At 41.8% G+C, this 115343-nt stretch carries 103 protein-coding genes and 1 tRNA gene (2 of these 104 cut by a window edge); 76 read left to right on the top strand and 28 right to left on the bottom strand.

Annotated features, from left to right (window positions below; genetic code table 11):
• A protein-coding gene (gene metB, locus H3302_RS14065) for a cystathionine gamma-synthase (RefSeq protein ID WP_074989337.1) crosses the window boundary here: on the top strand, nucleotides 1-121 show its end. The gene continues 1145 nt to the left of window position 1, outside the view; the window shows 121 of its 1266 coding nt (coding positions 1146-1266); its start codon lies beyond the left edge, outside the window; the stop codon is at nucleotides 119-121.
• Between the two features lie 4 nt (nucleotides 122-125).
• Nucleotides 126-2471, top strand: a complete 2346-nt coding sequence (metL, locus tag H3302_RS14060; RefSeq protein WP_074989338.1) for a bifunctional aspartate kinase/homoserine dehydrogenase II — start codon at nucleotides 126-128, stop codon at nucleotides 2469-2471.
• Nucleotides 2472-2556: 85 nt separating this feature from the next.
• On the opposite strand, the gene H3302_RS14055 is transcribed toward metL, so the two are convergent.
• Nucleotides 2557-5067 (bottom strand): penicillin-binding protein 1A, encoded by a 2511-nt coding sequence (locus H3302_RS14055; RefSeq protein WP_074989339.1) that lies wholly within the window; start codon nucleotides 5065-5067, stop codon nucleotides 2557-2559.
• 132 nt (nucleotides 5068-5199) lie between these two features.
• On the opposite strand from H3302_RS14055, the gene H3302_RS14050 reads away from it, so the two are divergent.
• The 9 genes from H3302_RS14050 (at nucleotide 5200) to H3302_RS14010 (ending at nucleotide 14121) form a co-directional block, all read left to right on the top strand.
• Entirely contained in the window at nucleotides 5200-6279 is a 1080-nt protein-coding gene (locus H3302_RS14050) for a pilus assembly protein PilM (protein ID WP_074989340.1), read from the top strand.
• On the top strand, nucleotides 6267-6839 hold the full coding sequence (locus H3302_RS14045) for a PilN domain-containing protein (protein ID WP_074989341.1): 573 nt from the start codon (nucleotides 6267-6269) through the stop codon (nucleotides 6837-6839). Before H3302_RS14050 ends, H3302_RS14045 begins: the two co-directional genes overlap by 13 nt.
• Entirely contained in the window at nucleotides 6829-7434 is a 606-nt protein-coding gene (locus H3302_RS14040) for a type 4a pilus biogenesis protein PilO (RefSeq protein ID WP_036973195.1), read from the top strand. Before H3302_RS14045 ends, H3302_RS14040 begins: the two co-directional genes overlap by 11 nt.
• Nucleotides 7431-7967, top strand: coding sequence for a pilus assembly protein PilP (locus H3302_RS14035; RefSeq protein WP_036973194.1), 537 nt, complete (start codon nucleotides 7431-7433; stop codon nucleotides 7965-7967). Before H3302_RS14040 ends, H3302_RS14035 begins: the two co-directional genes overlap by 4 nt.
• Nucleotides 7954-10035 (top strand): type IV pilus secretin PilQ, encoded by a 2082-nt coding sequence (locus tag H3302_RS14030; RefSeq protein ID WP_065978298.1) that lies wholly within the window; start codon nucleotides 7954-7956, stop codon nucleotides 10033-10035. The genes H3302_RS14035 and H3302_RS14030 overlap by 14 nt, the downstream gene beginning before the upstream one ends.
• A 179-nt stretch (nucleotides 10036-10214) precedes the next feature.
• Complete coding sequence (gene aroK / locus H3302_RS14025; RefSeq protein ID WP_036973192.1) at nucleotides 10215-10733, top strand: shikimate kinase AroK; 519 nt, start codon at nucleotides 10215-10217, stop codon at nucleotides 10731-10733.
• A gap of 27 nt (nucleotides 10734-10760) precedes the next feature.
• Nucleotides 10761-11831 (top strand): 3-dehydroquinate synthase, encoded by a 1071-nt coding sequence (aroB, locus tag H3302_RS14020; RefSeq protein ID WP_036973191.1) that lies wholly within the window; start codon nucleotides 10761-10763, stop codon nucleotides 11829-11831.
• Complete coding sequence (locus H3302_RS14015) at nucleotides 11831-13225, top strand: AAA family ATPase (protein ID WP_074989342.1); 1395 nt, start codon at nucleotides 11831-11833, stop codon at nucleotides 13223-13225. Before aroB ends, H3302_RS14015 begins: the two co-directional genes overlap by 1 nt.
• A gap of 53 nt (nucleotides 13226-13278) precedes the next feature.
• Nucleotides 13279-14121, top strand: coding sequence for a Dam family site-specific DNA-(adenine-N6)-methyltransferase (locus tag H3302_RS14010; RefSeq protein WP_065978301.1), 843 nt, complete (start codon nucleotides 13279-13281; stop codon nucleotides 14119-14121).
• On the opposite strand, the gene H3302_RS14005 is transcribed toward H3302_RS14010, so the two are convergent.
• Together H3302_RS14005 and H3302_RS14000 are read right to left on the bottom strand one after the other, a co-directional pair.
• Nucleotides 14093-14278, bottom strand: coding sequence for a DUF2970 domain-containing protein (locus H3302_RS14005; protein ID WP_074989343.1), 186 nt, complete (start codon nucleotides 14276-14278; stop codon nucleotides 14093-14095). The two genes, H3302_RS14010 and H3302_RS14005, sit on opposite strands and share 29 nt — an antisense overlap.
• Before the next feature lie 5 nt (nucleotides 14279-14283).
• Nucleotides 14284-14580 carry a hypothetical protein gene (locus tag H3302_RS14000; protein WP_074989344.1) on the bottom strand — a complete coding sequence of 99 codons (297 nt, stop codon included), beginning with the start codon at nucleotides 14578-14580 and terminating at the stop codon, nucleotides 14284-14286.
• A gap of 327 nt (nucleotides 14581-14907) precedes the next feature.
• Here H3302_RS14000 and rpe point away from each other — a divergent pair, with 327 nt between their 5' ends.
• Genes rpe through trpS form a run of 3 tightly spaced genes read left to right on the top strand, consistent with a single transcriptional unit; the run spans nucleotide 14908 to nucleotide 17309 of the window.
• Nucleotides 14908-15594 (top strand): ribulose-phosphate 3-epimerase, encoded by a 687-nt coding sequence (rpe, locus tag H3302_RS13995; protein ID WP_036973185.1) that lies wholly within the window; start codon nucleotides 14908-14910, stop codon nucleotides 15592-15594.
• A complete protein-coding gene (locus H3302_RS13990) occupies nucleotides 15591-16256 on the top strand; it encodes an HAD-IA family hydrolase (protein ID WP_036973184.1) in 666 nt (221 codons plus the stop codon). Before rpe ends, H3302_RS13990 begins: the two co-directional genes overlap by 4 nt.
• A gap of 48 nt (nucleotides 16257-16304) precedes the next feature.
• Nucleotides 16305-17309 (top strand): tryptophan--tRNA ligase, encoded by a 1005-nt coding sequence (trpS, locus tag H3302_RS13985; RefSeq protein ID WP_036973183.1) that lies wholly within the window; start codon nucleotides 16305-16307, stop codon nucleotides 17307-17309.
• Between the two features lie 482 nt (nucleotides 17310-17791).
• Here trpS and H3302_RS13980 read toward each other — a convergent pair whose 3' ends face one another.
• Both H3302_RS13980 and uvrA read right to left on the bottom strand, forming a co-directional pair.
• Nucleotides 17792-18868 carry a hypothetical protein gene (locus H3302_RS13980; protein WP_074989345.1) on the bottom strand — a complete coding sequence of 359 codons (1077 nt, stop codon included), beginning with the start codon at nucleotides 18866-18868 and terminating at the stop codon, nucleotides 17792-17794.
• A 12-nt stretch (nucleotides 18869-18880) separates the two neighbouring features.
• Nucleotides 18881-21700 (bottom strand): excinuclease ABC subunit UvrA, encoded by a 2820-nt coding sequence (uvrA, locus tag H3302_RS13975; RefSeq protein ID WP_074989346.1) that lies wholly within the window; start codon nucleotides 21698-21700, stop codon nucleotides 18881-18883.
• 163 nt (nucleotides 21701-21863) lie between these two features.
• Here uvrA and H3302_RS13970 point away from each other — a divergent pair, with 163 nt between their 5' ends.
• The 3 genes from H3302_RS13970 to H3302_RS13960 all read left to right on the top strand — a co-directional run bounded on the left by H3302_RS13970 (nucleotide 21864) and on the right by H3302_RS13960 (nucleotide 25964).
• Nucleotides 21864-23231: an MFS transporter gene (locus H3302_RS13970; RefSeq protein WP_036973178.1), complete on the top strand. Its 1368-nt coding sequence runs from the start codon at nucleotides 21864-21866 to the stop codon at nucleotides 23229-23231.
• 19 nt (nucleotides 23232-23250) lie between these two features.
• Nucleotides 23251-23943, top strand: coding sequence for a single-stranded DNA-binding protein (gene ssb / locus H3302_RS13965; protein ID WP_182395591.1), 693 nt, complete (start codon nucleotides 23251-23253; stop codon nucleotides 23941-23943).
• A 323-nt stretch (nucleotides 23944-24266) separates the two neighbouring features.
• Nucleotides 24267-25964 (top strand): EAL domain-containing protein, encoded by a 1698-nt coding sequence (locus H3302_RS13960; protein WP_182395588.1) that lies wholly within the window; start codon nucleotides 24267-24269, stop codon nucleotides 25962-25964.
• On the opposite strand, the gene H3302_RS13955 is transcribed toward H3302_RS13960, so the two are convergent.
• On the bottom strand, nucleotides 25965-26861 hold the full coding sequence (locus tag H3302_RS13955; protein ID WP_065978308.1) for a 1-aminocyclopropane-1-carboxylate deaminase/D-cysteine desulfhydrase: 897 nt from the start codon (nucleotides 26859-26861) through the stop codon (nucleotides 25965-25967).
• 236 nt (nucleotides 26862-27097) lie between these two features.
• Here H3302_RS13955 and H3302_RS13950 point away from each other — a divergent pair, with 236 nt between their 5' ends.
• The 10 genes from H3302_RS13950 to H3302_RS13905 all read left to right on the top strand — a co-directional run bounded on the left by H3302_RS13950 (nucleotide 27098) and on the right by H3302_RS13905 (nucleotide 40179).
• The gene (locus H3302_RS13950) at nucleotides 27098-29122 is read left to right on the top strand and encodes a formylglycine-generating enzyme family protein (RefSeq protein ID WP_180311140.1); all 2025 of its coding nucleotides are present in this window, start codon (nucleotides 27098-27100) and stop codon (nucleotides 29120-29122) included.
• Nucleotides 29123-29254: 132 nt separating this feature from the next.
• Entirely contained in the window at nucleotides 29255-30298 is a 1044-nt protein-coding gene (locus H3302_RS13945) for a rod shape-determining protein (protein WP_036973172.1), read from the top strand.
• Nucleotides 30298-31140 (top strand): rod shape-determining protein MreC, encoded by an 843-nt coding sequence (mreC, locus tag H3302_RS13940; protein WP_174403892.1) that lies wholly within the window; start codon nucleotides 30298-30300, stop codon nucleotides 31138-31140. The genes H3302_RS13945 and mreC overlap by 1 nt, the downstream gene beginning before the upstream one ends.
• Nucleotides 31133-31612 (top strand): rod shape-determining protein MreD, encoded by a 480-nt coding sequence (gene mreD / locus H3302_RS13935; RefSeq protein ID WP_036973169.1) that lies wholly within the window; start codon nucleotides 31133-31135, stop codon nucleotides 31610-31612. The genes mreC and mreD overlap by 8 nt, the downstream gene beginning before the upstream one ends.
• Nucleotides 31612-32181, top strand: coding sequence for a nucleoside triphosphate pyrophosphatase (locus tag H3302_RS13930; RefSeq protein WP_036973166.1), 570 nt, complete (start codon nucleotides 31612-31614; stop codon nucleotides 32179-32181). Before mreD ends, H3302_RS13930 begins: the two co-directional genes overlap by 1 nt.
• 1 nt (nucleotide 32182) lies before the next feature.
• Nucleotides 32183-33655 carry a ribonuclease G gene (rng, locus tag H3302_RS13925; protein ID WP_036973165.1) on the top strand — a complete coding sequence of 491 codons (1473 nt, stop codon included), beginning with the start codon at nucleotides 32183-32185 and terminating at the stop codon, nucleotides 33653-33655.
• Nucleotides 33655-37515, top strand: coding sequence for a YhdP family protein (locus tag H3302_RS13920; RefSeq protein WP_182395585.1), 3861 nt, complete (start codon nucleotides 33655-33657; stop codon nucleotides 37513-37515). Before rng ends, H3302_RS13920 begins: the two co-directional genes overlap by 1 nt.
• Nucleotides 37505-38335 (top strand): carbon-nitrogen hydrolase family protein, encoded by an 831-nt coding sequence (locus H3302_RS13915; RefSeq protein ID WP_182395583.1) that lies wholly within the window; start codon nucleotides 37505-37507, stop codon nucleotides 38333-38335. The genes H3302_RS13920 and H3302_RS13915 overlap by 11 nt, the downstream gene beginning before the upstream one ends.
• Nucleotides 38332-39771, top strand: a complete 1440-nt coding sequence (gene tldD / locus H3302_RS13910) for a metalloprotease TldD (protein WP_036973157.1) — start codon at nucleotides 38332-38334, stop codon at nucleotides 39769-39771. The genes H3302_RS13915 and tldD overlap by 4 nt, the downstream gene beginning before the upstream one ends.
• 159 nt (nucleotides 39772-39930) lie before the next feature.
• The gene (locus H3302_RS13905) at nucleotides 39931-40179 is read left to right on the top strand and encodes a hypothetical protein (protein WP_051501928.1); all 249 of its coding nucleotides are present in this window, start codon (nucleotides 39931-39933) and stop codon (nucleotides 40177-40179) included.
• A 72-nt stretch (nucleotides 40180-40251) separates the two neighbouring features.
• Here H3302_RS13905 and H3302_RS13900 read toward each other — a convergent pair whose 3' ends face one another.
• Nucleotides 40252-40986: a glutaredoxin family protein gene (locus tag H3302_RS13900; protein ID WP_036973154.1), complete on the bottom strand. Its 735-nt coding sequence runs from the start codon at nucleotides 40984-40986 to the stop codon at nucleotides 40252-40254.
• Between the two features lie 178 nt (nucleotides 40987-41164).
• Nucleotides 41165-42526, bottom strand: a complete 1362-nt coding sequence (gene gorA / locus H3302_RS13895; protein ID WP_036973152.1) for a glutathione-disulfide reductase — start codon at nucleotides 42524-42526, stop codon at nucleotides 41165-41167.
• A 151-nt stretch (nucleotides 42527-42677) separates the two neighbouring features.
• Between gorA and prlC the strand changes: the two genes are divergently transcribed.
• From prlC to H3302_RS13870, 5 genes are all read left to right on the top strand, one after another.
• Nucleotides 42678-44729: an oligopeptidase A gene (prlC, locus tag H3302_RS13890; RefSeq protein ID WP_036973149.1), complete on the top strand. Its 2052-nt coding sequence runs from the start codon at nucleotides 42678-42680 to the stop codon at nucleotides 44727-44729.
• 107 nt (nucleotides 44730-44836) lie between these two features.
• Complete coding sequence (locus tag H3302_RS13885) at nucleotides 44837-46015, top strand: two-component system response regulator (protein WP_036973146.1); 1179 nt, start codon at nucleotides 44837-44839, stop codon at nucleotides 46013-46015.
• Nucleotides 46016-46119: 104 nt separating this feature from the next.
• Nucleotides 46120-46875 carry a class I SAM-dependent methyltransferase gene (locus tag H3302_RS13880; protein ID WP_036973144.1) on the top strand — a complete coding sequence of 252 codons (756 nt, stop codon included), beginning with the start codon at nucleotides 46120-46122 and terminating at the stop codon, nucleotides 46873-46875.
• 116 nt (nucleotides 46876-46991) lie between these two features.
• Entirely contained in the window at nucleotides 46992-48917 is a 1926-nt protein-coding gene (locus H3302_RS13875) for a methyl-accepting chemotaxis protein (RefSeq protein WP_182395581.1), read from the top strand.
• 120 nt (nucleotides 48918-49037) lie between these two features.
• Nucleotides 49038-49511: a peroxiredoxin gene (locus H3302_RS13870; protein WP_075593960.1), complete on the top strand. Its 474-nt coding sequence runs from the start codon at nucleotides 49038-49040 to the stop codon at nucleotides 49509-49511.
• A 62-nt stretch (nucleotides 49512-49573) separates the two neighbouring features.
• On the opposite strand, the gene H3302_RS13865 is transcribed toward H3302_RS13870, so the two are convergent.
• Nucleotides 49574-51700, bottom strand: a complete 2127-nt coding sequence (locus H3302_RS13865) for a S8 family peptidase (protein WP_065978316.1) — start codon at nucleotides 51698-51700, stop codon at nucleotides 49574-49576.
• Nucleotides 51701-52022: 322 nt separating this feature from the next.
• Here H3302_RS13865 and H3302_RS13860 point away from each other — a divergent pair, with 322 nt between their 5' ends.
• The 15 genes from H3302_RS13860 (at nucleotide 52023) to H3302_RS13790 (ending at nucleotide 71511) form a co-directional block, all read left to right on the top strand.
• The gene (locus H3302_RS13860; RefSeq protein WP_182395579.1) at nucleotides 52023-53207 is read left to right on the top strand and encodes an NAD(P)/FAD-dependent oxidoreductase; all 1185 of its coding nucleotides are present in this window, start codon (nucleotides 52023-52025) and stop codon (nucleotides 53205-53207) included.
• A 124-nt stretch (nucleotides 53208-53331) separates the two neighbouring features.
• Nucleotides 53332-54168 carry a TnsA endonuclease N-terminal domain-containing protein gene (locus tag H3302_RS13855; RefSeq protein WP_182395577.1) on the top strand — a complete coding sequence of 279 codons (837 nt, stop codon included), beginning with the start codon at nucleotides 53332-53334 and terminating at the stop codon, nucleotides 54166-54168.
• Nucleotides 54152-56266: a DDE-type integrase/transposase/recombinase gene (locus H3302_RS13850; RefSeq protein ID WP_182395574.1), complete on the top strand. Its 2115-nt coding sequence runs from the start codon at nucleotides 54152-54154 to the stop codon at nucleotides 56264-56266. Before H3302_RS13855 ends, H3302_RS13850 begins: the two co-directional genes overlap by 17 nt.
• Nucleotides 56259-57623, top strand: a complete 1365-nt coding sequence (locus H3302_RS13845) for an ATP-binding protein (protein ID WP_182395572.1) — start codon at nucleotides 56259-56261, stop codon at nucleotides 57621-57623. Before H3302_RS13850 ends, H3302_RS13845 begins: the two co-directional genes overlap by 8 nt.
• Before the next feature lie 48 nt (nucleotides 57624-57671).
• A complete protein-coding gene (locus tag H3302_RS13840) occupies nucleotides 57672-59057 on the top strand; it encodes a TnsD family Tn7-like transposition protein (protein WP_182395569.1) in 1386 nt (461 codons plus the stop codon).
• A 169-nt stretch (nucleotides 59058-59226) separates the two neighbouring features.
• Nucleotides 59227-59823 carry a restriction endonuclease subunit S gene (locus H3302_RS13835; protein WP_182395567.1) on the top strand — a complete coding sequence of 199 codons (597 nt, stop codon included), beginning with the start codon at nucleotides 59227-59229 and terminating at the stop codon, nucleotides 59821-59823.
• Nucleotides 59823-61097 (top strand): N-6 DNA methylase, encoded by a 1275-nt coding sequence (locus tag H3302_RS13830; RefSeq protein WP_182395564.1) that lies wholly within the window; start codon nucleotides 59823-59825, stop codon nucleotides 61095-61097. Before H3302_RS13835 ends, H3302_RS13830 begins: the two co-directional genes overlap by 1 nt.
• A gap of 76 nt (nucleotides 61098-61173) precedes the next feature.
• Complete coding sequence (locus H3302_RS13825; RefSeq protein ID WP_182395562.1) at nucleotides 61174-62856, top strand: class I SAM-dependent DNA methyltransferase; 1683 nt, start codon at nucleotides 61174-61176, stop codon at nucleotides 62854-62856.
• Nucleotides 62843-64111 carry a restriction endonuclease subunit S gene (locus H3302_RS13820; protein WP_182395560.1) on the top strand — a complete coding sequence of 423 codons (1269 nt, stop codon included), beginning with the start codon at nucleotides 62843-62845 and terminating at the stop codon, nucleotides 64109-64111. The genes H3302_RS13825 and H3302_RS13820 overlap by 14 nt, the downstream gene beginning before the upstream one ends.
• A gap of 17 nt (nucleotides 64112-64128) precedes the next feature.
• Nucleotides 64129-67503 (top strand): type I restriction endonuclease subunit R, encoded by a 3375-nt coding sequence (locus H3302_RS13815; RefSeq protein ID WP_182395558.1) that lies wholly within the window; start codon nucleotides 64129-64131, stop codon nucleotides 67501-67503.
• Nucleotides 67504-67511: 8 nt separating this feature from the next.
• On the top strand, nucleotides 67512-68180 hold the full coding sequence (locus H3302_RS13810) for a hypothetical protein (RefSeq protein ID WP_182395556.1): 669 nt from the start codon (nucleotides 67512-67514) through the stop codon (nucleotides 68178-68180).
• Complete coding sequence (locus tag H3302_RS13805) at nucleotides 68167-68871, top strand: M48 family metallopeptidase (RefSeq protein ID WP_182395553.1); 705 nt, start codon at nucleotides 68167-68169, stop codon at nucleotides 68869-68871. The genes H3302_RS13810 and H3302_RS13805 overlap by 14 nt, the downstream gene beginning before the upstream one ends.
• A 14-nt stretch (nucleotides 68872-68885) precedes the next feature.
• A complete protein-coding gene (locus H3302_RS13800; protein ID WP_182395550.1) occupies nucleotides 68886-69344 on the top strand; it encodes a hypothetical protein in 459 nt (152 codons plus the stop codon).
• Nucleotides 69337-70374 carry a serine/threonine-protein kinase gene (locus H3302_RS13795; protein ID WP_182395548.1) on the top strand — a complete coding sequence of 346 codons (1038 nt, stop codon included), beginning with the start codon at nucleotides 69337-69339 and terminating at the stop codon, nucleotides 70372-70374. The genes H3302_RS13800 and H3302_RS13795 overlap by 8 nt, the downstream gene beginning before the upstream one ends.
• A gap of 684 nt (nucleotides 70375-71058) precedes the next feature.
• Nucleotides 71059-71511, top strand: coding sequence for a 5' nucleotidase, NT5C type (locus H3302_RS13790; protein WP_182395545.1), 453 nt, complete (start codon nucleotides 71059-71061; stop codon nucleotides 71509-71511).
• A gap of 84 nt (nucleotides 71512-71595) precedes the next feature.
• Here H3302_RS13790 and H3302_RS13785 read toward each other — a convergent pair whose 3' ends face one another.
• The 6 genes from H3302_RS13785 to coaBC form a co-directional block, all read right to left on the bottom strand.
• On the bottom strand, nucleotides 71596-72594 hold the full coding sequence (locus H3302_RS13785; protein ID WP_182395543.1) for a hypothetical protein: 999 nt from the start codon (nucleotides 72592-72594) through the stop codon (nucleotides 71596-71598).
• Nucleotides 72595-72887: 293 nt separating this feature from the next.
• Nucleotides 72888-74588 carry a diguanylate cyclase gene (locus H3302_RS13780; protein ID WP_182395541.1) on the bottom strand — a complete coding sequence of 567 codons (1701 nt, stop codon included), beginning with the start codon at nucleotides 74586-74588 and terminating at the stop codon, nucleotides 72888-72890.
• A 177-nt stretch (nucleotides 74589-74765) separates the two neighbouring features.
• Complete coding sequence (gene katG, locus H3302_RS13775; RefSeq protein WP_036973125.1) at nucleotides 74766-76979, bottom strand: catalase/peroxidase HPI; 2214 nt, start codon at nucleotides 76977-76979, stop codon at nucleotides 74766-74768.
• Between the two features lie 187 nt (nucleotides 76980-77166).
• Nucleotides 77167-79929 (bottom strand): S9 family peptidase, encoded by a 2763-nt coding sequence (locus H3302_RS13770; RefSeq protein ID WP_182395539.1) that lies wholly within the window; start codon nucleotides 79927-79929, stop codon nucleotides 77167-77169.
• 230 nt (nucleotides 79930-80159) lie between these two features.
• Nucleotides 80160-80747, bottom strand: a complete 588-nt coding sequence (gene slmA, locus H3302_RS13765; RefSeq protein WP_036973120.1) for a nucleoid occlusion factor SlmA — start codon at nucleotides 80745-80747, stop codon at nucleotides 80160-80162.
• 112 nt (nucleotides 80748-80859) lie between these two features.
• Nucleotides 80860-82053: a bifunctional phosphopantothenoylcysteine decarboxylase/phosphopantothenate--cysteine ligase CoaBC gene (gene coaBC, locus H3302_RS13760; protein WP_182395536.1), complete on the bottom strand. Its 1194-nt coding sequence runs from the start codon at nucleotides 82051-82053 to the stop codon at nucleotides 80860-80862.
• A 143-nt stretch (nucleotides 82054-82196) separates the two neighbouring features.
• Between coaBC and radC the strand changes: the two genes are divergently transcribed.
• The 17 genes from radC (at nucleotide 82197) to alr (ending at nucleotide 93850) form a co-directional block, all read left to right on the top strand.
• On the top strand, nucleotides 82197-82871 hold the full coding sequence (gene radC, locus H3302_RS13755) for a RadC family protein (RefSeq protein ID WP_036973117.1): 675 nt from the start codon (nucleotides 82197-82199) through the stop codon (nucleotides 82869-82871).
• Between the two features lie 274 nt (nucleotides 82872-83145).
• The gene (rpmB, locus tag H3302_RS13750) at nucleotides 83146-83382 is read left to right on the top strand and encodes a 50S ribosomal protein L28 (protein WP_036973115.1); all 237 of its coding nucleotides are present in this window, start codon (nucleotides 83146-83148) and stop codon (nucleotides 83380-83382) included.
• Between the two features lie 11 nt (nucleotides 83383-83393).
• The gene (gene rpmG, locus H3302_RS13745) at nucleotides 83394-83549 is read left to right on the top strand and encodes a 50S ribosomal protein L33 (RefSeq protein ID WP_022946036.1); all 156 of its coding nucleotides are present in this window, start codon (nucleotides 83394-83396) and stop codon (nucleotides 83547-83549) included.
• A gap of 244 nt (nucleotides 83550-83793) precedes the next feature.
• Nucleotides 83794-84135 carry a 30S ribosomal protein S6 gene (rpsF, locus tag H3302_RS13740; protein WP_036973113.1) on the top strand — a complete coding sequence of 114 codons (342 nt, stop codon included), beginning with the start codon at nucleotides 83794-83796 and terminating at the stop codon, nucleotides 84133-84135.
• Between the two features lie 67 nt (nucleotides 84136-84202).
• The gene (priB, locus tag H3302_RS13735) at nucleotides 84203-84505 is read left to right on the top strand and encodes a primosomal replication protein N (protein WP_036973732.1); all 303 of its coding nucleotides are present in this window, start codon (nucleotides 84203-84205) and stop codon (nucleotides 84503-84505) included.
• Between the two features lie 12 nt (nucleotides 84506-84517).
• Nucleotides 84518-84745 (top strand): 30S ribosomal protein S18, encoded by a 228-nt coding sequence (gene rpsR / locus H3302_RS13730; RefSeq protein WP_002962753.1) that lies wholly within the window; start codon nucleotides 84518-84520, stop codon nucleotides 84743-84745.
• 35 nt (nucleotides 84746-84780) lie between these two features.
• Nucleotides 84781-85233 (top strand): 50S ribosomal protein L9, encoded by a 453-nt coding sequence (gene rplI, locus H3302_RS13725; RefSeq protein WP_036973111.1) that lies wholly within the window; start codon nucleotides 84781-84783, stop codon nucleotides 85231-85233.
• Between the two features lie 365 nt (nucleotides 85234-85598).
• Nucleotides 85599-86021, top strand: a complete 423-nt coding sequence (locus H3302_RS13720; RefSeq protein ID WP_180311130.1) for a type IV pilin protein — start codon at nucleotides 85599-85601, stop codon at nucleotides 86019-86021.
• 5 nt (nucleotides 86022-86026) lie between these two features.
• Nucleotides 86027-86479 (top strand): GspH/FimT family pseudopilin, encoded by a 453-nt coding sequence (locus H3302_RS13715; RefSeq protein WP_182395534.1) that lies wholly within the window; start codon nucleotides 86027-86029, stop codon nucleotides 86477-86479.
• Complete coding sequence (locus H3302_RS13710; protein ID WP_182395532.1) at nucleotides 86476-86874, top strand: prepilin-type N-terminal cleavage/methylation domain-containing protein; 399 nt, start codon at nucleotides 86476-86478, stop codon at nucleotides 86872-86874. The genes H3302_RS13715 and H3302_RS13710 overlap by 4 nt, the downstream gene beginning before the upstream one ends.
• Complete coding sequence (locus tag H3302_RS13705) at nucleotides 86874-87398, top strand: prepilin-type N-terminal cleavage/methylation domain-containing protein (RefSeq protein ID WP_118844648.1); 525 nt, start codon at nucleotides 86874-86876, stop codon at nucleotides 87396-87398. Before H3302_RS13710 ends, H3302_RS13705 begins: the two co-directional genes overlap by 1 nt.
• Nucleotides 87379-89127, top strand: a complete 1749-nt coding sequence (locus H3302_RS13700) for a polymer-forming cytoskeletal protein (RefSeq protein ID WP_182395530.1) — start codon at nucleotides 87379-87381, stop codon at nucleotides 89125-89127. Before H3302_RS13705 ends, H3302_RS13700 begins: the two co-directional genes overlap by 20 nt.
• 125 nt (nucleotides 89128-89252) lie before the next feature.
• Nucleotides 89253-89804 (top strand): RNA polymerase sigma factor, encoded by a 552-nt coding sequence (locus H3302_RS13695; protein ID WP_036973104.1) that lies wholly within the window; start codon nucleotides 89253-89255, stop codon nucleotides 89802-89804.
• Nucleotides 89791-90279: a hypothetical protein gene (locus H3302_RS13690; RefSeq protein WP_182395528.1), complete on the top strand. Its 489-nt coding sequence runs from the start codon at nucleotides 89791-89793 to the stop codon at nucleotides 90277-90279. The genes H3302_RS13695 and H3302_RS13690 overlap by 14 nt, the downstream gene beginning before the upstream one ends.
• 11 nt (nucleotides 90280-90290) lie before the next feature.
• Nucleotides 90291-91232 (top strand): DUF4097 family beta strand repeat-containing protein, encoded by a 942-nt coding sequence (locus tag H3302_RS13685; RefSeq protein ID WP_036973102.1) that lies wholly within the window; start codon nucleotides 90291-90293, stop codon nucleotides 91230-91232.
• Between the two features lie 159 nt (nucleotides 91233-91391).
• The gene (gene dnaB, locus H3302_RS13680) at nucleotides 91392-92771 is read left to right on the top strand and encodes a replicative DNA helicase (protein ID WP_036973100.1); all 1380 of its coding nucleotides are present in this window, start codon (nucleotides 91392-91394) and stop codon (nucleotides 92769-92771) included.
• Nucleotides 92771-93850, top strand: coding sequence for an alanine racemase (gene alr / locus H3302_RS13675; protein ID WP_074989353.1), 1080 nt, complete (start codon nucleotides 92771-92773; stop codon nucleotides 93848-93850). The genes dnaB and alr overlap by 1 nt, the downstream gene beginning before the upstream one ends.
• A 9-nt stretch (nucleotides 93851-93859) precedes the next feature.
• Here alr and H3302_RS13670 read toward each other — a convergent pair whose 3' ends face one another.
• Nucleotides 93860-94099 carry a DUF2960 domain-containing protein gene (locus H3302_RS13670; protein WP_036973096.1) on the bottom strand — a complete coding sequence of 80 codons (240 nt, stop codon included), beginning with the start codon at nucleotides 94097-94099 and terminating at the stop codon, nucleotides 93860-93862.
• Nucleotides 94100-94213: 114 nt separating this feature from the next.
• Here H3302_RS13670 and H3302_RS13665 point away from each other — a divergent pair, with 114 nt between their 5' ends.
• Genes H3302_RS13665 through H3302_RS13655 form a run of 3 tightly spaced genes read left to right on the top strand, consistent with a single transcriptional unit; the run spans nucleotide 94214 to nucleotide 95925 of the window.
• Nucleotides 94214-94471 (top strand): YkoF family thiamine/hydroxymethylpyrimidine-binding protein, encoded by a 258-nt coding sequence (locus H3302_RS13665; RefSeq protein WP_036973093.1) that lies wholly within the window; start codon nucleotides 94214-94216, stop codon nucleotides 94469-94471.
• Nucleotides 94472-94494: 23 nt separating this feature from the next.
• Nucleotides 94495-95118 (top strand): nicotinamide riboside transporter PnuC, encoded by a 624-nt coding sequence (pnuC, locus tag H3302_RS13660; RefSeq protein WP_036973092.1) that lies wholly within the window; start codon nucleotides 94495-94497, stop codon nucleotides 95116-95118.
• On the top strand, nucleotides 95119-95925 hold the full coding sequence (locus H3302_RS13655) for a phosphotransferase family protein (protein WP_182395525.1): 807 nt from the start codon (nucleotides 95119-95121) through the stop codon (nucleotides 95923-95925).
• Here H3302_RS13655 and H3302_RS13650 read toward each other — a convergent pair.
• Nucleotides 95922-96104 (bottom strand): hypothetical protein, encoded by a 183-nt coding sequence (locus H3302_RS13650; protein ID WP_036973088.1) that lies wholly within the window; start codon nucleotides 96102-96104, stop codon nucleotides 95922-95924. The two genes, H3302_RS13655 and H3302_RS13650, sit on opposite strands and share 4 nt — an antisense overlap.
• Nucleotides 96105-96303: 199 nt before the next feature.
• Between H3302_RS13650 and H3302_RS13645 the strand changes: the two genes are divergently transcribed.
• Together H3302_RS13645 and H3302_RS13640 are read left to right on the top strand one after the other, a co-directional pair.
• Nucleotides 96304-96378: transfer RNA gene (locus tag H3302_RS13645), tRNA-Arg, on the top strand.
• 64 nt (nucleotides 96379-96442) lie between these two features.
• A complete protein-coding gene (locus H3302_RS13640) occupies nucleotides 96443-96664 on the top strand; it encodes a Rho-binding antiterminator (RefSeq protein WP_182395523.1) in 222 nt (73 codons plus the stop codon).
• A gap of 7 nt (nucleotides 96665-96671) precedes the next feature.
• On the opposite strand, the gene H3302_RS13635 is transcribed toward H3302_RS13640, so the two are convergent.
• Nucleotides 96672-97643 carry a zinc transporter ZntB gene (locus H3302_RS13635; protein ID WP_182395521.1) on the bottom strand — a complete coding sequence of 324 codons (972 nt, stop codon included), beginning with the start codon at nucleotides 97641-97643 and terminating at the stop codon, nucleotides 96672-96674.
• A gap of 160 nt (nucleotides 97644-97803) precedes the next feature.
• Between H3302_RS13635 and H3302_RS13630 the strand changes: the two genes are divergently transcribed.
• From H3302_RS13630 to H3302_RS13620, 3 genes are read left to right on the top strand one after another with little or no spacing between them, the layout of a single operon-like run.
• Nucleotides 97804-98226 carry an ATP-dependent zinc protease gene (locus H3302_RS13630; protein ID WP_036973081.1) on the top strand — a complete coding sequence of 141 codons (423 nt, stop codon included), beginning with the start codon at nucleotides 97804-97806 and terminating at the stop codon, nucleotides 98224-98226.
• Nucleotides 98227-98278: 52 nt separating this feature from the next.
• A complete protein-coding gene (gene rimK / locus H3302_RS13625; RefSeq protein ID WP_036973079.1) occupies nucleotides 98279-99184 on the top strand; it encodes a 30S ribosomal protein S6--L-glutamate ligase in 906 nt (301 codons plus the stop codon).
• Nucleotides 99185-99217: 33 nt separating this feature from the next.
• Nucleotides 99218-100276 carry a succinylglutamate desuccinylase/aspartoacylase family protein gene (locus H3302_RS13620; RefSeq protein WP_036973078.1) on the top strand — a complete coding sequence of 353 codons (1059 nt, stop codon included), beginning with the start codon at nucleotides 99218-99220 and terminating at the stop codon, nucleotides 100274-100276.
• Nucleotides 100277-100321: 45 nt separating this feature from the next.
• Here H3302_RS13620 and H3302_RS13615 read toward each other — a convergent pair whose 3' ends face one another.
• The 4 genes from H3302_RS13615 to recQ form a co-directional block, all read right to left on the bottom strand.
• Nucleotides 100322-100882: a mechanosensitive ion channel domain-containing protein gene (locus H3302_RS13615; protein WP_036973077.1), complete on the bottom strand. Its 561-nt coding sequence runs from the start codon at nucleotides 100880-100882 to the stop codon at nucleotides 100322-100324.
• Nucleotides 100883-100946: 64 nt separating this feature from the next.
• A complete protein-coding gene (locus H3302_RS13610) occupies nucleotides 100947-102662 on the bottom strand; it encodes a BamA/TamA family outer membrane protein (protein WP_051501926.1) in 1716 nt (571 codons plus the stop codon).
• A gap of 67 nt (nucleotides 102663-102729) precedes the next feature.
• A complete protein-coding gene (locus tag H3302_RS13605; RefSeq protein WP_036973075.1) occupies nucleotides 102730-103026 on the bottom strand; it encodes a DUF3630 family protein in 297 nt (98 codons plus the stop codon).
• Between the two features lie 7 nt (nucleotides 103027-103033).
• The gene (gene recQ / locus H3302_RS13600; protein ID WP_036973074.1) at nucleotides 103034-104857 is read right to left on the bottom strand and encodes a DNA helicase RecQ; all 1824 of its coding nucleotides are present in this window, start codon (nucleotides 104855-104857) and stop codon (nucleotides 103034-103036) included.
• 389 nt (nucleotides 104858-105246) lie between these two features.
• Between recQ and rarD the strand changes: the two genes are divergently transcribed.
• On the top strand, nucleotides 105247-106170 hold the full coding sequence (gene rarD, locus H3302_RS13595) for an EamA family transporter RarD (protein ID WP_182395519.1): 924 nt from the start codon (nucleotides 105247-105249) through the stop codon (nucleotides 106168-106170).
• 2 nt (nucleotides 106171-106172) lie between these two features.
• Here the strand turns inward: rarD and H3302_RS13590 are convergent, their stop codons facing one another.
• The gene (locus tag H3302_RS13590; protein ID WP_036973072.1) at nucleotides 106173-107408 is read right to left on the bottom strand and encodes a diguanylate cyclase; all 1236 of its coding nucleotides are present in this window, start codon (nucleotides 107406-107408) and stop codon (nucleotides 106173-106175) included.
• 79 nt (nucleotides 107409-107487) lie between these two features.
• A complete protein-coding gene (locus H3302_RS13585; protein WP_036973071.1) occupies nucleotides 107488-107862 on the bottom strand; it encodes a DUF413 domain-containing protein in 375 nt (124 codons plus the stop codon).
• 90 nt (nucleotides 107863-107952) lie between these two features.
• Between H3302_RS13585 and H3302_RS13580 the strand changes: the two genes are divergently transcribed.
• Together H3302_RS13580 and H3302_RS13575 are read left to right on the top strand one after the other, a co-directional pair.
• Nucleotides 107953-108807, top strand: a complete 855-nt coding sequence (locus H3302_RS13580) for a LysR family transcriptional regulator (protein ID WP_036973070.1) — start codon at nucleotides 107953-107955, stop codon at nucleotides 108805-108807.
• Between the two features lie 196 nt (nucleotides 108808-109003).
• Nucleotides 109004-109936, top strand: coding sequence for a porin (locus tag H3302_RS13575; RefSeq protein ID WP_182395517.1), 933 nt, complete (start codon nucleotides 109004-109006; stop codon nucleotides 109934-109936).
• Between the two features lie 54 nt (nucleotides 109937-109990).
• On the opposite strand, the gene recG is transcribed toward H3302_RS13575, so the two are convergent.
• From recG to asnC, 3 genes are read right to left on the bottom strand one after another with little or no spacing between them, the layout of a single operon-like run.
• Nucleotides 109991-112072, bottom strand: a complete 2082-nt coding sequence (recG, locus tag H3302_RS13570) for an ATP-dependent DNA helicase RecG (protein WP_074989356.1) — start codon at nucleotides 112070-112072, stop codon at nucleotides 109991-109993.
• A gap of 38 nt (nucleotides 112073-112110) precedes the next feature.
• Nucleotides 112111-112827 (bottom strand): tRNA (guanosine(18)-2'-O)-methyltransferase TrmH, encoded by a 717-nt coding sequence (gene trmH, locus H3302_RS13565; protein ID WP_065978344.1) that lies wholly within the window; start codon nucleotides 112825-112827, stop codon nucleotides 112111-112113.
• Between the two features lie 54 nt (nucleotides 112828-112881).
• Nucleotides 112882-113340, bottom strand: coding sequence for a transcriptional regulator AsnC (asnC, locus tag H3302_RS13560; RefSeq protein ID WP_036973064.1), 459 nt, complete (start codon nucleotides 113338-113340; stop codon nucleotides 112882-112884).
• A gap of 187 nt (nucleotides 113341-113527) precedes the next feature.
• Between asnC and asnA the strand changes: the two genes are divergently transcribed.
• Nucleotides 113528-114523, top strand: a complete 996-nt coding sequence (asnA, locus tag H3302_RS13555; RefSeq protein WP_036973062.1) for an aspartate--ammonia ligase — start codon at nucleotides 113528-113530, stop codon at nucleotides 114521-114523.
• Between the two features lie 48 nt (nucleotides 114524-114571).
• Here asnA and H3302_RS13550 read toward each other — a convergent pair whose 3' ends face one another.
• Nucleotides 114572-115343: the 3' end of a DUF342 domain-containing protein gene (locus H3302_RS13550; protein ID WP_036973061.1), read on the bottom strand. The gene runs 833 nt beyond the window's last position; the window shows 772 of its 1605 coding nt (coding positions 834-1605); its start codon lies off the right edge, out of view; it ends in the stop codon at nucleotides 114572-114574.

The following is a 115343-nucleotide window of genomic DNA, read 5'->3' as shown; positions in this document are numbered from 1 at the left end:
AGTTAAACCAGGTCAGGGGCAGCAAGCCACTCAGAGCAACGCGAAGCAAACGCACACGCAAGCCAATACGCAACAAAGCAGCACTTTTAAGTTAACGCCAGCACATACGGCATTGTGGTAGAAAAATGGTAAATATTGTTCATAAATTTGGTGGCTCAAGCTTAAGCTCTGCAGAGCGTTATCATGCTGTGGCAAATATTGTTTTAGCAAATACGCAGCAAGGTGATTGTGTGGTGGTGTCTGCATCGGGCAAAACAACCGACACCTTGGTAAAACTTTGGCAAAGTTATCAACAGCAAGATAACCAAGCGGTTAGTGATATTTTATTGCTGATTGATAATAATCAGCGCGCCTTAATAGAGCAGCTGTTAGTAGCAAAAAACAAGCAGCAGGCATTGGCACAATTAAAAGATGAGCTGGCGCTATTAAATATACTTATTGCTAAACAGCAACTACAAGAAGCCGTGTTGCTAGCACATGGAGAAGTATGGTCTGCGCGTTTATTAGCGGGCTATCTAAATCAGCTGGGTGTGGCAGCACAGGATGTGGATGCACGGCAGTTATTTACATTAAATGATGGCCAACTATTGCATCAAAAGAATCAACAGCAATGCACCGATGCGATCAGTAAAGTAAAGATCAATGTGGTGACAGGCTTTATCGCTGCAGATTGTCAGGGTAAGACGGTAACACTGGGTCGTAATGGCAGTGACTACAGTGCGACCTTGTTAGCAAGCTATACCTTTGCCAAGCAAGTGTCTATTTGGACTGATACCCAAGGTGTATTCAGTACAGACCCTCGTAAGGTGAAAAACGCCGTTAAATACGCAAAAGTGTGCCGAGAGCAAGCTAATTTATTGGCTCGCTTAGGTAACCCTGTTTTACATGCAAAAACCTTATCACCGCTTAAAGACAGCGACATTAAACTTGTTGTAAGAAGTAGCTTTGATTGTGATGCCAGCCCAACTGAGGTTGTAAAAGAAGGGTATAGCAAGGCGAAGCGTTTTATTACGACCTTAGATAATATCGATTTACTGCGTGTTGATACGCTAAGCACAGGTGAAGTGGGGGAGCTGAGTCAGCTAATTCAGCACAGTTTGCATCATTTTGTGAAAGAAGGTGATACCTATTTGCTGGTACCAGGGCACAGTACTCATCAAGTGGTGAGTCACCTTGCTGGGCGGGCTAATATTGTTGAATCTAATTTAAGCGGCTGCGCGGTTGTGGCACCAAGTAGCGATGTGAGCCAGTTAGCTGAACAAGCAATTTCGCTCCTTAAAGAGCAAAGTATTCATCCACGCTTTGTACAACAAGATCAGCAGTATGTGTTGCTACTAAACGATCAAGCTATAGACAGCGATGTACTGACCCTGTTGCATGATAAATTGGTCAACAAGGGTCAAGAACTGGCTATTATCGTGGCTGGGCTGGGTAATGTTGGTGAAGTCTTTCTATCACAGTTACAGGCTCAGTTTGTTAGGTTATCAGCTCATTACCAGATTAAAGTCGTGGCATTATTACGCTCAAAACAAATGCTATTTAGTGCCAGTGGCTTGAACACAGAAACGTGGCAAGCGCAGTGGCAAAGTGAAGCCCAACACTACGATAAAGAAACACTGCTAACACGTATTAGCGAACTTGATTACGAACACAAAGTGGTGATTGATATCACCGCCAGTGAAGCGTTTAGCCAATTATACCCAGCACTCGTTGAGCTTAATTGTCATTTAATTAGTGCCAATAAATATGCAGGCACAGCGGCAAATGATTGGTATCAAACATTGCGCTCTAATTTAGCTGAGCGTAATTTGTTGTGGCGTTATAACACCAGTGTAGGGGCCGGCTTACCAATTAACTTTGCATTGGCAGACTTACAAAATAGTGGTGATAGTATTCATCGTATAGAAGGGGTTTTTTCGGGGACGCTGTCGTGGTTGTGCAGTTGCTATGATGGTAACGTTCCGTTTACTGAACTTGTGCTACAAGCGCAGCAAATGGGCTACACCGAACCTGACCCGCGTGAAGATTTATCTGGCCGAGATATGCAGCGCAAGTTACTTATTTTAGCCCGCGATTTAGGGTTAGATTTAGAGCTTGATGACATTGCATTAACGCCATTGATGCCTGAAGAACTGGCAACAGGAAGTTGGCAAGACTTCCTTGCGAACAGGCATTTGCTTGATGCATTCATCGAAGAAAAGGCTGCCATTGCACAGGCCGAAAATAAAGTTGTTCGCTACACCGGTGCAATTACGCTCGTTGATGGTAAAGCGAAAGCAGCCGTTGGCTTAGTGAATGTTGCACACGATGATGTATTAGCTAGCTTAAAGCCGGGTGATAATATTTTTGTGATTAATTCGCAGTGGTACACAGACAACGCGCTCGTCATTCAAGGCCCTGGTGCAGGAAAAGAAGTGACTGCTGCGGGAGTTCATTCAGACCTTTACTGGTTAGTGAATAACTTAAAATAATTTTGCTGATCTTAGTTTAAATAGCTAAGCAAAAAGCGCCCAATGGGCGCTTTTTTATTAGTCTAATAAAGGTGTTAAAGACTGTTTAGAACAGCTCTTCCTCTGTAGAAAGTGACTCTTCAAACACATTAGTCGGTTGCTCAAGGACATACTTCGTCGGAGCGGTGCCTTTAATAAAGTACTCAAAGCGACTGGTGTAATCATTTTTATGGCTCAGTAACCCTGTTGCTAAATCAATGCGCACAGACACTAAGCCTTCTGGAAACTCAATCGGTGCCTCAGGCATACCATCTAAAGCAACTCGCATAAAATCAACCCAAGCTGGTTGAGCCGTTTTTGCGCCTGATTCAGCCCCTGATATTTGTGACTTATCAAGGTTACTGTTGTAGGTTGAACGACCCAGTGGGTTGCCTGGGTTATCAAAGCCAACCCACACAGAGGTCAGTACATTGCGATTAAAACCACTAAACCATGTATCAACAGAGTCATTCGTGGTTCCGGTTTTACCTGCTAGATCACGGCGATCAAGCGCTTGTGCACGCCAGCCAGTACCACTCCAACCTGTTTTATGTGCCCAGCTTCCGCCACCCCAAATTGCGCTGTGCATTGCTTGCGAAATTAAGAAAGCATTTTGTTTTGAGATGATACGAGGCGCGCAGCGAGGCTGAGCATTGTGTTCTAATTCTGTGGCCACCAGTTGGCTATCATCAAGTGTTGCAAAATCGGGCGTGACCTTTTGCTCTGGGGTATCACAGGCAAGCTCTGGTGTGGCTTTATATAAAGTTGTTCCAGCAGAATCTTGAATTTCAGAGATGTAATAAGGCGTAATTAAGTGCCCTCCATTTGCAAAGGCACTCATGCCGCGTGCAAGCTCAAGAGGCGTAATAGAGGCACTCCCTAATGCCAGCGACTCACTGCGGTTAATGTCGCTATTCAAAAAGCCAAACTTTAATAAATGATCTGCTGTGCGCTCTAAACCAACACCGCGTAATAACCGAACTGAAATAACGTTTTTAGATTGTGCTAAAGCACGACGAATACGAATAGGGCCATTGTAAACTGCTGGGCTATTTTTAGGACGCCATGCAACACCTTGGCTTTTGTCCCATTGGTTAATGGGGGCATCATTTAAGATTGAGGCTAAGGTATAGCCATTTTCTAACGCCGCTGAGTAAATAAATGGTTTAATATTCGAACCTACTTGGCGCTTAGCTTGTACTGCACGATTATATTGGCTTTGCTCAAAACTATACCCTCCCACAATGGCTTTTATGCGACCATCTTGAGGGTCAAGTGATACTAAGGCGCTTGATGCTTCGGGTACTTGGCTTAAAATATAACTGTCATCTGGATTCTTACGTAGCCAAATTTGTTCGCCAGCATTGAGAATTTCGGTGGCCGTTTTCGGTGCAAAACCTTGGCGATAACGGGTAATGTATTTACGTGCCCATTTTAGGCCATCCCACTCAAGGGTTATATGCTCGCCATTTTTTAGTAATACCTGCGCAGATTGCTCAGCAACATTAGTGACTACGCCCGCACGTAAAGGGCCAAACTCTTTCACGTCTTTTAGTTTATCTAAAATAGCGTCTTCGCTAAGCGGACTATCCGTATTGCTATCCCAAAGCTGCGCGGTGGCGCCTCGGTATCCATGGCGCATATCGTAGGCATGTAGATTGTCGACGAGCGCATCTTGGGCTGCTTGTTGAATATTAGACTCAACACTGGTGTATACTTTAAAACCGGTGTTGTATGCACGTTCGTGGCCGTAACGGGCCACCATTTCTGCACGCACCATTTCAGAGATATACGGTGCATAGACTTCAATTTCTGCCCCATGAAATTTAGCGGTAATTGGTGCGTTAATGGCTTCTTCGTATTCACTCTGGGTAATATATTTTTCGGTTAACATACGGCCAAGAACAACATTTCGTCGACTTTTTGCGCGTGCAGGGTTACGAATGGGGTTTAAAGCCGAAGGCGCTTTGGGGAGACCTGCAATCATTGCCATTTGAGGCAGTGTAAGCTCATTCAGTTCTTTACCGTAATACACTTGTGCAGCAGCACCTATACCGAATGCGCGGTTACCTAATTCAATTTTATTTAAATATAATTCGAGAATTTCATCTTTGCTTAATATGCTTTCTATGTGCAAAGCAATGAAGATCTCTTTCACTTTACGGATGTATGCTTTTTCACGAGTTAAGAAGAAGTTACGGGCAAGTTGCATTGTTATAGTACTTGCGCCTTGTTTCTTTTCTCCTGTAGATATGAGTACAATGGCTGAGCGGATGATACCGATAGGGTCGATACCAATATGTTCATAAAATCGATTATCTTCAGTTGCTAAAATAGCATCGATTAAAGGCTGGGGAATTTCATCGATTGTGACCGGAATGCGGCGTTTTTCACCGAATTGGTTAATCAATAAACCATCTCTAGAAAATACTTGCATAGGTGTCTGTAATTGAACGTCTTTCAGTACCTGAACGCTAGGAATATCAGGTTTAACGTAATAGTATAGACCGACTAAAGTGATTAGTCCTAAAAATGAGCAGATGATAATAAATTGTAAAGTTCGTTTTAATAAAATCACTTATATTTTCCCTAAATGGACTCCCAATTAGAATCGGAGACTGCTAGTATATATTGATTAAAAAATGAATAATATTTTTTCAGATAAAAATTATAACTTGTTTATTATTAAAACAAAGGCCAAGTTGCAAACATGCTAAGTCAGCTATTTAAAAAGCCTTCATCTATGATGGTAGGGATCGACATTGGATCGCACTGCATTAAAGCAGTGTTGTTGCAGGAGACAGACACAGGTTTGCGACTTGAGGCGTTAGCTATAGAGCCAATGCCAAAGGGAGCAATGTCTGAGCGTACAATTCAAGACATTGAAGCGATTGGCAATGTTATCGCTAAATTAAAAAGGAAAATACCTAAATCTGTTCAGGCTGCGGCAGTAGCCGTGTCTGGTCAAACCGTGATCACCAAAGTGATTTTCATGGATGTATCATTAACTGATGCTGAATTAGAGTCGCAAATTGCAATTGAGGCAGATAGCCTCATACCGTACCCACTTGATGAAGTAAATATAGACTTTGAAAAACTCGCCATTAATGAGGCCGATCCGAGCAAGGTTAATGTATTGCTCTCAGCTGCCCGTACAGAAAGTGTTGAGGCACGCGTTGGTGCTTTAGAAACGGCTAATTTAAAAGCTAAAGTGGTCGATGTAGAAAGTTATGCACTTAGTCGAACGATGGATGTGTACTACCAGCAGTTGCCAAGCGATGCGTACAATAAGTGTGTTGCTGTGGTTGATATTGGTGCCGTGCTGATGTTAGTGAGCGTGGTACAAGCGGGTGAAACTATTTATACCCGTGACCAAGTGTTCGGTGGTGATCAATATACAAATAGCATTGTTGCTTACTACAACAAAAGTTTTGATGAAGCTGAAATCGGCAAAACAACCGGTGATTTGCCGCCTAATTACACCTTTGAAGTATTGGCACCTTTCCAAACATCGTTGCTACAGCAAGTAAGACGTGCGGTGCAAATGTTCTTAACCACAAGTGGCAAAGATCATGTTGACTATATCGTTTTAACCGGTGGCACGGCGATGATTGAAGGGTTAGATCGCTTACTCATTGAAGAATTAGGAATTCATACTGTGGTTGCTGATCCTTTCGCAAACATTGAGGTTTCTCCAAGAGTTGATCGCAATGTGCTGCAGCGTCACCGAACGCAGTTTGCGATAGCTACTGGGTTGGCGTTAAGGAGCTTTTCATCATGCCACATATAAACCTACTGCCTTGGCGCGAACAACAACGTAAAGAATCACAGAATAAATTTGTGACAGTACTTTTTGCAGTTGTGGTTATCAGTTTCTTAAGTATGTATATATTAAGCTCTTTTTATAGTGGTTTACGCGAAGGGCAAAATATAAAAAATGATTTCTTAAATACAGAAATTGCCTTGCTTAATCAGCGTATCCGCGAGATTAATGATCTTGATAAGAAAAAAGAAAGCCTTCAACAACGCATGCGACTCATTGAAGAGCTACAAAGTAGTCGTAACCTTGGTACGCAGATTATGGATGAAGTGGCAAAAATAGTGCCAGCGGGTGTCTATCTTACCAAGCTTGAGCGCCAAAATGACCGTATTCATGTGATTGGTCGCAGTGAATCTAACAATCGCTTATCGACGATGTTACGACAAGTGCAAAGCTCTTATTTGTTAGAGCGACCCGTAATGCAAGGCATTGTTGCAGGTGAACAAACATCTAGGCTATTGAGTGATTTTAATATGGATTTTTACGTTAAACCGTTTGATAAAATAGGAGAAGCACCTAATGAGCCTTGATATCAAATCGTTAACTGAAATAGATTGGAATGAAATAGAACTCGAAAACATGGGCGATTGGCCCATTGCTGTAAAAGCACTGTGTTGTGCGTTTGTTGCGGCAATCGTGTTGTATTTCAGCTATAGCTTGTTAGTGTCAGACGAAATAACCAGCTATCACGCCGCGGTTGCAAAAGAAACCGAACTGCGCAATACGTACAAACAAAAATACGCTTTAGCCAGTAAATTAGAGTTATATCGTCAACAAATGGTCGACATGGAAGAAAAGTTTTCACAGCTTTTAAAACGCTTACCAACGTCGAATGAAACACCGGGGCTCCTTGACGACTTATCGTATGTGGGGACAACGAGCGGCTTAACCTTTTTGAAGATTGGCTGGTTGCCGGAAATTAAAAAAGAGTTTTACACCGAATTACCCATTAAAATTGAGGTAATAGGAACCTATCATGAGTTTGGTGACTTTGTTGGCAAAGTGGCACAGTTACCACGTATTGTGAGTTTGCATGATTTTACCATTCAAACGTCTAACGAGAATGAATTAACCTTTAGCGTTGTGGCAAAAACCTACCGTTATGAAGGGGGGCCTAAGAAATGAGAAAGCTCCCGTTAATTATTGTTATGAGCTTGCTTCTCAGCGCCTGTAATGATGATACTTCAGAACAAAAAGAGTTTATTGATCAGGTAAAAGCGAGCACGACCCCTGAGGTTGAGCCTATTCCTCAAATGGCAAAGTTTGAATATTTTGAATACAGTGCAGGTGAGTTACGTAGTCCGTTTGTCGCTCCAAAACCAGAAATAATTCAAAATAACTTGGTTCAAGTTAAAAACTGTTTACACCCAGACCCTGACCGTGTTCGTCAACCACTTGAAAAATACCCGCTCGATAACTTGTCAATGAAAGGCACTATCGGTAGTAAAGGGAGAACCTGGGCATTGATCAAAGCCGCTGACGACACGCTATATCGTGTCACAGAGGGTAATTATCTAGGTTTGTATCATGGTGAAATAAAAGAAGTGCACGACAATTATATACAATTATTAGAATTAATTCCTGATGGGTCTGGTTGTTGGAAAGAGCGTCTGACAAAACTAGAAATGTTAGAGGCAGATACAAATGGTGCAAGTTAATCGTATGAAAGGTAAAAATAAGATGCATAAAGGAATGGCTTGGTTAGTACACATGCACAAATTTATGTTGGCGGCATTGGCACTCTTAATGACGCAGACAGCGATTGCTGCTCCTCTTCTCTATGATGTGCGTTATAACCCCTTGATGAAAGGCGAAACGCAATTACAGTTAGTGTTTGATGAGGCCCTTACCTTTGAGCCAAAAGTGCAAGTGTACAATTCGCCTGCACGCATTGAGATGTTATTTAGCGATGTCGGTGTAGATAACAATGTCCGCGATGTTGAAATAAATCAGGCGGGTATTAAACATGTCAGCAGCACAATGACATCACAAGGCTTGAAAGTAACCGTTTCTTTAGAGCGTTTAAAAATTTATAAAACGACTGCGAAAGATAACATCGTCACTTTACACGTATCAGACAACCCAATCACCACCGATGAGTCGGCTGATCCGCTATCAGCAAAAAATAATTACATTAATACGGTGCAATCAATTGATTTTCGTCGCGGTGATAAAGGCGAAGCGCGCTTACTTGTGTTTTTACAAGATACGCAAGCGGCAATCGATGTACATGAAAGCGGTGGTAAAATTGTTGCAGAATTTCACCATACAGACATTTTAGACGATTTATTATATCAATTAGATGTTCTTGATTTTGGCACTGTTGTTAGCACGATAGAAACGTTTAAAGAAGATAATTTGACGCGCATTGTAATTGAACCTAATGCCGCATTTAAATTTACGCATCAGCAGATCGAAAATATCTTTACTTTGACCGTCGAAAAAGATGACTCACAACGCGCATACCTTGATGGCGGTATTGAATACCAAGGTCGCCCAATGACCTTAAACTTTCAAGATATTCCGGTCCGTGCTGTGCTGCAAATTATCGCAGGCTATAACGAGTTTAACCTTGTCACCAGCGACTCAGTGTCAGGTAACATCACATTACGCCTAGAAGGTGTGCCATGGGATCAAGCACTCGACGTGGTGTTAAAAGTGAAAGGCTTAGACAAACGCATGGATGGCACCATTTTAATGGTGGCACCGTCTGAAGAATTGGCTGCTCGCGAAGCGAAAGAGTTAAAAGCAAAACAGCAAGTTGAAGACCTAGAGCCTTTATACAGTGAATATATTCGTCTTAACTACGCGAAAGCGGAAGAGTTCGCCGATTTATTAAAAACCGACACTAACAGCATCATTTCTGCACGTGGCAGCGTGTCGGTTGATAAGCGCACCAATACACTATTAATTAAAGACACCGCTAAGAGCATAGAGAGTGTTCGCCGTATGGTTGATACGCTTGATATTGCGGTGCGACAAGTTGTTATTGAGTCTCGTATGGTGACGGTTCGTGATAACGTACAAGAAGACTTAGGTGTGCGTTGGGGCTTTAGTGACCAGCAAGGCACTGATGGCTTAGCGGGAACACTTGAAGGCGCTGAAACGATTTCAAATGGTTTGATCCCGAACGTCGCTGATCGTCTAAATGTTAACTTACCAATCTCAAACCCAGCAGGGAGCATTGGTATGCATGTTGCGAAACTTGCCAATGGCACTTTAATTGATCTCGAGCTGACTGCGCTTGAAGAAGAAAATAAAGGTGAAATCATTGCCAGCCCTCGTATTACCACAGCAAACCAGCAAAAAGCCCGTATTGAGCAAGGTACTGAAATTCCCTATGTAGAGGCTGCTTCAAGTGGTGCAACAACGGTGAGTTTCAAAAAGGCGGTATTAAGCCTTGAAGTGACACCGCATATCACGCCAGACAACAAGGTGATTCTTGACCTTATTATCACTCAAGATACACGAGGCGATACGGTACAGACTCCAACAGGCCCTGCAGTCGCTATTGATACGCAACAGATCCAAACACAAGTGTTGGTTGAAAATGGCCAAACCGTCGTACTCGGTGGTATTTTTCAACAACAAATTGTGAACTCAACAAAGAAAGTACCTCTACTAGGTGACATTCCATATTTAGGTGTGCTGTTTAGAAGTACGAGTGAATTTAATGAAAAAAGAGAGTTGCTAATCTTCGTAACACCAAAAATTCAGATAGATTAAGTGTTTTTTTCTTAAGCAACGAGCAATTCGCAGGTTTAATTGCTCGTTATGAGGCTTTTTACGCTAATTGACTTGAAATGACCAATCAATTACTGAGATAATCCCCTCCTTAATTTTGGGGCCAGGTCGTTAGGCGGGGTTTTATTTCAAATTTTAGAGTTCGTTTGTACTAAAAAGATATGGCTGAGAAACGTAATATATTTCTAGTGGGCCCTATGGGGGCTGGCAAAAGCACAATTGGTCGTCACATTGCTGACCAATTACACCTTGAATTTTTCGATTCAGATCAAGAGATCGAGCGTCGTACAGGAGCAGATATTGCTTGGGTATTCGATCTTGAGGGTGAAGAGGGCTTCCGACTTCGTGAAGAGACTGTTATTTCAGACTTAACTGAGATGCAAGGCATTGTTCTTGCTACTGGTGGTGGTTCTGTGATCAGTAAAGAAGTTCGTAATAAGCTTTCTGCTCGAGGTATTGTTGTATACCTAGAGACACCGATCGAAAAGCAGGTTGCACGCACACAGCGCGACAAGCGTCGCCCATTATTGCAAACAGAAGAAGCACCGCGCGATGTATTAGAGCGCTTAGCTGAAGAACGCGAACCGTTATACAAAGAAGTGGCTGATTTTGTTGTCCGCACTGATGAGCAAAGCGCTAAAGTTGTTGCTAATCAAATCATTGAGAAATTAGATTTTTAAAAACCAATAATAAAAAGGAAATTAGCGATGCTTGAATTAACTGTTAATTTGGACGAGCGAAGTTATCCTATTTATATTGGTCAATCTGCACTTCAACAGACAGGTCGACTCCGCGAGCACATTGGCGATTGTCGACCTATCATTATCACCAACGACACCATTGCACCTTTGTATTTAGATGATGTAATGACGTCGCTGGCTGATCTTAATCCGTTATCTTTTGTTATTCCTGATGGTGAGCAATTTAAATCACTGGATTGGTTTGAAAAGATTTCAGCGTTTTTACTTGAGCATAACTGTGGTCGTGACACCTGCTTAATTGCATTAGGCGGGGGTGTTGTAGGTGATTTAACGGGCTTTGTAGCTGCGTGTTATCAGCGTGGTGTGCCGTTTATTCAAATACCGACGACATTGTTGTCGCAAGTAGATTCATCTGTGGGCGGTAAAACAGCGGTTAACCATCCGCTGGGTAAAAACATGATTGGTGCTTTTTACCAACCGCAAGCTGTGTTTATTGATACCAAATCATTGCATACTCTGCCAGAGCGCGAGTTTGCAGCCGGTATGGCAGAAGTAATCAAGTACGGCTTAATCTACGATACAGAGCTATTTGCTTATCTTGAGCAAAATATCGCAAAGTTAAAGTCACTTGACGAGCAAACGCTTCAGCATGTGATTTATCGTTGCTGCGAAATCAAAGCACTTATTGTTGCAGAAGATGAAAAAGAAGCTGGTTTACGTGCACTCCTAAACCTGGGCCATACTTTTGGTCATGCTATTGAAGCACAAATGGGTTACGGTAATTGGTTGCATGGAGAAGCCGTGGCGGCAGGTATGGTGCTTGCAGCCCGACTGGCACACACGCGAGGCGACTTATCAGCATCTGAGGTTGAGCGTATTGTACAGTTAATATCACAGTATGATTTACCTGTGGATATTCCAAGCGAGATGACCAGTGAGCAGTTTCTGATTCATATGCGCAAAGATAAGAAAAATAAAAAAGGCACCATTCGCTTTATTCTTCCTACACAATTTGGTCAATGTGCGCTGGTCAGTGATGTAACCGATCAGCAGGTCTGTGATTTAATAGCGCGCTAATGCAATCACAAATATTGCCTAGCCGTGCAGCGCTAGTTGATCGTATTGCCCTCCAATTCGAATATGGGCAGAACCTAATATGCTTATTAGGCGCATCAGGATTAGGAAAAAGTTATTTGTTGGAAACGTTTATTACCGACAAATATCTTGAGTTCAACAAAGCATTTGTACAACTTTCTGGCAAGATGACTGATCAACAGTTCATCACTGAGCTACTCGAACAAAACTTTCGTAACCCACTGATTGATCACACCCTCAGTTTATCTGAAAACTTTTATCAGCTTTATAAACAACAACCCTGCGGTAATTGTTTGTGGGTGATTGATGGCGGCCGTCATTTATCAGATGAAATGATCCAACAGTTAGAAACGTTAGCAAAACAAAGCCCAACAACTTTATATATTTTGCTTGCCTCACAATCATCGGGGCAGTTTACGCAAGCGGTTGAAATTCATCTTGAAGCATTGAACATAAGTGAAAGTAAGCAGCTAATGCGCTGGTTTTTTGATAACTTACCTGTTGAGGAAGACCCTGTATTTCGTACTTTTTTACAAGAAGCACAGGGCAATCCTGCGTTGCTACTTGCATGGCAACCTGAGCTACAAACCGCTGATATTCGTGCGCCAGAAAAAAGTTATAAGCTGCTGTATATCATTTTATTGTTGTTAACGACCATGCTGTTGATTATTGGCTTTTTATACAAAGCTGATATGACGCAGTGGTGGAAAGCGCATTATCAACAAGATACCGCCTTACCGGTGGAAACGGCACTTTCTACTGACGCTGTTGTTAACTCGCAAAGAGACACCGAGCTTAAAGCCGTTGAGCAGCTAGAACCAGAACGAGCACCTGAGCTGCCATCGCCAACAGTTGAAACCGCAGAGATTATTAAGCAACCCGATGAAAAGCATGAAAATAATGTTGCTGCAATTGTTGATAGCCTCGCGCCAGATAAAACGATTGAGCAACCATCACAGCCAGTAGAAAAGCCAAGCAGTGATGAAATTGCCGCTGCGCTGACCTCTGATGCGAAAAATACTGATAACATTGATTCACTCATAGAAGAGCCTGTGAATGACAAACCGCCACTACTTAGCGGTAATGCTTGGTATTTAGCACAGCCAGACAATAATTTTGTTATTCAGCTATTGGCTGTCACGAACCCACAGATCAGCGAGAAATTTATCGCTGAAAATACCTTACAAGGGCAAGTGAATACTTATAAAAGTATGCGCAGTGGCAAGCCATGGTGGATTGTCACTTATGGCAGTTTTTCGACCTTAAGTGATGCTAAGAAAGCAGCCTTATCACTTTCTGAAAATGTGCGTAAAAATCAGCCTTTTTATAAAAAAATAAGTAAAATTAAACAAGAAATCGCTTCACTAGATCAGTAAATTAAAACTGATTAGTGTAAAATCGCGCAACACTGAATTGAAGTTAAGAGCAGATGCAGCAAAAGACCAGGGCCTTCCTTAAATGGGCAGGCGGAAAATACAGCCTAGTTGAGGACATTCACGCCCGTTTAAAACAAGCGAGTATGAATGCAGACACCTTAGTTGAGCCTTTTGTTGGTGCGGGTTCAGTGTTTTTAAATACTGATTTTAAGCATTATATTTTGAATGATATCAATGCAGATCTCATCAATTTATACACAGAGTTAAAGCGCTCGCCAGATGAGTTTATTAGCGACGCTAAAAAATTGTTTGTTGAATTAAACAACCAGCCAGAAGCTTACTATGAATATCGTGTGCAGTTTAATCAAAGTAGCGATGTGTATGAACGTGCTATTTTATTCTTATACATGAATCGTCATGGTTATAATGGTCTATGCCGTTATAACTTGAAGGGGATTTTTAACGTCCCCTTTGGAAAATATAAACGTCCCTATTTCCCTGAAAAAGAAATGAGCTTTTTTGCTGAGAAAGCACAGCAAGCTACGTTTACCTGCCTAGGCTATGACGAAGTCTTTAAGCTTATTCCTGAAAACGCTGTTGTTTACTGTGACCCACCGTATGTACCGCTTAGTAAAACCGCGTCTTTTACGTCATATGCTAAAGGGGGGTTTAACTTAGATGATCAAGCAAACCTAGCAAATTTAGCCGAGCAAGCTGCTTTTGAAAACAATACCCCAGTGCTTATCTCGAATCATGATACGGTCTGGACGCGTAAAATATACAGCCAAGCATCATTAGACGAGATTCAAGTTAAGCGAACAATCAGCCCTAAAGGCGGTTCACGCAATAAAGTCAATGAGTTAATGGCTATGTATTTAGCACCAAAGACACGGTGAAATAGATAGCAGCGACGAAAAGAATAAATAAGATGAGGGCAATCACAGCGAGGGAGCTGAGTGAATGCTCTTTGAAATCAGCTTGACGTTTGTCTTCTGATTGAACACCAAAAAATGCCGCAACGACACTTTGTAATGCACTAAAGAATTTTTTCATGCGATTTAGAACGTCGAGCCTAAACCGCTAACTTTATTTGATTCTTCGCTGCTAGTTAACAGTTCAAGTAAATCTAAGTAATGAAATTGAGCACTACGGCTATCGCCCGTTATCCACGAAAACCAACCCGTTTCTTTATTAGTTTGAATACATTGATTAGTCGAAGACGATACAGTAATCGTATTGCATTGACAGTCTGATGTGGCTGCTAGAAATGTATCTTCATCATTTGAAGAAAGTGATACAAAAGCAGTAACTGAAAGTGCGGACGCGATTAAGATCCCAGTTTTAAAAGCACGCATTGTAATAACCTTTGTTTGTGTTATTTAGATAAGCATACATAAAAGTTGTTCAAATAACAAACTTAATTAATGCTGAATTAGATGATTTTTTAGTAAAATTAGCAGCTTGAAGTAAATGAAATGTTTGATTTTTGTTTGTTTTTAGTTGTTATTAAAAAAGAGGTTATACGCAATGGGGTCGTTCTTTTTACCTAGATTCAATAGTCTAAAAGGCTGACTCTATTATTTTGTCGGGCGCTGCGCTTTCGTGCCGGTGTTTAAATCAGCTAACGATTGGGTTACATTAAGCGCACTTTCATTGCTGTAGCAAATTTTAAGGGATCTCTCATGCTGGAAACATTACAAAAGTATTTAATTGCCCCGTCTATTTTATCGGCCGACTTTGCGCGTTTAGGCGAAGATGTCGATCGCGTCTTAACCAGTGGTGCTGATGTTGTACATTTTGATGTAATGGATAACCACTATGTGCCAAACCTGACCTTTGGCCCCATGATTTGCAAAGCATTACGTGACTACGGTGTTACCGCACCGATAGATGTGCATTTAATGGTGAAGCCGGTTGACCGCTTAATTCCTGATTTTGCTGAAGCTGGGGCATCAATTATTAGTTTTCACCCAGAAGCCAGTGAACATATTGACCGCACCTTACAGCTAATTAAAGATTGTGGTTGCCAAGCGGGATTGGTGTTTAATCCTGCAACCAGCCTGAGCTACCTTGAGCATGTACTCGACAAAGTTGATGTGATCTTATTGATGTCGGTAAACCCCGGTTTTGGCGGTCAAAGCTTTATTCCACATACCTTAGACAAGTTACGTCAAGCGCGTAAAATTATTGAACAATCAGGTCGAAATATTCGCCTTGAAGTGGATGGCGGTGTTAATGTGGATAACATTGCAGAAATCGCTGAGGCAGGAGCCGATATGTTTGTTGCCGGTTCTGCTATTTTCAACCAACCTGATTACAAAGAGGTGATCGATAAAATGCGTGCAGAGCTAGGAAACGTTAATTCATGAGATACGATGCTGCCTTTTTTGACCTCGACGGCACATTAGTCGACAGTGTTTATGATTTGTATATTGCCATGAATTTAACGCTAACAGATTTAGCGTTCCCAGTGGTCACACAAAAATTAGTGGAAGGTTGGGTTGGTAATGGCATAGAAACGCTTGTTAAGCGAGGCTTGAGCGGTGATATGCAAATAAGCGAGCATTTAGATGATGCGTTGGCACAGCAAGCTATCACTCTTTTTTATCAGCACTATGATGAGGTTGTTGGTGATTATAGCGCGCTTTATCAGCACGTTGAGACAGGTCTTGCAGCGCTGGCAAGCATACCCAAAGTCATCATAACCAACAAAGCACGCCGCTTTACTGAAAAACTACTTGATAAGTTGGCACTTACTCATCATTTTCAGTTTATTGTTTGCGGCGATGATATGACAAAAAAACCATCAGCTGAACCGTTACAATTTGCTTGCACACAACTTAATGTAAGCCCAGAAAAAGCCATTATGATCGGTGACTCTAAAAGCGATGTATTAGCAGCTAAAGCCGCTAATGTTGATGTTATCGCGCTCGGTTATGGTTATAACCAAGGTGAAAACCTTGCTGATTTCAATCCAGAGTACCTCTGTGATAATTTCTTAGATATAATACCTGTTCTTACGCAAAGGTAAGTGCATTTTAAATTTAGTCTTATTAGTTTAGTAAAATAAAGGAACATCATGAGTAAACCAGTAGTGTTAAGTGGCATTCAGCCAACCGGTGGTATGACAATAGGCAACTATGTTGGCGCTATTAACCAGTGGCTTAAGCTACAGGAAGACCACGAAAGTTTCTTTATGCTGGTTGATTTACATGCCATTACTGTACGTCAAGATCCTGAGCAGCTGCGCTCACGTGTTTTAGATGGTATTGCATTGTATGCGGCGTGTGGTATCGACCCTGAAAAATCTGCGTTATTTGTTCAATCTCAAGTGCCAGAGCATGCTCAGCTTAGTTGGGTGTTAAACTGTTATGCGCAAATGGGTGAGCTTAACCGTATGACGCAGTTTAAAGACAAGTCATCAAAGCATGCTAATAACGTAAACGTGGGCTTATTTTCATACCCTGTATTACAAGCCGCTGATATTTTGTTGTATCAAGCTGATCAAGTGCCAGTAGGCGAAGACCAAAAGCAGCATTTAGAGCTTACTCGTGATATTGCGACGCGTTTTAATAACCTGTACGGAGATGTATTTAAGCTTCCTGAGCCATACATTCCTGAATTTGGTGCACGTGTAATGAGCTTACAAGACCCATTAAAGAAAATGTCTAAGTCAGATGAAAATCCAAACGGCTACATCATGTTGTTAGATGAACCGAAGAAGATTGAAAAGAAACTGAAAAAAGCCGTTACTGATTCAGATGAGCAAGCACGTATTTACTTCGACCGTGAAGAAAAGCCAGGCGTATCTAATTTACTTACCTTGTTATCAGTTGCCACTAAACGCTCAATCGAAGACTTAGTGCCTGAGTACGAAGATAAAATGTATGGTCACCTGAAAAAGGATACAGCAGCAGCTGTGGTTAGCATGATTGAGCCTATCCAAGCGCGTTTTCATGAAATTCGTGATGATCAAGCGTTACTTAATAGCATCATGAAGTCTGGCGCTGAGAAAGCGAGTATTCGTGCTGAAAAAACATTAAAAGCAGTGTACGACGCGGTGGGTTTTATTCCTCGCCCGTAGTCATATAGCAACGGCTTTTAAAGATATAAAAATACCGCTTATAAGCGGTATTTTTATATCTAAGCGTCTAACAGAAACTCAATGCCATTAAGACGCTAAATAGGCAAATGAGTGACACAGCATATTTATCTGTTTTTTCCATTCTACGTTCCTCATCACATTTAAAATATGACTCAATTTTCATCAAAGCTGGTTGGGTATATCTTCAGGTATAAAGGTTGGTGACCTGTTGATAGCGCTACAATAACGGCCTTAGAGGGGGGATGTCGCTTATCAAGATATGAGCAATTTGTTTGATAAGGTTTTTTAATTTATACCTTTTATTTATCAGTGAGTTATATTTAAATCTTATGAAAGAAAATAAGCTTTTAATCAGTACTTTTTAGTGTTTTTTATTGCTTTAGTAGGCTTTGCTTTTACTGCGCTTTCTTCCATTGGTTTCAAAAAACGCAGTAAGCTAAGTGAGTAGCGTGTTTGAGCCGCTATTTTTTAACGGGCGTAACGCCAGGCGAATCACAAGCGATCACCGAAAAGCGATAGCCATACGGCGCATTGTGATCGGGGGTAATTTGAACAATCTCATAATCATTCAATTCCACAGCTTTACTCGTCTCATCTTTTAAGCAACGAGAGTAACTATCAGCCTCAAAGCTAAAAGCAAACATGGCAATGAGACGTTTGCTGCGCTCAAAGTAGCCCTTGGTATTTAAAAATTGACGTAAGTTTTCAACGGTTTCACTCTCACCATCACTCTCACCCTCACTGTCTATCTCAACATTGCGCTTAGATGGGGGCGTTTCTGCGCTGCTCTTTGGAAGGTGTTGTTCTATTTTTTCACTGATTTCTTCAACGGCTTTTTGTTGCTCAGAGGGTGACTCTTTTGCTATCGCTTGGCCATCAACAAAGCTTGTAAGAATATTATCAAGCACCTCTTCAGGTGGTTTGTCATTAATGAACGAAGTCAGATTAATAAAGACCACTGACGCTAATATAAAGCGCACTATAGCCGTTAATAATGGTGAATAACTTTGACTAATAAATTTTATTCGCTCTGAGCCAAACGGTTTTATTAATAATAAAATGAAGATATAGAAGGGTAAAAAAAGTTGAAACAACAGCAGGGTACCTAATGTGATCCCCATTGCCCAAGGGGGCAAATACAGTAAGGTGGCAAAGTTATGGGTATAGTTAAAGTGGTTGGCCGACACATGGGTAACGTCATTAACAATGCCACTGGCCCCAGCTAATACAAAGTTTGCGATACTGGCATAGAAAATTAAGATGAGTGCTTTGCCCGCTAAAGAGTGCCACAGCTGATTAAACTTAGGCCAAAATTCAATAACGAGGGCAATGATAGTGATGGTGGCACTGAGCCAGCCTGATTGCAGAACAATCAGGCTGCTTAATGCTAAAAGGTAGAGCTTTTGTGCGGTACTTAAGTTAAACCAAATGGCTTGTATACGTTCAACCAACCTTGTTTTATGAGGTTGCCAGCTGCGCTGCTGTTGTTGAAACTGTTTATTAGCGCGCCACTTCGCTATTTTTAAATACCTACGCACCCAACGTCCTTTTTATAGTAGTGGTTTTAAGTATCTGCCTGTGTGTGAACGTTCGCAATCGGCCACTTCTTCAGGGGTACCCGAAATTAAAATTTCACCGCCGCCAGAGCCCCCTTCAGGGCCTAAATCGACAATCCAGTCAGCAGTTTTGATCACATCAAGATTGTGTTCAATCACTACAATGGTATTGCCATGGTCGCGTAAACGGTGAAGCACCACTAATAATTGCTGAATATCAGCAAAGTGTAAACCTGTTGTAGGTTCATCAAGTATATAGAGTGTTTTACCCGTGTCGCGTTTTGATAGCTCTCGTGCCAGTTTTACACGCTGTGCTTCACCACCCGATAAGGTTGTCGCTGCTTGCCCTAAACGGATATAAGACAAGCCAACATCCATTAGGGTTTGTAGCTTGCGGGCAATCGCGGGAATTTTATCAAAATACTCGCGCGCATCTTCCACGGTCATTTCTAATACTTGGTGAATATTTTTACCTTTGTACTGTACTTCAAGTGTTTCACGGTTGTAGCGCTGACCTTTACATACATCACACGGCACATACACGTCTGGTAAAAAGTGCATTTCTACTTTGATTACGCCATCACCTTGACACGCTTCACAACGACCGCCTTTCACGTTAAAGCTAAAGCGACCGACTTTATAACCTCGTGAGCGGGCTTCTTGGGTGCCAGCAAACAGTTCACGAATACCAGTAAAAATACCGGTGTATGTGGCAGGGTTTGAACGTGGCGTACGGCCAATCGGGCTTTGGTCAATATCAATTACTTTATCAAAGTGTTCAAGACCACTAATCGATTTATACGGTGCGGCCTCTGCGGTCGTTGCACCATTAAGTTCAGTGTGAGCAAGTTTAAATAAGGTGTCGTTGATAAGCGTTGACTTACCAGAACCTGAAACACCTGTGATACAGGTCATCAAACCGAATGGAATTTTTAAATCAACATTCTTTAGGTTATTACCCGTTGCGCCGAATAGCTCAAGCCATTTGTCGTTCGTTGGATGGCGAGTGGTTGGTACTTCAATTTTTTTCACACCCGATAAGTATTGCCCGGTGATAGAGTCTTTGCTCGCTAAAATATCGTCATGCGTACCTTGTGCGATAACATGACCACCATGAACACCGGCACCTGGACCAATATCGATAATGTGATCTGCAGCGCGAATTGCATCTTCATCGTGTTCAACCACTATCACGGTATTCCCTAAATCGCGAAGGTGAATAAGGGTTTTTAGCAAGCGGTCGTTGTCGCGTTGGTGTAAACCAATTGACGGTTCATCCAGTACATACATAACGCCAACAAGCCCAGCACCAATTTGGCTTGCAAGGCGAATACGCTGCGCTTCACCGCCCGATAGCGTGTCTGCACTGCGCTCAAGTGATAAGTAGTTTAAGCCAACATTTATTAAAAATGATAAGCGATCACGGATCTCTTTTAAGATTTTATCGGCAATCTGAGCACGCTGACCTGTAAGCGCTAGGCCTTCAAAAAATGCCATACTTTCACCAATACTCATGGTGGTGATGGCGGGCAAATTAGTTTGACCTATGAATACGTGACGAGCCTCTTGGCGTAAACGAGAACCATGACAGCTTGGACATGCTTGGCTGGTTTGATATTTTGCCAGCTCTTCGCGAACTGAGTTTGACTCGGTTTCGCGGTAGCGGCGGTTCATATTATTTAGTACACCTTCAAACTCGTGATTACGAGTAATAAGGTCGCCGCGGTCATTTCGATAATTAAAGGCGATTTTGGTTTTACCCGATCCTTCAAGAATGACTTTTTGGGCATCTTTACTTAATTCTTGAAACGGGGCTTCTAGGTCAAAGCCATAGTGTTCAGCCACTGCTTGCAGCATCTGAAAATAATAAAAGCTGCGTTTGTCCCAGCCCTTAATCGCACCGCCCGATAAACTTAGCTCTGGGTTTTGCACCACACGATTGGGATCAAAGTACTGGCGAACCCCTAAACCATCACAGCTTTGACATGCACCAGCAGGATTATTAAACGAGAAAAGGCGAGGCTCAAGCTCGCTCATAGCGTAGCCACATGTTGGACAGGCAAAGTTTGCTGAAAAAAGCATGTCTTCGCTAAGTGAGTCATCCATTGCAGCGACGTGCGCAACACCACTTGAAAGATCAAGGGCTGTTTCGAATGACTCGGCTAAGCGCTGCTGCTGACCATCTTTCACTTTAAAACGATCGACAACCACTTCTATCGTGTGCTTTTTATGCAGCTCTAGCGTGGGAGGATCTGATAAGTCACATACCTCACCATCTATACGGGCACGAATAAAACCTTGACTTGCTAGTTGCTCAAGTAGCTTTACATGCTCACCTTTACGGTCTTTAACCACGGGGGCGAGTAGCATGAGCTTGCTGCCCTCTGGCAGAGCTAAAACCGTGTCGACCATTTGGCTAATTGTTTGTGCTGCCAGTGGTAGGTCGTGGGTAGGGCAGCGAGGTTCACCAACACGGGCAAAGAGTAAACGCAGGTAATCGTATATCTCGGTGATTGTGCCAACCGTCGAACGTGGATTGTGCGAGGTTGATTTTTGTTCAATAGAGATAGCCGGTGAAAGACCTTCGATATGATCAACATCAGGCTTTTCCATTAACGATAAAAATTGTCTTGCATAGGCTGAGAGTGATTCTACATAACGACGTTGCCCTTCTGCATACAATGTATCAAACGCTAAAGACGATTTCCCTGAACCAGATAGGCCAGTGATAACTATCAGCTTATCACGGGGAATGGTTAGGCTGATGTCTTTTAAATTGTGCGTACGGGCGCCTCGGACTTCAATGTTTTCCATGCTATCTCGTTTTATTACCAAGTGATTATTTCAGTATCTCACAATACGCGACAAGATTAATCCTTGATCAAAGAAAAAATCCTCACTTACAGGTGATTATTTATTTTTCGCTTGTGGTAGAATCCACGCTTACATTTTAATAGACAGCAAGATTCAGTAATTCATGACAGCATCTTCACTCAACTCCCGAGAAAAACGCGCTGCCGTTTCGTTAGCGAGCGTGTTTGCGTTCCGTATGCTTGGCCTATTTATGTTGATGCCAGTTCTGGCTATTTATGGTCAGCAATTGGAAGGTTTTTCGCCGCTATGGATTGGTTTTGCAATCGGTGCGTATGGTTTAACGCAAGCCGTGTTACAAATTCCAATGGGGTGGTTGTCGGATAAAATAGGCCGTAAAAAAGTGATTATTGGAGGCCTGTGCGTGTTTGCGCTTGGTTCCGTTATTGCTGCCACCGCCGAGTCGGTACAAATGGTGACGTTTGGCCGTGCATTACAAGGTATGGGCGCGATTGCCAGTGCGTTACTTGCTTTGGCTTCAGATTTAAGCCGAGATGAGCAGCGTCCAAAGGTGATGGCTGTTATTGGTATGTGTATTGGTATGAGCTTTGCTGTTGCGATGCTACTAGGGCCAATAGTTGCGGCATCTTGGGGTGTTGCTGGCGTTTTTTGGCTAACAGCTGGGTTGGCCATTTTAGGTATTTTTATTGTCTTGTTTTTGGTTCCGAATGCTGTAAACAAGGCACCCAAAGGCGACACGCTTGCCACCTTAGATGACATAAAACAATTAATTAAACACCCGCAATTAGCACGTTTAGATTTTGGTGTTATGTTACTTCATCTTACGTTAACCACGGTGTTTGTAGCCTTACCGGGTCAATTAATTAAAGATGGATTAATTGCTGATCATCATTGGTATTTATATATTCCAGTCTTATTTTTAGCGTTTTTCTTAATGGCGCCAATGATGATAGTGGCTATCCGCAAAGAAAAAGAAAAACAGGCGTTTATTGGTTCAATCGCTTTATTAGTATTGAGCATGCTGGCGATGTCATTCTGGGTTGATTCTGTGATTGGCATCGGTGTGTGTATGTTAGTTTACTTTGTCGCATTTAATTTTTTAGAAGCCACTATGCCTGCATTAGTGTCTCGTATTGCCCCTGCAAACCAGAAAGGCTCTGCCATGGGCGTGTTTTCGTCTACGCAGTTTTTTGGTGCCTTTTTAGGTGGTTTATTGGGGGGCTATGTTGCACAAGCGCTAAGTGCGCAAGCAGTGTTTGCGGCGGCGGCACTTGTTGGGGTAATATGGCTTATCCTTGCTTGGAATATGCAAGTCCCACCAAGAAGTAAAATTATTAGCTTAATGACAGAATTAAGTTCCGAGCAGCAGGCACAAGCGCTTGCTTCTCGTCTAGTTGCTTTACCGGGCGTAATAGAAGCAACGGTTGTTTGCGATGAAAATCGCAGCTATTTAAAGATTAATGATAAAGAATTTGACCTAGACCAAGCACGAAAAGCGGCTGGTTTAATCTAACGTTTAAAGGAGAAGTTCCATGGCACGCGGTGTGAACAAAGTAATCTTGGTTGGTAATTTAGGCCAAGATCCAGAAGTACGTTATATGCCTAATGGCAATGGTGTAGCGAATATCAGCATTGCTACGACTGACAGCTGGAAAGATAAAAACACAGGGCAAATGCAAGAGCGTACAGAATGGCACCGTGTTGTTTTATTTGGCAAGCTAGCTGAAGTAGCGGGTGAGTACCTTCGTAAAGGTTCACAAGTTTATATTGAGGGTCGTTTACAAACACGTAAGTGGACTGATCAATCTGGCCAAGAAAAATTTACCACTGAAATCGTGGTAGACATGGGCGGTCAAATGCAAATGTTAGGTGGCCGTGGTGGCGACCAACAGGGTGGTGGTTATCAAGGTGGCCAATCACAAGGCGGTTACCAAGGTGGTCAACAACAAGGTGGCGGCTATGGTGGCGGTTCGCAGCAAGCGCAAAGCAACAGCTATGCACCTCAGCAGCAGTCAGCACCGGCGCCAGCACAACAACAGCGCCCACAACAACAGCCTGCACCTGCACCGCAGCAAAATAACAACCAATACGGTGGTTATGGCCAACAGCAAAGCAGCGCACTACAGCAAGGTGGTTTTGCTCCTAAGCCACAAAATGCACCACAAGGTGGCGCATCAAACCCAATGGAACCACCAATCGATTTTGACGACGATATCCCGTTCTAGCACCGGGGAAAAGTTAAAGTATTAAGCAAGATACTTTATATAAAGATTGTATTAAGAACCCAGCCTTGGTGCTGGGTTTTTTATTGCTCAAAATAGACCACTTAATTAAGCACAATGGTATAAACGAATGGGGATGGCTTCGAATATGTTTCGGTTACAAAATAATTCTCATTAAGGCATTTTGCTAGGTGTTTAAATTTACGTAACTTTTGACAGCGTTGGTCAGGGGATGAATCAGAAATTTCTTTAAATCGCGCTGCAGCCTTGTATTTATAGGGTTCTTGAACAACACTTTGTGTATATTTGGGCAACTAACTTGTGAAATGAAAAAAGACCTAACATCACAAATAAAGCAACCGGAAGTCATTTATGTGACGGCCGCTTTTTTGTTATTAGTTGTTTTTAATATTTTTTTAAGTGACGTATTACACGAGAAAGTGCATCGCACAGGTACTGAGCTTGCAAGGCAAGTATACGACTTAAACTTAGACCCCATTGCGTCAAAAGATATCATTGCAACCTTAGTTGAAAGTAAAGGTTTTGCTATGAACGTGACAGATGTGCCACATAATTTTGCCAACTTTATTGATTTAGAGCAGGAGGTATTTAGTTATCACACTGTGAGTTTGCGCCTTTTTCACTGGCCTTCATGGGTCGTTGAAAGTCATTTATTTATCTTTTTGAACTTAATTCTAATTGGGGCTGGGTATTGGGGATTCCGCTGGTGGCGAGTACTGTCTAAAAAAGTATTGGTAGCCGCAGCACCGCCAGTGAAGCCTATTGAAAAACAGGTCAAGCCGGTACTTAAAAAAGGAGAGCTGCCAAAGCCACTGCCTCATCAAGATTTAAATATTTTGTATGGGGTACCAACAAACTACAATCATTTATTTGCTCTGTTTTTTTGGAAAACCCCGTTTCCGGCGAATCTTGATGTCGATAATTACTTTAAAGTAGTGATTGCCAAAGGGTTTGGGGAACTTGTTAATCGCTCGGTAAAACTACTTCCCTCGGGCGGTATAGCTGTAACACTAAACAGTGTGCCTGCCACCGAAGTTGATAAGTACACCAAGCGTTTGCATCACGTTGTATATCAAGCGTGCCTTAATTATCGCAGCGATTTATCGCGTGGTGATATAAAAATAGGTGTATGTAATTACCGTACTGGTGCTGATCAGGCTGTGGTGTATCAGCTTACTAAATCGGCACTAACTTTAGCTAAGCAAAGTGCATGGCAACACATTCACCGCTTACCGTTTGGGCATACGCAATCTAGCATGCTCAGTGATAGTAATGAGCACCTGTTTGAGTACATTAAGAAAAAGCATTTTATGCTGTTCTTTCAACCGTTGTTTGACTTAGAAACAGGGGAAATTTTACAGCATGAAGCGCTTATTAGAATTCGTCATAAAAGCTTAGGATTACTTGCTGCTCGTCATTTCATTCCACAGATGACCAGCAAGAAGGATGTTTTATTGTTAGATCAGACTGTAGTGACACAAGTACAAAAAATGCTTGATAACGAATCAGGTGCGATGATGGTAAGTATAAACTTACATGCGATGAACTGGTTTAATGATGAGTTTTGGCATTGGTTTAAAGCGCAAATGCAAGGCTTTGATGCAGCTAATAAATTACAATTTGAGCTCAGTGAAGACGATTATTTAAAACAGCATAAACAATTGAGCTCGCAGTTTGCTTGTTTAGAAAAATTATCCGCAGGTATTGTGATTGACAATGTTCGCAGTGCCGAAAACCTTGTTGAATACAAGCAACTTAATAATGTGTGTAGTATTAAATTGGCATACGAGCTTATTCATAATATTGATACTAATACGCAGCAACAAAAAGTGGTTAGACAGATTATAGCGAAAGGCAATGAGCTTAATTTTCCTGTTTATGCTGTAGGCGTTGAGACACGCAACGAGCTTGCAACATTAAAAAACTTAGGCGTCATCGCAGCGCAAGGTTTTTACTTTGCTGAACCCCTACAAAAGCTTGCCGATATTACGCCTTTTAGTTAGTTAGATTAAACGACGGTACTTTAAGCCGTCTAACCCTTGCAAGCCACCAGTATGGATAGCCATGATCCGCGTGCCTTCTGCAAAGAAACCTTGTTCTATCAATTGCCACAGCGCATACATCATTTTACCGCTATAAATAGGCTCAAGTGGGATGGCGTGTTGTTGCGTAAATGTCTGACAAAACTCCCACAGTTCATGACTGAATTTGCCATAACCGCCATCATGATGTTCAAGTAATAGCTGCCAATTTTGTTGTTGTCTTGCTTTACGGCTCAGTTGCTTAATGTCATCAATTAAATATTCGGCCTGTTTTAATACTGCAATACCGAGCACGGTTGTGGAGTGTGGGCTGCCTTCAATTAAGCCTGCCAGCGTGCCACCACTGCCTGTTGGGCAAATAATGACATCGCTCGTCGGTAAGCTTTGCGCTAATTCTTGGCACCCCAGCAGCGCCGCAGGGTTAGTGCCTCCCTCGGGTAGAATATAAGCATGCGGGAACTGCTTTTGTAATTCTGCCAAATAGCGGCTTTCGCCTCTTAAACGGTAAGTAATACGGTTAACGGGGTGCAATGTCATCCCACAGCGTTTGGCGTACTGCAATGTGGGGTTGTGTTCATCAAGCTCAGGTCCGCGAATAATACCGTGCGTTTTAAACCCAAATAACTGACCCGCAGCTGCTGTGGCATGAATATGGTTTGAAAATGCGCCGCCAAAAGTGAGTAGCTCAGTTTTTCCCTGTTGTTGCATAGCCTGTAAATTAAATTTTAATTTACGCCATTTGTTACCACTAATTTGTGGGTGAATAAGATCATCACGTTTAATCTGTAATGTCAGCTTTTGTGCTGATAACAGTTCGTGGTTGATGGTTTGAACAGGCGATTCAGAAATAATAGTCACGGTTTAATTTACGCTAAAAAAGACGCTTAATTGTAGCAAAGTCGTCATAGAGATAGAAATTAGTCAATTAAACTAAAATGATTTTGTTATTTACTGGCATCAACTAAGGTAATAGTTGTAAACTCAGATAATAATTGAACAAAGCTTGTGTTTTGCCTTGCAAGTACATAGCATAAGAGTTTAATTATAAAAAATAATAATGACCAAATAATTGCCGCTTTTTGGGAATGGAATATATGCGAATTGCTCCTTTATCTCTGTTAATTTCAGTTAGTTTGCTAGCATCGAGTGCATTTGCACAAGATACTGCTACGGTAACTGGCATTGAATCAGAGATCAGTAAAAAACAAGCCGAATACGATAACTCGACCTTAATACTCGAAAAACACCTAAAAGAAGAAAGTCAGTTACAAAAACAACTCGAATTATTGCGCGCCCGCTCAGCTGAGCTAGACAAAGAAAAAAACCAAGCGCTTGATGCAATGAACGAGATGTATCGTCGATTAATTGATGACCCCACTTTAGATATTAGCAATGCACAAACGCGCTATCAAAAAGCAGTGGTGGATCACAAACAGAACAAAGATGACATTTCGATGCAATTGGCGGCAATTGCATCGCATAGAAAAGATATTGAGCAAATTCGTGTTGCTAAGCATACCCAACTAAACACCTTAGAGAGCTTAAAAGAGCAACTCGCAACAGCACGTGTTGAACGTTTGCGCAATGAGTTTACGCGTGAAGGCACACTTGAAGTTAATCATACGATTAATTGTAAGCGCACTGAAACATTAGCAGCGTGTGAGCAACGTGGTCAGCAAATGGGGTTACAAAAAGCCACCAAGCGCTTTGTAGATCAAATTTTTGCTAACTTAACAGAAGAACGTTTAGTTGAGCCGAAACGCAATTTAGCGGGTGCACAAGTTAAAATTTTAAGTAGTCATGTTGTAAATAGTGCCTTTAGCGGACAAGGTAACTATAACGTGAACTTAAGCGTAACGATGCGCGGTGATGTGAATAGCAGCCGTTTATGTAGTCTGCTTAATTTAGACAACCGTTTTTGCGCAGATTATGGTTCACCACTTGCTGGAAATTACCAACCCAATTACACCACTACTTACTCTGATAGTCAGTTAACATTCAGTGACTCTCAGGATAATAGTCAGGTGGTATCGGTTTCGCGTATGAGCGAACAACCTGTAAGTGATTACTCAGTAAAAAAGCCAGTAAGGGTTGAACCATTACCTGATCTAAAAAAATCTAAAATGGTTGAATTAACGCTTCGTTCAAACGTTTATGATGATGAAGTGTTTATTGATGGTGTGAGCTTTGGGTCAACCAAGCTAACGACATCATTACCAAGAGGTTTTCATGATATTGAAATACGCAAGCGTGGTTATAAAAGCTATAAAGCGCGTTTAGACTTGCGTAAAGCTCAAACTATTAATGCAAAATTAGTGAAAGAGCCTGAACCAATTGTCGCTGCCGTTGTCGCAACAGAGCAACCTACAGCAGCGCCAGTGGCAAGTATTGTTAATAAAACCAATACAGCGAGTATTGTGGTTATCCCAGCGGGTACATTTAAGATGGGTGACATTAACGGTAATGGCTTAGCTAATGAGCGCCCTGTTGTTGAAAAAACCATTGCTAACTCATTTGCCATGCAAAGCAAAGAAGTCAGTGTGGGTGAATATGAGCAATTCGTTGCTAATACAGGTTATAAAACAGAAGCCGAAAAGAATCGTGGCTGTGCTTATTACTTAAATGGTGAGCCAGTATGGGAAGCGACCTTAAACTGGCGCAACCCAGGTTTTGAGCAAGACAGTGATTTTCCGGCTGTTTGCTTAACGTATAATGATGCCAAAGCATATGCAGATTGGTTATCAGGGCAAACAGGGCAGTTGTTTCGTTTACCGAATGAGGTTGAGTGGGAGTACGCTGCACGCGCAGGTAAAGAAACTGAATACCCTTGGGGTAACGAGATAGGTAAAAATTTAGCGAACTGTGGCTGGTGTGGTAGTGAATGGTCAAACAAAAGCGCTGCACCAACCGGGTCGTTTTCTCCTAATGCATTTGGTCTGTATGACACAGTAGGTAATGTATGGGAATGGACAAACAAAAAACCGGGGCAGTCTGATGTGACTGTTCGTGGTGGGGCATGGAATTTCGCTCCGAGCCTAGCACGTGTATCAACACGCTTAATTTTAGCGCCAGATTTTCGTGCAAACTATATCGGGTTTCGTTTAGTACGCGAGCGATAAAAATTTTTAAAGGAAGCAAAGCAGGCTTCCTTTTTTAGCAATTTAATAAAGGCAGTTGCGCTTTATTGTGCTTAGCATGGTAGAGTGAGAGCAGCTAGTATAAGAACGTATTATCAAAGGTCATCCAGCCTCATGTTTAAAAAACTTCGTGGTATTTTTTCAAACGATCTATCGATCGACTTGGGTACAGCCAATACCCTTATTTATGTAAAAGAAGAAGGTATCGTATTAAATGAACCTTCAGTAGTTGCTATTCGTCAAGAGCGAGCTGGTGGTCCTAAAAGTGTTGCGTCTGTAGGTACGGAAGCAAAACAAATGTTAGGCCGTACACCGGGTAACATTAAAGCGATTCGTCCAATGAAAGACGGTGTTATTGCCGACTTTTATGTCACCGAAAAAATGCTCCAGCACTTTATCAAGCAAGTACATAACAACAATTTTATGCGTCCTAGCCCACGTGTCTTAATTTGTGTGCCGTGTGGGGCAACACAAGTTGAAAAACGCGCTATTCGCGAATCAGCAATGGGTGCAGGTGCACGTGAAGTGTATTTGATTGAAGAGCCAATGGCTGCGGCAATCGGTGCAGGCTTACCTGTATCAGAAGCAACGGGTTCAATGGTTGTAGATATCGGTGGTGGTACGACAGAAGTGGCCATTATCTCGCTTAATGGCGTGGTTTACTCATCATCTGTGCGTATTGGTGGTGATAAATTTGATGAAGCTATTATCAACTACGTCCGTCGTAACTTTGGTAGCCTAATTGGTGAAGCAACCGCTGAAAATATCAAGCATCAGATCGGTTCGGCATTCAAAACCGATGAGCCTGTTGAGATTGAAGTACGTGGTCGTAACCTCGCTGAAGGCGTGCCGCGCTCATTTACACTTAACTCTCATGAAATCCTAGAAGCATTACAAGAGCCTCTAATGGGGATTGTAAGTGCGGTTATGGTTGCACTTGAGCAATCACCTCCTGAGCTTGCCTCTGATATCTCTGCACACGGCATGGTATTAACAGGCGGTGGTGCACTGTTAAAAGATTTAGATCGTTTATTAATGGAAGAAACAGGTATTCCTGTTGTTGTTGCTGACGACCCACTTACTTGTGTTGCTCGTGGTGGCGGTAAAGCATTAGAAATGATTGATATGCACGGTGGTGACGTATTTAGTTACGACTAATGAAGTTAATGTTTGGTCGTACCATCTCTTTGCAACTGCGACTCTTTGTCGCAGTGCTTTTGAGTGTCGTATTGATTGTGGGCGATCGATATACACAAGGTGGTACAACAATCCGCACCAGTTTAAATACACTGGTTAGCCCACTCATCTATCTTGCCAATTTGCCGTATGAGCTATTTAGTATTGGTGCGAAGAATCTTCATACTCGCGATCAGCTTCTTACTGAAAACGAAGCACTGAAGAAAAAACAGCTTTTACAAAGCGAACAACTACAACAGCTGCAATTTTTATCGCGTGAAAACGACAAGTTGCGTGCGTTACTCGGCTCGTCTGCAAAGCAATCAAATCGTAAAATAATTGCCCAAGTGCTCTCTGTTCATTCAAATCCATACAGCCATCAGGTTGTGATCAATCGTGGCACTACAGATGGCTTAAGCGAAGGCCAAGCTGTGATTGATGAAATGGGGGTTGTCGGGCAAATTACACAAGTGGGTTCAACCACTTCTCGCGTTTTGCTTATGACCGACACAACCCATGCAACACCGGTACGTATTTTACGCAATGATGTTCGCACTGTGGTTGAAGGGATTGGCAAAATAAATGTAGTGAAGCTGTCGCATGTGCCGCATAGTCTAGATGTACGTATTGGTGATATTTTAGTGACTTCAGGTCTAGGGGGGACTTTCCCTGAGGGGTATCCTGTGGCCGTGGTAACCGAAATTAATCGTGATGAAGGTCACCCATTCGCACAAGTGTATGCTGAGCCAATTGCCCAACTTGACCGAATTCGTTTATTGGTTGTGCTGTGGCGTAATCAGCAGGAGAGCATAAGCAATGAATAGCCGTCACTCTTTGCTGATTGCAATTAGTATCTTTTTTGCACTGGTCATGGCATTAATGCCGTTACCTATCTCATTTGAGCCATACCGCCCAGACTGGGTGTTACTGGTGCTTATGTACTGGTCGTTAGCGGTGCCGCACCGTTTAAACATTGGCACAGCGTGGGTTGTGGGTTTATTAATGGACTTAGCATCGGGCTCTCCACTGGGCGTGAACTCGCTGACCTATTCGGTGTGTATTTTTATTACCGCCAGTAACTTTCAAAAAATTAGAAACTTTTCTTTATGGCAGCAAAGTATATTAATTGCTTTGTTTTTAACGCTTTACCACTTAATGCAATTTTGGCTTAATCACTTTTTGATGGGAGTTTACTTCAGCCCTCATTATATGTGGCCCGTGCTGACTGGCATGCTGTGTTGGTGGTGGATTTTCTTAATTTTGCGTAAATACCGCCGTCATTTCAGGATTAGATAATGCAAACCGCAATTTATTTGGCGTCTGCATCACCGCGCCGAAAAGAGTTGCTCAGCCAACTCGGCGTTGAGTTTTCTCAATTTAGCGTTGATGCAGATGAAAGCCAATTTCCGAACGAATCGCCACGTCATTACGTAGAACGTTTAGCCAAACTCAAAGCACAATCAGGCGTTGCAATGGGCTATACCGACAGGCCCGTGTTAGGCAGTGATACGGTTGTGGTTATTGATGACACAGCCCTTGGCAAACCGCTTGATAAAGCCGACTTTGTAGCAACGATGCAACGTTTGTCGGGCCGAACTCACCAAGTTATGACCGCCGTTGCAATTGCTGATACACAGCACGTAAAAAGCTGCCTTGTAATTACCGATGTCACTTTTAAACAGCTTAGCGATGATGAAATCGACGCTTATTGGCACTCTGGTGAACCGCACGATAAAGCGGGTGGTTATGGCATTCAAGGCCAAGGTGGACGGTTTGTAAGTCATATTTCTGGTAGCTATTTTGCAGTAGTAGGCTTACCTTTATATGAGACTGAGCAGTTATTAAATGAATTTTTAAGAGGGTAACATGAGCACTGAATTACTGATCAACGTTACACCGAGTGAAAGTCGTGTTGCGCTTATTGAAAACGGCGTACTACAAGAGATACAGCTAGAAAGAATTGGCAACCTAGGCATTGTTGGCAATATTTACTTAGGCAAAATCAGCCGAGTATTACCGGGAATGCAAGCCGCATTTGTTGATATAGGCTTAGAAAAAGCAGCGTTCTTACACGCATCTGACATTGTAAATAGTGCTTCAATTGTTGAGGGAGTCGATGAGCAGCCCATTAAAAAGGTGCAAGATATCCGTGAACTAGTGCGCCAAGGTCAATACATCATGGTGCAAGTAGTGAAAGATCCTTTGGGCACCAAAGGGGCGCGCTTAACGACTGATATCACAATTCCATCACGCTATTTAGTGTTCATGCCTGACGCGACCCATGTTGGCGTAAGTCAGCGTATTGAAACCGAAGAAGAACGTACCAGACTGAAAAAAATAGTCGCTGAATATGGCGATGAAGATGGCAGCTTTATTGTGCGTACCGCTGCTGAAGGCGCTTCAGAAGCTGAGCTGCGTCACGATGCAGAGTTTTTAAAAAAACTGTGGCAAAAAATTGTCAATAAACGTAAAAAAATCAGTAAAGAGAGCATCTTACACGAAGACTTAACGCTGGCGTTTCGTACCCTACGTGATTATGTTGGCGAAGACATGGAGCGCATTCGTGTTGACTCAAAGCTGACATACCAAGAGTTAAAAGAATTTACTGAAGAGTTTGTGCCCATCTTATCTGGGGCGCTTGAATACTACCCAGGTGAGCGACCTATTTTCGATTTGTTTGATGTCGAAACCGAAATTCAAAAAGCCCTTCACCGTAAAGTTGAGCTTAAATCAGGTGGTTATTTAATCATTGACCAAACCGAAGCAATGACTACCGTTGATGTAAATACCGGTGCATTTGTTGGGCATCGTAATTTAGAAGAAACCATTTTTAACACCAACATCGAGGCAACATCGGCAATCGCACGACAACTGCGATTACGTAATTTAGGTGGCATTATCATTATCGACTTTATCGATATGGTAAGTGACGAGCATAAACGTCGCGTTTTACACTCACTTGAGTCGGCACTGGCAAAAGACCGCGCAAAAGCCAACATCAATGGCTTATCTGCTCTGGGTTTAGTCGAGATGACTCGTAAGCGTACCCGCGAAAGTTTAGAACATATTTTATGTGACGTGTGCCCCGCGTGTTCAGGCCGAGGGTCGCAAAAAACCGTTGAAACGGTGTGCTACGAAATTCTGCGTGAAATTGTCAGGGTTAACCGTGCCTACGCAGCCGATAAGTTTATGGTGTATGCAGCGCCTTCGGTAAGCGAAGCGTTGATCAACGATGAATATCATAACCTCGCCGAGCTTGAACTATTTATAGGTAAACAGGTCAGTATTCAAACAGAGAGTTTATACAATCAAGAACAGTTTGATGTGGTAATGATGTAATGAAGGCAAAAACGGTCTGCTTTTTTTGTTTACGTAAGTTATGGCAAGTTTTTGCTATTACTATCGTACTGCTGGCCGTTATTGTCTCTGTTTTAAAGTATACCCTGCCATATGCCAATGACTATAAAGGCGACATTGAAGCGTTTTTGTATGAACAGTTCGATGTAAATCTTTCAATAGGTGCTATCTCAGCCAGTTGGCAAGGTAAAGGCCCTTCCTTAGTCCTTGAAGATATTTCTTTTGAGGACAACCAGACTTCACCGATAGCACTCACCATAGATAAAGCCAGCCTAGAGGTAAATCTGTGGGAGTCGATTAAAACTCGTCAACTTAAATCAAGTTACTTTGTGATCAATGGTTTTCATGCCGATGTTGATTTGCCAACCATGCTTACGTTTGGCAACAACAAGCAAGCAGACAGTTTTGAGCAAAAAGAGTTAATAGAAAGCCTGTTTTTGGGTGAAACGGGCCACTTTGCGATTCAAGACAGTAGCATTAATTTTATGCTTAATGATGGCAAAGAGCGTACGTTAATTCTTGAAAACATTGTGTGGCAAAATACCCCAGAACAGCACCAAGGTTCAGGAAGCCTAGCCTTACCGGGGATTTCTGTCGGCAACTTTGATGCCCGCATGGCACTTAATGGTTCAACGCTTGAGACCATGGCTGGCGATATTTATGTGCAAGCTGCGAATGTCGATGTTTCAAAATGGCTGGCACAATACATCAATACAGACAAACAACAGTTGCACTCCGATATGAACTTGCAAACCTGGTTTAGCCTTGAAAAAGGACTGATCAGTGACGTAAAAGTGCAATGGTTACCCAGCTACATAAATTGGCAACAAAACCAAGAAGCGCATCAAATTAGTTTAAATGAAGGGGGCTTTCACTTATTCCCTTGGCAGAATGGTTGGCGTTTAAAAAGTACCGGACTTGCTTTTGAAAGTGATTTAAAACAATGGCCAACATTGCAGTTTGAAGCCCAGCTTGGAGATACAAATAAGATTTGGCTCAAGCAGTTTGACTTTGCATTGTTATCAAAATTATCTCAATTGAGTAACTTTGAAGTATTAGCGCCATTTTTAGAACGACAGCCTAATGGCCAATTAAGCGAAGCGTATGTTGAATTTGGTGCGCAAGATAACTGGCAGTTGTGGTTTAAGGGTGAACAGCTCAACTGGTTATCCTTACAAGGGATCCCCGGTGGGCAAGCCATTCGGGTTGAGGGAAATATTAACCAAGCAGCGGGGCGTATAACGTTATTTGGCGAAAATAACCGTTTGTTAACCAATGGCAGTTTTAGCCAAGACATTCCTTATAATCAGTTAAATGTTGAACTTGATTTACGTCATTACGACGATGGCTGGCGTATTAGCAGTGACAACATTTGGCTTGATAATGACGAAGTAACCGTTGCAGCAGAAATGATGCTTAGCCTAACTGCAGAGCCGCGCCTTGATTTATATGCCGAAGCGTACGCACCTGATGCCAACGTGGCGGGGCATTATTTTCCATTACCGGTAATGAGCAAAAACTTAGTTAACTACCTAAACGGCGCCATTAAAGGCGGCGAAGTTAATAAAGCACAGGTGTTGTTTTCGGGGCCGTTTAGCGGTTTTCCGTTTAAAGAGCAACAAGGGCAGTTCGAAGTATTGGCAAATGTGAACAATGCCAAATACCAGTTCACACCCAGTTGGCCCAGCGTTGAAAATGCCAATGTGATTTTGCATTTTGAAAATGAACGCATGGATATTTACAGCAAGTCAGGCACACTTGTAAACTTATCACTTGGCGACAGTGTACACGTAAGTATTGCTGATTTAATGCATGCCGATACTCTAAATGTAGCGATAAATAAACGTGCCCACGGCAATAAATTACAGTCATTTTTTGCAGCCACACCGCTCGCTAAACCGTTAGCAAGTGTTTTTGAAGTAGTACAAGCGCAAGGTGAAGCCACAGCAAATATTAATTTGCTTGTCGATTTACATTCAGGCCATGTTGATGCCCTCGGCGAAGTTGAGCTTGCTAATTTACCTGTTTATCTTGCTCAGCCTGGCATCACACTTAATCATATGACAGGCATTGTTAAATTTAATAACGACAAAATTGATTTAAAAAATGCCAAAGCTGATTGGTTAGGTATGCCGTTAACAGCCAGCTTTAATAGCGAAAATGTGGCTGATAACTACCGCGCAGAAATCGCGATTAAATTGGCCTTAGATGCAGAACCATTAATTGAGCAAGGGCAGGGTCTGCTCGAAGGTTATTTAACGGGGCAAAGTGACGTTGCTATTAATGTCTCCCTTAACTTTTTACCCAACGACTTCAACTATCGCGCTGATATCAGCGGTAACTTAGTGGGTATAACCAGTCAATTACCTGCACCTTACACAAAAAGTGCAGACAATGCTTGGCCTATCAAAGCGGTAGTGCAGGGCGATCATATTTCTAATTTGATCACTGCAAATATCAATGAACAGCTGTTTTTCAATGCTATTTTAGATAATGGCAAAAAGCAGTTTAATAACGCACACCTTATTTTAGGTTCAAAAGATTTAGGCCTTAACCGAGATGGTTTTGCGGTATCGATTGACCTACCAGAAACTAAGCTTGTGCCATGGTTTGGGTTGATTGAGCAAATTATCGATTTGACCAAGGCTAAATCAGACGGTCCTGGCGTAATGCCTGCATTTAACAATGTAACGGGTCAATTTAATAAGTTAGCGGTTCAAAATATCGATTTTAATGATGTTGAGTTTAGGCTAGCACCAAAGCAAGCCGATTTAGAGCTTAAATTAAATGCCAAAGAGCTTAGAGCTGATGCACTCATTCCGACAGGCGATACACGTAGACCTATTCAAATATTTACTGATTATTTACGGGTTAACTTTAATGACACCGCGACGGAGTCTGCACACGAAGTTGAACAACCTGAAGACTTAAGCTGGTTAACACGTATTCCAGCCATCGAATTTAACTGTGAAGATTGCAAACTAGCCGAGTACCAACTTGATAAAGTAAAAGCCACGTTTGGTGGTGATAATAATAGCTTGATATTTACTGAGCTCGTGATAGATAAAGGTGACCATATACTGAGAGCGAAAGGGCAATTTGCTGATGGCTCAACGCGTTTTAACGGTCACCTACAAAGTGATGATATTGGCGACTTATTTGATGAGTTTGATATTACTACTACAGTAAAAGACTCCGATGCCGACATAAAATTTGCCCTCGCTTGGCAAGGTGCGCCGTATAATTTTGATGTGCCTACGCTAGCAGGCGAGTTAGATTGGCGTTTAGGTGAAGGGCATTTAGCGGAAGTGAGTGACGGTGGTGCTAGGGTGTTTTCATTGCTTAGTCTCGACTCACTGGTACGTAAGCTTAAACTTGATTTTAGAGATGTATTTTCAAAAGGCTTCTTTTATAACAAGATGCAAGGCACGATGCAGTTAGAGAAAGGGATTGCTTACACTCAAGATACCAAGCTTGATGGTGTGCCTGCCGACTTAACGATTAAAGGCCACACTAACTTAAATACCTTTGAAATAGACTACGATCTAGCCGTTGCCCCGCAGGTTACCTCAAGTATTCCAGTGATCGTGGCATGGATGGTCAACCCGGTAAGTGGCCTTGCGGCGCTTGCAATCGATAAAGTAATTCACTCTGCGAGAGTGATCTCAGAAATCAACTTTAAGGTGACAGGCAGTATGAATGATCCGGTTGTTGAAGAAATTGATCGTAAGAGCCGTGAAGTAACCTTACCGCAAGCGGCACAAAGCCAGCCGCAGTCATCAACAAGGCTTAAATTAAAAGATGCAGCCACCTCAGCGAGCTTCGACAACAATGACAGTTAATACTCAGCCGCAGGTTGTAGCAGTGCAAATGTGCTCGGGAATGAATGCGGAGCAAAATTTGGCTTTTTTAGCAGACACGCTGGCGCAATTGCCCACGACACGTCCGCTGCTTGTATGCCTACCCGAAAGCTTTTTAATTTTTAGCAAGCACACTCAAGCAAGTTATCAGCTCGGATTACACATTGAACAGTACATAGCTGCACTGGCTGCGCTATGTAAACAACATAATATTTGGTTGGCTGCTGGGACAGTGCCGGTATCACAACCTAACGGTAAATATTTAGCCGCCTCGTTTTTATTTAATAACCAAGGTGAGGTGGTAGCGCAGTACAATAAGATCCACTTATTTGATGTCGATGTTGCCGATGGCACGCGTAATTATCGGGAGTCTGATGCCACCGAAGCGGGCAAAGATATTGTAGTGGTTGATTCACCCTTTGGTAAAATCGGCTTAGCAGTATGTTATGATCTACGCTTTAGTGGTTTATTCACTGCGATGCAGCGCCAAGGGGCTGAGCTCATCTTAGTACCCAGTGCCTTTACCACTGTAACAGGAGCCGCTCATTGGCATACCTTGTTGGCTGCCAGAGCGATTGAAACGCAATGTTATGTGGTAGCCGCTGCACAGTGGGGTGAGCACGAAAATGGCCGACAAACATATGGCCACAGCATTATTATTTCGCCATGGGGAAACACGCTCAGTGAGCTTGCCTCAGGCACTGGTTTTATCAGCCATGAGCTTGATTTAAACCGACTGAATACAATTCGCCAAGACATGCCTGTGCAGTCTCAGCAACGATTTAGAGAGCATTTATTATGAACACGGTTGAACAGCATTTATTACATGACAGCCAGCTAAATAGAGAAGAATTAGAAAAAACGCTCGCTTTTATTCATCAGCATCAAGTGGATTATGCCGATCTGTATTTTCAATCTAGCCACCATGAATCATGGGTGTTAGAAGATGGTCTCGTAAAAGAAGGCTCATACAACGTTGAGCGTGGTGTGGGTGTGCGCGCTGTAAGCGGTGAAAAGACGGGTTTTTCGTACTCAGATGCAATCAATCTTGAAGCGCTAAATAAAGCCGCAACAGCAGCACGAAGCATTGCTAATGCAGGCGAAAGCAAAACGATTCAAGTATTTAGCGATGTAGCAGCAAAACAGCAGTATGCACCGCATCAGCCAATTCAAAGTATGAGTGATAACGACAAAGTGAGCCTATTGCGCGAACTTGAAAACTACATTCGCGAGTTAGCCCCCGACGCAGAGCAAGTGATTAGCTCTATGTCAGCAGTGTACGAAGAGGTACTCATTGCAGCAAGCGACGGCACCTTTGCCACTGATATTCGCCCGCTTATTCGTTTAAATTGTTCCGTATTACTTGAGAAGAATGGTCGCCGTGAGCGCGGTGGTGCAGGCGGCGGTGCGCGTTTAGATTACGGCTACTTTAAAGAGTTAGTTGATGGTAAGCCGCGCTGGATGGAATACGCAGAAGAAGCTGTACGCCAAGCTAAAGTGAACTTAGAAGCCATTGATGCGCCAGCAGGTAGCATGGAAGTGGTACTGGGGGCAGGTTGGCCGGGTGTGTTACTGCATGAAGCCGTGGGTCATGGTCTTGAAGGTGACTTTAACCGTAAAGGTGCCTCTGCGTTTAGCGGTAAAGTAGGTCAAAAGGTGGCTTCCGAGCTGTGTACCGTGGTGGATGATGGCACTATTGCTGATCGCCGTGGTTCACTGAATGTAGATGACGAAGGCACACCTGCTGCGTATAACGTGCTTATTGAAAACGGTATTCTAAAAGGCTACATGCAAGATAAGCTTAATGCACGCCTAATGGGTGTAAACCCAACAGGTAATGCGCGTCGTGAGTCGTATGCTCATTTACCTATGCCGCGTATGACTAATACCTACATGCTTGGGGGCGAGCACAGCCAAGCTGATATTATTAGCTCTGTGAAAAAAGGCATCTTTGCGCCAAACTTTGGGGGTGGTCAAGTTGATATCACCTCAGGAAAGTTCGTATTTAGCGCTTCTGAAGCGTATTTAATTGAAAACGGTAAAATTACTCAGCCTATCAAAGGCGCAACACTGATTGGTAACGGCCCAGAAGTGATGCAGCAAATTTCGATGGTAGGTAACGACCTTGCGCTTGATAAAGGCGTAGGGGTATGTGGTAAAGACGGTCAAAGCGTGCCAGTAGGGGTTGGTCAACCAAGCCTTAAAATTGACAACTTAACGGTCGGTGGTACGGCTTAGTCGCCCTCTTTTTCCCGCTTCAGTAAGGCAGGTTAAATTTTTAACCTGCCTCATTTCATAACACTTCACTTTGCAGTAAAAATGTATCAATATAGGTACCATCAATACCACTATATTCGTTACTGTTCGCAGTAAATATAATAATTTTAAGGTGAAAATATGAAAGTAACGCCAATTTTATTAATACTACTCATGCTTACCGGCTGTGCATCACAGGAAGTAAGAGAGGGGTCTGCAAATGAAGTGTATGCCGAGCACGAGTGTTTAGGCGGTGAACTAGAAACCGATTACAGCTATACCATTTTTAGTACAGACGAAGATGACAGCAGCAAAGGTTCAGTGACGTCGACTTGTCATCCGGTTAAAACAGAAACTGAGTTTGAGCGTGACTTACGCAATGGCGGGTAGCACGCCCATTACAGTGGCTTAACGTCTTATTAAGCCACTGAAAATTATCACCTAAAGCTTTAGCATAAATGGCTAAAGTGTACTCAGCATCCAGATACCTGCCGCTATCATAAATAAGTTTTCGCTGAGAGAAATAAAGCCCAGCGGCACATTGCTGTCGCCACCCACACAGGCACATTTTAGCTCTCGCTTATCGATATAAACGGCCTTAAACACCGATACCGCACCTATGCCACCAATAAACAACGAAAATGGCGCGACAGCTAAAGCTGGCAGCTTAGCCACCATACCTATGGCAACGTAGGCTTCAATAAACGGGTAAACATAGGCATAAGGCACAACACGCATTGCCAGTAAATCATAAGTAATGAATGAGTTTGAAAAGCTGTACAGATCTTGTAGTTTTTGAATAGCGAGCACCGCCATTGTCAGTGCAACAAACAGCATTAAGTTTTGCATCGACAGTAAAGCTGTGCCGCTGGCGTAGCTAAACCCGCAGCTTAAGAGCAGGGTAACCGCAAAAATCGCTAAAACAGGGGTATAAGTTGTGCCTTGTTGACCCGCTTCGGGCAGATTGAAAAAGTCGCGTAAATCATCATACCCCCCAATACGCTTATTATCGATAAAGGTTTGTGGCGTGGTTTTTACTTGATGCTGCTCTTTAAATGCATCTGTTTCTTCGCGGTTAGTGAGGTGGCGGTCATCAACCTCGTAACCATTGCGCTCTAACAAATCTTTAGATTTTAAACCAAATGGGCATATATGCTCATCGGTTACCATGCGATATAAAATTGCAGACTTAGACACAGTGCCTCCTTGTAAAAATGCCAAGCTTATTGCGTAATCTTTACTCGATAACACAGTAAACAATGGCAAAATGTTGGTATAACGTCGTAGCTACAAGGTTTGTGCCGACTTTCTACAAGGCATAAAAAAACCTTGCGGCAGCACCGCAAGGTTTTTAATATTTTCTCGCAACGCGAGTTTATCTCATCGTCACGAACTCTTCTGAGCCGGTAGGGTGAATCGCCACTACGGCATCAAAATCTGCTTTGGTTGCGCCCATCTTCATTGCGACTGCAAAGCCTTGGATCATTTCATCAACAGTAAAGCCAATGCCGTGTAAGCCAACAACTTTTTCGTTATCACCTGCACACACAAGCATCATGTTACATGCTTGGCGGTGTTGAGTAACTGCTGTGTACATAGCTGCAAAGCTTGATTTATAAACCTTTACGTTTTCAGCACCATATTGCGAAATTGCTTCTTGCTCCGTTAAACCAATCGTGCCGATTGGTGGGTGACTGAATACAACTGTAGGTACTAGCTCGTAGTCCATTTTTAAATCATCAGGCAATTCTTTATTGAATAAACGCTCTGATAAAATACGACCCGCTTTTACAGCCACTGGTGTGAGCTCTATTCCGTGTTCGATGATGTCGCCAACGGCATAAATGTTTTTAGCGGTTGTATTTTGATACTCATCAACTTTTACGTAGCCACTTTCGTTAAGCTCAACGTCGGTTGCTGTGATATTCAGTTTATCGGTTGTTGGTGTACGACCAATAGCCCAAATAACTTCATCGACATTTTGGCTGTGACCATTTTCAAAGTGAATTGTTAAACTGCCATCGCTTTCTTTAATCACTTCTTTTGGTGTGCAGTCAGTGTGAAGTGTCGGGCCTTCTTTCGCCATAATGTCGACAAGCGTATCAACAATGTAAGGGTCAAAAGTACGTAATGGTTTATTTTTACGAACAAATAAATGCGTTTCAGTGCCAAGGCTGTGAAGTACACCTGCGATTTCGACAGCAATGTAACCAGCACCCACAACAGCAACACGCTTAGGTTGGGCATCTAGCTCAAAAAAGCCATTTGAATCAATACCTAGTTCAGCACCTGGGATGTTAGGAATCGTTGGACGACCTCCCACGGCAATCAGAATATGGTCAGCGGTGTATAGCTCACCGTTAACTTCAACGGTTTTGTTATCAACAAAGGTCGCGAAACCGTTGATTACCGTTACGCCATTGCTTGATAAGTATTTGTTATACCCTTGGTGGATACGGCCAATGTAAGCTTCGCGGCTTTCTACTAATTTAGCCCAACTAAAACTTTTTAATTCGACATCAAAGCCGTAATCGGGTGCGTATGCATTAATTGCTTCAGCAATTTGTGCGCCATGCCACATTACTTTCTTTGGAACACAACCTACATTCACACAGGTGCCACCCATGTGTTTTGCTTCAATAAGTGCGACTTTTGCGCCACGCATTGCTGCACGGTTTGCAGAGGCAATACCGCCACTGCCACCACCAATTGCAATGTAATCAAAATGCTGAGCCATAGTTTGTCCTCAAAAACAGATAGTTTTTTATTAATTAATCGATTTATTAATAAGTTGATAATAGCATAATAAAGACCGAGGTTAAGCCCCTTGTATTTCATCAATTCGCCCCAACTTCAACACCATATTCGCATAAAAATTGAGAACGAAAATGACAATTGCAGAAAATAACCCACTTATTGGATTAGAAGGGCTTCCGCCGTTTTCTAAGATTAAACCAGCCCATGTTGTGCCGGCATTAAAAGAAGCGATTGCACACTGTCGTGCCAAAATTGATGAGGTATTGGCAAGTAAGTCATACACTTGGAATGACCTAGTTCTTCCACTTGAAGAGGCTGATGACAAGTTATCACGACTATTTTCGCCAGTATCGCACATGAATTCGGTGGTAAACAGCGACGAGCTACGCGAAGCTTATGAGCAATGTTTGCCGTTGTTATCTGAGTACTCAACCTTTGTTGGTCAGCATCAAGGTTTATACGATGCCTATAATGCTTTACATAGCAGCGAAGAATTTAAAACACTCACCACTGCACAGCAAAAAACCATTACTAATGCGTTGCGTGATTTTGAATTATCGGGCATTGCCTTAAAGCCTGAGCAACAAAAACGATACGGTGAAATTAGTGCGCGCTTATCAGAGCTTGCCTCTAAGTTTGGCAATAATGTGATGGATGCGACACTCGCTTGGCAAAAACACATTACAGATGAAAGTGAATTAGCAGGCTTACCTGAGTCAGCACTGGCACTCGGTGCCGATACAGCAAAAAGCAAAGAGCTTGATGGTTGGGTATTCACCTTAGATTTCCCTTCTTATTTGCCTATTATGACCTATGCCGATAACCGTAAATTACGTGAAGAAACTTACACTGCGTTTGTAACTCGTGCGTCTGACCAAGGCCCAAATGCAGGTGAGTTTGATAACTCAGATATCATGAGCGAAGAGCTTGCACTTCGTCATGAACTGGCCGAGTTACTCGGTTTTAGCAGCTACGCAGAAATGTCATTAGCAACTAAAATGGCCGAATCTGAGTCGCAAGTGTTCTCGTTTTTAGAAGATTTAGCGGCTAAGTCAAAGCCACAAGCTGAGCAAGAGCTTGCTGAATTAACAGCCTACGCACAAGAAAAACATGGTGTAAGCGAGCTTGCAGCATGGGATTACGCGTATTACGCAGAAAAATTAAAGCAAGAAAAGTACGCAATTTCTGATGAAGTACTGCGCCCATACTTTCCTGCCGATAAGGTCTTAAACGGGTTATTTACCACCGTAAACCGTTTATTTGATATTAGCGTGAAAGAAGTGCATGAGTTTGATAGCTATCATCCTGATGTGCGCTTCTTCGAGATTTACGATAGCAGTAACACGCTACGCGGCCGTTTTTATCTTGATTTATATGCACGTGACCGTAAACGTGGTGGCGCTTGGATGGACGATTGCATGGGGCGTAAAGTGCGCGCTAATGGCGAATTACAAACGCCTGTCGCTTACTTAGTCTGTAACTTTAATAAAGCAGTGGGTGATAAACCTGCGCTGTTTACTCATAACGAAGTGACAACTTTATTCCATGAGTTTGGACATGGTATTCATCATATGTTGACCCAAGTTGATGCTGCGCCAGTGGCGGGCATTAATGGTGTGGCATGGGATGCTGTAGAGCTGCCAAGCCAGTTCTTAGAAAACTGGTGTTATGAAGAAGAGGCCCTTAACTTTATCTCGGGTCACTATGAAACGGGTGAGCCGCTGCCAAAAGAACTGCTTGATAAATTATTGGCCGCGAAGAACTTTCAATCGGGCATGCAAATGCTACGTCAGTTAGAGTTTTCGCTGTTTGATTTTACCATTCACCATGATTACAAAGCGGGTGAACCTTGTAATATTCAAGCCACGCTTGATGAAGTTCGCAGTAAAACTGCGGTTGTTAAAGCCCCCGCCTTTAACCGTTTTCAGCATGGTTTCAGCCATATTTTTGCCGGTGGTTACAGTGCCGGTTATTACTCATATAAATGGGCTGAAGTTTTGTCGGCAGATGCTTTCTCTAAATTTGAAGAAGAAGGTATTTTTAATAAAGAAACGGGTCACGCTTTCTTAAAGAACATTTTAGAGAAAGGGGGCAGTGAAGAGCCGATGGAATTATTTAAAAAGTTCCGAGGTCGTGAACCACAAGTCGATGCACTCCTCAGACACAGTGGTATTGCAGCCTAAGTTATTATTGTATGAAAGCGCCGTAAGGCGCTTTTTTTATTAATAAATCTTAGCAAAATCAATCTTGCGTACTATGCTTTTTAGAAAAGCATTTACAGGAATAAAGCATGTCAAAACTGGTGTTAGCCATTGATGATGATAAATACGTACATCATGTCATCGAAGAGTCGCTCTCGGGCTTTTGCACATTGATCCATGCTAAAAATGGCGAAGAAGGATTAAGACAGGCACTTAAATATAATCCAGATATTATTTTGCTGGATATTGAAATGCCCGGCAAAACGGGTTTTGAAGTATGCACTGAACTTAAAGCACACCCACAAACGAAAGATACACCGGTGATGTTTTTATCGGGTAAAACCGAATTGCCCGACCGGGTTAAGGGCTACAATGCCGGTGCAGCCGATTACATTGTTAAGCCGTTCAACGCTGAAGAACTTATGGCGCGTATTCGCGTGTTATACCAATATCGTCAGCACTCTAAAAAGTTAAAAAGTGATGTTGAACGTGCGCAGATCACCGCCGAAATAGCCATGACAGACTCGGGCGATATGGGGCGTATAATGCGTTACGTAGGGCAAAGTTATCATGCGCATGATATTAAAGCGTTGTCTGAACACATGTTTGAGTTTTTTAATCCGATGGATCTCGATGTGGTTCTTGCATTCTGGTATCAAGATATCGGCGTATTTTGCAGTGCAGAAGGTGGAGTATGTCCGCTTGAGCAAGAGCTACTTGAAAAACACCGTGACGCAAACCGCTTTGTTGATTTTGGGCATCGCACCATTGTTAATTACCCAAAAATATCGATGTTAGTAAAAAACATGCCATTAGACGATGCGCAGCTTTATGGGCGTTACAAAGATTTGTTTCCGCATATTCTCGAAGTGACTAACGCCAAAGTACAAGATATGGAAGTGAACGAACGCGCGTTAGCCCAAGCACAGCAAATTGGTAATGCTTTTAATGAGCTGTCGGAACAGATGTATCAAAATAGTGACTCACGAGAGCGGGCTGTCGAAAAGTTTGCCGCACAATTAGTTGAGCTAACTAAGTCAGTGGAACAAAGTAACGTATCAAGCAGTGATGAAGTGGTCTTTCACCTTCAGCAGTTACAGCAAACCCAGTTGTTATTTGCATCGCTTAATGATGATTTAGCATTTATTAAATATCAGCTTAAACACATTATTGAATCGCGTAATGAGTTACTAGAAAACCTGCAAAAAATTGCAGAGCCACGCCATACTGAAGATGTCACCTCGCAAACAGATATCGAGCTATTTTAGCGATTTAAATAGTGACGTAACTTTTACTTTGCACACCTGTGAACCATGTATCTTAAATACGTTTGGGTATATACTTGCGTTGCATTCGGTTCACGGAGTAAATTGTGGTAATTCATTGTCCTTTTAAAGAAATGCGTCCTTATTTAGACGCCATAGAGCAACGTTTCGGTTTAGCCGAATGGGCTAAAAATAATGATGGCTTTTCATTGCACTATGACGATCAGGGCCTAAGCCTTAAAAAAAAGGATGAGCCGAAGCTGGGCGCTATTCATGTTGATTTTGTGAGTGGTGCGGCGGCGCATCGTCGCAAGTTTGGTGGCGGTAAAGGTCAAGCGATAGCCAAAGCGGTGGGCTTAAATAAAGGAGCCACTCCCGTTGTGCTTGATGCAACAGCAGGCCTTGGCCGAGATGGCTTTGTGCTTGCGTCGTTAGGTTGTCATGTAATTTTGCATGAGCGCCATCCTGTTGTTGCTGCGTTATTATACGATGGCCTAGAGCGAGCCTATAACGATGCTGATATTGGTCCATGGATGAAAGAAAAAATGAGCTTAGTGTTTGGCTCAAGCCACACATTACTGGCTCAGTGTAACAACGTACCCGATGTTGTTTATTTAGATCCTATGTTTCCACATCGAGAAAAATCGGCGCTGGTTAAAAAAGAAATGCGTGTATTCCAAGAGCTGGTGGGTGCGGACAACGATGCAGACGATTTACTCGAATTTGCGTATCCATTAGCTACTAAGCGGGTTGTTGTTAAGCGACCTGATTACGCGCCTTTTTTAAATGACAAAACCCCCAGCATGCAAATCAAAACCAAGAAAAACCGCTTTGATGTGTATGTAAAAGCTGCCATGGTGTAGTGCAGTTATTAAGTATTAATTTGTGATTACATTTGACGTTAATTTGGATGATTTACATCAAATTGTCATAAAAGGTTAATATTCTACGCGCGTAACGACTTTTGGGAATGTAGTTCATGCGCGTGTCATCATTTACTCGGTTATTAGCCGTTTTACTCACTCTTGCCAGTATCTTACTGGCGGCCACCTTGTTTTGGGCAAGCCAAACCTTACTCGGCTTAGAGCAACAAGATAACGCTTACAACAAGCTAAAAAACACCATTATTATTGATTTAAAAAGCCACCTTGATGATTATTTAGAGCAAGGTGATAGCCAACATTTAAATCAAGCCTCTACCCTGATCAGCGATGTTAAAAAACAGCATTTAGCAAGCTTGCCAAACGAGCTCGCAAGCCAACTAACGGCACAACTCAGCGAATTAGATAATGACATTAACGGTAAATACCGAGCACTGGGGAAACTTTCAGGTAACGAAATGGCGCTGCTTGATAATTCACTCAGGCAAATGGCAGGGTCGGCATCATCGTTAGTGGGTTATGCAACACAAGCCAAGCCACAAACTGCATTAGCGCTTGAGTATTATCAACTTGCAAGTGATTATTACAGTGAAGTAACGACCCTTGCCTTATATACTTACAAACTCATTGTTAGTTTTGATCAAGACACCAAAACCAGCCTTAATCAAAGTGTGGCGAACCTTAACACCCTTGCCAATAAAATAGCGCAACTTGATAATTTGGGGGTCATGAGCGAGGTTGACGAAGACGCCTTATTTTTTGGCGAAGAGGCCGAAGACTTAGCAGGCGACATAAAAGCAGAGCTAAGCAGCTGGCCTAAGCGCTTTCCGCGCGACTTAGCGTCGACCATCGCGCAAGCAGAGCAACGCCAAACAGGCATGCAAGCATTACGTGCGCAAATAAACGCGCTGTCTAGTACGGTACTTGGTGCCGAGCAAAAATTAAAAGAGCAACAAGGGCAACTTAAGCAACAGGTTTTTATTGTGTTTTGCTTTGCTATTGGCATGTTAGTGGTGTTAGCGGCTGGCGTGTACTTTGTACAGCGTAATCAAGTGCTAAACCCACTGCGTCAATTACGTGATGGCTTTGCATTTTTAATTGAAAGCAACGAACTAAAAAATATTCAAAGTAATAACCCCAAGACAGAAGTGGGCGAAATAGCACATTACTTTAACCAGCTAATTGAGCGTCAACGCGGTGAAGCCGAAGAACGAGCGCAAATGCTTAAAGTCATTAATGACTTTATGCTAGAAATGAGCGAACACCTCCACACGATTGGTCAGCAAACTGATGCGAGCCGAACACAGGTCGAGCAAAATCAAGCTTTACTCAATGATATTCAGCATATCGGCGAGCAAGTTAACAGGATAAATAGCCAAGTGGCCGACAATGCCAAGCACACATTCGATGCCATGGAGCAAAGCTTAGGGTTTGCTGACAACATGCTCATAGCCAGCTCACACACTGAGCAACGTGTAGAGCAAGGTTTAACAAGTTTAAAAGCACTATTAAGTGGCGTAAATGATGTTGGCCACGTGATCGAAGTCATTAAAAATATTGCCGAACAAACTAACTTACTGGCACTTAATGCCGCCATTGAATCGGCGCGGGCAGGAGAGCATGGTCGCGGCTTTGCCGTTGTCGCTGACGAAGTGCGTAAATTAGCAAGACAAACCCAAGGCTCACTGGATGATATTAACAGCCAGCTTAGTCGCTTAAGTGAAAACTCAACCATGGTATCAACACAAATTAGTGCGCTTGCGAGTGATGCCGAGCTACAAACGCAAAATGCCCAAGAGTTAAAGCGCAACTCAGAAGGGGTTGCCGAAAATGCACAAGACGCCAATAAAGTCGCGTTTGATGCCATGGAGCTTGCAAAGCAGCAAAATGCTTTACTCGAAAACTTTAGTCAGTCAATGCTCAGCATGAAAGGCCAAGTAAGCGAATCAAATGTTCTTGTGAGCGATATTCAACAGCGCCTACAACAGCAAATGAATACCATTAAACGTAGCTTAGGATTGTAATTAGCCGAAAATGGCTTCGCAGATATCACACACTTTTGTGTATCGTAAAATGAAGCATGTGCTGCAATGTATCGTTTGGGTATATACTCTGAACTCATACTAAAATTTCAAGGAATTATGATGATTGAACAAGGCCAAACTTTACCAACAGCAAGCCTAACAGAACTAACGAGCGAAGGAATGCAAACGCATTCAACAGAGTCTTTGTTTGCAGGCAAAAAAGTGGTTTTATTTGCAGTGCCTGGTGCTTTCACACCAACGTGCTCAAATGCACATTTACCTGAATTTGTGGCACTTGCCGATAAAATTATGGCGAAAGGTGTTGATGCTATTTACTGCGTATCGGTAAACGACGCGTTTGTAATGAAGGCATGGGGTGAGGCGCACAACGCTGAACACATTCGTATGTTAGCCGATGGTGATGCCAGTTTTACTAAAGCGCTTGGTTTAGATAAAGACACCGCGAGTTTTGGTGGTATCCGTTCGATGCGTTATGCAATGATCGTAGAAAACCAAACGGTAGCAGGCTTATTTGTTGAACAAGATAAAGAGTTTGCAGTAAGTCGTGCTGAGGCTATTTTAGAAAAGCTATAAGTACAAAAAAGCCGGACGAGAGTCCGGCTAAAAGTCCCAGGGGAAACGGGAGTATTCAACCATTAAGGTTGATATTGTGCATCAAGTGTTACACCTGAAAAGGTGCGATACGCATTTAAGCTTAAGTGCCACGTACCTGCTTGTGGGTTACTGAATGTACATGTTTCAGCATTGCCATTTTTGTACGGGCGACAGTCATAACTTGATGTTGTAGGCTGGCTGCCAAATTTAACAAACAAGTCAGCATCACCAGTGCCACCAGATGTCGTGACAGTGAAGCTTGCCATGCCTGCTGGTACTTCTAGTGTGTAGTGTTTCCACTGACCCGCACTTGCAGAAATATCAGTAACCGTGCCGCCACCTGCTTGAGGTGCACCTGTACCACCAGATGTTGTTAAATCGCCCACTAGGCTCACTCCTGAATAAGCAGAGTAGCCGTTAAGCATAACGTGATAAGTGCCTGCAGTTGGGTTATCAATCGAACATACTTCTTCATTACCCCCTTTGTATGGGCGACAATCGTATGTTGATGTTGTTGGTGCGCTACCTGCACGAACGTAAAGGTCGGCATCACCTGTACCACCACTCATCGTGAATGTTACGTTTGTAGCACCTGCTGGAACTTCCATTGTGTAGAAAGTTTGGCTGCTAGCCGCACCACTAAGACCCGTAAGAGCTTGACCATCTTCTAACACGTTACCTGTTGGCGGTGGAGGTGTAGTACCCGACGCCGCAGCAACCGCTGCTGCCGCATCTACAATACCAGTACCACAGCTAGTACATGTTGCTGGGAAAGCACGAGTTGTTGATTTTAAAATGCTTTCTATTTCATCAGGTGTTGCAGAAGGTTTCGCTTGCTTAATAAGCGCAGCGACACCGGCAACGTGTGGGGCAGCCATCGACGTACCTTGTGAATAGTGATAGCTGTCGCTTGAAGGGCTAGTTGAGCCTGAGTTGTGAGTTGATAACACACCTTCTGAATCGTTAGCAAAGCTTTGCGCGCCGCCCGGTGCAGCAACATCAATATTACTACCGTAGTTAGAGTAATAAGCACGGCCACCGTTACGGCCAACTGACGCAACGTTTACTACGCCATTACAGTTACCAGGATTATAGTTAGCTGAGTTGTCGTTATCGTTACCTGCTGCAATTACAATCACAGTGCCGTTATTACGAGCTTGGTTGATAGCACTTTGTGTTGTAGAGCTACATGAACCGCTGCCACCTAAACTCATATTGATAACATCAGCAGGGTTTGCATTCGCAGGAACGCCAGATACAGAACCACCTGATGCCCAGATGATACCGTCGGCGATGTCTGATGTTAAACCACCACATTTACCAAGTACACGTACAGGCACAACTTTGGCGTCATACGCAACACCCGCAACACCTTCACCGTTGTTAGTCACAGCAGCGACAGTACCCGCAACGTGCGTACCATGCCAGCTTGAGCTTTGTGCGCCGTGTGTATAACCACACTCATTAGCACTAATAGCGTCACCTGGGTCACGTGCATCGCTATCGCGACCGCCACCGTCATTTGCTACCGATAGGTTAGAGATCATGTCGTAACCCGGTAAAATGTTGGCATTTAAATCAATGTGTGGGCGGTAACCCGTATCAAGTACCGCAACCACAACGCCACTCCCTGTTGCTGTATCCCATGCTGTAGGCAGGTTTAAACCACCAGCTTGCTCATAATAATGCCACTGATCTGAATAACGTGGATCGTTAGGCGTTGCAAATGGCTTTAACATTTGGTCAATTTCGATGTATTCAACGTTACCCGTTGCAACCATTTCTTGCATAAACTCTTGAGCTTCTTCAGCTGATAGCTTTTTATCAGCACGCATAACGTGGTGATTGCTCATTGCCATTGCACGCACGTATTGTGCTTTCACTTGGCCTTTTTTACTTGTGAAGTTTTTAACAAAGCCTTGCGCTTTTTTATTCATTAGCATCGGCGTTTGTTCTGCAGCCGACATAGTCATCATTTCATCATTGTTATTTTTGTATTTAATGATGAATTGTGTACCAAAACCGTCTTGGCCTTGTAGCTTAGCGGCTGTTTCCGCCATAGACGGTGACATCATTTGGTTTGGCGTTGCCATCGCTGCCGTCGTCCCAAACAACGCAGTGAGGCTCAGTGCGATTGCGCACTTTTTTAAGTTATTGTTAGTTGTCATAATGATCCCTAGATTGTTATAAGTTTCTTCGCAATGTTTTTCGCGAAGGGGGACAAAGGTAAAATAAATGTAAATAAAGTTAAAATATCGTTTTGTTATGTTTGTCTCTATTTTAGTTATAAACAAGTGTATAGATGGCTAAATCTGACTTTTAACTGGGTTTTAAGGTGGTTTTCTCATTCTAAAGTTTTAATTTTTCTATTTAGAGTTTTTGCTTTATTTCGTTTTTTAGGTTTATCTTTTTTGTAAAAACACCTTTCTGTTAACACCGCGTATAAAATAACTTGTTATAATCAGCTAAATTTTTTAATGAGTATGCGTAATGATCCAAGTAGATGTAATTGTGATTGGCGCCGGTGCCGCAGGTTTAATGTGTGCAGCACAAGCAGGTTACCGAGGCCGAGCGGTTACAGTGCTTGATATGGGTAAAAAGCCGGGCCGTAAAATTTTAATCAGCGGTGGTGGACGGTGTAACTTCACCAATGAAAATGCCAGCCCAGATAATTACTTATGTACAAACCCTCATTTCGTAAAGTCGTGTTTAAGTCGCTATACCCAACACGACTTTATTGAGTTGGTAGACCGCCATGGTTTGGCGTATCACCATAAAACACTGGGTCAATTATTTTGTGACAACAGCGCTCAAGATATTGTTGATATTTTATTGACTGAATGTGAGTGGGCGGGCGTGAAGATTGCCTTGCGCAACGAAGTGCTTAGCGTCACAAAAACTGATGCAGGGTACGAGGTAATAACCGAGCAAGATACTTATCAATGTGAATCGCTGGTGGTTGCATCGGGTGGCTTAACAATGCCAAAACTGGGTGCATCGCCCATTGGCTACAAAATTGCTGAGCAATTTGGCTTAACGGTTTTACCCACAATGGCAGCGCTTGTGCCATTCACTTTGCACCAGCACGATAAAGACCGTTTTGATGGACTGTCGGGGATCAGTATTCCGTGTGTGGTAACAAGTGAAGACGGTACACAATTTAAAGAAAACATACTCTTTACTCACCGAGGTTTGTCGGGACCTGCTATTTTACAAATTAGCTCGTTTTGGCGCGCAGGGCAGAGTGTGTATATTAATTTATTACCAGCGCTCGATTTAAAACAGCAGCTTGAAGAGTGGCGTCAAAGCCAAGGCCAAAAGTCGCTAAAAAATACCCTCGCGACGATATTGCCAAAGCGTTTTGTAGAGATGCTGCACGACACCAAAGCTATTCCTGATTGTAATGTTAATCAGCTAACCCATACGCAAATAGATGCGCTGCACGACTACATCCACAACTGGCAAATAAAACCTAACGGCACCGAAGGGTATCGCACAGCTGAGGTCACGCTAGGCGGTGTAGACACCGATGAGTTAAGCTCAAAAACATTCGAAGCCAAAAAAGCACCCGGCCTTTACTTTATCGGCGAAGTTACCGACGTGACAGGCTGGTTAGGCGGCTACAACTTCCAATACGCTTGGAGCTGTGGCTTTGCAGCAGGGCAGTATTGTTGATGATATCCAGAGACAAAATAGATTGCAAAGATATCAAAATAGTTAGCAAACATTCAAAATAGTTTGCAAACATCTAATTGGAAGTTATGCTTAGATTTACTTCAAATAAAAAATCTAAGCAAACATGGGTTCAAAAAAGTTCTCAGTTAGTAACAGGTTAAATGCAGGAAACGGACAAGGAGCAGGTGCTTCATATACACCTTGGCTTAGCGTTAATGATGTACCTGGTACAGGAATCAGTGGAAAGTTCTTTGGAATCAAGACTCGACGCCACCACCACACCTTATCCAAGCCAGAAAAATGCTGTTATTTGCAATGTGAATTTAACCCAAATGTAGTTGATATTCGAGAGCAATTTCCATTATACAATACGCAATTGATACTTGAGCTGTGCCGAAAGCTCAATATCAAAGTATCAAAACAGAAAGCTGAATTTGATAAGTTACGTCCTCGAATTTTTACAACAGACATACTTATTACTAAAAACAGTAAAGGAAAAGTCTGGTATGAAGCCATCAGTGTAAAAGACAAAATCTCAAGCTTAATTACAAAAACAAACAGGTCACTTCAATTACAAGAAATAGAGAGACTCTATTGGGCTGCTCACGGTGTTGCTTGGAAACTCTTTATTCCAGATGACCTAGCGATTATAAACTCAAAAAATATAGAATTTATTACCTCCCCTATTCGAAAAAGCGGCCATACACTCCCTAACGATATAAAGTTAGCCGTCCTAAAAGAGCTAAGAGTAGGGACATTCCAATTTTCGATGCTGAGTTCTCAGTTAGCTAGTCAGCTAGACTTGCATGTTCAGTTGGTGAAGCAAGCTATTGCTGAGATTTTCTTTGAGCACTTAATTGAAGTTGATCTATCCGTAGACATAAAAAGACTAGATTTAATTAGTGTGTTATCAATCAACGATATTAGGTCTGAGAACAATCCTTATGGCAATATTGCATAAATCAGTCTGGGAAATAGACTCAGAAAAACACAATCTCTTAGGTACTTACCGTGTACTAGACGTAATCGAAGCTAGCAATGCTTTAATACTAGTAGAAATTCCTACTGGAAGTTCAGTTACGAGGCCATTCCTATTTGAAATGGATGAATTTGAGCGCTTATTGAAAACTGACAGAGTGCGAAAACAAGGGGAATTACAACCGTTACTCTCAGAAGACGAAATACCGACTAAATGGAAGGTAAAACGAGATGAAAATTATAATTTAATAGCTCCTTTGGTTCATAGTCCCACTTTTTTGTATGAATTAGCATCACAAAATAGAGTGAAAACTATAGCTAATTATATACGTTCTTTAGCTGACCCTAAGTCAACTGCCTCTTCAATATATCGCTTGCTTTCTAAATATTATTCATACGGTTCAAGCAAGAACGCACTACTACCTAAATATTGGAACGTAGGTAATAAAGGGAAAGAAAAAGTATATCTAGATAAGCTTGGGGGCAGAAATCCTAGTATTAAGGTTTATGGGCAGACCCCACAAAAGCAGGCATTATCAAATCAAGATAAGGACTACATTAAGGCTAGTCTCAATAAGCTAAAAAGGCAGAGACATCAAAAAGTTAAGTTTACTAGCCTATACGAAGATTTTTGTATAGCACGATATTTTGATGAAATAGAACAAGCTAGTGAAGAAAGAAGACCAGCTAGAGTACCAACATTAAGGCAATTTAAATACTTCGTAAATAAGCATTTAAGTCTCCATCAAAAAACAACAATAGAAAAAGGCGATAGCTTTTTTGAAGGCAACGTAAAACAGCTATCTTCCTGTTCAACAAGTGATACCTATGGCCCTGGAAGCGTATTTCAAGTTGATGCTACAGTAGCCGACGTACATTTAATTTCCTCGCAAACTCAGAAACATATTGGCCGCCCTACAATTTATTGTTTGATCGACGTCCATACTAGGCTAATTGTAAGTTTCTATATCGGAACAAAGGCTCCAAGTTGGGAAACAGCACAATTAATGTTTTGGTATCTAATTGCGGAAAAGAGCGAATTGCTAAATCGGTTTGGTATTGAATACAAACCAGAGCAATGGCCTTGTAGCTCACTTCCTGCAAAGATAGTTGCAGATAGAGGCGAGTTTATTGGCAAAAAGCCCGAAAACTCTTTACCTAGTTTGGGCGTAGCTCTAGAGTTTACTCCGCCTTTCCGAGGAGATTTAAAAGCTATTGTTGAAAAAAGATTTGACCTATTTAACGGTACTTTGCACGAGCTTGACGGTACAACAAAAGGCAAGCTTAAAAAAAGAGATGAAAAATCCCCCTCTCTCAAAGCAGTTTTAAACCTAAAAGATTTTGGAAATATCTTGATTAGGGACTTTATCGCGCACAACAATCAAGTTTTAGATGGCTTATTAGATGTTGAGTTGTATAAACGAAATATTGCACCTACTCCAATTAATTACTGGGAACATTTAGTCAATAATAACGTTCATGAATTGCACTCGATAGAACAATCTCAACTCATTGCAGGTTTACTAGATAAGTGCCCTCGTTTCCATATAACAAGAGAAGGAATAGTAGTAAGAGAGCTAGTTTACACGTCCCCTGCATTTAGAGAACTGATAAACCAACACGGTAGCCGAAAACTCAACTCCAAGGGTGAGTGTAGGATGAAAAAAGAAGACCCAAGTTGTATTTATTTTAGGGAAAATGACAGGCAATCATATATTAAACTGGGTTTAGCTAGTAAACACGCTAAGTTTAATGGCCTAATAGCGGAAGACGTAATCGAAATTCAAAAGTGGATGAAAAGTAAAAAGCGTGAGGCAGAACAACAAGTAATAAAACTGACAAAGCGCAAAAAGAATCAAGATATTTTAAGCTCAGCAAGAACACATAAATCGAAGAAAGGTTCCCAAAAGGCTGTCCAAAGTACAACTACTGAAAACAGAAAAGCTGAGCCTAATATAATGACGCTTGAGGTGTTTCAAGAGAAGCCACATAAAACATCTCACAGCTCGAAGATTGATTTAAAGCCACAAGAAGAGTTTGACGAAAAAATACAAAGTTTATGGGATGATAGTGATGACTAAAACTGTTTATTCAAAAGCTACTATTCCTGCCCACCGTGGAAATCCTCTTATCGAGTGTTTGCCTGATTTAGAAGATAAAGAGTTACTCAAATCTTGGATACAAAAGCCAACTTTATCACCAGAAGAAAAAAGTGAATCAAATAGGTATCGTCGATTGAGTATCAGCTCTTTAGATCAAACCTTTAACTACCCATTACAAACATATCGAGAGTTCTTTAATAGGCTAGAAGAAGCGCTTTTAAGTAGCTATGCTGCAAAAAATCCCTTAGACCCATCAACCATTCACTTCTTACATAATTTAGATTATGACGATACCATTTTAAAACCTAAAGGCCGCTTCAAACCTAATGGTAAAGCTATAACTTTATTAGGGAAAAGTGGAGTTGGTAAATCTACGATGATAGAGCGAACTTTAGGTGTGTTCAGGCAATTATATCTACATGATGAGTACCAAAACAAAAATCTCGGTGGACTAAAGCAGATAACCTATTTACTAGTAGAATGCCCATCAAGCGGTTCACCGAAAAGCTTATGTATTGCTATTCTCGCTGAATTAGGACGGTTGGCAGGCTTGAATAAAGATGAGTTTCTTAATACTCGTTTAAGTAGAGAACAGCTTGAACTGTTGGTTGAAATGCGACTTCGTGAATACTTTGTTGGCGTATTAGTCATAGATGAAATTCAAAATCTGCTTCAAGCTAAAAGCGGTATGGCCGATTTATTAGCCTTCTTATTATTGTTGGTTAATAGGTCTGGTGTCGTTTTAGTTTTTTCAGGAAACGAAGATGCCCGTGATATTTTTACTCAAAAACACAGAATAGGCCGAAGAGGTGAAGCTGGCGGCGTTGTCGAAATGCAACCTCTAAACAAAAAAAGTTGGCAATCAGTTTTGGCAGTTTTATGGCGATACCAGTGGCTGAGAGAAGAAACAAAACTAACACAGAAGATTGTCGATCTCTTCTTTAGTTTAACTGGTGGATTTATTGACCAAACGATCAGGGTATTTCAAGAATGCCAAAAGGTAGCAATCGAGAATGGTAGTGAAAAGATTACGTTAGAGAACATTAAGGAGGCATATGAAAAAGCCTGTGCTTTTTCTCATAGCTATATATTGAGTGATAGCCAAGAGGACATTATTGAATCTATTTTCGATGAAGAAGATAGTTACGAGCATGAAGCAAGTAAGCCAAGAGCACAAAATTCTGAATTTCCAGAGCTTGACTACCTTCACACAGAGTTTCAAATTAACGAAAATTTCGACTTGAAACCAATTCTAATATCGTTGGACAGCAACGACTCAGATTTCGAACAAAACCTATATAAGACGGGATTGGTATGCACGAATTTGATTGATTGAACTTTGTTAGCTAGATTTGATTCAAGGAGGTTACACGAGAAAATTTAAGTGATTTCTTTTCCTAATGAAAGTATTTATAGCATCCTTGCCAGATATCATCAGAGATCAGGTAGCCCTACTCCCTCACACACATATCGTCAAATTTTTGGTAAACCAAAGAAAAGAATTCATTGTTACTTGCCATCAAATATAGCTCAAATTGGAAAATTTCTATGTATCCCTCCAGAGAAGTTACTCTACGAGAACACGTTATACCGCTTGTATGCATTCTTCTTATCTAAGAAGGATGCAAAGCAGTTGAAGATTTCGATGTTGTGCGGAGGAAGCAATAATCCCACAAACATTGTTGATTCAAGGTCTAACTTAGCAAAACATAATTATGTATATAAATATTGTCCCATATGCCAACAGCAATATCTGATGAATTATGGGAGCGTTTATTGGCGAATTGAAGAGCAACTACCATTTATTGATTATTGCACAAAACATAGCAACTGCTTGGAGCAAATGTTTGGAGGAGATTCTGGTGTTGCTAATAAGCTCATTCTTCCACCATTAGAGCTATCCAATTTAGAAAAAAGAGAAGAATTAACCAAAAATTTTTGTCAGTTTTATTTCGATTTCTTTAATCAAATCTCGACGTTTTCTGAACAAACTAGATTTGAAAGTGTTGTCACTAATCTAGCAAACTCAAAAGGGTTATATCAAGGTAGTCAAATAAATAACAAACGTATTATTTCACTCCTAAATAAGAAGTCAGCAAGTATTCCAAATTTGTGTACCAATTATAATTGGTTACTAAGGTTATTAAGACATCCCAAGAATAGCTACCATCCATTGAAAGGCATAGTGGCCCTTTATTTATTATCAGATAGTTTGAACGGACTATTAGTTGATCGAAGCCCCCAGCCTTACGTTCAACTGAAGCCGAACGAACCAAATGTAGAAGAAAGAACGGACGAAAAAATAATCAAGCTTTACAAAAAGCAATACTCTCTAAATAAAATAAGTACGACTTTAAACATCTCAAGAACCAAAGTTAAATCAATCTTAAAACAAGAAAGATTGATTCCATTAACAGAAATCGAAAGAAGAGTATGCGTGAAAGCACTTACAGGAAATGACAGACGTTTGATTGCACAAGAGCTTAATCTAAGTGTTGGTTATGTTGAACAATGTATTTCTATGGACAAAACGCTTGTAAGGCACAGGAAGAATTTGAAGCAAAATCAGATTAAATCTGAATATAGATATTCGCTCAAATTGTTTATAGATTGTCATCCTAGCTGCTCCATTAAGCACGTAAAAGCTAACAGAAACAAAGAGTATCACTGGTTATATAGGAACGATAAGAACTGGCTAGATTCAGTTTTACCAGCACCCACAAAGCCTCTTGTCCCAATTCGTTCCAAACTAAAAATAAATCACAGGTAACCACAGAATAAAAAATCGCATAAAAATCAAAATCATACCGCCAAGTTGCAAATTCGTACATGCTGTACGAATAAAATAAAATAAAAAAACTACTTGCAATAAATACAAAGCAGAGTCTATTATTACCTCAACAAAATAAATCGTACACCGAAAACGAATGGAGGTAATAATGAAAACTATCGATTCAGTATGTAAGGAACTAATAACTGGTGCAACAAATGCTCTTTTTGAAAAGAGTAATCAAAACGATGAAAAAACAGTTCACTTGCTAACAGGCAGCTCTTTAAACCTAAATGGTGAAGTTGTTGAGCAACAACTTAGTAAAGTCATCATCAAAGAAGGCAAAGATATAGAACGTTTTCGACTACATGAAGGGGATGTAGTGCTTTTGGCAAAAGGAAACTCAATTAGAGCTGGTTATGTTACTGCAAAGACAGCAGCGCTAAAGGTAATTGCCTCTGCCAACTTTATCCTATTAAGACCAAATTCAACTGAACTTGTTGGTGAAGTATTAGTGGCTTATTTCAATTCTCCAGAAGGTCAGAACTTACTTGATGCTACTAGCACTGGAGCAGCGATTAAGAACATCAGCTTATCAAACATCAAAAAGTTAGAAATTGAGTTGCCGACATTAGCTAAGCAAAAAGAAATAGCTGAACTCTTTCATGCTAGTAATCAAGCTTATCAGTCAACAATAAATTTGGCAGAGCAGCAAAAGAAAGTGGCAATTGCCTGTATAAGCCAACTAATGAAAGGAGCTGCATAATGGATAATTTACAGAAAGATTTGTGGAATGCGATGGATCAATGTCGTGGTTCTATGGAAGTAACACACTTGATTGAGTTATTTACCTATATCGCTTTTATCGCGAAAGAAGCTCCCGATACCTTTCAAACAATTGTAAATAGCGGACTGGCAAAGCAACTAGATATGCTAATTGAAGCAGGAAAAGCGCTTGAAGGTAAGCACCCAACAGAAGTTTGCGCAGCTCCTGAACAGTATCGAATTGACCCTAAAATCGTTGGTGTTGCTATAGCGTTTGTGGCCGAAGTTTCAGAGTTTAGTTTGTTAGCGAAAGCATTGAGAGACTATACGAAAGGGCTTGGAAAGTTCAAAGGCGAGATGTCATCCAATCTCAACATGGAAAGAATCTTTACATCGCTTATTGGTGATTGCAGTAATAAATCTTTGTATGACGGAGCCTGTGGCCTAGCCAGAATAACTTCAAGTTTGAACCCTGAAGTGCTCTACCTAGAAGAGAAAAACCATAGTACCTGGATCACTGCTTATAGATTGCTAACGCTAGAAGATAAGAGCTTTCAAATGAATAAAAGTGACTCGCTTTTAGAATCAGCTTTTGGATACAAACCCCAATTTGATTTGGCAGTTATGGAACCACCAATGTCACTTAAGTTTAGCGCTGATGCTCGCCGGATGCTTGCGGGGTCACCTTTTATCAAAGTTCCTACTGGAAGCGCAGTGTCGGCCACTTCAGGTGACAGCCTGTGGATACAACAGGCTCTAAGTAACCTAAATGACACAGGTAAAGCATACATATTGTTACCTCAAGGCGTTCTATTTAGGGGCGGCTACGATGCTAAAGTTCGCGAATATCTATTAGAGAACGAGCTAATAGAAACAATCATCGGCTTACCTGCATCTTTGTTGGACTTCACAGGGATTCCTACTGTTTTATTAGTGCTTAATAAAAATAAACCTGCGGGTTCCCCTGTTATCTTCGTCGATGCAAGTGAAATTGGCACGTCCAATAAACACGCTACAGAAATATCCAATGCTGATGCGAAGTTAATAGCGGATTTAGCAGCGGGAAAGCTTCCAGATGATGAGCGTTTCAGAGCTGTATTTATTCCTGAAATCAGAGATCAGAATAATGAATTAAACATCTCAAGATACATTATTAAAAACATTACAGTTGAGGAAATCGATATAGCTCAAGAGCTAAAAACACTACAAAGCTGCAAGGCAGACTTTGAGCAATCTCAACAAAAGTTAACTTCGTTACTGATTAAATTTCAATAAGTTAGTAGTATGAGCAACAGCAGAATGTTGCTTCAGAATAGTTAGTGACGGAACCAAATTAAAAGGACAAGATAAAATGACGCAACATGAAAAATTAACCTTAGAAAAATTAGAAACCTGGTTATGGGATAGCGCAGATATCATGCGCGGCAGTATCGATAGCTCTGATTTTAAAAACTACATTTTTGGACTGATATTTTTAAAACGCTTAAACGACGTATTTCTTGAGCGAATCGATCAAGAAATGGAAAAAGAAGGCTGTAGTAAAGAAGAAGCTATTGCCATCATCGAAGAAGACTATGCAAATGAATTTGTGCCAGTAGATGCTCGCTGGGACAATATCATCAAAAAAACTGAAAATATCGGTGAAAGCATTGATGAAGCGTTTGCGGAAATAGAAGCACAAAATACCGATTTAGAGCGTGTATTAACAGCCATCAAATTTGGTGATAAAGAACGTCTAAGTAATGATTTATTGCAACGTTTATTACGACATTTCAATAAGCACAAGTTAGGTAACAATAACCTATATAAAGCCGATATGTTAGGTGATGCCTACGAATATCTAATTGCTCAATTCGCCGATGATGCAGGTAAAAAAGGTGGAGAGTTCTATACACCACACGGCGTAGTTGAGTTAATTGTTAAGCTAATTGATCCTCAGCCTGGTCATGAAATTTATGACCCAACATTTGGTTGTGGCGGTATGTTAGTAGAGAGCGCTCGTCATATTGCAGAAAAACCAAATGGAATGAGATTTGGCAAGCCAAACTGTGTTTTATATGGTCAGGAACGTAATCTTGGTACTTGGGCGATTGGTAAGCTGAATTTATTTCTGCATAACATGACGGCGAAACTAGAGCGCGGTGATACCTTGGTTGACCCTAAGCATAGAGACGGCAATAGCATTCTGGCCTTTGATCGCGTAATCGCTAACCCTCCATTTTCAGCGCTTGACTGGTGGACACCATTAGAAGCCAACAAACAAACTAGAACCGATAAAAATGGAAACGTCACAGAAGTTGCTCCTAATTACAAAAAAGAACTAAAAGATCCATATGGTCGTTTTAGTTACGGTATCGCGCCACGTAAAAAAGCAGATTTCGCATTTGTTCAACACATGGTTGCAAGTCTTAAAGAAGATGGCCGCATGGGTGTTGTAGTTCCTCATGGTGTGCTATTTCGTGAAGGTGATGACGGTAAAATCCGTAAAGCTATGCTTAAAGGTGTCAATGATTTTAAAGGTGACTTAATAGAAGGCATTATCGGTTTACCTACAGGCTTGTTTTATAACACGGGTATTGCCGCAGCTATTATCTTAATCAATAAAAGCAAACCCGCAGCACTTAAAGATAAGGTTATCTTTATTGATGCTAGTGAAGGGTTTGAGGAAGGTAAAAACCAAAATAAATTGCGTGAAACAGACATCGAAACTATCACTACCCGTTTCAATAAAGCTGTTGAGCAACTAGTTGATGCGGGTGAGCAAACCGAAGAAAAAACCAAAGAACTTATACAAAAAGTTGAAGTTGAAAAGTATTTGCGCGTTGTAGAAATGGACGAGATTGAGCAAAACGATTTTAACCTCAATATCAGCCGTTACATCGATACTACCGAACCAGAAGAGATCATTGATGTACAGGCAGTTTTAAAAAGCCTTGAGTCTATTGATGCAGAAATCACTGAGCTAGATAAAGTGTTAAAAGAACATTTATCAGTAATTAACTTTGACGAGGAGCCTAGCCATGCTGGGGAATAAGATTGAAAATATTCCTGATGGTTGGACTGTCGCTAATGTTGAAGACATTGCAGATATAAAAACAGGTTCAGGTGATACACAAGATAGAGAAGAAGGCGGCAAATATCCTTTTTATGTTCGTTCGAATACCATTGAGCGAGTAAATCACTATTCGTTTGACGGTGAAGGTGTGCTTACTTCAGGTGATGGTGTGGGAGTAGGAAAAATATACCACTATGTGAATGGTAAAATTCATTATCACCAACGAGTCTATAACATTCATAACTTTAAAAAGAATGTTTTAGGTAAGTATTTTTATGAGTATTTTAGCCACAACTTTTACAACCGTGTAATGCGCATGAGCGCCAAAGGGTCGGTTGATTCAGTTCGTTTAGACATGATTGCTAAAATGAGCGTGTTAATTCCTCCTTTAGAGGAACAAGATGCAATTACAAAAATACTATCTTCTCTAAGTAAAAAAATAGATTTGGTTTCTAAAAAGATTGAAAACACAACAACCTTAAAAGTGGGGTTAATGCAAAAGTTATTTTCTGAAGGAATTGGAACTAAAAAAGAGGAACGGTGGGAACCACATGTAGATTTTTGTGTATCTCCTATAGGAAAGATTCCAAAAAGCTGGAAAATAATAACGATAGAAGAATTAGGGGGAATTGTTGAAGATGGAGACAGAGGCAAAGAGTATCCTAAGCAAGACGAACTATCTGATGAAGGCCATTGTTTATTTTTAAATGCAAAAAATGTTACTAAATCAGGCTTAGATTTCACAAAGCTCCAATTTATAACCGAAAACAAAGATAACAAGCTCAGGAAAGGTAAAGTATTAAAGAACGATATTGTTATTACCACTCGTGGTTCCGTAGGGCATGTTGGTTATTTCCAAGATTTCGATGATTACGAAAGTGTCAGAATAAATTCTGGTATGGCGATAATAAGAACAGAATATAACAGTTACTTAAATGTTTTTATGATGTCTAGTTTATTTAAAAAGCAAGTTAATAAAATGGCATTTGGTAGCGCTCAACCTCAGTTGACTATCAAGAATATTAAAAACTTCAAGGTTGCTATTCCTGGCTCTAATGAAGAAATGGAACAAATAACCGCTGCTATTTTAAATATGGATGATCAGTTACGATTGTTGTATCAGAAGAAGTTGCGTCTTGAAGAATTTAAAAAAGGATTGATGCAAAAATTACTTGCAGGTAAGTGGCGCGTAAACTTGAGAAAAGTAGCCGAAAAGAGTGCTATTGAAGCATAAGGATTAAGGTCTAAAAAATGGAACAAAAAAATAATAATCAGCCTGAATTAGTTGGAGTAGAAAAGCCAGCGATCGCATGGCTAGTTAAATTGGGCTACACCCACTTACCAGGCAAAAGTATTGAGCAAGACCTTAGAACTGAAGCGCCAATCTTGGAAAAAGTGCTGTCTGCTAGATTGCTCAAACTTAACCCTTGGTTAGGTGAGGTAGTTAATGGCCCCAAACGAGCCATAAAGTTACTGCGAGACATTTGGTTGGATGAAAATTCAGACCTAATGTTGGCTAACCAAGCTTTTTGGCTGAAAGTCTTGTTCCATAGTGATCTTCAGGTTAAAGATAAAGATGGTAATCCGAAGAGTATTCGCTTTATTGACCAAACATCTGCATCAGCAAACGACTTTCATGTTGTCGATCAGTATGTAGGTAAAAATGCCAATGATGACCCTTTTAAACCTGATCTTCTGTTATTCATAAATGGCATTCCGCTTGGCATTATTGAATGCAAAAAGAGCAGCGTTAAGTTAGAAAAAGGTATTGCTCAAATTGACGGTTATATTAATACCTTTAAGCCTCATTTTGCTTTTAATATGGTGTGTGCGGCAATTAACCGTACCGCTGCTAAATATGGTGCAATCTACTCTCCAGAGCAGTTTTATTTAACTTACAAATTTGATCCGAACCGCCCAGAAGAAAAACAGATTCTTGATGAGATAGAAGAGAAGCTTGGTAAAACACCAACAGAGCAAGACAAGTTAATTTGGGCTTTGTTTGAGCCATCACGTTTCTTACGTTTGGTATGCTTTTATCCTATTTATGAATTAGAAGATGGCACGGTCATTAAGAAGCTGCCTCGCTATCAGCAATTGCGTGCAGTAGAAAAAACACTAACTAGGCTGCACGGTAAAGATCTTAAGCACCCTGGCGAACAGTTAGGCGGCACTATATGGCATACGCAAGGCAGCGGTAAGTCACTCACTATGGTAATGCTAGCCAGATTACTAAGAGCTGAAGCGTCAGGATTTGATAATCCAAGCATTTTAATTCTGACCGATAGAACCGATCTAGATAATCAAATTTTCAATACCATCGATCATGTAGCAGGAATAACTGCAAGTAAGGCCAACTCAGTATCAGGACTTGAAGCCTTATTGGGTAACGACTATGGCATGGTATTTACGTCAACTGTGCAAAAATTCCAAGAGCGTGATGGCAAACCTATTAAAGCCGCGCAAGAAACTGAAGACGCTGACAGTGTTGAGCGCCTAAAGTCGCGAGTACGCCGTGTTTCAAGAAAAGATGACAAAGGCAAAGAGAATTACTGGATAATTAAAGAGGTTAATGAAAACCTTGGTAAGTTTGACGACGATGGTGAACCATTAAAGGCAAAGTGGAAAGCAGTAAGTGAAGAACAAGTAGATTTTAAGGTACTTTCCACTAAGCATAATTTCTTCGTAATGATTGATGAAGCACACCGTTCTCAATATGGCTTTTTAGCCGCATTTATGCGAGCAAGCCTACCAAATGCTAAGTTTCTAGCTTTCACTGGTACACCACTTGGAAAAGACGATAAAAACACTCTCAAAGAGTTTGGTGGTGCTGATTACATTGACACTTACCGACTTGATGAAGCGGTAGCTGATGGTGCGACTTTACCTATTAAGTATTTAGAAGGTATGAGTGACTGGTTCAGTGATGGCAATTTACAAAAAGAGTTTAATGACAAATTCGGGCAAGAGCCGCCTGAACGTAAGAAAGCTCTGAAGCAGCAGTTATTAAAAAAACGTCGTGGGGCAAAGGAACGCATCACCGAAAATGCAAAGCACTTAATTGAGCACTTCTTAACATCTGTAAAAGCTCGCGGATTTAAAGGAATGCTAGTATGCGATGGCCGTGAGCAAGCGATAAAATATAAAGACACGCTTGATGCACTAATGGAAGAGAGAAAGAAAGAAGGTTTACCTACTTTTGAAAGTCGGGTTGTTATTTCCCTCAACAGCATGACAGAAAAGCGCACAGGTGCGAGTGAACAGAAGAAAGCTGAGGAAAAAGGACTCAAGAAAAAACTAGAGACCATAGAAGAACGTGTTAAGCGCGAAATAAAAGAAGGCAAAACACCTGTCTGTGTGCCAACTGATGACATTCCTGCTCTTGCCAATGAACTCTTTAAGTTGCCATATGGTGATGAAAAAGAAAATCTGAAAGACGAGAAAGCTAAAGTTAATAATATCGGCTTAATTATCGTATCAGACATGTTGTTAACGGGCTGGGATGCTCCAATAGTTAATACTTTGTTTTTAGACAAGTCGCTTAAGGAACATACTTTGTTGCAAGCCATTGCGCGGGTTAATCGAACGCGTAAAGGAAAGAAAGCAGGCTACATCATGGATTACTACGGCATAGTTGAAGCTCTCGATGAGGCTTTAAAGATATTTGCAGGTGATGTTAAGCAAGAACAAGTTTGGACGGATGTTGAAGCAGAGCTTCCAAAGCTTAAGGCTGCAATGCAGAAGGTATTAGATATTTTGCCTAAGAAGCATAACTTAGTTAAGCAAGCAGAAGCTTACAAAGAAGATGCTGACTTGTATTTAGATCCTGATACACGATTAGATATTGTTGAGGACTTCTTAGCCGCACTTGCTGAGTTTAATAGCAAACTAGATATTGTACTGCCGGATCAAAGAGGGGCACCGTTTAAGCCTTATTTCACTGTATTCAATGAAATTAAACTGGCGCTTCGCCAGAAACTACCAGAGTTTGCCGACAAAGCGCGGGTAACAGAAGCTGAAACCGCGATTTTAAAAGAGTTGCTAGACGAGCATATTGAAGCCAGCCCTGTTAAGAGCTTGTTGGATAGAGAAATTTCAATTCTTGACGCTGCCGACATGGACTTATTGAAAAAACAAAAAGGCGTTGGTAGTGCTGCATTGGTTATGAAAAATCAACTCAAGCACACTATCAAAACAGGCAAGAATAAAGACCCTGGCTTCTTTGGTGATTTAGAGCAGGAACTAGAAAAGCTACTGAAGGATGAGAAAGAAGGAAGAATCGAGCAAGCACAGTTTTTAGAGCAATTAGAGCTTTTCTCCAAGCGAATTAAGGATAAGGATGCTCAAGCTGGAGATATGGGCTTTACAACCGCTAGCGAAATCGCTGTATTCAACTATTTAAAAACTCAAGTGGAAGATGCCGAAGCTGAAGCGTGGACAAAAGGTATCTTCAAAGATAATGATTTGTCAGAAGTGCTAATTTCAAACATTTGGAAAAAGCAGGACGATATTCACCCCGCAATGAAAAAGTCGATTAGAACGGTACTACGAGGACTCGCAGGCTGGGATATGACGGTAGCTAGGCAGCATACCAATGAGATATTTAAGATAATGCTGAATAACTAGGTTTGTATATGGATATTCATGAAGCATTGCTGAAAATTGAGAGCTTTAAAAGCGACTCGTTAAAAAACAAATTATCTCGTCTTGAAGGACTTAGCGTTGGAATGAGTGATAGTGATGCCACTCGTTTTTGTGAAGAACAAGGTCTCGATTTGGAGCTAATGTTGTCGGCTCGTCGAATAAAAGCTGCCGCAGCGCAAATTGACGAAGTAATACATTCTGTTGGCATTCTACAATCGCTCCCACATATTTTAGAGCACGATGAATTTGTAGAGTATGTTTCTCTTGGTGCTGGTAACACAGGTAAGAAATTTGACCTCGAAACCAATAAACGCATTGCCGAATTTAAGTTTATAGATTGGCAACCAAAATCGAATACCATCCGTGAAAATGGCATTTTTAAAGATTTTTATGGTCTAGCGGAACATCAAACTCATAAGAAAAAAGAGCTTTATGTTATTGGAACACACCATGTTCAAAAGTTCCTAAATAGTGGACGAGCTTTGAGTAGTATTTTGAGCAAGCAACCCAAGATTTTGTCAGAAATTGTTCATCAATATGGTGATGATGTTCAGGTTGCGCGTGACTATTTCGAACTTCACAGTAATAGCGTTACCATTTGTGATGTATCAAGCATCATCGCATTAATAGATTCAGGGGATGCTAATGCCTGTATTTAATTACGGCACAACCCAAATAGAGTGGTGGTTTAAGAAAGACAATAAGCTGAAAAATCACTACATAACGGTGGAGCGCAATAAAGCTGTTTTGCTCAGAGGCCCTGATGTTGATGAGCAGCAACAACATGAACTCATAAAGCAAAGAGCGAGATGGATTAAGCAAAAACTCGCTGAAGTTAATCAACCTATAAAGGATGAAATTGTTACAGGAAGCAGAGCTGTCTATCGAGGACGTTCATATTACTGTGAGGTGATTTATGATGAGTCTGTTAAACGCTTAGAAATTACCTTTAACCATAGTAAGTTTTCTATTCGTACACCTAAAAAAGGTTCGATTCCGCTTTCAGAATTTAAGCCTGAACTTGAACGTTTTTACGCGCAAAAAGCTTCTCAAAAATTGGCCGCTAGAATCAACTATTGGCAGAAAGAAACTGGCCTGGAAGCCCTTACCTTTAATATTAAAAAGCTTAAGAGCAGATGGGGTAACTGCACAGAAAACAATGTAATCGAACTGAACCCTAAAATAATGGAATTTTCGGGAAAAGTGATTGATTACATTATCATCCATGAGCTTTGCCACACAGTTGAGAAAAAACACAATAAAGAGTTTTGGAACCTAGTTTCGAGTCACTTACCTGATTGGAAAAAATACCATGAGGAAGTCGAACAAGCTGGGAAAATGGAATTGTAAATAAGGAGGAAAAATTGAGGACTATAGGAATAAGGGTTTCCCCTTCAGAAGTTACATTTAGCATCTACGATACAAATGAAAATGCCATTATTAATATTGAAGAAATTGCTATTCCAAATGCACTGAGTATGCCGGAAAAGCTTAAATATGTGCGCTGTAATATATTGGATATTCTTCGAGAATATGATGTAGAGAAGGCTGGAGTAAGGCTTTCAGAGCCATCGGCTAGATCAATTAATATTGATCGTGTTCAAATTGAAGGAGTGATCCAAGAAGCTTTTGCAAGCAGTGCTTTAAATAACTATTACTATGGGGCCATAAGCACCATTGCCGCCAAAAATAATATCGAAAGAGGAAGAATAAAACCCTTGGTAAGAGGGCAAGAGAATTACGAAATTATTGAGAATTGGCATGAGCTAACAGAGAAAGAAAGGGAAGCGGTTTTAACTGCTACAGGAGCAATGAATGCTTAATATTAATACCGTAGCTGAGATTGAATTTGAACTTCGAGAGGAAATAGGTCAAGAAGGTCGAAACTCACAAGTATTTAGGAGTTATGATCAGGCACTAGACGCTGAACTTGTAGTTAAACGGGTGCCCAAAAATAGCGTCGGTGATGCCAATGCACTTTTTAATGAAGCAAGGACTCTTTACAAGAGTTCTCACCCATATGTCGTCCCTATTAACTATGCTTGCCAAGATAACGATTTTATATACTTGGCTATGCCTTATTTCCCAAATGGTTCGTTAGCTCAACTTATGAGTCAACGCTTTCTAACTGTAAGAGAAATAATCAGATTTGTATGTCAGTTTGTTAGTGGACTTCATAATATTCACTCTAAGGGACTTATTCACTTTGATGTAAAACCTGACAATATATTGCTAAGCCATAGAGGTGAAGCTCTTCTTTCAGATTTTGGGCTTGCAAAACACACTAACTCTTTAGGGTTAGCAACACCCAATCAGATGTATGTAAAACAACTACCTCCAGAGTGTTTTGCAGCAAATGAATATACAACTGCATTTGATGTCTATCAGGTAGGGTTAACTCTTTACAGGATGTGTGTTGGTAGCGAAATATTTAATCAGCAGTTTATGAGTTATGTTGTGGCAGGTAACTTGGATCGCGCTCAATTTGAGGCTGCTTTGAGGAATGAAGCTTTTCCAAATAGAACCGCATACCCAGAGCATATACCTGATAAGATTAAACAAACTATTAGCAAATGTTTGAAGCCATCACCTGATGACAGATTTAAGTCAGTATTGGAAATAACTAACGCCCTTTCATCAATAGATGAAAAACTGTTAGATTGGCAGTTTGAATTGAACGGAAACCAAAAAAAATGGTCGAAAGAGTTCAACGGTGCGATAAAGTACATTACAGTTGAAAATGGAAATTCTACAGCGAAACGCGTACCATCCGCTGGCAGAGAAACGAATATTAACCAATACTGTATTAATAATATAGGAACTAGAGACCTGAAACGGTTCTTCAAAATCTAAATGAAAGATAAAACAACTGTAAACAAGAAAAGTTTTAAAAGTAGATCTTCTTTAACACAGAAGGCTGCCCAGTTGTCGTATGAAGAAAAGTTAAAGTTGTCTAAATCTTCTCGCTCGACATCTGAGTGCGATTTAGAAGTAGACTCTAACTGGTATGGAGCTTTTGTTTTAAGAAGCTAATTTAGTGTGAATTAAGGACTAGATTGTAATATTCGAGTCTTCACTCAAATATTTCGCTCGCATAGTCTTGAGCTAGTAACTACTAACTTTTTGCTGTCAACCTAGGCGAAATACAGTCTTATACTGGTTTATTATCTCCGCTTTTTATTGGGATTATAAACCAGTATAAGCTTATTCAATGTGTTTCAGCGCACGAGAGTGAGCTTTACTTAATCATTTTTTTTATCCACCGTAATAGTGTTTATTTACACTATTATGTCTGAATTCGTCGTTAATAATGCTTATTTTCACTATTGTGACATTTACCAAATAGCACCTCCAATTTAACTTACTTTCCATATTGTACTTAAAGTGACTAAACTTCTCGAACAAAGAGGCTAAGTAACACATAGCATTTGAGCAAATCGATTTTGGCTACATTGGTTCGAATGAAATGCAGACTTTTACATGAAGAATCTTAGTGCTCGTAATTGTGCTACTTTAGTAATACGAAAGGGGGGGGGTATGCAAATAGTTTACATCGATATGGATGATGTCTTATGTGATTACTCCAAAAGTATCCGTAAGGAAAAACAAAAAGATCCAAATAACAAATTTCCTCAAAGTGTACCAAATTTTTTTAGGAATCTAGAGCCAGTCAAAGGCTCCATTGCAGCTGTTAAACAATTAGTAAATCAGAGAGACTTTGAAGTTTATATATTAACAGCCCCATCCACTAAAAACCCGCTTTCATATACTGAAAAAAGATTCTGGATTGAAGACAAGTTTGGTTATGAAATGACCAAAAACCTAATCATATGTAGCCATAAAGGATTGTTAAAAGGCGATATTTTGATTGATGACCATGTCAGTGGTAGAGGCCAAGAGCATTTTGAAGGTAGGCTGATTCACTTCGGTCAGAAGGAATATCCCGATTGGGATACTCTGTTAAAAAAATTGAATTGTATCGACTCTTAAAAATCTGAGCTAGTAAAGCTAAGAAGCAACATTTAGCTCCTTTTTTATCATGCGTTGACGTCTAAAATAGCTATGTTTAAACAATCAATTTAACTTTAGGGGGCAATAAGTTTCAGGGCAGCCTTGGCAATCCCTACTTCTTAAAGCTCGATATTCAAATTTAGTATGGAGTATTTCACCGTCGTATGATAATCCGATTAAATCTGTTTTTGGCTTGTTTTCTTTCCAAAAACGATCAGGTTCAAATGCGAATGGAATTTGAGCTACAGACTGCAAATCTCTTTGATCTATTGCCTTGTTTCCATAATAGTCATTCGATAGCATCGATTCAGCAGAATTGTACCTATCTATCATTCTTCTGACCTCAGCACCATTTTCACACTCAGAATCTGACCAAGATTTATGATACATATCTTTTACATATTGTAAAAATAGACCGGAAAGGCACGGCGCGTAATACTCACTACACTCATTGTTATCTATCGGTCTTATTTCACTGTTTTCAAAAAAATACGATGCTTGTGACTGATATTCTGTTGGGACTGAGCCACTGAATACAGACATGATAGCTTCAAGCTTTTTCTTCTTTGAGTTTATAGAGTTAATGTTAATTCTTTTTAGTTTTTGATCATGTACTTTGCAGCGGCCACTAAAAATCCATTCATTCTTTAAATAAGAAACTCCGAAGTCATATATTTGCTCTTTTAGACACTCTTCACAGAATTGTAAATCAGTCACAAAGTTGTGTTGAATTCTAACGATACCGTTGATATCTATATGCGAATCAGAACGTCCATAAAATTGTGCGACTAAGTATGAAGTTGTGTAAGGATGGAAAAAGCTAGGTTGATAGCCTAGTCCAATCAATGTTTCCTCTGCCTTTTGAATTAATAGTTTACTTGTGCCTTGATGAAAAAAATTCTGAATCCCTTCTATATTTGGTGCTGTTGGAAAAATTTTAAAACCTTTTTTAAAATTTATCGCACCATCAAAAGCATCCCATTTATTAGTAAGATGTAGGCTTTTTAAAAAAAGTGTTCTCAACATATAGCTCAACAACGATTCATCATCAAATGCTTGCAAACTATTCCCTTTAAGAAACTTCGAAAATTAACTTTACCGTATATTAAAGGCTTCTCTCTGTCCAACGACCCTTGACGAGAAATATTCTTGACACTAATTAAATTGCAAACTATTTTGTCTTTATTGCAAACTATTTTGTTTCTGGATAGATGATAGACTCTAGTCGCTCTGCTTTGCGCCAATTCCGCTTTTGCTTATGAGTTGGGCTTAGTGTGTGCGAAGTGCTTTAAATGTGCAGTTGTATAAAACGACCTACGGTGAATAACTTGTTCATTGCCGTTATGTGAACTCGCTTACACCGCTACTTCAACACAGTTTCGGCCATTGTTTTTTGCTTTATAAAGGGCTTTGTCGGCAATTGATAGGGTTTCTTTTATTGTGGTTGAGGCATGGGCAACGCTGTGAACGCCTAGGCTTACGGTAAACTTTACGGCTTGAGCATCATTGCTTTTGATGCGGGTGTTTGCTGCTTTTTCGCGGATGCGCTCGGCCACGGCTTTGGCGTCGTGTAGGCTGCAATGCAGTAAAAGTACAAATTCTTCACCGCCGTAGCGGCAGGCTATATCGTCTTTTCGTTGTTGTGTAGTGAGTATGTTTGCAAACTCAATAATGACTTTATCGCCAATATCATGGCCATAAGTGTCGTTAATGGCTTTAAAATGGTCGAGATCGGCGATGATCAGCGTTAACTCTTGATGATTGCTTGCCATTGTAGCAATGAGCTCTTCACTTTTTCTATCAAAGTAGCGTCGATTATACAGGCCTGTCATTGGGTCGGTATCGACAAGGCGCGTTAATTCTTTTTGCTGTGCTTTGATTTTTTCGAGCGTTTTTATACGGTAAGACAATATAAACGCCATCATTAATGCTTCGAGTAAAATACCTATGCCGACGCCATGACTGTTTATCACGTTTGCGTCGGTGATACCTTTGTAATAAAGCACGGCCAGCATATTGAATATAACGAACAGTGAATGGCCAAGTAAAAAATATTTGGCGAGTGAATCCCCTTTTCGCCACAGTGAAATAGAGACACCAAAGGTGACGGTCATCATCATTGCGGCAAGGGTGCTGGCTGGTTTTAGTGCGCCAACGACATCGAATAAACTGTAGATAAAGTCGCCAACCAGTAATACGAGAATGAGCGACAGGGCTATATGCTCTTTTGGGTAATGCTTTTTAGTTTCGAAAATTAGCATCACAAAAATTACTAAAAAGCTGGGCATACTGAGCAAACTAGAATTAAGTTGCAGTACTTCAGCACTAAAAATGCCAAAAAAGTTAGCAGCTACGCCATACGAAAGCGCCACCCATACCGTGCCCGATATTAAATACAGGGCGTAAACAATATTTTCTATTTTACGTGCCGATAAGTACAAGAAAAAGTTATAGATCATCAGCGCTAGCATCATGCCAACCAGTAATGCAATGTAGTTGCCGTTGCCAACTAGGGCGCGTTTTGAATGCTCTTCATTATAAATATTTAGAGCAAACCATTGATGCGAAAAAGTAACGCTTTTTACATAAATGGTTTTTTGCTGCTGTGGGGCAATATAGAACGAAAACACAGCACTGCCGCCGAACATATTGGCTTTTGGACCCGATGTATCTAGTTGAATTTCAGATTGATTAATGAGTTGCCCATTGTGGGTTTCGTAAAATCCTACCTCTTCTAGATGGTAAGCATCGGGGTTGTGAATAAATAAACGTAAGGTATCGCTGTCGTTGTTTTTGACGGTTATTTTTGACCACGTTGTTTTGGCATTGGTGCCCAGAGTGAGCTCATTTTTACTGGCTGTGAATGTTTGATTTTGTATTTGCGACAGTGTCATTTTTCCTGTTTTATCAATAAAATAACTCATATCGAAACGTGTTAAGTTAACCTGTTCATTGTTGAGTGATATAACAGAGTCAACGGATGTGGTAGGGCTATTTTGTGCAAAGGCAAAGAAGGAGTGACTGATAAAAAATAGTAATAATAAACGTGCGATCATCCTTGGTGCCTATGGCTAAATTGTTTAGTAATAAAGTGTTATTTTTAACGTAATCAGCTGCATTGTCGAGCGAATTTTATCCAAAATAAAAAAAGCCGCTGTAAAAGCGGCTTAATGGGTTGCGAAAAATGAATACCAACGCGCAATAATACTGAATTAAGCGAGTTGGTATTGGTATTAACGTAGGTCGAATCTGTCTAGCGTCATTACTTTAGTCCATGCTGCAACGAAGTCGTCAACAAACTTTTGTTTAGCATCGTCAGATGCATACACTTCAGCAATAGAGCGCAGCTCTGAGTTAGACCCAAAGATTAAGTCTACCGGTGTTGCTGTCCACTTAAGCTTGCCTGACTGACGGTCACGGCCTTCGTAAACACCTTCTTCAGATGACTTAGACCACTTCGTTGACATATCGAGTAGGTTAACGAAGAAATCGTTGCTTAATGTGCCAGGTTTTTTCGTGAATACACCGTGTTGTGTTTGGTTAGTATTAGCGTTAAGGGCACGCATACCACCTAGTAGTGCTGTCATTTCTGGCACCGATAAGCTTAGTAAATCAGCACGCTCAACTAACATTTCAGCAGGTGATTTCCATGCTGAGCTGTAGTAGTTACGGAACGCGTCTGCCGTAGGCTCAAGTACTTCAAACGATTCAACGTCAGTCATTTCGAGCGATGCGTCCATACGACCTGGCTTGAATGGTACTGCAATAGAAAAACCTGCATCACTTGCTGCTTTTTCGATAGCAGCCGCGCCACCCAGAACAATCATATCTGCCAGTGAAATTTCTTTTCCACCTGCTGCATTTTTATTGAACTTAGTTTGGATTTTCTCAAGCTTGCTCAGCACATTTGCCACTTCTTTCGGGTTGTTTACTGGCCAATCTTTTTGTGGAGCAAAACGAATACGTGCCCCATTTGCACCACCACGCATGTCAGTATCGCGGTAGCTTGCTGCTGATGCCCACGCCACACGTACCAGTTCAGATACAGATAAACCCGAATCTAAAATGCTTGCTTTAAGTGACGCGATGTCTTTGCTATCAACTAGCTTGTGGTCAACTTCAGGAATGTAATCTTGCCAAATTAGCACTTCTTCTGGCACTAAGTCACCTAAGTAACGAGCGCGTGGGCCCATGTCACGGTGGTTTAGCTTGAACCATGCTTTAGCGAACGCTAGTTCGAACTCTTTCGGGTCGTTTAAGAAACGCTCTGAAATTTTACGAAACGCGGGATCTGCCTTTAACGCGATATCAGTTGTGAACATGATAGGCGCATGACGCTTACCTTTAATGTGCGCATCTGGCACTAGGTTAGACGCTTGACCATTTTCTGGGATCCATTGTGTTGCGCCTGCTGGGCTTTTTGTTTTAACCCACTCAAATGCAAATAAGTTTTGTAAGTAGTTGATTGACCATTGCGTTGGCGTCACGGTCCATGCGCCTTCAAGACCTGAAGTAACAGTATCTTCTGAGTGACCTTTACCGCACTTGTTTTTCCAACCTAAACCTTGCTCTTCGATAGCGGCTGCGGCGGGTTCTTTGTCTAAACAAGTCGCTTTTTTCGCACCGTGTGCTTTACCAAAACTGTGACCACCTGCGATAAGTGCAACGATTTCTTCATCGTTCATTGCCATACGACCAAACGATAAGCGAATATCATCAGCTGCAAGAAGTGGGTCTGGGTTGCCATGTGGACCTTCTGGATTCACATAGATTAAACCCATTTCAACCGCCGCTAATGGGCCTTTTAGTTTGCCTTTTTTGTCACGGCGCTCGTCAGTTAACATTTTGCCTTCAGGGCCCCAGTAAACGTAATCTGGCTCCCAATCGTCTTCACGACCACCGGCATAGCCGAAGGTTTTGAAACCCATTGATTCAAGTGCCACGTTACCTGTTAGCGCCATTAAATCTGCCCATGAGATGCTGCGACCGTATTTTTGTTTAATAGGCCAAAGTAAGCGACGCGCTTTGTCTAAGTTGGCGTTATCTGGCCAGCTGTTTAGTGGGTCGAAACGTTGTTGACCACCGCCAGCGCCACCACGGCCATCGAATGTACGGTAAGTACCTGATGCGTGCCACGCCATACGAATGAAGAATGGACCATAGTGACCGTAGTCGGCAGGCCACCAGTCTTGAGAGTCAGTCAGCACTTTTTCAATATCGGCTTTCACTGCATTAAGGTCTAACTTTAAAAATTCTTTTTTGTAGTCAAAGTAAGGACCCATTGGGTTTGATTCAGCGCCGTGTGCGCGCAGTTGACTTAAGTCGAGTTGCTCTGGCCACCAAAATTGATTTGATTTGATGTCGTTAGTGGCGTGTACATTTGTTGCGATGAGTAATGAAACAGCAACAGCGACTTTTGAAAATGCTGAGGTTGATTTTTTTAACATTGTGTTGTCTCCAGTTGGAAGTTGCGTGAAATATAGAGCTGTTCTGGTTAACTTTCCACTTACAAACTGGGGTTTAAATCGATTGATAAAATCGAAAAAATAGATGGAATGATTGATTTTATAGAACAAAGCCAGCAACAATGCTGGCTCTGGAAGGGGGAAGATAAGCTGATATTCAGCTTATTGTTTATTCTTCAATAAAGGGTACGCCGTTTTTGATCCACTCAGCGGCGGGTTTACCTTTTAGATAATGGTCAAAGTATTCCATCATGCGAATTGAAAAATCCACCTGATTAGGGAATTTCTTCAAGTGATGTGGCTCGCCTTCATACTGTAAGAACGTAGCATCTTTACCTGCACGACGCAGTGCCAAATAGTACTGTACGCCTTCGTGCCAGGGCACGGCGTCATCTTTGTCACCAAACATAATTAAAATAGGTGTGTTTACTTTATCTGCAAAGAATACCGGTGAGTTCTCGATGTAAAGTTCAGGTGCTTCAAATAATGTTTTACCAATGCGGCTTTGCCCCGTTTCGTATTGGAACTGACGCGCAAGACCTGATTTTAAGCGAATACCGCTGTAAGCACTGGTCATGTTAGATACAGGTGCACCCGATACAACCGCCTTAAACATATCTGTTTGGGTGATCATAAAGGCGCTTTGGTAGCCTGCCCATGAGTGACCTTGTAAACCAATTTTATTAGGATCGGCAATGCCTAAATCAATCAGTTTTTGAGTCGCGTTGATCATGGTTTGAGTCGATGATTTACCTGGGTGACCAATTTCAAAGCGGATATCCGGTAAGAAAATGGCGTAACCATTCGAAGTAAACATAGGGAAGTTAGGGCGATGATTTAACTCCATTTTCGGGAAGTCATACATGCGCTGGCTCATATAGCGATAGAAGTACACAACGACGGGCACTTTGTCGCCTTTTTTGTAGCCTGCCGGCTTGATTAGAACACCTTGTAAGTCTTCACCATCAAAGCCTTTATAGCTAATAAGTTCAGGTTTTTCGCCCCAAGCAAAGTTGCTAATTTGCGGGTTTAGGTTCGTCACACGCTGTGGGTTTTTGAAGCTAAAATCTGCTTGGTAGTAATCAGGGAATTGTTGGTACGTTTGCGCAGTAAAGAGGTATTTGTCGGCATTTTTAGCTTTTTTCACCACATCATAGCGCTTTTTACCCGACAGTACTTTGCTTACTTTATTGCTTGTTAAGTCAAGCTTAGCGATTTCGGTTTGCTTATCTTGTAAGTTAGTTGCGCTTAGTAATAATGTGTCGTCTTTAGCAAAGCCAACGTGGTCTTTATCAAGTTTAATAACACGATATTGGGTATTTGTTTCTTTACCTTGTGTTAAGCGCGTTGCCTTTTGTGTTGCGACATCAAAAGCCCAAATATCAAATTTGCTGTAAACCAGTACTTGGCTGCTGTCGTTTAACCAGCCTGCAAAACCATAACCCGGTTGAGGTGATGGGTAGTCATGCTTATCATCGGCAAAAATAGCGTTAATTGCCTTAGATAACGTCGAAACTTTGTTGTTACCTAGGTCTTTTAGCTGAACGTGGCTGTCTTTAAAAAATGCCGCGTATTGACCATTTGGCGCAAGGCTGGGTCTAAAGGGGTAGTCACTGACGATAGGTGTTTGTTTACCTGTTTTAACGTCAACACTGAAGTAATCAGCAAAGAAACCACCATACATAACACGCTCTAAATACGGCAGGTCTGAGTAGCCTAAAAGCGCGTCACGATTAGTGTTAAGTGATACCTCGGGCATATTGGGTGTACTTAATTGTACAACCTGTTTACCGTTTACGTGGTAAACCGCTTGGTAGTGACGAAGTTTGTTAGCCTCATTCCACTGTTGTTCTTCACGAGGTTTAATTTCAACGTCTTTATTGTGCCAAACATTTAAGCCTTTATGGTCGCGAATTGTATCGAAATCATATAAAGAGGCTTCGTCTGTATACTCTTTGGCTTTTACTTTATCAGCCAGTTTTGGGTGATTCTCGAAATATAGACGCTTACCGTCTTCAGACCATGTGAGTGAGGCTGTTTTACCGATAGTCCAGCTGCTATCTGCAGAGTTAATGGTTGATAGAGCCCCGTTTTCTAAAAGCTGTAAGCTGTGGTCGCGACGTCTTGTATCATCGTTTACATAATTACCCACTAAAAGCGCTGCGGTATTGCTGTTAGGTTGCCATGCAATTTTGTTTGCAACCACACCTGGCTCATCAATTAATACACTGGTATTAAAACTATTTGTTAAGTCGACTAATACGATTTGGTTGTCGGCACCATCACTAAAGCTTTGGCTTACTAATAATTGCTCGCCAGTGCTGCTAATCGCATAGCTAAATACATTATTTATAGTGTGAGTGGTTTTGTCTTGAAGGTTAACAAGCACTAAATCAAAGCGTTTATCTTTTTTGTCTGGCTTGATTTCGCTGCTGTTTTCGTCTTTTTCTTGGTCGTCTTTGGTCTCAGTTTTATCTGCTTTTTGATCAAGACGGTAAGCAAGCCATACGCCATCATCTGATAACGCATAATCTTTTACATCGTTAAACGTTTGTTGTTCACCGTCTTTAGTATTCACTAAAACTAGGTTGTTTTTTAGCTCATCTTTTTTCTTGGTGGTTTCTTTTTCAAGTAGGGTTGGTACTTGTGTAAACGCGACCCAGTTTGCTGCTTTATTAATAGTAGGGCGCGTACCGCGTTCAACGGTGCTTAGTAAGGCATTGTTATTAAGCGTGTATACTTGGCCTTGTGCATTGCCGCGATAAGGGTCTGCACTCAAGGTTAAGATACGACCATCTTCAGACAGTTGTGTGCCTTTTGCGTATTTAAAATCAAACACGTCTTTAAATTGCAGGGCTTCCTTAGCACTGACTTGTGTGCTGCCTAGGCTAGTCACCAAGGCTAAGCTCAAAAGTGATAATTGCGCTTTCATTTACCTTTCTCATTGTTTTTAAGTTTATGCCCCAGTGTAGCGTTTTTAATAAACAATTCGAGTAGATACGATAAGTTGCTAGTTTCCTAAGGTGGGTTAAAGTTATTACTTACGTGAAACGCGCTACGAGAAACGCGCTACGAGAAATGAGCTACGAGGACTCGCTTATGGGGGACACTGAAAAGGTGGGGGATTAAGCGCGATATGACATCGCGCTTATAAAGCTTGTTTTACAACCAGATTTTTTGTAATTCTGGCCATTGCTTTTCAAATTGTGAGCTTGGCTTTGCTTTAAAGTCGCTACGCACGAATTGATTCATCTTACCTTCGACATAGGCAAGTAAGAAATTGGCTAACGTGGTTTCGTCTGATTGAAATGCTTTGCCTTCACGTAGTTTTCGCTCACGCAATACTTGCTTAAATTGTGTTTCAAGCTTTTCGAATAAGCCTTGCACTCGTTCGCGTAAACGCTCTTGCTCACCTTGCAGGGCATCGCCGGTTAATATGCGAGTAATTCCTGGGTTTTTCTCAGCAAAGGCTAACAATAACAGCAAGATATTATAAACACGGGTTTGGCTTTCTTTCTCATTTTCTAATATGAGGTTAATGCGTGATAACAGCGTATCTTCAATAAATTCTATTAGGCCTTCAAACATCCGTGCTTTACTCGGAAAATGACGATATAACGCAGCTTCAGACACGCCCACTTCAGCCGCTAATTTTGCGGTGGTGATACGTTGACCTGGGCTGGTTTCTAACATTTGTGCGAGTGCTTGCAGAATCTGCTCTTTGCGATTACTTCTTTTTGTCGCAGGCATGACCATTCCTTTCTTATAATTTATTACTTGTGCTCAGTAGAGTCAGACAAGCCATTTTTTGTGCAAATGAGGCGCTTATGTTAATGTTTTATTCAGCTTCTTTCCAGCATTTTTACAAACGCTTGGCAAGCTCAGTCATTACGCTCATCGCGAGATCCTTTTTACTACCCATGGCTAAATCTAGCTGCTCATTATGCCAGAACAGTGTTAAAGCATTATGATCAGAATTAAAGCCAAGACCTTCTTTTGACACATCATTCGCGCAGATCATGTCGAGGTTTTTGTTTTTTAATTTACCTTGGGCGTAGCTAGCCACATCTTGCGTTTCTGCTGCAAAGCCAACAGTGTAAGGACGGTTTTTACTAAGCCCTGCCACGTTTGCGATCACATCAGGGTTTTTGACTAAAGTGAGCGTGAGTTCGTCACCTTGTTTTTTCATTTTTTGATCTTGAATTGCGGCTGCGCGGTAATCGGCGACTGCAGCACACCCAATAAAAGCATCAGACTGCACCGCAAGTTCCATCGACGCAGTTAAAAGTTGCTCAGCGCTTTTAATATTGGTGAGCTTTGCATTCGCGGGTGCTGTAATTGCGACGGGCCCTGAAATAAGGTTGACCTTAGCACCTAAAGCAAGCGCTGCTTCTGCAAGGGCATAACCCATTTTGCCTGAACTATGATTCGAAATATAACGCACAGGATCGAGGGCTTCACGCGTGGGGCCAGCGGTAATTGTGATTGTTTTACCTGCCAATAATGGCTCAATGTCTGGTTGTGTACACAGCGCCACTAGTTCATGAGGCTCTAACATTCTTCCGGCACCTACATCACCACAGGCTTGCTCACCTTTACCGGGTCCCCAAATTGCGATGCCGCGATCTTTGAGAGTTCTAAGGTTTGCTTGAGTCGCTGGGTGAGCATACATTTGTTGGTTCATTGCAGGAGCAACCGCTACTTTAGCAGGTGTGGCTAACAATAACGTAGTCAGTAAATCATCGGCAATGCCCATCGCCATTTTCGCTAAGATATTGCTGGTTGCGGGGGCGACTAAAATCAGGTCAGCCCATTTGGCAAATTCAATGTGTCCCATTGCTGCTTCGGCTGCAGGGTCAAGTAATGAATCAGAGACAATTTCTCCACTCACAGCTTGCATTGTCAGTGGTGTTATAAAATGTTTGGCTGAGTCGGTCATGACTACTTTAACGTCGCAGCCGGCGTCTTTTAAACGACGAACAAGTTCTGCACATTTATAGGCTGCAATGCCACCACTCATACCTAACAGGATTTTTTTATTAACTGATTTTGTCATTACGTGAAATTTTACCTTTGTCGATATGGGCTAACGATAGCAAATCTTTGCCGATTGCATGAAGTTTTCTTTTTTAAAGACAGGAAAAAACTGGATTTTATATTACAGTTTAATGACCAAAGTAATGTTTTTAGGGACAAATGATGCCATTAACGGATTTACCATTGGCAGAGAGACCACGTGAGAAGCTGCTTTTACAGGGAGCTAAAGCGCTTTCAGATGCTGAGTTATTAGCGATATTTTTACGTACTGGTGTGCCGGGCATGAACGCGGTTGAGTTGGCTGAGCATCTATTGCGTATAAATAGTACATTGCACAACTTGTTTAATGCCACAGAACATGAGTTTTGTGCACAAAGGGGCCTAGGTGCTGCAAAGTATGTACAATTACAAGCCGTGTTAGAGCTTAGCCGGCGATACATGCTCGAGCAATGTCATAGAGAGGCTGTATTTAATTCGCCTCAGTCGGTGTACGACTACCTAACAATTAAACTACGGGGGTTACAGCAAGAAGTGTTTATGGTGCTGTACTTAGACAGCCAAAACCAGTTGATTAAAGATGAAGTGCTATTTTATGGCACAATTAATGCCGCATCTGTTTATCCTCGCGAAGTGGTTAAAGCCGCATTAAGAAATAATGCAGCGGCACTTATTTTGGCTCATAACCACCCAAGTGGTGTGGCAGAACCCAGTCAAGCCGATAAGTTCATAACGCAAAAATTACAGCAAGCGCTGTCGTTGGTTGACATAAATGTGCTGGATCACATCATTGTGGGCGGTAAAAATTGTGTTTCTTTTGCCGAGCGAGGGCTTATATAAGGCTGTATGCCCGAGAGAGTGTGTTAAAAATGAGCAGTTTAGGCTGTTTTTAGAAATTAGTTTAATTTAAATGCAGTTTTTACTTTCCCTAAGGGCTTTCGATCATTATAATTAGCCGCTATCAAATTTACACATGAGCTGATTGGATAAGATCTGTTACTTGATCTTTGCCTGTATAAGCTGTATAAAGAGCGCCCTTCGATTTATCCCGGGGCACAAATACATGGCCTAAGGGAAAATTAAGCTCGAGCGAAGTTATTGGAGATATATAGACATGTCTAAAGTATGTCAAGTTACAGGTAAGCGTCCAGCGGTTGGTAACCACCGTTCACACGCGAGAAACGCGACTAAACGTCGTTTCCTACCTAACCTACAAACTCACCGTTTTTGGGTTGAAAGTGAAAAACGTTTTGTAACATTACGCACTACGACTAAAGGTATGCGTATTATCGATAAAAAAGGCATCGACGCGGTTCTTACAGAAATCCGTGCTCGTGGCGAAAAAGTTTAAGGAACTGAATCATGCGCGATAAGATCCGTTTAGTTTCAACTGCTGGTACTGGTTTTTTCTACACTACCGACAAGAACAAGCGTAACATGCCTGAAAAAATGGAAATCAAAAAATACGACCCTAAAGCTCGTAAACACGTGATTTTCAAAGAAGCTAAAATCAAGTAATTTTAGTTTTTCAGAATCTCAAAAACCCAGCCTCGGCTGGGTTTTTTGTTTTATGCTTAACTACCTTAGAAAATTAAGCTATTGCAAATATTTATAAGATTGCAACTTGGCTTGCTGTTTTATCTTGCTTAATTATCAATCTAAGCGTAAAATGCGCGCTCATTTCGGCTTATTAAATTTAATTCCTTGCCTTAAACCGACTGGCCGAAACGGTAGAAGGCTCTATTAACCGTAAGGAATATCCATGCGTCATTACGAAATCGTATTCATGGTTCACCCTGATCAGAGTGAGCAAGTACCTGGTATGATCGAACGTTATACTGGTTCTATCACTGAAGCTGGTGGTACTATCCACCGTCTTGAAGACTGGGGCCGTCGTCAATTGGCTTACCCAATCGACAAGCTTCACAAAGCTCATTATGTTCTTATGAACGTTGAAGCACCTACTGAAGTAATCAGCGAGCTAGAAACTACTTTCCGCTACAACGATGCAGTGCTTCGTAACTTAGTTATGCGTACTAAAGACGCTGTAACTGAAGCATCTCCTCTTGCGAAAGAAGAGAAGAAAGAAGCACCAGCTGCTTAATCGTTTTGAGTCCAAGCATGGCGCTTGCAGTTGAGACACTAAGATGAGCCAACCGGTTAATCCTTTTATGAATCAGCTGACGTTATCTGGGGTTGTATGTAAAACCCCAAAATATAGTCAAAGCCCTGCTGGTATACCGCATTGTATTTTTGTTCTTGAACACAAATCGATGCAAGTTGAAGCAGACCTTAACCGTAATAGTTATGTCAGGCTTCAAGTTGTTGCCAGTGGCACGCCAATGCAACAACAGACTCAACAATTGCACGTTGGGCAACAAGTGCAAGTGACGGGTTTTTTAAACCGACACGAAGGCCGAAATGGTTTAAGCCAATTGGTCTTGCATGCTCAGCATATAGAAAGAATTTTTTGAGGAATTAAACTCATGGCACGTTATTTCAGACGTCGTAAGTTCTGCCGCTTTAAAGCGGAAGGCGTACAACAAATCGATTATAAAGATCTAGCTACTCTTAGAAACTATGTTACAGAAAGTGGCAAAATCGTACCTAGCCGTATCACAGGTACTAGCGCTAAATATCAGCGTCAGCTAGCAACTGCTATCAAGCGTGCTCGCTACTTAGCCCTTCTTCCATACACTGACTTACATAAGTAAGCAGCGGATTAACAGTTTTTAAAAGGTGTAGAGACATGCAAGTTATTCTACTAGACAAGATCGCAAACCTAGGTGGCCTAGGTGACCAGGTTGTAGTTAAATCTGGCTTCGCACGTAACTTCCTTTTCCCACAAGGTAAGGCAGTTCCTGCAACTAAAGCTAACATCGAAACTTTCGAAGCACGTCGTGCTGAGTTAGAAGCTAAGATCGCTGAAGATCTAGCTGCTGCTCAAGCTCGCGCTGACAAGTTAGAAGCATTAGCTGAAGTTACACTAGTTTCTAAAGCTGGTGACGAAGGCAAGTTATTCGGTTCTATCGGTACTCGCGACATCGCTGAAGCTATTTCAGCTGTTGGCGTTGAAGTTGCAAAATCAGAAGTTCGTTTACCTCTAGGTACTATCCGTGAGACTGGCGAATTTGACGTTGCAATCGCAGTACACTCAGACGTTACGGCTACTATCAAAGTAATCGTTATCGCTGAAGCTTAATAGCAATATTAAGTAGAAAAAAAGCCGTGCTTTATTAAGCGCGGCTTTTTTGTATCTAAATTTTACTTACTTACTTACTTACTTACTTACTTACTTACTTACTTACTTACTTACTTACTTACTTACTTACTTACTTACTTACTTACTACTCTTTTTGCTTTGCTTTCCTGTCAATAGTTGTGCTATTTGCATTAATGTTTAATGGAATGGGGTTTTGTTTACCTATTTTAAACACAAGCAGTCTTTTGTCTTAATTTTTTATTTTTAGTTAGTATAATCAGGCTAGTTAGTTAGAATTGGTTAAATTGACAGCGACAGCGCTGTCATTTATAGTGGTTTCATAACAAAGTTGTAAGGAATGAAAGTTGAAGGAGACATTATCATCGGGAAAACACCGTGGTTTTACACTTGTTGAAATACTGATCGTTATCGCTATTTTAGGTATTTTATATAGCGTAGCGTTACCTGTTTATACCGAACAAATGCAACGCAGTCGCCGTGCCGACATACAACAAGAGTTATTGCAATATAGCGCGAGTCTTGAGCGTATTTATTCAAGAAATGGTGGTTACCCTAACGCATTTACGGCACAAAATACTGATTTTTATACTTTCACTTACACCCCTACAGATAAAGTCGCCGGTGCAATCAGTGACTTTAAAAACCGTGGTTATAGTTTAAAAGCATCACCAAAGTCTGGTTCGGCGCAAGCAAGTGATCGTTGTGGTGATCTCACTGTGAAACATGATGGCAGTTACACCGCCTCAGAGAATGATTGTTGGGAGTAGTTGAAGTGCGACGAAAGGCCGGATTTACACTGATAGAATTAATGGTCGTACTGGTTATTATTGGTATTATGGCTAGTCTTGCTTTCCCGTCATTTAGCCAGCAAATCTTGCAAGATCGCGTTGTAACGACCGCAAATCAACTAAATAGTGTCTATAAATATGCGCGCAGTGAAGCAGTAAAGCGTGAGCGAAAAATTAACTTAGTCGTTAATAATAACCGCTGGCAGGTAACGCTAAATGAAGCAGGCGTGGCTACGGTTCTTAAAGAATTTAGTGTAACCAAATCTGGCATAACGGTTGATCTAGCAGCCTTGACCGTGAGTGCCAGTGGTGAGGTTAACCAGCAAGCGCAAATAGATATTAAAGACAATCACAGCAACACCACTGACTATGTAATGTGTGTACTAAAAAGTGGCCAAAACTGGTTAGTTGAAAGTTCAGAGCGAGGATGTGCATGATTAAGCAGCAAGGTTTTTCATTACTAGAAGTCATGATATCTGTGGTAATCGCCGGAATCGCTTTATTAGGGTTGGCTGCTGCTCAACTTAAATCGCTTCAGTATGCTACTAACAGTTTTCATTACACGGTGTCGCTTATTCAAGGTCAAAACAGCATAGAGCGACTTTGGCCGCATATTTGTGATATTCAAAAAAACAACCCCGGCTTATTTCAAGATGTGACCTTTAGAGCGAGTCTTTCTCCACAGGTTAGTGACTACGAACTAACTCTGCCTGCTGTATACAATAATGACATGCAAATTAATGTTAGTTGGGTCGATAAACGCATGACTGATAATGCTGAGAACCAGATCAGTTTGAATGCGAGTTTCCCTGATTTGTCGGCGGTGTGTTAATGATAAAACATACAAAAGGGTTTAGCTTAGTCGAGTTAATGGTGGCGCTGGCTGCGGGAGCATTTTTACTTGCCGGGATTAGTTTGTCTTACTCGGCGATTAAAGGCACGATTCAGGTGAGCAAAGAGCTCGAAAATGCACAAGAGGTGCTTCGTTACACGAGTAAAGTGTTTAATCGCAGCATTAAGCAAACTCAAATAACCCCGGTTATTAGTGCTGATAAAAGCATGATAACCATCACTCAGCCTGCTGGTGTCATTGCCTGTGATGGTCAAGTTACCGCAGTGCAAGTTACTGAAGTTTATAGCTTAAACGATAATAACTTAATGTGCTCACTGAATGGCGCAGCTGCGGAGCGTTTGTTAACAGGGGTCGAGAGCTTATCGTTTGATATCGCGGGTGAATTGGTGACGGTGAGTGTGAAACCAGAGCAATTACCTGGGCAATTCGGCAATGGTATAAATATCGATATTGCGCTCACAAACACAATCTTACTGAAGGCATATGGTGGTGGCAGTGTTTAATAAGCAACATGGTTTTACCTTAATTACAGTGCTGATTTTAACGAGCATGGCCAGTCTTGTGGTGCTGAGCTCACTGCGTGAAAATATTGTGCAAGAACGTTTGAGCGGTAATTTTCAGAAAAAGTTAAACAGCCGTTTGCTAGCCGAAAAAGGGGTGTTTGAGCAAGCTAAACTATTACAACAAACACTGAACCGTGAAGGCGTATTAGCGGTTGATGATTTAATTAATAAAACGAATTTAGCGTCTGGTACTGGCATTATTGCGAGTGATGCTACCTTTAGTGCAACCCTTACTAAAAACCCTGATGGCGAGCTTGAAATTGCCAGCCTAGGGCAGCGCTTTGAAGGCGATGCACAGAGTAATTTAGTCGCACGCTTTGGCATTCAAGGTGCTAAAGGCAGCTCTGTATTTACCAATGCGATGGTTGGCTGTAAAGGGGTTAATTTGTCGGGCAGTGGAAGTATCGACAGCTATGATTCAAGCCAAGGTACTTACGAAGAAACTAAATCGAACGACGGTGATGTATCAACTATTGCCGGTGACTCTGATGTTGTGCTTTCAGGGCACTCGCCAATTAGAGGTGATGTAAAAGCCAGTGGTGTAATTTACTTAAACGGGTCATCGCCCATTATAGGTAATATTCACTCTAATACGGGGGTGTATATTTCTCCAGGTAGTGGTCTGCGAGTCGATGGAAATGTGTATACTCGGGGCTACTATAAACACCGAGGTGGCCGCATTTCAGGTGTAGTAAGAGCAAATGGTGATGCCACAATGCAATGGTCTACTTACATTGATAATACTCAAGGTGAGACCCTCGATATCATGTATGGCGGTACTGGTGACTTTAAAGACACCTACAATAATCAGCAAGACGGCGTACATTACAGTAATAGTAAATTTAATATAAACCCGAATGTTGAACCCGTCACTGTAGCCGACCCCACGGCACCTGATTACGACCCGAGTAACCCTGATACCAACTGTGACCCTTTAATTTTGCCCGAAAAAATGACTGACATAATGGCTGGTATCACTGGGTATGATTCTGTTTCGGTTGGGCCTACTCAACTATTTAAGTTTAATACTGAACAAGGGTTTCACAGCAATGGTGGCAGCCAAATTATTGTGCCGACCTTAGCTGATGTATTTTTGTTTGATAAGAAGATTCAAAATCAATCTCATGGGAGCCATTCTAAAGAGTATGTATTTGCTTTAGATGGTTTGAAAATGACCAGTGATGGCAAAATGGAAGTCTCAGGGGGCGATGTCATCTTATTGATAGATGGTGATTTTTCAATGGAAGGTGATACCACCCTGACGATCAAAAAAGACAGCAGTCTTACTGTATTATTAACGGGAAAAGTTAATATTGGTGCCGGTGCTAAAGTGATCACTGAACAAGAAGGATTAACGACCAGTGGGCATCCATCGCTGTCGTTTTACTCGTCATTTAACGGTGTGAATGGTGTGCAATTTAGTGGCGCTGCAAACTTGTATGCCGCAATTTATGCGCCGCTTACCACGGTAAAATTGTCGGGAAGTGGCGAGCTATTTGGCAGTGTTCGTGGTGCGGTGATCACCTCATCAGGCGGCAGTGGGGCGCACTATGATGCGGGTCTGCTTAAAGTACAAAATGGGGGGAAACCGTCAACCCCTGCACGGATTGTGTTTTTAGGCTGGAGCTACAAAACACCGCCACAGAGTGAACCGAGCCCCGCACAATAATGACCTAATTCGAGCAAGGTGATACTTGCTCGAAAAAATATTTAGTTTCATTTAAACCTTTTGAATCCCTCCTTACGTCTAATACACTAAATTCACAACAATAATCATAAAGGACAACATCCGGGATGTTGATAGATGCAGAGCAAGCGTTTGCACAGCAAAGTGAGCACACCTTGATTGAGCGCGTAAAAAGCGGCGATCAAGTTGCCTATGCAGCACTTTATGAGTTGCATGTGAAACGTGTTTACAGCCTTTGTTTGCGACTTATTGCAGATAAAGAGCACGCCGAAGATGCAACACAAGAAGTGTTTGTACAGTTGTGGCACAAAATCGCCAATTTTGATGGGCGCTCACAGTTTACGACCTGGTTACACAGCGTGACGAGTAATATTGCGATTAGCTATATTCGTAAACATAAAAACTGGTTACAGAAAGTCGTGAGCTTTGAGCAAAGTGGCATGGATGAACAAAGTGCAGCGGACTGTCAGGGTTTAAATGGCCTTGATAAATTAGTACTCAGATTGCCCGAACGAGCGCGTATGGTGTTTGTACTCCATGCAATTGAAGGCTATCGCCATGAAGAAATAGCCAGCATGCTTGATATGGCCGTTGGTTCAAGTAAATCGCAGTTTCACCGTGCAAGGCAGTTATTAAAAGAGTGGTATGAAAATGAGTAAGCCAGATTTTGAACAGTTTTTAAATGACTCGCTTAATCAACCTAAGCAAGATATCGGCCCAGATAAAAACTTATGGCCGGGTATTGAGCGTGCAATTGCTCACCCTACAGAGCAACAAGCTGAACAGTCACGTTTTACGTGGAATAAGCTTGCAGCCGTTGCTGCATGCTGTGTTGCGGCACTGCTTAGCGTGCAATTGTTTGTTGCTCAGACCGAGCCGAATACGATGATAGCCATGAGTGATTATTTTACGAAGCAAAAACAGGGCTTGTTGGTGCAATATCAGAATCAACCTGCACTTACCGACAATTGGCAGCAGCAGCTTGAAGAATTAGAAGAAGCAGAGAGTGCCATTAAGCAAGCACTGGAAAATGAACCTGAAAATCCTGCGTTATTACAAATGCTGTCGCAGGTTTATCAGCAACAACTTGATTTAATTAATAAGGTGCATGCACCTAAGTGGCAAACGATTTAGGAGTGATAACCATGAAACTACTCGCATTAACATTAGGATTACTGCCACTGATGGCAATGGCAGGACAAACAATCAATGAACAGGTTGATATACCTGCGAATAAGCGCATTTTTATTGAAAACCAACGTGGTGATGTGCGTATTGAAGGGTGGGATAAACCGGTGTTAAAAATCGAAGGTGAATTAGATGATAAAGCCGACGGTTATCGTTTAGATGTGGAAGGAAGCCGCGTCGAATTTATTGTCAAAATGCCACGTAACATAAGTGGCTGGAACAAAGGCGACGGTTCACGTTTAACGATTTATATGCCAAAAAGCAGTGAGCTCGAATTTGCTGGGGTGAATGTGACCGTCAGCGCCAAAGAGCTGGCAGCAGGCGCCGACATTGATACTGTGAACGGTGATATAACGGTGCAGGATATTAGCGGTAACATGAGTTTTGAAACGGTGAATGGTGATGTCAATGCGATTGACCTAAACGGTGATATTCGTTTTGAAACGGTGAATGGTGAAATTAATGATAAAAACTCACAAGGTACGCTGCGTTTTACAGCAGTAAATGGCGATATCAAGTCAAAAACCAAAGCCGAAGATGTGCGTCTTGAAAATGTAAACGGTAATATCGACTTTGCATTTGATGCAATTAAAAAACTACGTATCAATACGGTGAACGGCGAAGCCGAAGTGCATATTAATAAATTACTCACCGGTGCAAATGTGCGCTTTGAATCTGTCAGTGGAGATGCGGAGTTTTACTTCCCAGCTGACGTATCAGCCCAGTTTGAAATAGAAGCACATGCAAACGGCAAAATTGTTAATGAGCTAAGTGATGATAAAGCAATAAAAGCGAAGTATGGACCATCGAGTGATCTTGAGTTTAGTGTTAATGGCGGGAACGCTGATATTGAAATGGATACCATTAGTGGTCGCATAGAACTGCGCAAACAAAAATAATCACTAAGGTGAGCGTCATTAATCTAAGCACTGAGTAATATGTCTAGTTACCAAGGTTTAGCTTAATTACAATAAAGCGGGAAGATTTCCCGCTTTTCTATTTGCACAGCCTTTGCAAGTCGATAGAATAGAGCCATTCAATTTAAGTTTTGTGAAGATATGGCTAAACCAGATAAGCAAGTCGATACGTTAAAAGTTCCTCCCCATTCAATTGAAGCTGAGCAATCTGTTTTAGGTGGTTTAATGCTTGATAATCAAGCGTTTGACCGTGTTGCTGAGTTGGTTGTCTCGCAGGATTTTTATACCCGCACACATAAGTTGATTTTTGAAGCGATGGTGAGTCTTGCAGAGGCAGGCGACCCGATTGATTTGATCACCATTTCTGAAAGCTTAGAAAAAAATAATCAGCTGAGCAATGTGGGTGGCTTTGCTTACCTTGCTGAAATCGCAAAAAATACTCCCAGTGCTGCCAACATCGACGCATACGCAAATATCGTTCGTGAACGTGCCGTTATTCGTGAAATGATTGGTGTTGCAAACGAAATCGCCGAAGCGGGCTTTAGTCCAGAAGGACGCACAAGCCATGATTTGCTCGATTTTGCAGAAAGTAAAGTATTCAAAATTGCCGAGCAACGTACTAAAAGTACCGAAGGTCCACAAAGCTTACACAGCATTCTAGAAAAAACGGTTGATAAGATTGAAGAGTTATATCAATCGCCACAAGATGGTGTAACGGGTGTAAGTACAGGGTATGCCGATCTAGATAAAATGACGGCGGGTATGCAGCCTTCAGATCTGATTATTGTTGCTGCACGTCCATCAATGGGTAAAACCACGTTTGCGATGAACTTAGCTGAACATGCGGCAATGACGCAAGACAAACCCGTGCTTATCTACTCACTAGAGATGCCGTCAGAACAAATTATGATGAGGATGCTTGCCTCACTCGGTCGTATTAACCAAACGAAAGTACGTACAGGCCAATTAGATGATGATGATTGGGCTCGCCTCTCTTCAACCATGGGCTTATTGATGGAAAAAGGGAAGATGTATGTTGACGATGCATCGGGCCTTACACCGACCGATGTACGTTCGCGTGCACGTCGTATCGCACGTGATCATGGCGGTATTAGTATGATCATGGTCGACTACTTGCAGCTAATGCGCGTTCCGAGCTTATCTGATAACCGTACCTTAGAGATTGCCGAAATCTCGCGTTCATTAAAAGCCCTTGCCAAAGAGCTACAATGCCCTGTAATTGCCCTGTCGCAGCTTAACCGTACGCTAGAGCAACGTGCTGATAAACGCCCAATCAACTCTGACTTACGTGAATCAGGCTCAATCGAGCAGGATGCCGACTTAATCATGTTTATTTATCGTGATGAAGTGTATAACGAAGACAGTGCCGAGAAAGGGGTCGCTGAAATCATAATCGGTAAGCAACGTAATGGTCCTATCGGTAAAGTGCGTCTTACGTTCCAAGGTCAATTCTCACGTTTTGATAACTACGCGGGCCCAGCTATGGATGACGAATATTAATGCGCTTAGCCATCGCCGAAATTAATCTAAAAGCACTGGCTAATAACTTAGCGCAAGTGAAGCACTTTGCGCCCAATTGCAAGGTGATGGCGGTGTTAAAGGCCAATGCATATGGCCACGGTTTGGTTAAAATTGCCCAGCACCTAAGTGCCGCTGATGCATTTGCAGTGGCACGTATTGATGAAGCATTAGCGCTGCGGGCGGGAGGTTTAACAAAACCAATCGTTTTACTTGAAGGCTTTTTTCATCAAGACGATTTACCTATTTTGCTCGCGAATAACTTTCAGACCATTATTCATGATGAAAATCAGTTGGCTGCACTTGAAAGTGCCACGTTGGATGCACCGATAGCATGTTGGTTAAAAATTAATACAGGGATGCACCGTTTAGGGATTGCACCATCACAATTTGAATCGTTTTATCATCGTTTAAAAGCAAGTGACAATGCACGTGATGATATTAAATTAATGACGCATTTTTCGTGTGCTGATGATGTAAACGATGAGAAAACAACCCAGCAAATAGCGTTATTTGATTCATTAACGGATGGCAAAGCTCAGCAGCACTGTTTAGCAAACTCAGCGGGTATTTTAGCATGGCCGCATGGGCATGGTGATTGGGTTCGCCCAGGGTTAATGCTTTATGGTGTCTCGCCGATGCTAAATGGCGTGGGTAAAGAACACGGTTTAGCGCCAGTGATGCGTTTAACAACACGCGTTATTGCGATTCGCGATGTTGATGCGCATCAGTGTGTTGGTTACGGAGGCCGTTGGTGCAGTGATAAGCCAACCAAGCTTGCGGTTGTCGCGATGGGATATGGTGATGGCTATCCTCGCCATGCACGACAAGGCACACCGGTGATCATTAAATCACAACGCTATGGTATTGTCGGCACTGTCGCGATGGATATGATAACAGTTGATATTGGCGATAATGGCGACAATATTCAAGTGGGTGACGAAGTAATCATGTGGGGCCCAGAGCTGCCTGTCGAAGAAATAGCGCAGTGTGCTAGTACCATACCTTACGAGCTACTGTGTAATATTACTCCGCGAGTCAGCTATGAGTATCAAGAGTAACGAAGCACGTTACTCTTTAATAAAATAGATGTCGCTAAAGCCCATTTTTGCAAACTCTTGATCACGAAAATTACGCACTGCCGCAGAGCCTTTTGAGGTCATTTCTATTTGTTGTTCCATCTTTAAATAATTGCTTAAGTCAATTCCCTCAGCTGCCGCAATGGCGTGGTACATGTCGCGGTACTTGTCTTTAGAAAAGTTGATTTCGCGAGGTTGGTTTTTAAATGTGTATGTAATGCGGCGTGCCATAATGACTCCTCTTAATTTATAGGGCTGATTTTACACTAAATACGAGCCTTAGCCATGACTTGTCGCTATAAGCGGGTTACAATGCGACACTGTTAAAAAACTCGGTAGCTTAAAATGAAACTTTCTGTAGAGATTAGTAAATACCCACTTCATCAAGATTACATTCCATTTATTAAAGGCTTTATTGACCGCGTAAACAGCTATGATGGCCTTAAAGTGATTACTAATACGCTATCTACACAGATTTTTGGTGATTACGACTTAGTCATGTCTGTACTTAACACTGAAATTAAGCGCTCTTATGAAGAGTTTGGTAAAGCAATTTTTGTTTGTAAATTTTTACACGGTGATTTGTCGCCAAGCGATGATTAAGTAATCGATAACGACGGCGTGATATGGAATTTTTAACCGAAACTTTCTCTGGCTTTACGGCAATGTCGCACTGGGAATATATTGCAGTGGCGTTGTCGATGGCGTACTTGTTGCTCGCGATTAAAGAGAGCTTATGGTGTTGGCCTGCCGCGTTTGCAAGCACCTTTATTTACACCGTAATGTACTGGAACGGCGCGCTATTAATGGAGTCGCTGCTTAACTTATACTACATGTACATGGCTGTGTATGGGTGGGTAATTTGGCGACGAGGTTTAAACCATAAAGACCGGTTGCCGATTGTTTCGTGGTCATTAAAAAAGCATGTCGTGATCTTATTTACTACCTCATTAGCCTCGGTGGTGATTGGTTTCATCATGACCAATTACACGCATGCAGATTTTGCATATTTAGACAGCTTTACCACCTGTTTTGCTGTGGTTACAACCTACCTTGTCGCCAAAAAAGTTCTTGAAAATTGGCTATACTGGATTGTTATAGATGCGGCGTCCATGTATTTGTACTTTGAAAAAGGGTATTACCCGACCTTGGTGCTGTTTGTGTTTTATACCATTATGGCAGCGTGGGGGTTTAAAACCTGGTATGAAGAGTATGAGCAACATCAAGCTAAGCCATTAGCTCAACTTTAAATGAAAACAGAACAACAAATAAACGCGCTATTTTCGCGTTTTGATCCCGCGTTAACGATTACGTCAATCAGTCCATTGGTTGAAGGGTTAAGTAACGATAATTACTTAGTAAAAACAGCGACCAATAGCTATTTGGTAAAACATTATCGCGACCATTGGCCTGCGGTAGGCTTGGCTGCTCAAACACATTTTGCTAAACAAAGTTGCTGCCCAGCGCCTCTTTGGCTAGAACAAGTCACAGACACGGCTATTTTCGATTATGTTGAAGGTCGTATTGCCAGCGGCGATTTTTGTGACAGTTTACTGCCAGATTTAGTCAATCTGCACCTGTATCCCTTGCTCACAGAGCCAATGGACATCGCTTATGAAATTAATTGTTATCAACACACCACTCGCTACCAACAGCATCTTTCATTAATAGAAGAGTCACTCGCTTATATTGCTAATGCACCAAAAGATATGGGCTTTTGCCATAATGATTTGGTTAAAGAAAATATCATTGTGAATAATAGCGGTATGTTTTTAATCGACTTCGAATATGCCAAAAGTAATGATGTTTATTTTGACTTGGCAGCCTTAGTGGTCAGTTTTCAGCTGAATACTGAACAACAGCAAGCTTTGCTTGAACAATACCGAACACTTATATCAGCCCACCACGAATTTACCCTTTCGCTCAACAAGCTAGCGGCATTTCAGGGGCTATTTTTATTATTGTGTATTTGTTGGTACGAGCAACGAGGGGCAATGGATAAAGTGGCGCCACTGCTTGTGCAGCTTCACCACTTCATTAAACAGCAAAAACGCTAAAGGCCACCAATTCGCTCGGCAAGCTCTTTGTATTTTTTTACATCATCGTGTTCGAACAAAGGCTCACCTTTGTCATCTTGTGATTTCGAGATCAGTAAATGTTCGCGAGCAAGTCGTTTCACGCGTTCTACTTTTACACCTAAAAATTCTGCAACTTGCTCTGTTGACATTAAACTCATGATCAAATTCCCACCTTGTTATTAATTTTATAAGTATACGTTAATACCGTGGTTCTGCCTTAATGTGAAGTGTTTTAATGAAAATTGCTGAATTTATAAGCATGTAAAGTGTTCAATGCTAGCATTTATAGCAAGATGCCATTATCATTGCCGGGTTGTCATGCTGATATCGCGAGTTGGTACTGACAACGACAAATGTGCTCTCGTGGTGAAATGGATATCACGTGGCCCTCCGGAGGCTGAGTTGCAGGTTCGATCCCTGCCGAGAGCGCCATTTGCTCCTTCTTTTGTTATTTTCTACACTGTTTATATCCTTTTTATTTTCATGATTTTAAAACATGACTTATCAACCCATTGCATGTGGTGATTACGACCAATTCGAATTGTGGTGCATGCACTCAACAGACTTACAGATTACATTGCACTCAGGCGAGCAAGTAAATGGCAAAGCGATTAACTTACAGATTATAAGTCCTGAAGGTGAGCACTTAATTTTGAGCACAAAAAAAGGCGAACACGCCGTTCGCCTTGATTTAATCAAATCTGTTGAGCCACGCTAAGGTAGGCTTATAACCACTTTTTATTCTTAAAGTAGATACCAATACCAACGGTAAGGACCACTAAGAAGATTAAAAATAGGCTAAATGCATACGGACTTTCCGTGCCCGGAATACCGCCCACATTGACACCAAGTAAGCCCGTTAAGAAGCCTAATGGTAAAAACAATGCTGCAACGACCGACATCACATACATACGCTGATTAAGTTGTTCAGACACTTGGTTAGCAATAGTCTGTTGAATAATTTGTGCACGTTCAATTGAGCTGTCTAGCTCTTCTAAAAAGCGAATCAACATATTGGTTGTTTCGTTTAAACGGGCTTTGTCGTCTTCATCTAACCACTTGTATTTGTTGTTTAACAACGTAATGAGGGCCTCTTTTTGTGGCCTTAAATAGCGTTTTAGGGCGATGGTCTGACGGCGCATTTGTGCTAAAGCTTGGTTATCAAAACCTTTGCTTGGCTCATCAATTTCGTCTTCAAATATATCCAACGTGTCATCAAGGCTATCAATGACCCCTTGCATACGCGATGTAAGATTTTGTGCTAATTGACACACGAGCTCTGAAATTGAACATGGACCGTTACTGTCATCAAATGTTGCAACAACATCTTGCACTGAGAGTAAACGGCGTTTGCGGGTTGTGATAATGACGTTTTCGTTGATAAATAAGCGCAAAGACACCATGTCTTCTGGGCTTTGTGCGGGATTTAAATTAACGCCACGTAAAAAGAGCATCGAACCGTTGGTTACTTTTGTTAGGCGTGGACGCGTCTCATCCGCAATCAGGGATGCTAATTCATAGTCAGTCAGTAAATTACTGTCAGCAAGCCACTTTACAGCGTCAGCTTGGCTGTAATCCATATGAACCCAAAGTTTTCCATGTTCGAGTTGCCAATTCTCCAGCTCGGTACTATTGTCAATAGCACGTGCACCGCCTTGCTCGTCTAAAATTAAGACATGAAGTAACCCATTGATCATATTGAACTCTCATTTTACAAATAGTGCGATATAGTTGAGTATATACATTAGTATAGTCAAGACTATATTAATGAAATCGATTTATCGATGAGATGAATATATTTTGTTGGTGTTTCTAGCTCTGTAGCGTATAAGACACTTTTTTATAGAGGGCACATTAATGAGTGCAAAAATTATCGTTGGCTGGCGCGAATGGCTAAGCCTTCCTGATTTAGGAATTGATAAAATCAAAGCAAAAGTGGACACGGGGGCGCGTACATCGTGTATTCATGCTTTTGATATTGAAGAGTTTTCAGAAAATGGCGAAAACTGGGTGAAATTCACAACCCAGCCTCTGCAGGATGATGTGGATACTGTGGTCCACTGTCGTGCAAAAGTGATGGAGCGTAAGTATGTGACCAGTTCAAGTGGTCAAAGAGAGCTTCGTTACTTTATAGAAACAACGTTAGTCGCAGGAAGCCAAAGCTGGCCCGTTAGAGTGACTTTAAGTAACCGTTCAACAATGAAGTTTAGAATGTTGTTAGGGCGTACAGCAATGGAAAATCGCATAGTCGTCGATCCGGCTTTATCTCATTTATTATAAAAGGCGCTCATAGCACGCTCAGTGTGTGAGTTTGTCAGTAAAGGTTTTAACTATGAAACTTGGTATTTTATCTCGCAACCAAAACTTATATTCAACACGTCGCTTAATTGAAGCAGCTGAGCAACGTGGTCATGAAGTTAAAGTGATTGATGCATTGCGTTGTTATATGAACATTAATTCTGATCAACCAGAAATTCATTACCGCGGCGAAAATTTAAAAGATTTTGATGCTATTGTTCCGCGTATTGGCTCGTCAGTGACTTTCTATGGGTGTGCAGTATTACGTCAATTTGAAATGATGGGTGTGTTCCCTGTAAATGAATCAGTGGCTATTTCACGCTCTCGCGATAAATTACGTTCATTGCAACTATTATCGCGTAAAGGTGTAGGCATGCCTGTCACAGGGTTTGCAAGCAAGCCTGATGATGTTAAAGACTTACTAAGCATGGTTGGTGGTACACCGGTGGTTATTAAGTTACTAGAGGGTACACAAGGCATTGGTGTTGTGTTAGCCGAAACGCGCAAAGCGGCAGAAAGTGTAATCGAAGCTTTCATGGGCTTAAAAGCGAACATCATGGTGCAAGAGTACATCAAGGAAGCGGGCGGTGCAGATATTCGCTGTTTCGTTTTGGGCGATAAAGTAATCGCAGCGATGAAGCGTCAAGCACAAGAAGGTGAGTTCCGCTCTAACTTACACCGTGGCGGCAGTGCGACATTGGTTCGCATTACCCCTGAAGAAAGAAAAACAGCCGTTGCTGCAGCAAAAGCAATGGGCTTAAACGTAGCGGGCGTTGATTTACTTCGCTCTGCACGAGGACCATTAGTGATGGAAGTTAACTCATCGCCGGGTCTTGAAGGTATCGAAGTGGCTACGGGTAAAGATATTGCAGGCATGATTGTTGATTTTATTGAAAAAAATGCAGCAACGAAAAGAACTGCAACACGTGGTAAAGGCTAAGATTTACAAGCGCTCTAGTAAAAGGAAAAGTGCGTGGCAAAGGTTAAGAAAAATACTCCGTTTTCAATTTTAGGTGATACGGTTGGTGTGGGTGAACGTAAAACGTTTTCTATTGAAGCAGCAAAGCTTTATACACACTCACCGCTTAATATTCCAATTGAAGTCGTTAATGGGGTCCAGCAAGGGCCTGTGTTAATGGTATGCGCGGCAATTCATGGTGATGAGCTCAATGGTGTTGAGGTTGTAAGGCAATTGCTCGCAAAAATTGAGCCTGAACAATTACGCGGCACAATTATAGCGGTGCCAATAGTGAATGTATTTGGCTTTATCCATAAGTCGCGTTATTTACCTGACCGTCGTGATATGAATCGCAGTTTTCCTGGTTCAACACGGGGGTCATTAGCTGGGCGAATGGCGAATGCCTTTTTCTCGCAGGTGGCAATGCACTGTACGCACATTATTGATTTGCACACCGGTGCGATTCATCGTACTAACTTACCCCAAATTAGGGCTAACTTAAGTGATCCTGATACCGCGGCTATGGCAAAAGCATTTGGTACACCAGCGGTGATAGACGCCTCATTACGCAATGGCTCTTTACGCAGCGAAGCGGCTAATTTAGGTATCCCAGTGATAACCTACGAAGCGGGTGAAGCGCTGCGATTCGACCCCATTGCGATTGCAGCCGGTGTGCAAGGCGTTGATTATGTTATGCGTCATTTAAAAATGGTGCGTGGTAAGCGGGCGAAAAAACTCCCAGAGCCGGTGATTGCAAGTTCAACAAGTTGGGTGCGTGCAGAGGTTGATGGTATTGTCCGTGCGCAAGTATCCCTTGGTGAGCGCGTCATGAAAGGGCAAGTGCTCGCTTATATCAGCAGTCCACTTGGTGATGCTGAGCTTGAGCTATTAGCGCCACGAAGTGGCATTGTAATTGGCCAGCAAACCATGCCGCTTGTAAATGAGGGCGATGCCGTATTCCATCTTGCTTACTTTGCGCATGCAAATAGCTTGGTAGAGCAACAGCTAGAAACCTTTATTGACGAAATAAGTGATATTGAAGACGAGCTTAAAACGGCTGAACTCAATAATTAGTTGCTGACATCGTCAATACATAAAATAAAAGCCGCTGATGCGGCTTTATTTTTTGGGTCCCAGAATACGCTTTGTTGATTGCGTTTTACTCGGAGTAGGGGCTTTATTGAGCACCATTACTGGGCGAGTAACAAAAATATTATTGGGATAAATAACCTTGTGGCCATCGACATGCTCAAGCACCACGTTCATCAAACCCATTTCAATGATACGTCCCTCTAAAAAGTTCGCGCCATCGATGACACGTATCCAATAGCCCACACGACAGTCGTTTTGAATGAACATTAATAAAAAGGCGGTTAAATTACTCAATAACGACCACGCTGCGAATAGGGCGACACCTAACATAGCAAATAGTGATGAACCTAAAACTAATAAACCGCGCAGCTCAATGCCCCAAAATACTAACACTAGGCACAGCATTACAATGGCGAGAATAATGTTTAGTAGCAGTTCTGCACGATAAACACGATGAGGATCTGCTTTACCTTTGATGGCTTTTAACAGCAGTTTCTTTGTGGTTTTTCTTAGTAATGGGTAAAGTAAAATCGCGATAATCGTCACGATTAAATGGTATTGCTCGTTAAAGAGTGTTTCGAAGTCCAAGGGGGATCCTACATTAATGTTAAGCGTCGAGATTTTAGCTCTTTACCAACCGAATAACACTATCTTAGAAAGTATTTTTAACGGTGACAAGCCATTGCACAGAATCAATGTCGCTGTCCTTTTTGTTGATTGGCGCAGCAATATCGAGGTGAATGACCGTTCCGGCATTTGCTCGACTTGGTGCTAACCGTAAGCCAACACCGATATTTTGCAGTACATTACCATTCGTGCCGTTATCTTTGTCGTTATACCAAGCGCGCCCGATGTCGTAAAAAGCCGCGCCACCGACTTTAAATAGTTGCAGTAAGTCATATTCCCAGTAATAGCGTTTTTCGAGACTTACTAAAAAGCTACGATCGCCAATTTGATAATCAAGCGGGTAGCCACGTAAACCATTTTCGCCGCCAAGGGTGAGTTGTTTATCGGCTGTTAGGTTTTTGGCATATTGCAGGCGCACTTTGGCATACCAGCTTTGTTGTAAACTGGTATTCAAATAGTATTGTACTTGGCTACTGGTTATGAGATTTTCGACATCGTCTTGTTCTTCGTTCCAATAACCATCTATATCAGCTTTAAAGCGCCATAGCTGATTATCTCCGCTGTAATGGGCTTTTGACAGAGACAAAGAATAAATAGTCCGGCTGGCGTCATCGCTAAAATCTTTACTTGAATAACCCAGTAATGCTTGAATATTCCAGCCAAGATTTAGGTCTTCAGTACGATAAATACTGTCGAAATTTCTTACTTTTACATAATGGTCTTCGAACCATTGCGCACTGATGAACGGGTAACTTAGGCTGCGATCATCTGCGATAGGTAACTGGGTGGCAGCAATGGCTTTAAAGGTGTCTTCACGGTTTTCTATCCCTAAACTGATTCGTTGTGTCCAGCTTCGGGCAAGTTGACTTGAATGTCCAAAGTAAGCGCGATTGAGGGTGGTTTTTTGCTCGAACTCACTGACAACTTCGCCGCGATAATAGAGTGGCTCACGGCGCTGGTCTGAGTAACTGGTTGCACCGTAACTGTAAGGAGTATCAATTGAGTAGAATGGGTAACTAACATCGATGTAATGGCGTTTACCATCATCGTTATCTGAATATTCGAGTCGACCACGGTAGCGACTCGAAAAGATATTAGGGTCATCGTATACAAATAAATACCCGGTGCGGTCTGCATCGTGCGTACGCGAGAACGACACCCGTTTACCCCAGCCTAAAAAGTTTGATTCACGAAAGCCTATACTTGATTCGTTTTCACCGCCGCTGCGACTAAAGCTAATTTCGGGCAGCAAAGTCCACAAGTCACGCGTAACGACTTTAACATTCACGTTGCCGTCGCAATCAAGTTCAGCATGAATGCGTGCATCGTATAAATAACCTTGTTTACGCAAGAGTCGTTCTGATTCTAGTAACTTACGAGGTTGATAAATATCCCCCTCTGAAAACAGCAGTACACTGTGGATCACTTCGGGTTCGGTTGTCATATGAGCACGATTCGCAAAGCGAAATAACGCGTTGTTTTCTTCTTCAAGTGCGGTATTGAAGACATTGAGCTGTTCAAGCTTAATGGAAGTGATTTTGCGGTTATCGGCGGCTTCGGGGAGGGGATTGTCAGTATCGAGCTGGCGACGTAAGTTGTTGTCTTGCGTTTTAAGAGTGCGTTGGTTGTGACAGTAGTTATTATTGTCAGCGAGTACCTGCTCTGCATAGGCATGAGATGTTACGCTAAGTAACACCATTGGTAAAATCTGAGCAACAAAGTGCGACTGCTTAAATCCCATTTACACCCTTAGTTGTTTATTTGCTATGCAACTACTACATACTAAGCGTGAGAAAAAGTCTAGCTTATTATTGTAACTGCATGACTAAATACTGATGAAGTTTTGGCAAAACACTCGCCGCTTCAACGCCTTCAGCGTTTATCCAAACACTTTCGCTATAATGTTCAAAGTTTAGATTAAAACTATGATCTGTAAAGTGAAACCTTAACTGATGACGATCGGCACCGGCATCAAAGTCTGCAATTTTAATTGCGGGGGCGTGCAAAAAGAGAGTAGCCCACAGTTCAAAATCTTCGTCGTTAGGCAGGTCGCGTGAGTTAATGACAATTATTTCATACTCGGCGTCATAAATAAGGTTAGTCATTGTAATCCTAGTGGGCGGCGAGGTAGTCGCGAATGGTGTTTAAAAAAGGAGAACCGTACTTGTTTAGCTTCGTAAACCCCACGCCTGATACTTTTAAAAATTCGCTATCATTGGTCGGCATGAGCTGTGCCATTTCAGCCAACGTTTTATCATTGAAAACGACATACGGAGGAACGTCATCCGCATCAGCCAACTCCTTACGCAGAGCTCGTAATCTAGCAAACAGCTTTTTGTCGTAATTAAATTGCGCGAGTTTATCTTGATAAACGTGTTTGGCTTGTAAGCGTGGCTCGGCTAATTGCAGGGCGTATTCACTTTTAAGTACTGCACGAGCTGCTTCGGTTAAGCGCAGTGAAGAGCCCTGAGTTATATCTTGGCTTAATAAGCCTTGGTGAATAAGCTGCCTTAAAATGCTTAGCCAAAACTCCACACTGTGATCTTTGCCTATACCGTAAGTGCTCAGCTGGTGGTGATTATTATCGCGGATACGACTGGTATTTGCCCCGCGCAGCAATTCAACAATATAACCAATACCAAAACGCTGCTCTGCACGATATACGCACGAGAGTGCTTGTTGCGCGACCAACGTGCCGTCAAAGCTTGTCGGTGGATTTAAGCAAATATCGCAGTTGCCACAGGTTTCACGTTTGTACTCGCTAAAATAGTTGAGCAGGATTTGTCTGCGACATGTTTGGGCTTCAGCAAAGCTGGCCATCGCATTAAAGCGCTGCTCTTCTACTCGGCGGCGTTGCTCATCTTCGATATCTTCAAAAAAGCGACGAACACGTCCTATGTCGGCCGGATCAAAATACATTATCGCTTCAGCGGCTAAGCCATCACGACCAGCACGGCCTGTTTCTTGGTAGTAAGCTTCAACACTTTTAGGAATATCGTAATGCACAACAAAGCGTACATTAGGTTTATTAATTCCCATACCAAAGGCAACCGTTGCTACTACAATTTGAATATCGTCACGGGCAAAACCTGACTGCACAAATTGTCGTTGTTCGTTACTCATCCCCGCATGATAAGCCGCGGCATTAAAGCCTGCATCAGCGAGTTTTTCGGCAACATCATCAACACGTTTACGGCTGGTGCAGTAAATTATTCCACTTTGGTTTTGCTGCTCTTTTAAATAACGCAGCAGCTGCACCATGGGTTTGAATTTTTCTTCGATGGTGTAACGAATATTGGGCCTATCAAAGCTGCCTGTGTGTACGTAAGGCTGATTAAGCTGTAGCTGCTCAATAATATCGTAACGTGTTGCTTTATCGGCTGTGGCAGTTAATGCCATCATCGGAACATGCATAAAGCGCTGTTTTAGCTCATTAAGCCGACAATAGTGAGGCCTAAAATCATGGCCCCAATGCGAGACACAGTGCGCTTCATCAATAGCAAACAGAGCGAGTTTTAGGTGACTAAGGCGCTCTAAAAATTCGTGTTGTAAGACTTTTTCAGGTGCGACGTACAACAGCTTTATTTGCCCGTAATGCAGTTGCTGGTACACCGCTTGCTGCTCTTCGAATGGCAGACTGTTGTTAATATAAGCGGCCTGAACGCCCAGTGCTTTGAGTTGTGCAACTTGGTCTTGCATTAATGAAATAAGCGGCGAAATGACGACAGTGACACCATCAAGGATCAAGGCGGGTACTTGATAGCAAAGTGATTTTCCCCCACCTGTTGGTAACAAGACGAGCGAGTCTTGTCCGTCAAGCGCTGCGGCTATAATCGCTTCTTGACCATCACGAAAATCCTTGTAACCAAACACTTGTTTGAGTACGGCTTGTGGTGATCGAACGGGGGTGTTAGTCATTGCGGTATTGGTATTCATCGCCGAGCATTTTAGTGTTTTTTTTGGATGATGTCTGTAGCAATATACTCAAACGACCTGAATATGCAGAATTCAGCGTTTCATAGGTGCTTAATATCAAGGCGTTACTTTGCAACAATGGCAGTCCCTTTTAAGAAGTAACAACGATGAGAGTAAGTGCCTGTGGAGCGCCCAAAGGGTTGGTTTAAAAGCGATTTATACTGCGTTATTGATTTTAACAATAGAACCACTATTACTTGCAATCAATGTCTTGCCTAAATCGCTTTTAATTCCAACTGAAACTCGCATCTTGAGGTGGTTTGGGTATACATGGGTTTATTTGCCGCGTTTTAGTTGCGCCAGTAAATAGGCGGCGTAAAATAGTGTTTTTAATCTATAAAGCCTGACTTATGCCTACCAATCTTGAACAGCGAAAAGGGGTAATTTTCGCATGTTTAGCGTTTTTTATGTGGGGCTTAGCACCCATTTATTTTAAACTTTTACAGAATATATCTGCCTTTGAAATCTTGATGCACCGTGTTATTTGGTCGGTGTTATTTTTGTTGATCATTATTGCTGCACGCCATCAATGGCAGCGCATTCGCGTTGTATTAGGTCAGCCTAAGTTGCTCATAATGCTGGTGGTAACGGCCAGTTTGCTTGGCTTTAACTGGGGCTTGTTTATTTGGGCGGTAAACAATAACCACATGCTCGATGCGAGTTTGGGTTATTACATAAACCCACTTTTAAATGTGTTGTTAGGTATGCTGTTTTTAGGTGAGCGACTGCGTAAATGGCAAGGCGTAGCCGTTGGCCTTGCATTATGCGGTGTATTATTACAATTGCTCAGCTTTGGCTCTTTTCCAATCGTGGCTTTTTCTTTGGCAGGCTCGTTCGCTATCTATGGCTTACTGCGTAAAAAGCTGCCTATCGAATCGCTGCCAGGGTTATTACTTGAAGCGTTAATTTTACTGCCAGTTGCTTTGGTTTACTGGTGGTTAATGGTGCCCACAGCCAGTTCTGATTTTACTGCCAATGATTGGCATATCAATCTGTTACTTATTAGTGCTGGTGTGGTGACCACGTTGCCTTTGCTGTGTTTTACAGGCGCTGCTAAACGTTTGCAGTACAGTACATTGGGCTTTTTTCAGTATATTGGTCCAAGTTTAATGTTTGTGCTGGCAGTGGCATTTTATGGCGAAGTATTTGACGCTGAAAGGGTGATAACGTTTGCGTGTATATGGAGCGCGCTGGCTTTGTTCAGTTGGGATTCGTACCGTCAAAGCCGTAAGCAGCGTAAAGCATCATTAAAAGCAGTGACTAAACCTATTTAATATCAGCTCACTAACTTGTTACGGCCAGTCTCTTTGGCTTGATAGAGTTTTAAATCGGCCTGTTTTATCAGTTCATCAATGCTGTAAACAGGCCCATTATGAAATCCGATAGATAGCGTAAATGTAATGTTGTCACGACTAAATTCCGCGCTGTGTTTTTCGATGAAATGGCGAAATTTTTCTAATCGTTGCTGTGCTTGTTGCGGATCATTATCAGCAAAAAAGACAGCAAACTCTTCTCCGCCTAAGCGTCCGACTAAATTATCTTTAAAGTACTTAAGTAGGCACCGTGACAGGCATTTGAGTACATCATCACCTGAGTCATGACCGTACTTGTCGTTAATTGATTTAAAGTAATCGATATCAATCATGCCGAGTGAGACCGATTTTTTTGCCGCGTGTGCCGCTTTTAAATGCTGACTCGCCTCGCCAAAGAAATAGCGGCGGTTAGGCAATGATGTTAGGTAGTCGGTATTCGCTTGTAAGCGAATCGTTTTAATATTTTCTAACATGTCGACGTTTTGGCTTAAGCGACAATAAAACTCTTCGTTATTAAAGGGCTTACTTAAATAATCGTCAGCGCCAGACTTTAAAAAACGCGTTGATAAATGCAAGGTATCTTGTGCTGAAATACCAATTATGGCTTTTTCGTCATTGTTATACAGACGACGAATTTCGACACAGAGCTGATCGCCATTCATATTTGGCATTTCGTTATCAGTAATGATCACAGAGATTGAGGGGTTTTCTGCTAAGACTCGCAGTGCATCTACGCCATCTACCGCTTCAATAACTTGGTACTTATGTCGTGCGAGTAGATTACAAATGTGACGGCGAGTTGCGGGTGAGTCATCAACCACTAAAACCAATATTTGTTCATTACGCGGTAGGCGAGTCAGTTGTTTTTCTAAGTATTGATAGGCTTGTTTATTTTCTTTGGTGATGTAATCAATGATAGGATGCTTTTCGACCGTGTTACGGGTTTTTTCGTCTAAATTGCCGGTCATAACGATGGTAGGAATGTCGGCATCGACGCTGCAGGGGATGGCTTCACCGTTGGGTGCATCTGGAAGGATAAAATCAACAACGGCGCAAAAATAGTTATTTTCAGCAATAAGTTGTTTAGCTTCAGCTAACGATGTTGCGATGTCTGCTTCAAACCCGACTTTATGCGCGATATGCTTTTGCACTCGCGCAATAGTAGGTGCATCTTCAATGATTAATATTTTTCTGGTCACGTTTTACCTTGTAATAACTTTATCGCGTAGCGTAAGTTATTACATGTTGTAACTCTAAAAAGTTAAAAAAGCAACTTGCTTACAAACTATCCGACTCAGAATAATAATCAACGCTTTGTGGTGTCGGGCTCGCGATACGAGAACGACCGAACAAAGTATGAAACTTAGTTTTGCAGGTAGTTTGTTTTAGGTATTTTATCCAAGCGCGCTCAATTGGGTTGGTTGCTTCTAGGTTACCTGTGACTACTTGCACAAATTGAGTTTGAAATTCATTTTGTGGTTCTAGGGTTTTGTTGTATAAACCCTTTAGTACAACACCATGCTGTTCGAGAATGTCGGCTTCTAGCAAAGTGAAGTGACCACTACGACCAAAACCGCGTGGGAAGTTTTGATCATCATAAAATTGACGTTGGCTTACGAATGCCTGACGAAGTGATGAAATGTCATTGCTCATGGCTGTATCCTCATACCCTATTTTCTTGCAGGAGTATGGATCAAGTTGTCGATTTTATTAAACAAGTTATTTTTATCGTAAGGGTAAAAAATGGATATCGATTTATTAAAGACCTTTGTTGAAGTGGTGCGCACACGTCACTTTGGTAAGGCAGCTGAAAACCTGTACATTACCCAGTCTGCTGTGAGTTTTCGGATCCGTCAATTAGAGCAAGGTTTAGGCGTTAATTTATTTATTCGTCAGCGTAATAATATACAGCTAACAGCGCCGGGTGAACGACTCTTACCTCACGCACAAATGATTATCACCGGCATGCAAAGGGCTAAAGTCGATGTGGCACTTGCTGATAATATGCATAAGCAAATTAGTTTAGCAGGCACTCCGAATATTTGGGATGCTTTTTTACAGTTTGGGATCACGAATATTGTCTCGGCAATGCCGGGAGTTTCATTGGTTGCTGAAGTGAAGGCGCAGCAAGAGAGCACGCGTTTATTACTTGAGCGCACACTCGATTTAGCCGTGCTGTTCGATCCCCCTAAAGTAGATGAGTTAATTGTTGAGCGTATTTGTGAATTGCCGATCATTCCGGTGAGTGCATACGAAACAGCAAACAGTGAGAACTTTTTTGATAACCAGTATGTGTATGTAGACTGGGGCACCTCGTTTTCGTTATGGCATGCTCGTGAGTTTAATGGTCACGCTCCTCCTTATTTTAGAACCAGCACAGGGCGTATTGCCTTAGACTTAATTTTGAAGTGTGGCGGTAGTGCCTTTATTCCTCAGTTATTAGTCGAGGAGCAGCTTAAAGCGGGTGAGCTATATCATGTTGAAGATGTGGCGCATACCTCGCGAGATGTGTTTGTTGCCTACCACAGAGATAATGAACAAACGCCACTATTAGAGAAATTGGTGACTTTATTGACTGAATTAAAAATTAAAGCTTAAAAAATTTTAAACGATGCTTTAAATAAAATTTTATTTTGCAGTAGTAAGTTACGTTTTTATTTCAGAAATAATTACATTTCATGAAGCTAAATTTACGATTTTATTTCAATTGTCATTTTTCTGTCATTTTTCGCTGGCAAACTGCCCGCATTGAAACACGAGCACGTGTTTTTGTTGCGATTATTGAGGAAACGACATGAAATTTGCAAAGTCTAGCTTATTCTTAGCTTTATTTGGTGGTTTATCTTTTTCAGCATTAGCGGATGTTGATATGTATGGTAAAGCAAACGTGACTGTTCAATCATCTGACGATGGTGAAGGGTCTTTCACTGAAATCAAAAGCAATAACTCACGTTTTGGCCTGAAAGGCTCTGAAAAAATAACTGAAGGCTTAGAAGCTGTTTATAAACTAGAGTTCGGTGTTGACGTATCTGACGCTGATTCAAAAGGCGACAATGATGACAACATCACTGCACGTAACCAATACGTAGGTGTTAAAGGTGGCTTTGGTCAGGTTGTGATTGGTCGTAATGACACAGCAATGAAGCTATCTCAAGGCAAAATTGATTTATTCAATGACCTTGAAGGCGATATTAAAAATGTATTTAAAGGTGAAAACCGTTTAGGTAATACGATTTCTTACGCATCTAACGATTTCAGTGGCTTTAAAGTGCTTGCAACCTATATTGCAGAAGATGATGTTGATGCAGATAACGGTTATTCACTTGCAGTTACTTACGGTGACGCTCAATTAAAAGACAGCAAACTGTATGCCTCTGTTGCAGCAGATAGTGAAGTGAAAGACTACGATATTGTACGTGCAACCGTACAAGGTAAAGTCGGCGACTTTAAACTAGGTGCTATGTACCAAACACAAGAGAAAGTGGATGGCAGCGCAGAAGCGGATGGTTACTTGGTGAATGCGGCGTATAAAATGAATAGCAACACGTTCAAAGTTCAATACCAAGTGATGGATTTTGATGAAGGCGATAAGAAAACGGCTATCTCTGCTGGTGTTGATCACACGCTTAGCAAAAACACCAAAGTATTTGGTTTCTACTCAACATTTGATATGGACAACCAAGTGGATCAAGATTACCTAGGCGTTGGTATTGAATACAAATTCTAACCGTTCACACGGATAACTCCCTTATTTTAAGCCCTGCATTGATGCGGGGCTTTTTTATGCGAGCGCGTAATCTGATTTGCCTGCTAACCAACGTGTAATTAGCTTGTTTGATTGCTCTGGGTAGTCGGTTAACATTTTAAAGGCAATGGGTCTGACATGGGCCAGCGTTTGTTTGTCGCGATTAAGGTCGGCGATTTTAAATTCGGCTAAACCGGTTTGCTTGGTGCCGAGCACTTCACCTGGACCACGGATTTCAAGGTCTCTTTCGGCAATAACAAAGCCGTCATTACTTTCGCGTAATACACCTAAGCGTTTTTGTGCTGTTGCAGATAAAGGCGCGTGATAAAGAAGAACACAGTGCGATGCTATCGCCCCTCGACCAACACGGCCTCTTAATTGATGTAACTGCGCAAGTCCTAAGCGTTCGGGGTTTTCAATGATAATCAGGCTGGCATTCGGCACATCAACACCCACTTCAATCACCGTTGTTGCGACTAAAACATGAATATTACCCGCTTTAAACTCACTCATAATCGCTTGCTTTTCAGCGGCTTTCATTCGGCCATGTACTAAGCCGACATTTAGCTCGGGCAGGGCTTCTTTTAATTGTGCTGCGCTGTCCTCTGCTGCTTGGCACTGCAATACCTCAGACTCGTCAATAAGCGTACAAACCCAATACACTTGACGGCCTTGCGCTGTGCAGGCTGTTCTGACTCGTTGAATGATCTCCTCACGGCGAGTATCTGGAATGGCAACGGTTGTGATAGGCGTTCGACCTGGCGGTAATTCATCAATCACAGAGGTTTCTAAGTCTGCATACGCGGTCATAGCCAACGTGCGTGGGATAGGTGTGGCTGTCATAACCAGTTGGTGGGGATAACAGTCGCCAAAACGCCCTTTTTCACGCAGTGATAATCGTTGGTGCACACCAAAGCGATGTTGCTCATCAATAATGATTAAGACAAGGTTATTAAATTCGACCTGCTCTTGGAACAGCGCATGAGTGCCAACAATCATTTGCGCCTCACCCGAGGCTATTTTTTCAAGTGTGGCGGTGCGCTCTTTTCCTTTACTTTTGCCTCCAAGCCATGCGACTTCAATGCCCAAGTTGTTAAACCATTGGCTAAAGTTGATACCATGCTGCTCAGAAAGAATTTCGGTCGGAGCCATTAAGGCAACTTGGTAGCCTTCGCTAATTGCTGTTAGCGCACTGAGTGCGGCAACAAGGGTTTTTCCTGAGCCTACATCACCTTGAACAAGGCGCATCATTGGGAAAGGGTGTTGAAGATCGCCCTTGATCTCAGCCACAACTCGGCTTTGTGCCGTGGTAGGACTAAATGCCAGTGTCGACAAAAACTCTGTCTCTAGCGGGTTATGAGGCTTTAATGCAATAGCTTTTACACTTTGGCCTTTTTGGCGTAGCTTCAACAAGCTTAAATTTTGTGCGAGCAGCTCTTCAAATACTAATCGTTGCTGAGCAGGGTGAAAGCCTTGCTCAAGCGCCGTTAAATCGACATCGTTTTGCGGGCGATGCAAGGTCAAAAGTGCTTCACTTAAGCGCATGCCAGTGGGTTGAAATTGTTCTGGCAGTAATTCTTCAACGGGATATTTAGCAAGTAAAGCTAAGGCTTGGTCGCTTAAAGCGCGGATAGATAGCTGCTTAAGGCCTTCAGTAACAGGGTAAACGGGTGTTAGGGTGGTGTTCGTCGGTTGTTCTGATGGCGTGTCTGATAAACTGTATTCAGGGTGGGTCATTTCAAACCCAACCCGACCACGGCGTATTTCACCAAAACAGCGAATAATTTTACCAGCGCTGAGCGCATTTTTTTGTGCCGCACTAAAATTAAAAAAACGCAGCGTTAAACGACCTGTGCCATCGTTAACTTGGCAAACTAGCATGCGTCTTTTGCCAAATGTAATTTGGCTGGTTTCAATTGTGGCCTCGACACTCACATGGCTGTGTGGCTGTAATTCACAAATGGGGTGAATGCGAGTACGGTCTTCATAGCGGTGCGGTAAATGAAACAGCATATCTTGCACTGTATGAATACCAAGCTTAGCAAGGCGCTCGGCCATTTTGGGGCCAACGCCTTTTAATTCAGTTATCGGGTATAACGCTAAGCTACAATGACTCAATGGAGACTCAAATTATTAATTAGTAAACTTTTTTCAGTTTACTGTGAGTCGTTAGCGGCTTCAAGCGATTGCGTATGTTTTAAAATCTGCCAAAAGTCATCATCAGCGACTATTTCTCCACTCTCATCAAGCGCGGGGTAAGGCAGTTCTTTTTCGCGGCATTGCTTTGCAATAATAGGGTGGCATCCCTCAAATAAAATACGGTGTTTTATGCTGTCGTCTAACATATTACGTTCATACAGGCCGGCTTCTTCGCGTTGGCGCTGTGCTTCAAACAAAATTAATGCGGCTGCAACGGATACATTGAGCGATTGCACCATCCCTTGCATTGGAATAATGATGTGTTTATCAGCATGCTCAAGTGCGCGAGGCGAAATTCCATCACGCTCTTGGCCTACAATCACAGCCGTTGGTTTGGTGTAATCAATTTCGCGAAAGTCGACCGCATCGTCACTGAGGTTAGTTGCTAAAATTTGCACTTCTGGATTATGGGCTCGCATCATCGCTACGGCGTCGTCTATGGTGCGATGCAAGTGCGTTTCTAACCAATTTTTGCTGCCACCCGAGGTGTTATTGGTTAGCCATTTTTGATTGTCAGGCCACACTGCGTGCACATGATGACAGCCTGTTGCGTCAGCAGTACGGGCAATGGCTGATAAATTATGATGCTTGTGTACTTCTTCTAAACAAACCGTTAGGTCCGTTTGGCGGCGTTCTAACACCTGTTTTACACGCTCAAAGCGAGTTGTATCCATAGTTGTGTGCTCGTTGACGGATTCTAATTGGCGCTGATTATACCCAGTATAAGGCTAGGGCACTACCGCTCTACTTATTGGGTTTTGTAACGAAATAAGCGTTTCAGTTGATTGAATGGCCTCTATGGCTTGAATTTTATTGATCAACACATCCTGTAAGTGGTCAATAGAGCGCGCCATTACTTTGATAAATATACTGTAGTTGCCTGTGGTGTAGTAGGCCTCAACCACTTCTTCAAGCTCTTTTAGATGCAGTAAGGTGTCTGGGTAATCACGGGCATTATTGAGATTAATACCAATAAAACAGCAGACATCGTAACCGAGTTGCTTTGCATTAATACTCACTTGGGTGCCGGTGATAATACCGGCTTGTTTCATTTTTTCGACGCGAACATGAATAGTGCCGGCACTGACGGCAAAGCGTTTGGCTAATTCTGCGTATGGGGTGCGTGCATTTTCCATTAATGCGTTGAGGATGTTTTTATCGAGATTATCGATTTGATAATTTTCCATGAATTAACCGAGTTGTAATTATTGATTATCTAAAATTTATAGCATTATTTTTACGATAATTGCAATGTTAAGTTCTTTTTGTTGCGGGTTATTGAAAATAATCTTCATTTGGTTGAGGATTGTTTTAACGAAGAGATTTTAGTTCTCTATAAGCAAGTAACAATAACTGGGAATGAGGCCAATTATTATGAGTTCACACTACCTGCAGCAACAGCAGCAAATTAGTAAAGTAAAACAGTTTTTTTCGAGTCAATTAGAGCAACAACTTGGCTTAGTTGAGGTGCAAGCCCCTATCTTGGCAAAAGTAGGTGATGGCATTCAAGATAACTTGAGTGGAACTGAAAATGCTGTATCGGTGGCGGTGAAAACGATTCCTGGTAGCCAGTTTGAAGTGGTGCATTCACTCGCTAAATGGAAGCGTAAAACGCTTGCCGAGTATGATTTCTCTGTCGGTGAAGGGCTTTATACTCACATGAAAGCATTACGCCCAGACGAAGAGTCATTAAGCCCGATTCATTCAGTGTATGTTGACCAATGGGACTGGGAAAAAGTGATTTGCGAAAGCACTGAACGTACTTTAGATAAACTTAAAGAAACAGTAACGTTACTTTATCAAGCGATAAAAGCGACTGAACGTTATGTTGCAAGTGAGTTTGATATCCCCCCATTTTTACCTGAAAAAATTACTTTTGTTCACAGTGAACAATTACGCCAAATGTACCCTGATTTCACTGCGAAACAGCGTGAAAAAGCGATTGCGCAGGAATACGGCGCGGTATTTTTAATTGGTATTGGGGGAGCGCTTGCAGATGGTAAAATTCATGATGTGCGTGCGCCAGATTACGACGATTGGTCGACGCAAACCTGCAGCAAGTTTGCTGGTTTAAATGGCGATATTCTAGTGTGGAACCCAGTACTTGAAGATGCGTTTGAAATTTCGTCGATGGGAATTCGTGTAAGTCCTGATGCATTGGCTACACAACTGGCGATTACGGGCGACCAAGCGCGTCTTGAATTTGATTGGCATAAAGCGTTATTAGCGAAAAAGTTCCCACAAACGATTGGTGGCGGTATTGGTCAGTCTCGTTTAGCGATGCTGCTATTACAAAAGCACCATATCGGGCAAGTGCAGGTCGGCGTGTGGCCTGAGCAGTTAAAGCAGCAAGTTGAAGGAATTCTTTAGTTTAAAGATTAATGACCCTGGTAAAAAGAGGCTTTAAGCCTCTTTTTTTTAACTTGTTTTAAACTCTACTTCAATTTTGCTTTCTTCGAGTTTGACTTTACAAGGTGGGTATTGGCGGTTAGTGAGTAACACCTTATCGAAAATATGGATCTCAACTCCCGAGTGCAATGTTTTATTAACGACGAGTTGTGCGCCTTCAAGCAGTTCATGTAAATGAAGCTCTAAGTTTGAGAGCTTTTTCTCGAGTTGCTCTGCTTGTTCACAGTAATGCATTTGTGTAGCGCCTATCTTAGCCAATAACAGCTTTTTCTTTTCAGCGTCTTTGACTTGGTCGGCTTTTTCAATGGCTTCTTGCAAGTTATCTAGCTGTGAGTCGGTTTGTGCTAGGTCTTTTAAACACTGATCGGTTTGTGCGGTGACTTGTGCGCCAGAGGCCGCGAGGTTAATAACCATTTTGGCACCTGATTCATTACCAATTTCACCTGCTATCACCATTTGTGCATCTAAAATAGTGCCCCCAAATAACTTACCTTGAGGGTTGTCTTCTTTGCCTAACTGCAGCAACTTAGCGGCTTTCATCACACAATGGCTTGATTGGCGGTCAATGATAATGTTATTCCCTTCAAGGTAGCTGTATTGACCATGAGATAGATGAATGTCGCCTTGGCAAACAATATGACAAGATAAGCTTTTATCATCGAGCTGGTGGCCTATTACACCTTGTTTTATGGTGATATCGCCTGCCGCAGTTAAGTGACCTGACTCAACGGTTCCCATGACGGTAATGTCGCCTTTCGCATTTATGCGCATGCCGGGTTCA

The sequence above is a fragment of the Pseudoalteromonas sp. MT33b genome (assembly GCF_014117385.1).
In the GTDB taxonomy this organism is placed as follows: domain Bacteria; phylum Pseudomonadota; class Gammaproteobacteria; order Enterobacterales; family Alteromonadaceae; genus Pseudoalteromonas; species Pseudoalteromonas lipolytica.
The sequence above is the reverse complement of the archived record's forward strand: the minus strand, read 5'-3'. Positions and strand labels throughout refer to the sequence as shown.

Bases quoted from the DNA above. Each gene is read 5' to 3' on its own strand.
- H3302_RS13650 (WP_036973088.1), bottom strand. From the start codon at position 96,104: ATGAGTTTAATGTCAACAGAGCAAGTTGCAGAATTTTTAGGTGTAAAA.
- rplI (WP_036973111.1), top strand. From the start codon at position 84,781: ATGCAAGTTATTCTACTAGACAAGATCGCAAACCTAGGTGGCCTAGGT.
- asnC (WP_036973064.1), bottom strand. From the start codon at position 113,340: ATGGAAAATTATCAAATCGATAATCTCGATAAAAACATCCTCAACGCA.
- H3302_RS13795 (WP_182395548.1), top strand. From the start codon at position 69,337: ATGCTTAATATTAATACCGTAGCTGAGATTGAATTTGAACTTCGAGAG.
- H3302_RS13580 (WP_036973070.1), top strand. From the start codon at position 107,953: ATGGATATCGATTTATTAAAGACCTTTGTTGAAGTGGTGCGCACACGT.
- H3302_RS13605 (WP_036973075.1), bottom strand. From the start codon at position 103,026: ATGACTAACCTTATTTATGACGCCGAGTATGAAATAATTGTCATTAAC.
- H3302_RS13710 (WP_182395532.1), top strand. From the start codon at position 86,476: ATGATTAAGCAGCAAGGTTTTTCATTACTAGAAGTCATGATATCTGTG.
- H3302_RS13685 (WP_036973102.1), top strand. From the start codon at position 90,291: ATGAAACTACTCGCATTAACATTAGGATTACTGCCACTGATGGCAATG.
- H3302_RS13855 (WP_182395577.1), top strand. From the start codon at position 53,332: ATGGGTTCAAAAAAGTTCTCAGTTAGTAACAGGTTAAATGCAGGAAAC.
- H3302_RS13700 (WP_182395530.1), top strand. From the start codon at position 87,379: ATGGTGGTGGCAGTGTTTAATAAGCAACATGGTTTTACCTTAATTACA.
- H3302_RS13585 (WP_036973071.1), bottom strand. From the start codon at position 107,862: ATGAGCAATGACATTTCATCACTTCGTCAGGCATTCGTAAGCCAACGT.
- trpS (WP_036973183.1), top strand. From the start codon at position 16,305: ATGAGTAAACCAGTAGTGTTAAGTGGCATTCAGCCAACCGGTGGTATG.
- H3302_RS13665 (WP_036973093.1), top strand. From the start codon at position 94,214: ATGAAACTTTCTGTAGAGATTAGTAAATACCCACTTCATCAAGATTAC.
- H3302_RS13575 (WP_182395517.1), top strand. From the start codon at position 109,004: ATGAAATTTGCAAAGTCTAGCTTATTCTTAGCTTTATTTGGTGGTTTA.
- rpe (WP_036973185.1), top strand. From the start codon at position 14,908: ATGCTGGAAACATTACAAAAGTATTTAATTGCCCCGTCTATTTTATCG.
- rpsF (WP_036973113.1), top strand. From the start codon at position 83,794: ATGCGTCATTACGAAATCGTATTCATGGTTCACCCTGATCAGAGTGAG.
- H3302_RS13845 (WP_182395572.1), top strand. From the start codon at position 56,259: ATGACTAAAACTGTTTATTCAAAAGCTACTATTCCTGCCCACCGTGGA.
- coaBC (WP_182395536.1), bottom strand. From the start codon at position 82,053: ATGACAAAATCAGTTAATAAAAAAATCCTGTTAGGTATGAGTGGTGGC.
- aroK (WP_036973192.1), top strand. From the start codon at position 10,215: ATGGCTGAGAAACGTAATATATTTCTAGTGGGCCCTATGGGGGCTGGC.
- recQ (WP_036973074.1), bottom strand. From the start codon at position 104,857: ATGAATACCAATACCGCAATGACTAACACCCCCGTTCGATCACCACAA.
- tldD (WP_036973157.1), top strand. From the start codon at position 38,332: ATGAACACGGTTGAACAGCATTTATTACATGACAGCCAGCTAAATAGA.
- H3302_RS13970 (WP_036973178.1), top strand. From the start codon at position 21,864: ATGACAGCATCTTCACTCAACTCCCGAGAAAAACGCGCTGCCGTTTCG.
- rpsR (WP_002962753.1), top strand. From the start codon at position 84,518: ATGGCACGTTATTTCAGACGTCGTAAGTTCTGCCGCTTTAAAGCGGAA.
- prlC (WP_036973149.1), top strand. From the start codon at position 42,678: ATGACAATTGCAGAAAATAACCCACTTATTGGATTAGAAGGGCTTCCG.
- H3302_RS13990 (WP_036973184.1), top strand. From the start codon at position 15,591: ATGAGATACGATGCTGCCTTTTTTGACCTCGACGGCACATTAGTCGAC.
- rpmB (WP_036973115.1), top strand. From the start codon at position 83,146: ATGTCTAAAGTATGTCAAGTTACAGGTAAGCGTCCAGCGGTTGGTAAC.
- H3302_RS14050 (WP_074989340.1), top strand. From the start codon at position 5,200: ATGCTAAGTCAGCTATTTAAAAAGCCTTCATCTATGATGGTAGGGATC.
- mreC (WP_174403892.1), top strand. From the start codon at position 30,298: ATGAAGTTAATGTTTGGTCGTACCATCTCTTTGCAACTGCGACTCTTT.
- H3302_RS13945 (WP_036973172.1), top strand. From the start codon at position 29,255: ATGTTTAAAAAACTTCGTGGTATTTTTTCAAACGATCTATCGATCGAC.
- H3302_RS13835 (WP_182395567.1), top strand. From the start codon at position 59,227: ATGAAAACTATCGATTCAGTATGTAAGGAACTAATAACTGGTGCAACA.
- H3302_RS13905 (WP_051501928.1), top strand. From the start codon at position 39,931: ATGAAAGTAACGCCAATTTTATTAATACTACTCATGCTTACCGGCTGT.
- rimK (WP_036973079.1), top strand. From the start codon at position 98,279: ATGAAACTTGGTATTTTATCTCGCAACCAAAACTTATATTCAACACGT.
- slmA (WP_036973120.1), bottom strand. From the start codon at position 80,747: ATGCCTGCGACAAAAAGAAGTAATCGCAAAGAGCAGATTCTGCAAGCA.
- H3302_RS14000 (WP_074989344.1), bottom strand. From the start codon at position 14,580: ATGCGTGCTTTTAAAACTGGGATCTTAATCGCGTCCGCACTTTCAGTT.
- ssb (WP_182395591.1), top strand. From the start codon at position 23,251: ATGGCACGCGGTGTGAACAAAGTAATCTTGGTTGGTAATTTAGGCCAA.
- H3302_RS13705 (WP_118844648.1), top strand. From the start codon at position 86,874: ATGATAAAACATACAAAAGGGTTTAGCTTAGTCGAGTTAATGGTGGCG.
- H3302_RS14045 (WP_074989341.1), top strand. From the start codon at position 6,267: ATGCCACATATAAACCTACTGCCTTGGCGCGAACAACAACGTAAAGAA.
- H3302_RS13780 (WP_182395541.1), bottom strand. From the start codon at position 74,588: ATGATCGCACGTTTATTATTACTATTTTTTATCAGTCACTCCTTCTTT.
- mreD (WP_036973169.1), top strand. From the start codon at position 31,133: ATGAATAGCCGTCACTCTTTGCTGATTGCAATTAGTATCTTTTTTGCA.
- alr (WP_074989353.1), top strand. From the start codon at position 92,771: ATGCGCTTAGCCATCGCCGAAATTAATCTAAAAGCACTGGCTAATAAC.
- H3302_RS14010 (WP_065978301.1), top strand. From the start codon at position 13,279: ATGCAGCAAAAGACCAGGGCCTTCCTTAAATGGGCAGGCGGAAAATAC.
- H3302_RS13630 (WP_036973081.1), top strand. From the start codon at position 97,804: ATGAGTGCAAAAATTATCGTTGGCTGGCGCGAATGGCTAAGCCTTCCT.
- rarD (WP_182395519.1), top strand. From the start codon at position 105,247: ATGCCTACCAATCTTGAACAGCGAAAAGGGGTAATTTTCGCATGTTTA.
- H3302_RS13850 (WP_182395574.1), top strand. From the start codon at position 54,152: ATGGCAATATTGCATAAATCAGTCTGGGAAATAGACTCAGAAAAACAC.
- H3302_RS13875 (WP_182395581.1), top strand. From the start codon at position 46,992: ATGCGCGTGTCATCATTTACTCGGTTATTAGCCGTTTTACTCACTCTT.
- priB (WP_036973732.1), top strand. From the start codon at position 84,203: ATGAATCAGCTGACGTTATCTGGGGTTGTATGTAAAACCCCAAAATAT.
- katG (WP_036973125.1), bottom strand. From the start codon at position 76,979: ATGTTAAAAAAATCAACCTCAGCATTTTCAAAAGTCGCTGTTGCTGTT.
- H3302_RS13950 (WP_180311140.1), top strand. From the start codon at position 27,098: ATGCGAATTGCTCCTTTATCTCTGTTAATTTCAGTTAGTTTGCTAGCA.
- H3302_RS14040 (WP_036973195.1), top strand. From the start codon at position 6,829: ATGAGCCTTGATATCAAATCGTTAACTGAAATAGATTGGAATGAAATA.
- aroB (WP_036973191.1), top strand. From the start codon at position 10,761: ATGCTTGAATTAACTGTTAATTTGGACGAGCGAAGTTATCCTATTTAT.
- trmH (WP_065978344.1), bottom strand. From the start codon at position 112,827: ATGGATACAACTCGCTTTGAGCGTGTAAAACAGGTGTTAGAACGCCGC.
- H3302_RS13920 (WP_182395585.1), top strand. From the start codon at position 33,655: ATGAAGGCAAAAACGGTCTGCTTTTTTTGTTTACGTAAGTTATGGCAA.
- rpmG (WP_022946036.1), top strand. From the start codon at position 83,394: ATGCGCGATAAGATCCGTTTAGTTTCAACTGCTGGTACTGGTTTTTTC.
- H3302_RS13790 (WP_182395545.1), top strand. From the start codon at position 71,059: ATGCAAATAGTTTACATCGATATGGATGATGTCTTATGTGATTACTCC.
- H3302_RS13655 (WP_182395525.1), top strand. From the start codon at position 95,119: ATGAAAACAGAACAACAAATAAACGCGCTATTTTCGCGTTTTGATCCC.
- H3302_RS13885 (WP_036973146.1), top strand. From the start codon at position 44,837: ATGTCAAAACTGGTGTTAGCCATTGATGATGATAAATACGTACATCAT.
- H3302_RS13820 (WP_182395560.1), top strand. From the start codon at position 62,843: ATGCTGGGGAATAAGATTGAAAATATTCCTGATGGTTGGACTGTCGCT.
- H3302_RS13915 (WP_182395583.1), top strand. From the start codon at position 37,505: ATGACAGTTAATACTCAGCCGCAGGTTGTAGCAGTGCAAATGTGCTCG.
- rng (WP_036973165.1), top strand. From the start codon at position 32,183: ATGAGCACTGAATTACTGATCAACGTTACACCGAGTGAAAGTCGTGTT.
- H3302_RS13770 (WP_182395539.1), bottom strand. From the start codon at position 79,929: ATGAAAGCGCAATTATCACTTTTGAGCTTAGCCTTGGTGACTAGCCTA.
- pnuC (WP_036973092.1), top strand. From the start codon at position 94,495: ATGGAATTTTTAACCGAAACTTTCTCTGGCTTTACGGCAATGTCGCAC.
- H3302_RS13825 (WP_182395562.1), top strand. From the start codon at position 61,174: ATGACGCAACATGAAAAATTAACCTTAGAAAAATTAGAAACCTGGTTA.
- H3302_RS13860 (WP_182395579.1), top strand. From the start codon at position 52,023: ATGATCCAAGTAGATGTAATTGTGATTGGCGCCGGTGCCGCAGGTTTA.
- H3302_RS13610 (WP_051501926.1), bottom strand. From the start codon at position 102,662: ATGGGATTTAAGCAGTCGCACTTTGTTGCTCAGATTTTACCAATGGTG.
- gorA (WP_036973152.1), bottom strand. From the start codon at position 42,526: ATGGCTCAGCATTTTGATTACATTGCAATTGGTGGTGGCAGTGGCGGT.
- H3302_RS13805 (WP_182395553.1), top strand. From the start codon at position 68,167: ATGCCTGTATTTAATTACGGCACAACCCAAATAGAGTGGTGGTTTAAG.
- uvrA (WP_074989346.1), bottom strand. From the start codon at position 21,700: ATGGAAAACATTGAAGTCCGAGGCGCCCGTACGCACAATTTAAAAGAC.
- H3302_RS13930 (WP_036973166.1), top strand. From the start codon at position 31,612: ATGCAAACCGCAATTTATTTGGCGTCTGCATCACCGCGCCGAAAAGAG.
- asnA (WP_036973062.1), top strand. From the start codon at position 113,528: ATGAGTTCACACTACCTGCAGCAACAGCAGCAAATTAGTAAAGTAAAA.
- H3302_RS13640 (WP_182395523.1), top strand. From the start codon at position 96,443: ATGACTTATCAACCCATTGCATGTGGTGATTACGACCAATTCGAATTG.
- dnaB (WP_036973100.1), top strand. From the start codon at position 91,392: ATGGCTAAACCAGATAAGCAAGTCGATACGTTAAAAGTTCCTCCCCAT.
- H3302_RS13865 (WP_065978316.1), bottom strand. From the start codon at position 51,700: ATGACAACTAACAATAACTTAAAAAAGTGCGCAATCGCACTGAGCCTC.
- H3302_RS13830 (WP_182395564.1), top strand. From the start codon at position 59,823: ATGGATAATTTACAGAAAGATTTGTGGAATGCGATGGATCAATGTCGT.
- H3302_RS14030 (WP_065978298.1), top strand. From the start codon at position 7,954: ATGGTGCAAGTTAATCGTATGAAAGGTAAAAATAAGATGCATAAAGGA.
- H3302_RS13670 (WP_036973096.1), bottom strand. From the start codon at position 94,099: ATGGCACGCCGCATTACATACACATTTAAAAACCAACCTCGCGAAATC.
- H3302_RS14005 (WP_074989343.1), bottom strand. From the start codon at position 14,278: ATGAAAAAATTCTTTAGTGCATTACAAAGTGTCGTTGCGGCATTTTTT.
- metL (WP_074989338.1), top strand. From the start codon at position 126: ATGGTAAATATTGTTCATAAATTTGGTGGCTCAAGCTTAAGCTCTGCA.
- H3302_RS13695 (WP_036973104.1), top strand. From the start codon at position 89,253: ATGTTGATAGATGCAGAGCAAGCGTTTGCACAGCAAAGTGAGCACACC.
- H3302_RS13635 (WP_182395521.1), bottom strand. From the start codon at position 97,643: ATGATCAATGGGTTACTTCATGTCTTAATTTTAGACGAGCAAGGCGGT.
- H3302_RS13815 (WP_182395558.1), top strand. From the start codon at position 64,129: ATGGAACAAAAAAATAATAATCAGCCTGAATTAGTTGGAGTAGAAAAG.
- radC (WP_036973117.1), top strand. From the start codon at position 82,197: ATGCCATTAACGGATTTACCATTGGCAGAGAGACCACGTGAGAAGCTG.
- H3302_RS13960 (WP_182395588.1), top strand. From the start codon at position 24,267: ATGAAAAAAGACCTAACATCACAAATAAAGCAACCGGAAGTCATTTAT.
- H3302_RS13690 (WP_182395528.1), top strand. From the start codon at position 89,791: ATGAAAATGAGTAAGCCAGATTTTGAACAGTTTTTAAATGACTCGCTT.
- H3302_RS14035 (WP_036973194.1), top strand. From the start codon at position 7,431: ATGAGAAAGCTCCCGTTAATTATTGTTATGAGCTTGCTTCTCAGCGCC.
- H3302_RS14015 (WP_074989342.1), top strand. From the start codon at position 11,831: ATGCAATCACAAATATTGCCTAGCCGTGCAGCGCTAGTTGATCGTATT.
- H3302_RS13870 (WP_075593960.1), top strand. From the start codon at position 49,038: ATGATTGAACAAGGCCAAACTTTACCAACAGCAAGCCTAACAGAACTA.
- H3302_RS13810 (WP_182395556.1), top strand. From the start codon at position 67,512: ATGGATATTCATGAAGCATTGCTGAAAATTGAGAGCTTTAAAAGCGAC.